The organism is Bradyrhizobium sp. CIAT3101 (genome assembly GCF_029714945.1).
Classification (GTDB): Bacteria; Pseudomonadota; Alphaproteobacteria; order Rhizobiales; family Xanthobacteraceae; genus Bradyrhizobium.
Genome location: NZ_CP121634.1, coordinates 9,143,790 through 9,259,132, shown reverse-complemented (window position 1 = coordinate 9,259,132; position 115,343 = coordinate 9,143,790). Strand labels below are relative to the sequence as shown.

At 64.1% G+C, this 115,343-nt stretch carries 93 protein-coding genes (1 of these 93 only partly in view); 44 read left to right on the top strand and 49 right to left on the bottom strand.

Going from position 1 to position 115,343, the window contains the following annotated elements:
• Nucleotides 1-51: 51 nt before the first annotated feature.
• The 3 genes from QA645_RS42815 to QA645_RS42805 all read right to left on the bottom strand — a co-directional run bounded on the left by QA645_RS42815 (nucleotide 52) and on the right by QA645_RS42805 (nucleotide 3,225).
• Nucleotides 52-927, bottom strand: a complete 876-nt coding sequence (locus tag QA645_RS42815; RefSeq protein WP_254196052.1) for an acyl-CoA acyltransferase — start codon at nucleotides 925-927, stop codon at nucleotides 52-54.
• A 36-nt stretch (nucleotides 928-963) separates the two neighbouring features.
• A complete protein-coding gene (locus tag QA645_RS42810; RefSeq protein WP_283047191.1) occupies nucleotides 964-1,944 on the bottom strand; it encodes an amino acid--[acyl-carrier-protein] ligase in 981 nt (326 codons plus the stop codon).
• 66 nt (nucleotides 1,945-2,010) lie between these two features.
• Nucleotides 2,011-3,225, bottom strand: coding sequence for an acyl-CoA dehydrogenase family protein (locus QA645_RS42805; RefSeq protein WP_254135079.1), 1,215 nt, complete (start codon nucleotides 3,223-3,225; stop codon nucleotides 2,011-2,013).
• Between the two features lie 355 nt (nucleotides 3,226-3,580).
• On the opposite strand from QA645_RS42805, the gene QA645_RS42800 reads away from it, so the two are divergent.
• The 3 genes from QA645_RS42800 (at nucleotide 3,581) to mtnA (ending at nucleotide 6,141) form a co-directional block, all read left to right on the top strand.
• Complete coding sequence (locus tag QA645_RS42800; protein ID WP_283047188.1) at nucleotides 3,581-3,853, top strand: phosphopantetheine-binding protein; 273 nt, start codon at nucleotides 3,581-3,583, stop codon at nucleotides 3,851-3,853.
• 270 nt (nucleotides 3,854-4,123) lie between these two features.
• Entirely contained in the window at nucleotides 4,124-4,999 is an 876-nt protein-coding gene (locus QA645_RS42795) for an S-methyl-5'-thioadenosine phosphorylase (RefSeq protein WP_283047186.1), read from the top strand.
• 32 nt (nucleotides 5,000-5,031) lie between these two features.
• The gene (gene mtnA, locus QA645_RS42790) at nucleotides 5,032-6,141 is read left to right on the top strand and encodes an S-methyl-5-thioribose-1-phosphate isomerase (protein WP_283047184.1); all 1,110 of its coding nucleotides are present in this window, start codon (nucleotides 5,032-5,034) and stop codon (nucleotides 6,139-6,141) included.
• Between the two features lie 112 nt (nucleotides 6,142-6,253).
• On the opposite strand, the gene QA645_RS42785 is transcribed toward mtnA, so the two are convergent.
• Entirely contained in the window at nucleotides 6,254-6,889 is a 636-nt protein-coding gene (locus tag QA645_RS42785) for an HAD-IA family hydrolase (protein WP_254135075.1), read from the bottom strand.
• A 94-nt stretch (nucleotides 6,890-6,983) separates the two neighbouring features.
• Here QA645_RS42785 and QA645_RS42780 point away from each other — a divergent pair, with 94 nt between their 5' ends.
• Together QA645_RS42780 and QA645_RS42775 are read left to right on the top strand one after the other, a co-directional pair.
• Nucleotides 6,984-7,742 carry a trypsin-like serine protease gene (locus tag QA645_RS42780; protein ID WP_254135074.1) on the top strand — a complete coding sequence of 253 codons (759 nt, stop codon included), beginning with the start codon at nucleotides 6,984-6,986 and terminating at the stop codon, nucleotides 7,740-7,742.
• A 125-nt stretch (nucleotides 7,743-7,867) separates the two neighbouring features.
• Nucleotides 7,868-9,370: an NAD(P)/FAD-dependent oxidoreductase gene (locus QA645_RS42775; RefSeq protein ID WP_283047181.1), complete on the top strand. Its 1,503-nt coding sequence runs from the start codon at nucleotides 7,868-7,870 to the stop codon at nucleotides 9,368-9,370.
• Between the two features lie 206 nt (nucleotides 9,371-9,576).
• On the opposite strand, the gene QA645_RS42770 is transcribed toward QA645_RS42775, so the two are convergent.
• Together QA645_RS42770 and QA645_RS42765 are read right to left on the bottom strand one after the other, a co-directional pair.
• Nucleotides 9,577-10,503, bottom strand: coding sequence for a response regulator (locus tag QA645_RS42770; RefSeq protein WP_283047179.1), 927 nt, complete (start codon nucleotides 10,501-10,503; stop codon nucleotides 9,577-9,579).
• A complete protein-coding gene (locus tag QA645_RS42765) occupies nucleotides 10,487-13,858 on the bottom strand; it encodes an ATP-binding protein (RefSeq protein ID WP_283047177.1) in 3,372 nt (1,123 codons plus the stop codon). The genes QA645_RS42770 and QA645_RS42765 overlap by 17 nt, the downstream gene beginning before the upstream one ends.
• A 177-nt stretch (nucleotides 13,859-14,035) precedes the next feature.
• Between QA645_RS42765 and urtA the strand changes: the two genes are divergently transcribed.
• The 9 genes from urtA (at nucleotide 14,036) to QA645_RS42720 (ending at nucleotide 25,158) form a co-directional block, all read left to right on the top strand.
• Nucleotides 14,036-15,295, top strand: coding sequence for an urea ABC transporter substrate-binding protein (urtA, locus tag QA645_RS42760; RefSeq protein WP_283047175.1), 1,260 nt, complete (start codon nucleotides 14,036-14,038; stop codon nucleotides 15,293-15,295).
• A 132-nt stretch (nucleotides 15,296-15,427) separates the two neighbouring features.
• Nucleotides 15,428-16,354 (top strand): urea ABC transporter permease subunit UrtB, encoded by a 927-nt coding sequence (gene urtB / locus QA645_RS42755; protein ID WP_283047173.1) that lies wholly within the window; start codon nucleotides 15,428-15,430, stop codon nucleotides 16,352-16,354.
• A gap of 18 nt (nucleotides 16,355-16,372) precedes the next feature.
• Entirely contained in the window at nucleotides 16,373-17,515 is a 1,143-nt protein-coding gene (gene urtC, locus QA645_RS42750) for an urea ABC transporter permease subunit UrtC (protein ID WP_254135068.1), read from the top strand.
• A 10-nt stretch (nucleotides 17,516-17,525) separates the two neighbouring features.
• The gene (gene urtD / locus QA645_RS42745) at nucleotides 17,526-18,281 is read left to right on the top strand and encodes an urea ABC transporter ATP-binding protein UrtD (protein WP_027531396.1); all 756 of its coding nucleotides are present in this window, start codon (nucleotides 17,526-17,528) and stop codon (nucleotides 18,279-18,281) included.
• A gap of 67 nt (nucleotides 18,282-18,348) precedes the next feature.
• On the top strand, nucleotides 18,349-19,038 hold the full coding sequence (urtE, locus tag QA645_RS42740; protein ID WP_254135067.1) for an urea ABC transporter ATP-binding subunit UrtE: 690 nt from the start codon (nucleotides 18,349-18,351) through the stop codon (nucleotides 19,036-19,038).
• 27 nt (nucleotides 19,039-19,065) lie between these two features.
• Nucleotides 19,066-20,295, top strand: coding sequence for a formamidase (fmdA, locus tag QA645_RS42735; protein WP_283047168.1), 1,230 nt, complete (start codon nucleotides 19,066-19,068; stop codon nucleotides 20,293-20,295).
• 93 nt (nucleotides 20,296-20,388) lie between these two features.
• Nucleotides 20,389-20,766, top strand: a complete 378-nt coding sequence (locus QA645_RS42730; protein ID WP_283047166.1) for a zinc ribbon domain-containing protein — start codon at nucleotides 20,389-20,391, stop codon at nucleotides 20,764-20,766.
• Nucleotides 20,767-20,810: 44 nt separating this feature from the next.
• On the top strand, nucleotides 20,811-21,851 hold the full coding sequence (locus QA645_RS42725) for an aliphatic amidase (RefSeq protein ID WP_212241148.1): 1,041 nt from the start codon (nucleotides 20,811-20,813) through the stop codon (nucleotides 21,849-21,851).
• A gap of 328 nt (nucleotides 21,852-22,179) precedes the next feature.
• Nucleotides 22,180-25,158, top strand: coding sequence for an autotransporter outer membrane beta-barrel domain-containing protein (locus QA645_RS42720; protein WP_283047163.1), 2,979 nt, complete (start codon nucleotides 22,180-22,182; stop codon nucleotides 25,156-25,158).
• A gap of 3 nt (nucleotides 25,159-25,161) precedes the next feature.
• Here the strand turns inward: QA645_RS42720 and QA645_RS42715 are convergent, their stop codons facing one another.
• The 5 genes from QA645_RS42715 to QA645_RS42695 form a co-directional block, all read right to left on the bottom strand.
• Entirely contained in the window at nucleotides 25,162-25,992 is an 831-nt protein-coding gene (locus QA645_RS42715) for an MlaD family protein (protein WP_254196043.1), read from the bottom strand.
• 149 nt (nucleotides 25,993-26,141) lie between these two features.
• Nucleotides 26,142-28,271, bottom strand: coding sequence for an acetate--CoA ligase family protein (locus QA645_RS42710; RefSeq protein ID WP_283053608.1), 2,130 nt, complete (start codon nucleotides 28,269-28,271; stop codon nucleotides 26,142-26,144).
• A gap of 275 nt (nucleotides 28,272-28,546) precedes the next feature.
• On the bottom strand, nucleotides 28,547-29,539 hold the full coding sequence (locus QA645_RS42705) for a glycosyltransferase family 2 protein (RefSeq protein ID WP_283047162.1): 993 nt from the start codon (nucleotides 29,537-29,539) through the stop codon (nucleotides 28,547-28,549).
• Between the two features lie 164 nt (nucleotides 29,540-29,703).
• Entirely contained in the window at nucleotides 29,704-30,273 is a 570-nt protein-coding gene (locus tag QA645_RS42700; protein ID WP_283047159.1) for a class GN sortase, read from the bottom strand.
• Between the two features lie 119 nt (nucleotides 30,274-30,392).
• A complete protein-coding gene (locus QA645_RS42695; RefSeq protein WP_283047158.1) occupies nucleotides 30,393-32,654 on the bottom strand; it encodes a marine proteobacterial sortase target protein in 2,262 nt (753 codons plus the stop codon).
• 184 nt (nucleotides 32,655-32,838) lie between these two features.
• Here QA645_RS42695 and QA645_RS42690 point away from each other — a divergent pair, with 184 nt between their 5' ends.
• The gene (locus QA645_RS42690; protein WP_254135058.1) at nucleotides 32,839-33,609 is read left to right on the top strand and encodes a helix-turn-helix transcriptional regulator; all 771 of its coding nucleotides are present in this window, start codon (nucleotides 32,839-32,841) and stop codon (nucleotides 33,607-33,609) included.
• 53 nt (nucleotides 33,610-33,662) lie between these two features.
• Nucleotides 33,663-35,180: a hypothetical protein gene (locus QA645_RS42685; protein ID WP_283047156.1), complete on the top strand. Its 1,518-nt coding sequence runs from the start codon at nucleotides 33,663-33,665 to the stop codon at nucleotides 35,178-35,180.
• Here the strand turns inward: QA645_RS42685 and QA645_RS42680 are convergent.
• Nucleotides 35,177-36,397, bottom strand: coding sequence for an ABC transporter substrate-binding protein (locus QA645_RS42680; protein ID WP_283047154.1), 1,221 nt, complete (start codon nucleotides 36,395-36,397; stop codon nucleotides 35,177-35,179). The two genes, QA645_RS42685 and QA645_RS42680, sit on opposite strands and share 4 nt — an antisense overlap.
• A 73-nt stretch (nucleotides 36,398-36,470) precedes the next feature.
• Nucleotides 36,471-38,021, bottom strand: coding sequence for a long-chain fatty acid--CoA ligase (locus QA645_RS42675; RefSeq protein ID WP_283047152.1), 1,551 nt, complete (start codon nucleotides 38,019-38,021; stop codon nucleotides 36,471-36,473).
• 313 nt (nucleotides 38,022-38,334) lie between these two features.
• On the opposite strand from QA645_RS42675, the gene QA645_RS42670 reads away from it, so the two are divergent.
• The 9 genes from QA645_RS42670 to QA645_RS42630 all read left to right on the top strand — a co-directional run bounded on the left by QA645_RS42670 (nucleotide 38,335) and on the right by QA645_RS42630 (nucleotide 50,941).
• Entirely contained in the window at nucleotides 38,335-40,887 is a 2,553-nt protein-coding gene (locus QA645_RS42670; RefSeq protein WP_283047150.1) for an ATP-binding protein, read from the top strand.
• A 104-nt stretch (nucleotides 40,888-40,991) separates the two neighbouring features.
• Nucleotides 40,992-42,128: an acyl-CoA dehydrogenase family protein gene (locus QA645_RS42665; protein WP_283047148.1), complete on the top strand. Its 1,137-nt coding sequence runs from the start codon at nucleotides 40,992-40,994 to the stop codon at nucleotides 42,126-42,128.
• 143 nt (nucleotides 42,129-42,271) lie between these two features.
• Nucleotides 42,272-43,438 carry an acyl-CoA dehydrogenase family protein gene (locus QA645_RS42660; protein WP_283047147.1) on the top strand — a complete coding sequence of 389 codons (1,167 nt, stop codon included), beginning with the start codon at nucleotides 42,272-42,274 and terminating at the stop codon, nucleotides 43,436-43,438.
• Complete coding sequence (locus QA645_RS42655) at nucleotides 43,435-44,091, top strand: glutathione S-transferase family protein (RefSeq protein ID WP_283047146.1); 657 nt, start codon at nucleotides 43,435-43,437, stop codon at nucleotides 44,089-44,091. Before QA645_RS42660 ends, QA645_RS42655 begins: the two co-directional genes overlap by 4 nt.
• Nucleotides 44,092-44,266: 175 nt before the next feature.
• Entirely contained in the window at nucleotides 44,267-45,067 is an 801-nt protein-coding gene (locus QA645_RS42650; protein WP_254196033.1) for an AraC family transcriptional regulator, read from the top strand.
• 196 nt (nucleotides 45,068-45,263) lie between these two features.
• Nucleotides 45,264-46,130 carry a 3-keto-5-aminohexanoate cleavage protein gene (locus QA645_RS42645; RefSeq protein ID WP_283047144.1) on the top strand — a complete coding sequence of 289 codons (867 nt, stop codon included), beginning with the start codon at nucleotides 45,264-45,266 and terminating at the stop codon, nucleotides 46,128-46,130.
• Between the two features lie 121 nt (nucleotides 46,131-46,251).
• The gene (locus QA645_RS42640; protein ID WP_283047142.1) at nucleotides 46,252-47,868 is read left to right on the top strand and encodes an acyl-CoA carboxylase subunit beta; all 1,617 of its coding nucleotides are present in this window, start codon (nucleotides 46,252-46,254) and stop codon (nucleotides 47,866-47,868) included.
• A complete protein-coding gene (locus QA645_RS42635; RefSeq protein WP_283047141.1) occupies nucleotides 47,865-49,841 on the top strand; it encodes an acetyl-CoA carboxylase biotin carboxylase subunit in 1,977 nt (658 codons plus the stop codon). The genes QA645_RS42640 and QA645_RS42635 overlap by 4 nt, the downstream gene beginning before the upstream one ends.
• A 293-nt stretch (nucleotides 49,842-50,134) precedes the next feature.
• Nucleotides 50,135-50,941, top strand: coding sequence for a hypothetical protein (locus QA645_RS42630; RefSeq protein WP_283047139.1), 807 nt, complete (start codon nucleotides 50,135-50,137; stop codon nucleotides 50,939-50,941).
• Here the strand turns inward: QA645_RS42630 and QA645_RS42625 are convergent.
• From QA645_RS42625 to QA645_RS42595, 7 genes are all read right to left on the bottom strand, one after another.
• The gene (locus tag QA645_RS42625) at nucleotides 50,913-51,899 is read right to left on the bottom strand and encodes a dipeptide ABC transporter ATP-binding protein (protein ID WP_283047137.1); all 987 of its coding nucleotides are present in this window, start codon (nucleotides 51,897-51,899) and stop codon (nucleotides 50,913-50,915) included. The genes QA645_RS42630 and QA645_RS42625 overlap by 29 nt on opposite strands.
• Nucleotides 51,896-52,903 carry an ABC transporter ATP-binding protein gene (locus tag QA645_RS42620; RefSeq protein WP_283047135.1) on the bottom strand — a complete coding sequence of 336 codons (1,008 nt, stop codon included), beginning with the start codon at nucleotides 52,901-52,903 and terminating at the stop codon, nucleotides 51,896-51,898. The genes QA645_RS42625 and QA645_RS42620 overlap by 4 nt, the downstream gene beginning before the upstream one ends.
• Nucleotides 52,903-53,796 (bottom strand): ABC transporter permease, encoded by an 894-nt coding sequence (locus QA645_RS42615; protein WP_254135044.1) that lies wholly within the window; start codon nucleotides 53,794-53,796, stop codon nucleotides 52,903-52,905. The genes QA645_RS42620 and QA645_RS42615 overlap by 1 nt, the downstream gene beginning before the upstream one ends.
• 9 nt (nucleotides 53,797-53,805) lie before the next feature.
• A complete protein-coding gene (locus QA645_RS42610) occupies nucleotides 53,806-54,753 on the bottom strand; it encodes an ABC transporter permease (RefSeq protein ID WP_283047133.1) in 948 nt (315 codons plus the stop codon).
• Nucleotides 54,754-54,792: 39 nt separating this feature from the next.
• Entirely contained in the window at nucleotides 54,793-56,391 is a 1,599-nt protein-coding gene (locus QA645_RS42605; protein WP_254196026.1) for an ABC transporter substrate-binding protein, read from the bottom strand.
• 283 nt (nucleotides 56,392-56,674) lie between these two features.
• A complete protein-coding gene (locus QA645_RS42600) occupies nucleotides 56,675-58,225 on the bottom strand; it encodes an AMP-binding protein (RefSeq protein WP_283047132.1) in 1,551 nt (516 codons plus the stop codon).
• 19 nt (nucleotides 58,226-58,244) lie between these two features.
• Nucleotides 58,245-59,399, bottom strand: a complete 1,155-nt coding sequence (locus QA645_RS42595; protein ID WP_283047129.1) for an iron-containing alcohol dehydrogenase — start codon at nucleotides 59,397-59,399, stop codon at nucleotides 58,245-58,247.
• Between the two features lie 463 nt (nucleotides 59,400-59,862).
• Between QA645_RS42595 and QA645_RS42590 the strand changes: the two genes are divergently transcribed.
• The 3 genes from QA645_RS42590 (at nucleotide 59,863) to QA645_RS42580 (ending at nucleotide 65,637) form a co-directional block, all read left to right on the top strand.
• Nucleotides 59,863-61,080, top strand: coding sequence for an efflux RND transporter periplasmic adaptor subunit (locus tag QA645_RS42590; RefSeq protein ID WP_254196023.1), 1,218 nt, complete (start codon nucleotides 59,863-59,865; stop codon nucleotides 61,078-61,080).
• Nucleotides 61,077-64,244, top strand: a complete 3,168-nt coding sequence (locus tag QA645_RS42585) for a multidrug efflux RND transporter permease subunit (RefSeq protein ID WP_283047126.1) — start codon at nucleotides 61,077-61,079, stop codon at nucleotides 64,242-64,244. The genes QA645_RS42590 and QA645_RS42585 overlap by 4 nt, the downstream gene beginning before the upstream one ends.
• Before the next feature lie 202 nt (nucleotides 64,245-64,446).
• Nucleotides 64,447-65,637 carry an ABC transporter substrate-binding protein gene (locus QA645_RS42580; protein WP_283047124.1) on the top strand — a complete coding sequence of 397 codons (1,191 nt, stop codon included), beginning with the start codon at nucleotides 64,447-64,449 and terminating at the stop codon, nucleotides 65,635-65,637.
• Nucleotides 65,638-65,837: 200 nt separating this feature from the next.
• Here QA645_RS42580 and QA645_RS42575 read toward each other — a convergent pair whose 3' ends face one another.
• From QA645_RS42575 to QA645_RS42560, 4 genes are read right to left on the bottom strand one after another with little or no spacing between them, the layout of a single operon-like run.
• Entirely contained in the window at nucleotides 65,838-66,224 is a 387-nt protein-coding gene (locus QA645_RS42575) for an MAPEG family protein (protein ID WP_283047122.1), read from the bottom strand.
• Between the two features lie 26 nt (nucleotides 66,225-66,250).
• The gene (locus QA645_RS42570; protein ID WP_283047120.1) at nucleotides 66,251-67,333 is read right to left on the bottom strand and encodes a lipocalin-like domain-containing protein; all 1,083 of its coding nucleotides are present in this window, start codon (nucleotides 67,331-67,333) and stop codon (nucleotides 66,251-66,253) included.
• Nucleotides 67,323-69,785, bottom strand: a complete 2,463-nt coding sequence (locus QA645_RS42565; protein ID WP_283047119.1) for an ABC transporter permease — start codon at nucleotides 69,783-69,785, stop codon at nucleotides 67,323-67,325. The genes QA645_RS42570 and QA645_RS42565 overlap by 11 nt, the downstream gene beginning before the upstream one ends.
• Complete coding sequence (locus QA645_RS42560; protein ID WP_254196018.1) at nucleotides 69,782-70,435, bottom strand: ABC transporter ATP-binding protein; 654 nt, start codon at nucleotides 70,433-70,435, stop codon at nucleotides 69,782-69,784. The genes QA645_RS42565 and QA645_RS42560 overlap by 4 nt, the downstream gene beginning before the upstream one ends.
• A 142-nt stretch (nucleotides 70,436-70,577) precedes the next feature.
• On the opposite strand from QA645_RS42560, the gene QA645_RS42555 reads away from it, so the two are divergent.
• Nucleotides 70,578-71,915: an MFS transporter gene (locus tag QA645_RS42555; protein ID WP_283047116.1), complete on the top strand. Its 1,338-nt coding sequence runs from the start codon at nucleotides 70,578-70,580 to the stop codon at nucleotides 71,913-71,915.
• Nucleotides 71,916-72,121: 206 nt separating this feature from the next.
• Here the strand turns inward: QA645_RS42555 and QA645_RS42550 are convergent, their stop codons facing one another.
• From QA645_RS42550 to soxX, 11 genes are all read right to left on the bottom strand, one after another.
• Nucleotides 72,122-73,837 carry an amidohydrolase family protein gene (locus QA645_RS42550; RefSeq protein ID WP_283047114.1) on the bottom strand — a complete coding sequence of 572 codons (1,716 nt, stop codon included), beginning with the start codon at nucleotides 73,835-73,837 and terminating at the stop codon, nucleotides 72,122-72,124.
• 90 nt (nucleotides 73,838-73,927) lie between these two features.
• A complete protein-coding gene (locus tag QA645_RS42545) occupies nucleotides 73,928-75,136 on the bottom strand; it encodes an MFS transporter (protein ID WP_283047112.1) in 1,209 nt (402 codons plus the stop codon).
• 258 nt (nucleotides 75,137-75,394) lie between these two features.
• Nucleotides 75,395-75,556 carry a hypothetical protein gene (locus tag QA645_RS42540; RefSeq protein WP_254135030.1) on the bottom strand — a complete coding sequence of 54 codons (162 nt, stop codon included), beginning with the start codon at nucleotides 75,554-75,556 and terminating at the stop codon, nucleotides 75,395-75,397.
• 87 nt (nucleotides 75,557-75,643) lie between these two features.
• Entirely contained in the window at nucleotides 75,644-76,684 is a 1,041-nt protein-coding gene (locus QA645_RS42535; RefSeq protein ID WP_254196014.1) for an MBL fold metallo-hydrolase, read from the bottom strand.
• Nucleotides 76,685-76,877: 193 nt separating this feature from the next.
• Nucleotides 76,878-77,333, bottom strand: a complete 456-nt coding sequence (locus QA645_RS42530; RefSeq protein WP_283047108.1) for a hypothetical protein — start codon at nucleotides 77,331-77,333, stop codon at nucleotides 76,878-76,880.
• 5 nt (nucleotides 77,334-77,338) lie between these two features.
• Nucleotides 77,339-79,084, bottom strand: coding sequence for a thiosulfohydrolase SoxB (soxB, locus tag QA645_RS42525; protein WP_283047106.1), 1,746 nt, complete (start codon nucleotides 79,082-79,084; stop codon nucleotides 77,339-77,341).
• A 54-nt stretch (nucleotides 79,085-79,138) separates the two neighbouring features.
• A complete protein-coding gene (locus QA645_RS42520; protein WP_254135027.1) occupies nucleotides 79,139-79,444 on the bottom strand; it encodes a hypothetical protein in 306 nt (101 codons plus the stop codon).
• Nucleotides 79,441-80,304: a sulfur oxidation c-type cytochrome SoxA gene (soxA, locus tag QA645_RS42515; RefSeq protein ID WP_283047103.1), complete on the bottom strand. Its 864-nt coding sequence runs from the start codon at nucleotides 80,302-80,304 to the stop codon at nucleotides 79,441-79,443. Before soxA ends, QA645_RS42520 begins: the two co-directional genes overlap by 4 nt.
• Nucleotides 80,304-80,615: a thiosulfate oxidation carrier complex protein SoxZ gene (gene soxZ / locus QA645_RS42510; protein ID WP_283047101.1), complete on the bottom strand. Its 312-nt coding sequence runs from the start codon at nucleotides 80,613-80,615 to the stop codon at nucleotides 80,304-80,306. Before soxZ ends, soxA begins: the two co-directional genes overlap by 1 nt.
• 19 nt (nucleotides 80,616-80,634) lie before the next feature.
• Nucleotides 80,635-81,138: a thiosulfate oxidation carrier protein SoxY gene (gene soxY / locus QA645_RS42505; RefSeq protein WP_283047099.1), complete on the bottom strand. Its 504-nt coding sequence runs from the start codon at nucleotides 81,136-81,138 to the stop codon at nucleotides 80,635-80,637.
• Nucleotides 81,139-81,170: 32 nt separating this feature from the next.
• Nucleotides 81,171-81,527, bottom strand: a complete 357-nt coding sequence (gene soxX, locus QA645_RS42500) for a sulfur oxidation c-type cytochrome SoxX (RefSeq protein WP_283047097.1) — start codon at nucleotides 81,525-81,527, stop codon at nucleotides 81,171-81,173.
• Nucleotides 81,528-81,751: 224 nt separating this feature from the next.
• On the opposite strand from soxX, the gene QA645_RS42495 reads away from it, so the two are divergent.
• On the top strand, nucleotides 81,752-82,426 hold the full coding sequence (locus QA645_RS42495; protein WP_283047096.1) for a DUF938 domain-containing protein: 675 nt from the start codon (nucleotides 81,752-81,754) through the stop codon (nucleotides 82,424-82,426).
• Nucleotides 82,427-82,595: 169 nt separating this feature from the next.
• Here the strand turns inward: QA645_RS42495 and QA645_RS42490 are convergent, their stop codons facing one another.
• Nucleotides 82,596-84,671 (bottom strand): prolyl oligopeptidase family serine peptidase, encoded by a 2,076-nt coding sequence (locus tag QA645_RS42490; RefSeq protein WP_283047094.1) that lies wholly within the window; start codon nucleotides 84,669-84,671, stop codon nucleotides 82,596-82,598.
• A 187-nt stretch (nucleotides 84,672-84,858) separates the two neighbouring features.
• Here QA645_RS42490 and QA645_RS42485 point away from each other — a divergent pair, with 187 nt between their 5' ends.
• Together QA645_RS42485 and QA645_RS42480 are read left to right on the top strand one after the other, a co-directional pair.
• Complete coding sequence (locus QA645_RS42485) at nucleotides 84,859-86,106, top strand: MFS transporter (RefSeq protein ID WP_254135020.1); 1,248 nt, start codon at nucleotides 84,859-84,861, stop codon at nucleotides 86,104-86,106.
• Nucleotides 86,107-86,289: 183 nt separating this feature from the next.
• Nucleotides 86,290-87,528: an MFS transporter gene (locus tag QA645_RS42480; protein WP_283047091.1), complete on the top strand. Its 1,239-nt coding sequence runs from the start codon at nucleotides 86,290-86,292 to the stop codon at nucleotides 87,526-87,528.
• A 92-nt stretch (nucleotides 87,529-87,620) separates the two neighbouring features.
• Here QA645_RS42480 and QA645_RS42475 read toward each other — a convergent pair whose 3' ends face one another.
• Both QA645_RS42475 and QA645_RS42470 read right to left on the bottom strand, forming a co-directional pair.
• Complete coding sequence (locus tag QA645_RS42475; protein ID WP_254135018.1) at nucleotides 87,621-88,115, bottom strand: VOC family protein; 495 nt, start codon at nucleotides 88,113-88,115, stop codon at nucleotides 87,621-87,623.
• A gap of 91 nt (nucleotides 88,116-88,206) precedes the next feature.
• Entirely contained in the window at nucleotides 88,207-88,752 is a 546-nt protein-coding gene (locus QA645_RS42470) for a carboxymuconolactone decarboxylase family protein (RefSeq protein WP_283047088.1), read from the bottom strand.
• A 132-nt stretch (nucleotides 88,753-88,884) separates the two neighbouring features.
• On the opposite strand from QA645_RS42470, the gene QA645_RS42465 reads away from it, so the two are divergent.
• Both QA645_RS42465 and QA645_RS42460 read left to right on the top strand, forming a co-directional pair.
• The gene (locus QA645_RS42465) at nucleotides 88,885-90,084 is read left to right on the top strand and encodes an acyl-CoA dehydrogenase family protein (protein WP_283047086.1); all 1,200 of its coding nucleotides are present in this window, start codon (nucleotides 88,885-88,887) and stop codon (nucleotides 90,082-90,084) included.
• 146 nt (nucleotides 90,085-90,230) lie between these two features.
• Complete coding sequence (locus QA645_RS42460; protein WP_283047084.1) at nucleotides 90,231-91,370, top strand: acyl-CoA dehydrogenase family protein; 1,140 nt, start codon at nucleotides 90,231-90,233, stop codon at nucleotides 91,368-91,370.
• Nucleotides 91,371-91,556: 186 nt separating this feature from the next.
• On the opposite strand, the gene QA645_RS42455 is transcribed toward QA645_RS42460, so the two are convergent.
• The 10 genes from QA645_RS42455 to QA645_RS42410 all read right to left on the bottom strand — a co-directional run bounded on the left by QA645_RS42455 (nucleotide 91,557) and on the right by QA645_RS42410 (nucleotide 102,631).
• Complete coding sequence (locus QA645_RS42455) at nucleotides 91,557-92,594, bottom strand: amino acid ABC transporter substrate-binding protein (RefSeq protein ID WP_254196349.1); 1,038 nt, start codon at nucleotides 92,592-92,594, stop codon at nucleotides 91,557-91,559.
• Nucleotides 92,595-92,681: 87 nt separating this feature from the next.
• On the bottom strand, nucleotides 92,682-93,275 hold the full coding sequence (locus QA645_RS42450; protein ID WP_254135015.1) for a L,D-transpeptidase: 594 nt from the start codon (nucleotides 93,273-93,275) through the stop codon (nucleotides 92,682-92,684).
• A 177-nt stretch (nucleotides 93,276-93,452) separates the two neighbouring features.
• Nucleotides 93,453-94,448, bottom strand: a complete 996-nt coding sequence (locus QA645_RS42445; RefSeq protein ID WP_283047082.1) for a hypothetical protein — start codon at nucleotides 94,446-94,448, stop codon at nucleotides 93,453-93,455.
• Nucleotides 94,449-94,528: 80 nt separating this feature from the next.
• The gene (locus tag QA645_RS42440; RefSeq protein ID WP_283047080.1) at nucleotides 94,529-95,095 is read right to left on the bottom strand and encodes a thioredoxin family protein; all 567 of its coding nucleotides are present in this window, start codon (nucleotides 95,093-95,095) and stop codon (nucleotides 94,529-94,531) included.
• 30 nt (nucleotides 95,096-95,125) lie between these two features.
• Complete coding sequence (locus QA645_RS42435) at nucleotides 95,126-95,824, bottom strand: cytochrome c biogenesis CcdA family protein (RefSeq protein ID WP_283047079.1); 699 nt, start codon at nucleotides 95,822-95,824, stop codon at nucleotides 95,126-95,128.
• Nucleotides 95,825-96,131: 307 nt separating this feature from the next.
• Complete coding sequence (locus tag QA645_RS42430; protein WP_254135011.1) at nucleotides 96,132-96,743, bottom strand: sigma-70 family RNA polymerase sigma factor; 612 nt, start codon at nucleotides 96,741-96,743, stop codon at nucleotides 96,132-96,134.
• Nucleotides 96,744-97,072: 329 nt separating this feature from the next.
• Complete coding sequence (locus tag QA645_RS42425) at nucleotides 97,073-97,810, bottom strand: response regulator (protein WP_254135010.1); 738 nt, start codon at nucleotides 97,808-97,810, stop codon at nucleotides 97,073-97,075.
• Between the two features lie 25 nt (nucleotides 97,811-97,835).
• Nucleotides 97,836-99,581: a DUF3369 domain-containing protein gene (locus QA645_RS42420; protein ID WP_283047078.1), complete on the bottom strand. Its 1,746-nt coding sequence runs from the start codon at nucleotides 99,579-99,581 to the stop codon at nucleotides 97,836-97,838.
• A complete protein-coding gene (locus QA645_RS42415; RefSeq protein WP_283047076.1) occupies nucleotides 99,551-101,629 on the bottom strand; it encodes an ATP-binding protein in 2,079 nt (692 codons plus the stop codon). The genes QA645_RS42420 and QA645_RS42415 overlap by 31 nt, the downstream gene beginning before the upstream one ends.
• 6 nt (nucleotides 101,630-101,635) lie before the next feature.
• Nucleotides 101,636-102,631, bottom strand: a complete 996-nt coding sequence (locus QA645_RS42410) for a TRAP transporter substrate-binding protein (protein WP_283047074.1) — start codon at nucleotides 102,629-102,631, stop codon at nucleotides 101,636-101,638.
• Between the two features lie 202 nt (nucleotides 102,632-102,833).
• Here QA645_RS42410 and ugpB point away from each other — a divergent pair, with 202 nt between their 5' ends.
• From ugpB to QA645_RS42360, 10 genes are all read left to right on the top strand, one after another.
• Nucleotides 102,834-104,159 carry a sn-glycerol-3-phosphate ABC transporter substrate-binding protein UgpB gene (ugpB, locus tag QA645_RS42405; protein ID WP_254196003.1) on the top strand — a complete coding sequence of 442 codons (1,326 nt, stop codon included), beginning with the start codon at nucleotides 102,834-102,836 and terminating at the stop codon, nucleotides 104,157-104,159.
• A 171-nt stretch (nucleotides 104,160-104,330) separates the two neighbouring features.
• A complete protein-coding gene (locus tag QA645_RS42400; RefSeq protein WP_283047071.1) occupies nucleotides 104,331-105,272 on the top strand; it encodes an aminoglycoside 3'-phosphotransferase/choline kinase family protein in 942 nt (313 codons plus the stop codon).
• Between the two features lie 406 nt (nucleotides 105,273-105,678).
• Nucleotides 105,679-107,301, top strand: coding sequence for an ABC transporter substrate-binding protein (locus QA645_RS42395; RefSeq protein WP_283047070.1), 1,623 nt, complete (start codon nucleotides 105,679-105,681; stop codon nucleotides 107,299-107,301).
• A 231-nt stretch (nucleotides 107,302-107,532) separates the two neighbouring features.
• A complete protein-coding gene (locus tag QA645_RS42390) occupies nucleotides 107,533-108,546 on the top strand; it encodes an ABC transporter permease (RefSeq protein WP_254135000.1) in 1,014 nt (337 codons plus the stop codon).
• A gap of 3 nt (nucleotides 108,547-108,549) precedes the next feature.
• A complete protein-coding gene (locus tag QA645_RS42385; protein ID WP_283047067.1) occupies nucleotides 108,550-109,449 on the top strand; it encodes an ABC transporter permease in 900 nt (299 codons plus the stop codon).
• A gap of 241 nt (nucleotides 109,450-109,690) precedes the next feature.
• Nucleotides 109,691-111,409 (top strand): ABC transporter ATP-binding protein, encoded by a 1,719-nt coding sequence (locus QA645_RS42380; protein ID WP_283047065.1) that lies wholly within the window; start codon nucleotides 109,691-109,693, stop codon nucleotides 111,407-111,409.
• Between the two features lie 30 nt (nucleotides 111,410-111,439).
• Complete coding sequence (locus tag QA645_RS42375) at nucleotides 111,440-111,619, top strand: DUF4089 domain-containing protein (RefSeq protein ID WP_018316853.1); 180 nt, start codon at nucleotides 111,440-111,442, stop codon at nucleotides 111,617-111,619.
• A gap of 7 nt (nucleotides 111,620-111,626) precedes the next feature.
• Nucleotides 111,627-113,021 (top strand): AtzE family amidohydrolase, encoded by a 1,395-nt coding sequence (locus QA645_RS42370; RefSeq protein WP_283047061.1) that lies wholly within the window; start codon nucleotides 111,627-111,629, stop codon nucleotides 113,019-113,021.
• Nucleotides 113,022-113,033: 12 nt separating this feature from the next.
• Nucleotides 113,034-113,426: an oxalurate catabolism protein HpxZ gene (hpxZ, locus tag QA645_RS42365; RefSeq protein ID WP_194478450.1), complete on the top strand. Its 393-nt coding sequence runs from the start codon at nucleotides 113,034-113,036 to the stop codon at nucleotides 113,424-113,426.
• 4 nt (nucleotides 113,427-113,430) lie between these two features.
• A complete protein-coding gene (locus tag QA645_RS42360; protein ID WP_283047057.1) occupies nucleotides 113,431-114,153 on the top strand; it encodes a GntR family transcriptional regulator in 723 nt (240 codons plus the stop codon).
• 145 nt (nucleotides 114,154-114,298) lie between these two features.
• Here the strand turns inward: QA645_RS42360 and atzF are convergent, their stop codons facing one another.
• Nucleotides 114,299-115,343, bottom strand: partial view of an allophanate hydrolase gene (gene atzF / locus QA645_RS42355; protein ID WP_283047055.1) — the 3' portion only. The gene runs 761 nt beyond the window's last position; the window shows 1,045 of its 1,806 coding nt (coding positions 762-1,806); its start codon lies off the right edge, out of view; it ends in the stop codon at nucleotides 114,299-114,301.

Here is a 115,343-nt window from a genome sequence, read left to right as displayed (position 1 = left end):
TCCCGGCGCAGGCCGGGACGACACCGTCTTTGCTGTACGAGCGTACCGTCCCTACGGCCCGTAGAGTACGAGTTCCGTATCCGTGAGATCAGCCAGCCGCGGGCGGTGCGGACCTTTGAAATATTTGCGGCCACGCCGCTCGGTATAAATACCGACCAGGCCGGGGATGGGCTCGTTGGAATCGACGAAAACCGAGATCTTGCCCAGCCGCAACAGCAGCCGGCCGATACGGCCGGCACAGGCGGCGTATTCGGAAGCATTGCGACAGTAGATCAGCTGCATCGCCGGCGGCGCGATGAAACCGCGGCGGATGCGCACCGGTTGCAGGATGAAGGGGAAGACGCCCTTCGGCGTGCGGCAGACCAGGCTCAGGCAATTGTAGCGTGCATGCCGCGTCAGCAGCTCGGTCTCATCATCGGTGAGTCCCTCGATCTGCTTGGTATGCTGCGAGATGACCTCGATCTTGCTCCAGCGTGGTGCGCGCGACAGTGCCGGCACCGAGACGAACAGCCCGCGGCAATAGGCGCGAAAGCCCTGCGTCTCGATGAGCGGCCAGGTCCACGGCGCCGGGCTGATATTGAGGTAAGTGACGTGCTTGTGCCGCTGCGCGATCTTGGTCAGCAGCGGCGCGTAATTGCGGTAAGCCGGCTCGACATACCAGCTCGACAGATTGCACTGGATGGCGGTCTCCTCGCCATCCTTGCGCGTCGTGTAGATCAGCAGCAGCACGCCGACCGGTGCGCCGTCATTGTCGAGCATGTAGCCGAAGCGCGGATAGCCGTCCGGTACCGGCCGGAAAGCCTGTCGGCGCAGGCCCTGGATCCAGTAATTGCGCGAGCGGCCGACGAAGCCGCGCGTCAACAGGTCCGCGACCGCATCGACGTCGGCTTCAGTGATCTCGCGACATCGGACCTTGGTGTGGATCACGCTCGTCTTACCCGTGGAAATGGGAGGCCCCTTACCTTAGCGCCAGCCTTCGCCGTGAGCGTCAGCCGCGACTTGCGGCTGCATGCCAAGAATGTCCCGCACCTTGGCGGGCCAGGCGGAGAGATCGGTGCCGTGGGTGTGGAACATCGCGACCGCCAGGCGATCCATGCCGAAGGCGACGCAGCCGGTGTGCGCAGGCTCGCCATTGGCGTCCTGGATGCCCCAGGTCGTGCCGAAATGTTCGCGGTGATAGTTGAAGCTCATGCAGGCGGTCGGCTGCTCTTCCGAGCGGAGCGGAATCAGCAGCTCGAACTTCAGCTGCTGCTGCTTCTGGCTCACCGCCTTCATCTGGCCGACGCGGCCGAAGAAGGGATCGCTGGCATAGTCGACGCGGAAGGTCAGGCCGAGATCGGTCGCGATCGCCTGCGCGCGCACCATCCAGCGCTCGCGGAAGTCGGCGACGTCATCGGGGGTGCCGATGCAGACATATTCGCGCATCCGGAACGATTGCAGCCGGTCGAGATGTTTCGACGGCTCGCGACGGAAGCAGTCGGCCGCGACGTCGAAGCGCAGGCCGCCCTTCGGCAGCTGGCCGCGGCTCGCCGCGATCGGATAGACGGGATAGCAGGCCGCGGGCGACAGCACGAGGTCGGCCGGCGACAGCGACGAGGTCCAGTCGCCGCCGGCATCGAAGCGGCTCACCGCGGCGTTGATCTCGCGTTCGGTACCATGCAGGCCGCAGACGCAGCCGAGCAGGTTCGGGAAGCTCTTGAGGTAGCCGGACTTTTCCAGCTGGGCGCGGCTCATCACCGGCGGGAAGCGCATCACCTCGGTGCCGGCTTCGCGATTGCTCGTGATCAGTGCGGCGAGACGTTCAACAACGCCCTCATAAAGCGCGGTGCGGGCGTAGACGCCGTCCGACCCCATCGGGTGGAACAGCTTGTCGGCGAGATGATCGAGCGGATCCGTGGCCTGCGGTGCGGTCTCGGGCGAAACGGGGAGAACAGCAATGTTCATGTTCGACTTCCTGTTATCGGCAACTATTCTTGTTGGTCTCGAAAGCACGTCGGTCGCGAAGGCTTATTAGTCACGAAGGCTAGCCGGAATGCCGCTCATCAAGGTCGAGGTGGCGGCATTGGCCAGAATGCGGTCGTTGTTGATCATGATCGGCGACGACAGCACGTCGCGAAGATGGCGGCCCATCGTGAACTCGCCGTCGTTGCGATAGCCGGACAGACCCGCGGTGCGCATCGCATGCATCACGGTTTCGACCGCGAGCTCGGAGGCCTGCACCTTCAACAGCGTGATCGATGACTGGAAATCGAGCGAGCCGAGCGCGCGCTCGTCATGCTCCGCGCCGGCGAAGGCGTCGACATTGGCTGCGATCAGCGCGCGCAGTTTTGCGAGCGACATCTTCGCGGCGGTGAAGTGCGCAGCCGCCGGCGGCATCTGGCCACCGGAGCTGCGGGCCGCCTTGCGGACGAAGGCCTGCGCACGCGTGACCGAGGCCGCGGCAATGCCGGCCCAGGCGGACGACCAGCACAGATGCGCGAACGGCGTCATGGTCTGGGCGTGGATCTTGTCATAGGCTTCCGGGAAGACGCGGTCGGCGGGGCAATCAACCTTCAGCTCGAAGCCGGTCGAGCAGGTGCCGCGCATGCCGAGCGTTTCCCACCCCTGCGTCTGCTTCAGCGAATAATCGTCCTTGGCGAGCGCCAGCAGCACCTGGTCGGAAGCCGCGGCCTCGGTGGCGCGGCGGGCGATGGTGACGAGGCCGTCGGCCTGGGCGCCGTAGGAGATCACGGTGGCGTCGCGCACGAGCGAGACGGTGTCGCCGGCGTGGTCGACCGCGGCTGCGCTGGCGCGGATGTTGCCGCCGTTCTGGCCTTCGGTGGTGGAGGAGGCGAGCAGCCACTGGTCGCGGGCGACCCGGCGCATCATGGTCTCCATCCAGGGAATGCCGTGTCCGTGGCGGATCACGCAGGCGACCTTGGTCGTATGCATCGCGTAGATCATCGCAGTCGAGGCGCAGGCGCGCCCGAGCGTGTAGCAGATGTCGGTGACATCGTAGATCGAGGCGCCGAAGCCGCCGAACTCGACCGGGATCATGACGCCGAGCAGCTTCTGCTCGCGCGCGGTGTCGAAGGCCTTGTGGGGGAAGCGGGCGTCGCGATCGACGCCGTCAGCGTCGGCTGCCGCCACGGTGGCGGTGCGAGCCGCACGCTCGATCAAGGAAGGACCTTCGAAAAGACTCGCTTGCGTCTCGTCGACAGCCAGGACTGCTTCACGCACGTTCATGCTCGTCCGCCTCCGTTTCGCCGTTCGAAACCGCAGGCATCATTTGCGATGCCGTTCGCGATCATCCGACCATCTTTGCTTGTGATCTGAGGCTACGGATTTAATTCAAATTCGTCGATGAAATAGAGGGTAAACGAACCGCAATTCCGGACGAACAGTTAAGGGCCGGTTGTTTGCGTCGGCGAGAATCCCGGTGTCACGTTAGGGATTTGGAAGAAGCCCGAATTTCAGACAATCTGAGTCATCGTTTACTAAGAAACGCGAAGTAATGGTGCCGCCCATTGCGGGATCGGCCGGTCGTGCCCATCGTACCCGGCAACCGGCCGACCTTTTATGGACAGATGGAAATTTGCCAATGCAGGCTTTCGATACCGATTTGCGTAATCGCATCACCAAGCTGGTGAAGGGCATCCTCGCGCAGAATTCGCTCACCGCCGATGTTACGCCGTCGACGAAGCTCGTCGATGCCGGCTTGACCTCGATGGACATGGTGAATCTGATGCTGGGCGTCGAAGCCGAGTTCGACTTCACCATTCCGCAGACCGAGATCACGCCCGAGAATTTCCAGTCCGTCGAGACGCTGGAACGCATGGTCGCGATCCAGCTGCAGCCGGCGACCGCGGCTTAACTATTGGGGTCGTCCTGGCGAAAGCCAGGACCCATTACCCCAGAGAGCAGTTTGGCGCAGGCAAGTCGTTCGGGATTGGTACCGTTCTCAATCGATAGACCTCGCGGTATGGGTCCTGGCTTTCGCCAGGACGACACTGAATGTGCTGCCGGAGCTTTGGGCTCCTCACGCACCGTCGATACTCCCAGCCCCACCCATTTCCGTTCCAAAACCGCCGCAAAACTGGCATAGCTTAACCATGTCGCACGTAGCTGACAGGGTGGAGCAGGTATGACGCAGGCGGTATTGGGCATCATCGGCGGCTCCGGCATCTACGACCTGCCGGGACTCGAAGGCGCGCACGAAGAGGTGATCAGGAGCCCCTGGGGCGAGGCGTCGGCGCCGGTGCGGCGCGGCACCATCGCAGGCCTGCCGATCGTGTTCCTACCGCGCCACGACAAGGGCCACCGCCTGTCGCCCTCCGACATCAACTATCGCGCCAATATCGACGTGCTGAAGCGCGCCGGCGTCACCGACCTGATCTCGCTGTCGGCCTGCGGTTCCTTCAAGGAAGAGATGTCGCCCGGCACCTTCGTTCTCGTCGACCAGTTCGTCGACCGCACGCACAAGCGCGAGAGCTCGTTCTTCGGCAAGGGTTGCGTCGCACATGTCTCGATGGCGCATCCGGTCTCGCCGCGGCTGCGGATTCATTTGGCCGCTGCGGCCGAAGCCGAGGGCATCGCGATCGCGCGCGGCGGTACCTATGTCTGCATGGAGGGACCGCAATTCTCCACCTATGCGGAAAGCATGACGTACAAGACGCTGGGCTATTCCGTGATCGGCATGACCAACATGCCCGAAGCAAAACTCGCCCGCGAGGCCGAGATTTGCTACGCGACGGTCGCGATGGTGACGGATTTCGACTGCTGGCACCCCGATCATGATGCCGTCACTGTGCAGGACATCATCCGCGTGCTGACTTCCAACGCCGACAAGGCCAAGGCGCTGGTGGCGCGGCTGGCCAGGGAGTTTCCCCGTGAGCACGAGCCGTGCCCGATCGGCTCGGACCGTGCGCTCGACACCGCGCTGATCACCGCGCCCGAGGCGCGTGATCCCGAGCTTCTGAAGAAGCTCGATGCGGTGGCCGGGCGCATCCTGCGCGGTTGAGACGCAAGACAAGGACGAAAAGGCAGAATGCCATGAAGGTCGACGGTAAGCATTTCCGCAGCATCTGGCGCGAGCGCGACGGCTGGTCGGTCGGCGCGATCGACCAGCGCAGGCTGCCGCATGAGTTCGTTGTTGCGAAGCTGACCTCGTGCGAGGACGCCGCGGTCGCCATCCGCGACATGCTGGTGCGCGGCGCGCCGTTGATCGGTGCCACCGCGGCCTACGGCATGGCGCTGGCGATGCGCGAGGACGCGTCCGATGCGGGCTTGAAACGCGCCTACGATACGCTCGTGGTGACGCGGCCGACCGCGATCAATCTGAAATGGGCGCTGGACGAAATGCGCGCGGCGCTTGCGCCGATCGATCCGGTCGAGCGGGCGGAAGCCGCCTATGCGCGTGCCGACGAGATCGTCGAGCAGGACGTCGAGATCAACCGTGGCATTGCCGCCAACGGTCTCGCGCTGATCGAGGCGATCGTTGCGAAGAAGAGGCCGGGCGAGACGATCAACGTGCTGACCCATTGCAACGCCGGCTGGCTCGCCACCGTCGACTGGGGGACCGCAACCGCGCCGATCTATCTCGCGCAAGAACGCGGCATCAAGATCCATGTCTGGGTCGATGAGACCCGGCCGCGCAATCAGGGCGCGTCGCTGACCGCGTGGGAACTCGGCCATCACGGCGTGCCGCACACGGTGATCCCCGACAACACCGGTGGGCATCTGATGCAGCACGGCATGGTCGATCTCGCCATCGTCGGTACCGACCGCGTCGCCGCCAATGGCGACGTCTGCAACAAGATCGGCACCTATCTGAAGGCGCTCGCCGCGCATGACAACAACGTGCCGTTCTACGTTGCGCTGCCGTCGCCGACGATCGACTTCGCCGTCAATGACGGCATTCGCGACATCCCGATCGAGCAGCGTAGCGGGACGGAGGTCACGGAGATGACCGGCCGTACCGCGGACGGCAGGCTGGAGACCGTGCGCATCGTGCCGGAGGGATCACCGGTCGCGAACTACGGCTTCGACGTGACCCCGGCGCGGCTTGTCACTGGGCTCATCACCGAGCGTGGTGTGCTGAAGCCGGATCGTGCTTCGCTGGCGGCGGCGTTTCCGGAGCGGATCGCTGCTGCAGCAGAGTAGGCTCTCGTAGGGTGGGCAAAGGCGCGGAAGCGCCGTGCCGACCATCTGCCTGTGGTGGGCACGCTTCCGCTTTGCCCACCCCACGGCGCTACGCCTCGCAACAACGAGTTGCCTACCCCAGCTTCAACCCCGTCGCCGCCTCGAGCTCGGCGATCGCCTGCGCGCCGCTCGCGACCTTGATCGTGGTCATGCCCATCTCGCGCGCGGGCTTCAGATTGACGCCGAGGTCGTCGAGATAAACGCACTTCTTCGGATCGACCTTCAGCGTCTCGACCATCAGCTGGTAAATCCGAGGGTCCGGTTTGCGCAGGCCGATCTTGGCGGATTCGATGACGTGGTCGAACAGTACCATGACCTCGGCGACGTAGAGCGAACGCCCGGTCATGCTGCCGATGGCGTTGGCCGGCAAATTGTTGGTGATGCAGCCGGTCTTGAACCTGGCCTTGATGCGCTTCAGGGCCTCGACCATCTCAGGACGCAGATCGCCTTGAAGCAGCGGCAGCACCTCGCGGCCGCGCACTTCGGCGCCGAGTGCACGCGACTCCTCCGCGAACAGCTTGTCGAATGTGTCGACGTCGACCTCGGCGCGCTCGAACTTGGCCCAGGCGTTTTCCAGATGATTGGCGGCGTTGGTGCGTCGGATGATGTCGACGGGCAGGCCGCGCTCGGTCTCGAACCGCGAAAACGCCTCGAATGGCGAACTCGTCAACACGCCGCCAAAATCAAAGATCACAGCCTCGATCGTCACTATCCTGCCCTCGTCAATTCCTTTCCAAGAGGGCTAGCATGCGCTATCGGCAAGGGCCAGTCCGAAGCCGATGCTGACGCCAGAGCGTGTTCCCATGAAGAAGCTTGCAACTCTCATCGTATCCGCGCTGCTGCTCGCGACGCCCGCGCATGCGATCGTCGGCGGCGGCACGCCGCAGACCGATGGCGTCGCGCGTGCGGTCGTCACCATCGTGGGCTCGCGCGGCAATTTCTGCACCGGCAGCCTGATCGCACCCAAACTGGTGCTCACCGTCGCGCACTGTGTGCAGCCCGGCGCGGACTACAAGATCGTCGATCGCGGCGCGGACGGCGCGCCGCAACTGCTGAACGTGCGTACTGTCGCGATCCATCCAGGCTTCAACATGCAGGCGATGCTGGCGCATCGTGCCACCGCCGACGTGGCATTGCTGCAACTGGAAATTCCACTCAAGGGAAAATCGACAGTGTCGGTCGGCATGCCGAATATTCCAATCCAGGTTGGCAGCCGCTTCACCATCGCCGGTATCGGCGTCACCGTGCGCGGCGATGGCAAGAGCGGCGGCGCGATTCGCGTTGCCAGTCTCGCGGCCACTGGTCAGCCCGGCACGTTCCAGATCCGCCTGGTCGATCCCGTAACCAACGGTGTTCGCGACGGAATCGGTGCCTGCACCGGTGATTCCGGCGGCCCCGTGTTCGAAGACAAGCCGAATGGCGCCGTGCTTGTCGGCGTCATCAGCTGGTCGACGGGACCAAATGGTGCCGCCGGCTGCGGCGGATTGACGGGCGTCACGCCGCTGACGCTCTATCGCGACTGGATCTTGCAGACAGCGCGGAGCTGGGGCGCGGCGTTGTAGTTTGATCGCGACTTGATCTATGTCATTTTGCTGAGGAAGCGCGGTTGGCAACCATGCCCGTCGCGGAGGAAACGCGTCGTCCGATCAAGGGCGGCCACAAAAACAAGCAAGGCATAGAAACAACAATGAATGTCGCTGTTCGCAGTCACGCCACCACCAAACAGGTTTCGGAACATTTCGACGTGCTGATCGTCGGCGCCGGCATCTCCGGCATCGGCAGCGCCTACCATATCGAGAAGCAGCTTCCGGGCACGAGCTATGTCATCCTGGAAACGCAGGCGACGTTCGGCGGCACCTGGAGCACCCATCGCTATCCCGGCATCCGCTCCGACAGCGACCTCCACACCTTCGGCTACAGCTTCAAGCCCTGGGTCGGATCGCCGATCGCGACGGCCGAGGAGATCCTCGCCTACATGAACGAGGTGATCGACGACAACGATATCGCTCGCCATATCCGCTACAAGCACAAGATCAATTCGGCGAGCTGGTCGAGCGAACAGAACCTCTGGACCATCGAGGCGGTGACGACCGATACCGGCGAAGCCCGGATCTTCACCGCGAACTTCCTCTGGATGTGCCAAGGCTATTACCGCCATTCGGAAGGCTACACGCCGGAATGGAAGGGCATGGATCGCTTCAAGGGTCGCATCGTCCATCCGCAGACCTGGCCTGACGACATCGATCTCAAGGCCAAGAAGGTCATCGTCATCGGCTCGGGCGCGACGGCTGCGACATTGGTGCCGAACATCGCGGACGAATGCGCGCATGTCACCATGCTCCAGCGCTCGCCGACCTATTTCCGCCTGGGGCGCAATGCGATCGAGATCGCCGAGGAATTGCGCCGGCTTCAGGTCGACGAGGCCTGGATTCACGAGATCGTCCGCCGCAAGATTCTGTTCGAGCAGGATGCATTTACAAAACTCTGCCTGTCGAAGCCGGAGCAGGTGAAGAAGGAGCTGATCGGCCAGATCAGCGCCGTGCTCGGCGCGGACTACGACGTCGAGACGCATTTCACGCCGAGTTATCGTCCGTGGCGGCAGCGTATCGCCTTCGTGCCCGATGCGGACCTCTTCAAGGGCATTGCCAGCGGCAAGGCCTCGGTCGTCACCGACGAGATCGAATGCTTCGTCGAGAACGGCATCCAGCTCAAATCCGGCAAGCTGCTGGAGGCCGATGTCATCGTCACCGCGACCGGCTTCAACCTGTCGGCGCTCGGCGACATCGCCTTCGAGATCGACGGCAAGCCGCTGGCTTTCGGCGACACCGTCACCTATCGCGGCATGATGTTCACAGGCGTGCCGAACCTGGTCTGGGTGTTCGGCTATTTCCGCGCGAGCTGGACCCTGCGTGTGGATCTCGTCGCTGATTTCGTCTGCCGGCTGCTCGGCCACATGAAGGCGAAGGGCAGCAAGAAGGTCGAGGTGGCCTTGCGCGCCGAAGACCACAACATGCCGATCCTGCCCTGGATCGATCCGGAAAACTTCAACCCCGGCTACATCACGCGCCATATGAACCTGTTGCCCAAGCGCGGCGACAAGCCGGAATGGCAGCACAGCCAGGATTACTGGACCGAGAAGGACGAGATCCCGAAGACGGATCTGGACGACAAGGCGTTCGTGTACGGGTGAAGGGGGAGCGTTCGCGTCATACCCTCCGATGTCGTCCTGGCGAAAGCCAGGACCCATTACCCCAGGGAGCAGTTGTCGCGCGGCGCTGGTAACCACAAGTCTTCGCCAAACCGCTCCCTGTGGTAATGGGTCCTGGATCTGCGCTTCGCTTGTCCAGGACGACACCGTTAGCTCAGTACGCGGCGACCCAACTCACCCGCAGTCCCTCACGAATTCCTCCGCGTCGCATTCGTGGCAATCGCCGCCGCCGCTGTCCGGTTCTCCACGCCGAGCTTCGCGTAGATCTGCTCCAGATGCTTATCGACGGTGCGCGGGCTCAATCCCAGGATCTGTGCGATGTCGCGATTGGTCTTGCCCTTGCTGAGCCAGGCCAGCACCTCACCCTCGCGGGTGGTGAGGCCGAGCTCGCTGGTGAACTCCGGCGGCAGCGCGGTGCCCGACTCCTTGGACAGCCGCAGCAGGAACTCGTTCGGCGCGGTCTCGCCCATGTAATAGAAGCGAAGCTGCGGATTGTCGGGCAGTGAAGCGGCTTGCGACTTCGCGCTGCCCTTGCCTTTCGCCTGCTCCAGCCATTGCAGCAGGGACGGCGGCAGCACGAAGTCGTCGGCCTGGGCGCCGTGATGGTCGGCCAGCAGCTTTTGCGCCTGCGGCGTCGCCCACAGGATATGGCCCTGGCGGTTGACCGCGAACAGGAAGCGGCCGGAAACGTCGAGCGCGGTGCGCGCGCTCTGGGTCAGCCGCGCATTGCCGAGATGGACGCGGATGCGCGCCAGCATCTCCTCGATCACGATCGGCTTTGTCACGTAGTCGACGCCGCCGGCTTCCAGCCCGCGCACGATGTGCTCGGTCTCTGCGAGGCCCGTCATGAAGATCACGGGGACATTGGCCAGGCCCGCGTCGCGCTTGAGCCGCCGGCACGTCTCGAAGCCGTCCAGCCCGGGCATCACGGCGTCGAGCAGCACGATGTCGGGCGTGATCTGGTCGACGATGCGCATCGCGCTCGCGCCGTCGAGCGCGACCATTACCGTCATCCCGGCGCCGTCAAGCGCGTCGGTGAGCAGCCGCAGCGTTTCGGGAGAGTCGTCGACAACGAGCGCGACGTCGCGCTTTTTCGGCTCAATGCTCATAAGCATGCAGTGTTTTCAATGTTGTCATGTATTGGTCGAGATCGAAGCGATCGACCAGCGATCGCATCTCCGCGACGAAATCGGCATGCTCGGGGTGCTCGCTGCCGATCTCGTCCAGCTTCAGCTGAATCGCCTTGACGTAGCCGATCTGGCCGAGCCCGATCAGCGCCTCGATGTGTCGGACCGGCGGCCGCGAGCCGCCGTCCGGCCGCCACAGCGGCACGACGATGTCGTCGGAGCCGTATTGCCATTCGATCTTGAGCAACTGGCGAACGGTCTCCAGCAGCCGCGGAATGTCGATCGGCTTCATCAGATAGCCGTCGTGGAAGGGCTGTGCGAGCGGTGCGCCGTGCGCCTCCAGCGCGCTCGCCGACACCATCAGGATGCGGGCCTGGTGGTGGCCGTCGGCGCGCAACTGTTCCGCCACAGTCCAGCCGTCCATGCCCGGCATTGAGATGTCGAGCAGAAACAGGTCGGGCCGGCAATGCTGCGCCAGCGCGAGACAGCCCGGGCCGTCCGTGGCGCTCAGCAAGATGAAACCGAGCGGCGTCAGGACCTCACGCAGGAGATCGCGATGCACCGGGTCGTCGTCGGTGATGAGGATGGTCTTGCGTGCGCCATGATAGCCGGAGACCGGCGCCTCCACCGGCGCGATGCGCCTGGGGTTGCTGACCTCCGATAGCAGCATCTTCACCTTGAACGTACTGCCGCGCCCGACGGTGCTGGCAACCTTGATGTCGCCGCCCATCACGCCGGCCAGCAGCCGGCTGATGGTGAGCCCGAGGCCCGTACCCGTTTGCGGCTGCGAGACCCCGAGCGCGCCGCGCTCGAACGGCGCGAAAATGCGTTCGAGATCGTCGCCCTGGATGCCGGGTCCGGTGTCGATCACCTCGAACTCGGCGACCGGGCTGCGGTAATGTACGACGAACTGGACGCTGCCGGTCTGCGTGAACTTGATGGCATTGGAGAGGAGATTGATCAGCACCTGCCGCAGCCGCTTCTCGTCGGCATAGACCACCGTCGGCAATGTCGCCGGCCGCCGGAACACGAAGTCGATGCCTTTGGCACCGGCCTGGAGACGGAACATGCCGACGAGCTGATCGAGGAACTCACTCAGGCGGACCTCGTCACGGGAGAGATAAAGCCGTCCCGCCTCGATCTTGGAGATATCCAGAATACCGTCGATCAAGCCGGAGAGATGATCGGCGCTGCGGCGGACGACGCGGACCTGATCGCGCGGCTTGGTGTTGAGCGTCGCATCTTGCTCGAGCAGTTGCGCGTAGCCGCTGATCGCGTTCAGTGGCGAGCGCAGCTCATGGCTCAGCCCCACCACATAGCGGCTCTTGGCGAGATTGGCGGACTCGGCAACTTCCTTGGCGCGCTGGAGCTCGGCATCGGTGCGCTTGTGCGCGTCGATCTCCTGGATCAGCAGCGCCGTCTGCCGCCGTGTCTCTGCCTCGGCCGCGCGGCGGCTCTGCTGCGCCAGCACGAACAGCCAGGCGACCACGCCTATGATGATGCTGAGCGAGAAGAACACCTTCCACAGCACGTTGGAGACGAGCGCATTCTCGCCATGCACGCTCGCCGAGGTCTGCAGATAGATCAACCCAAGCACCAGTGCGACGAGGCCGGCGGAGACCACGAACACGCCGATATAGTGCCCGAACTGCGAATTGATGCGCGCGTAGATCGGTTGCGGCAGGATCTTGCCGAGCGCGTCCGAGAATTGCACCTGCGCCCGCGCATGCGGTTTGCAGAGGTCGTGGCAGCGTGCATCGAGCGAGCAACACAGGGAGCAGATCGGGCCGGCGTAAGCGGGGCAGGACGTCATGTCCTCCGGCTCGAAACTGTGCTCGCAGATACAGCACTGGATCGCCTCGATGGTGGCCCAGCTCCGCTTCGGCTTGCGTGCGATATAGAATTTGCCGTCGGTCAGCCACGCGATGATCGGCGCGGTGACGAAGGCCACCGTCAGCGCGACGAAGGCGGCGAGCGCCTTCATGGTCGGGCCGAACAGGCCGTAGAACGCTGCGATCGAGACGATGATCGCGAGTGTCATCGCGCCGACGCCGACCGGGTTGATGTCGTAGAGATGCGCCCGCTTGAATTCCATTTGCGGCGGACGAAGCCCGAGCGGCTTGTTGATCACGAGGTCGGATACCAGCGCGCCGACCCAGGCAATCGCGACGTTGGAGTAGAGCGCGAGCGTCTGTTCCAGCGCCTTGTAGACGCCGATCTCCATCAGCAGCAGCGCCACCATCACGTTGAACACCAGCCAGACCACACGCCCGGGATGACTGTGTGTCAGGCGCGAGAAGAAGTTCGACCAGGCGATCGAGCCGGCATAGGCGTTGGTGACGTTGATCTTGATCTGCGACAGCACCACGAAGAAGCCGGTCAGCGCCAGCGCGAGGTCCGGGTCCGACAGCACGTAGCGAAAGGCCACGAGATACATGTGGGCGGGCTCGGCCGCCTCTTCGGGCGGCACGCCGTGGCTCAGCGCGAAGAAGGCGAGGAACGAGCCGGCCAGCAGCTTCAGCGCACCGAGCACGATCCACCCCGGCCCGGCGCTCATCAGGGCGATCCACCACGACGCCCTGGAGGTGCGGCGGTCGCGCGGCAAAAATCGCAGGAAGTCGACCTGCTCGCCGATCTGCGCCACCAGCGAGAACACCACGGAGGACGCGACACCGAACAGCAGCAGATCGAAATGGCCGCCGAGGTCGCCGTGCTCGCCGGCGAATTTGTGCCATTCCGTGAAGGAGTGCGGGCTGGCCCACGCGATCGCGGCGAAGGGCAGGATGTGCAGGACGATCCAGAGCGGCTGCGTCCAGAGCTGGAAGCGGCTGATCAGCGTGATGCCGTAGGTCACGAGCGGGATGATCGCGACGGCGCTGATGAGGTAGCCGATCGGACGGGGGATCCCTAAGCACATCTCCAGCGCGGTCGCCAGGATCACCGCCTCGACTGCAAAAAAGATGAACGTGAAGGAGGCGTAGATCAGCGAGGTGACGGTTGAGCCGATATAGCCGAAACCCGCACCGCGTGTGAGCAGGTCAATGTCGATGCCGCATTTGGCTGCATAATAGGCAATCGGCACGCCGCAGAAGAAGATGATGGTGGAGACGACGAGGATCGCGGCGGCGGCGTTGGTGACGCCGTAATTGAGGGTGATGGTGCCGCCGATCGCCTCCAGCACCAGGAAGGAGATCGCACCGATCGCGGTGTTGGCGACGCGCGCGGCGGACCAGCGTCGCGCGCTCTTGGCGGTGAAGCGCAGCGCGTAGTCTTCCAGCGTCTGGTTGGCGACCCATTGATTGTACTGGCGCCTGACGCGGTCTATTCGCTGCCGCCCTGCCACTTACACCCCACTCCCGAACTCGTCCGAACCTCTCGCGACCTCGCAAATCCCGTACCAAAAGCCTACGTCGGTATTTTGCGGTGCAGTATACGCGATCTTGCGTATGCTTGCGGTGCACAAATTCGAGCCATCCTCACGGCACCAATCGCGTGTCCTCGAACAAACAGTGGGGTGCTCATGTCAGACGAAACCAACAAGGGCCTGTTGTCGCCGCTCCGGCGCAAACTATTGATGGGAATGGCGGCCGTCCCGGCTATCACGATGCTGCCGCGGGCGTCCTTCGCGCAGACCCCGGCGACCTCGGCGGTCAACACCACCGGCCTCGCAGTCACCGACACCGAGGTGACGGTCGGCATCCTGCACTCGGCGACCGGCACCATGGCCATCTCCGAAACCGGCTCGATCGAAGCCGAAAAGCTCGCCATCGAGCAGATCAATGCCGCCGGCGGCGTGCTCGGTCGCAAGATCAAGTTCATCCAGGAAGACGGCGCCAGCGACTGGCCGACCTTCGCCGAGAAGGCCAAGAAGCTGCTCGTCAACGACAAGGTCGCGGCGATCATGGGCTGCTGGACCTCGGCCTCGCGCAAGGCGGTGCTGCCGGTCGTCGAGCAGTATAACGGCATGCTCTATTATCCGACCTTCTATGAAGGCCTCGAGCAGTCCAAGAACGTGATCTACACCGGCCAGGAAGCGACCCAGCAGATTCTCGCCGGCCTGAACTGGATCGCCAAGGAGAAGGGCGCGAAGACGTTCTTCTTCATCGGCTCCGACTACATCTGGCCGCGCACCTCCAACAAGATCGCGCGCAAGCACGTCGAGAACGTGCTGAAGGGCAAGGTCGTTGGCGAGGAATATTATCCGCTCGGCAACACCCAGTTCAATTCGGTCATCAACAAGATCAAGCTGACCAAGCCCGACGTGATCTTCACCGACGTCGTCGGCGGCTCCAACGTCGCCTTCTACAAGCAGCTCAAGGCCGCCGGCATCGATCTTGCCAAGCAGGCGTTGCTGACGATCTCGGTCACCGAGGACGAAATCGACGGCATCGGCGGTGAGAACATCGCGGGCGCCTATGCCTGCATGAAGTACTTCCAGTCGCTCGACAATCCGAACAACAAGGCCTTCGTGCCCGCGTTCAAGAAGATGTGGGGCGAGAAGACCGTGATCGGAGACGTCACCCAGGCTGCCTATCTCGGCCCGTGGCTGTGGAAGTTGACGGTTGAGAAGGCCGGCTCCTTCGACGTCGACAAGATCGCGGCGGCATCGCCCGGCGTCGAGTTCAAGGGCGCGCCGGAAGGCTATGTGCGCATCCACGAAAACCATCACCTCTGGTCGAAGACCCGCGTGGGACGCGCCAAGCTCGATGGTCAGTTCGAGTTGATCTACGAGACCGCCGATCTCGTCGAGCCGGATCCGTTCCCGAAGGGCTACCAGTAAGAAGCGCGGCGATCGCCGCTCTCTCCGTAAAGCTCAAGCCTCTCCCTGGCGTGGATTGCAACTCCACGCCCAAGACCCCCGCGTCGCGAATTCGCTCGCGACGCGGGACCTCATCCCTGACGGAGGACATCGATGTTCGGCGACTACTCGCTTGGTGACCTTGGCTCCATCTTCGTCATGCAGGGCTTTGCAGGACTGATCCTGTTCTCTGTCTATGTGCTGATGGCGCTCGGTCTTGCGATCATCTTCGGCCAGATGGGCGTCATCAACATGGCCCATGGCGAGTTCATGATCCTCGGGGCCTACGTCACCTGGATGACCTCGAATTTTTTCCAGACCTATTTGCCGAGCCTGTTCAGCGGCTACTTCTTCCTCGCAATGATCCTTGCCTTCGTCGCATCGGGTGCGCTGGGAATGCTAGTGGAATGGGTGCTGATACGGCACCTCTACAAGCGCCCGCTTGATACGCTGCTTGCGACCTGGGGCCTCAGCCTGATGCTGCAGCAGGCCTATCGCTCCGTGTTCGGCGCGCGTGAGGTCGGTGTCGAGTTGCCGCAATGGATGCTCGGCTCGTTGCACGTCACCGACAGCATCGAAGTCCCGATCAACGGCGTCTTCGTGATGTGCCTCACCGTGCTGATCACGATCGGCGTCGCCTATGTCATGTACAAGTCGCGCTGGGGACGCCAGGTGCGCGCGGTCGTGCAGAATCGCATCATGGCCGGCGCGGTCGGCATCAACACCGAAAAAGTCGACCGCTACACCTTCGGTCTCGGCTGCGGCATCGCCGGCGTCGCCGGCAGCGCCTTCACCATGATCGGCTCGACCGGTCCGACCTCCGGACAGCTCTACATCGTCGACACGTTCCTGGTGGTCGTGTTCGGCGGTGCCGCGAGCCTGATCGGTACCATCGCCTCGGCTTTCTCGATCTCGCAGACGCAATCCACCCTCGAGTTCTTCATGTCGGGCTCGATGGCCAAGGTGCTGACGCTGCTCGCCGTTGTCGGAATCCTGATGCTGCGGCCGCAAGGGCTGTTCGCCCTCAAGGTCCGCAAGTGAGAAATAGAGGCTGATGCAATGACCGACAATCGGTTCTTCAATCGATCGGAGCTCATCGGAATTCTGGTGCTCGCGGTCTTCCTGGTGGTGGTGCTGCCGCTCACGCTCGACGTCTTTCGGCTCAATCTGGTCGCGAAATATCTGACCTATGCCTTCGTCGCGCTCGGGCTGGTGATCTGCTGGGGCTATGGCGGCATTCTCAGCCTCGGGCAGGGCGTGTTCTTCGGTCTCGGCGGCTACTGCATGGCGATGTTCCTCAAGCTCGAGGCGTCGAGCGTGGAAAACACCAAGATCCAGTCGACCCCAGGCATTCCCGATTTCATGGACTGGAATCAGATCACGGCGCTGCCGCTGTTCTGGAAGCCCTTCAACAGCCTCACCTTTACCATCGCCGCCATCATCCTGGTGCCCGGCATCTTCGCCCTGATCATCGGTACCGCGATGTTCAAGCGCCGCGTCGGCGGCACCTATTTCGCGATCATCACCCAGGCGGTCGCGGCGATCCTCACCATCCTGATCGTGGGCCAGCAGGGCTACACAGGTGGCATCAACGGCATGACCGACCTGCGCACCTTGAAGGGTTGGGACATCCGGCCCGATCACGCCAAAGTCGTGCTGTACTTCTTCGAGGTCGGATGCCTGTTCGTCTGCATCATGATCGCGCAGTTCGTCCGACACTCCAAGCTCGGGCGTATTCTGGTGGCGATGCGTGAGAAGGAGGACCGGGTTCGCTTCTCCGGCTACAGCGTCGCGAACTTCAAGATCTTCGCCTTCTGCATCGCCGCCGTGTTCGCCGCGATCGGCGGCGCGATGTTCGCGCTCAATGTCGGCTTCATGTCGCCGTCCTTCGTCGGCATCGTGCCGTCGATCGAGATGGTGATCTACACAGCGGTCGGTGGCCGGTTGTCGATCCTCGGCGCCATCTACGGCACGCTGCTGGTCAATTTCGCCAAGACCAGCCTGTCGGAAACGTTCCCCGAATTATGGCTGTTCGGCCTCGGCGGCTTGTTCATCGCCGTTGTGCTCGCATTCCCGAACGGTCTTGCCGGGATCTGGGGCGACTATGTGCAGCCGCGCATCGATCGCCTGATCTCGTCGCGCAAACCCAAACCCGAAGGCTGGACCGACAGCTCGGTTGCCGACGGCGCCCCGGCGGAGTGAGGAGATCATCATGCTCGTAGGTCATCAGCCCAAGGAATTCCTGCTCGCTGTCGAAGCATTGACCGTCTCGTTCGACGGGTTCAAGGCGGTCAACGATCTCTCCTTCTACGTCGACGAGAACGAGATCCGCGTCATCATCGGCCCGAACGGCGCCGGCAAGACCACGGTGCTCGACCTGATCTGCGGCAAGACCAAAGCGACATCAGGCTCGATCCAGTTCCGCGGCAAGGAGCTGACGCGGATGAAGGAGAACGAGATCGTCAAGACCGGCGTCGGCCGCAAATTCCAGAACCCGTCGATCTACGACGATCTCACGGTGTTCGAGAATCTGGAGATCTCCTATCCGCGCGGACGTTCGGTGTTCGGTGCGCTGACCTTCACCCGCGACGCCGCCGTGCGCGACCGGGTACACGAGGTCGCCGAGATGATCTTCCTGAAGGATCGGCTGAACATGAGCGCCGACCTGCTCAGTCACGGCCAGAAGCAATGGCTCGAGATCGGCATGTTGCTGATCCAGGATCCGGACCTGCTGATGCTCGACGAGCCGGTCGCCGGCATGAGCGTGTCGGAGCGGACCAAGACCGCGGAGCTGCTCAACCGCATCATCAAGAATCGGTCGGTGCTGGTGATCGAGCACGACATGAAGTTCGTCGAGGACATCGCGCACAAGGTCACCGTGCTGCACCAGGGCCAGATCCTCTCCGAGGGGACGATGGAGAAGGTGCAGAACGATCCCAAGGTCATTGAAGTGTACCTCGGTCACTAGCGCATGATCCCGGAAAGTGGCGTCCGGTTTCCGGACAAGATCACGCGCAAGAAATAAGGAGCGGCGCATGTTGGCTATTTCGGATCTCCACGTCGCCTACGGCCAGAGCGAGGTGCTGCACGGGCTCAACGTCAAGGTCGCGCCCAACGAGATCGTTGCGATCATGGGCCGCAACGGCATGGGCAAGACCACGCTGATGAAATCGCTGATGGGCATCCTCCCGGCAAAAAGCGGCTCGGTGACCATGGATGGCGCCGAGCTCGGCGGCCTCCCGAGCTATGAACGCGTCGCCAAGGGCCTCGCTTACGTCCCCCAGGGCCGCATGATCTTCTCCACCATGACGGTGAAGGAGAACATCGAGACCGGGCTCGTCGTTTCCGGCGGCTCCGAGGTGCCAAACGATATCTACGAGCTGTTTCCGGTTCTGCTGGAGATGAAGGGCCGCCGTGGCGGCAATCTCTCCGGCGGTCAGCAACAGCAATTGGCGATCGCCCGCGCGCTCGCAACCAAACCGAAGGTGCTGCTGCTCGACGAGCCGACCGAAGGCATCCAGCCGTCGATCATCAAGGACATGGCGCGGACGCTCAAACGCATCCGCGACGAAAAGGGCCTGTCGATCGTCGTGTCCGAGCAGGTTCTGAGCTTCGCGCTCGATATCGCCGACCGCGTGCTGGTCATCGAGAACGGCGCGATCGTGCGCGATGACCCACGCGACAGCGTCGATGCCGCGCAGGTCTCGAAATATCTGTCCGTCTAACCAACCGTAGTAAAGGGGAGCATCTCGATGCCAGAGACACTGATCAAGGTCGATCTCACCAAGTCGGCTTACGAAAATGACATGGTGCACAACCGCTGGCACCCCGACATCCCGATCGTGGCCTGGGTCAATCCCGGCGACGATTTCATCATCGAGACCTATGACTGGACCGGCGGCTTCATCAAGAACAACGATTCCGCCGATGACGTGCGCGACATCGACCTGTCGATCGTGCACTTCCTCTCCGGTCCGATCGGCGTCAAGGGCGCCGAGCCTGGCGATCTCCTGGTGGTTGACCTGCTCGACGTCGGTCCGATGAAGGAGAGCCTCTGGGGTTTCAACGGCTTCTTCTCCAAGCAGAACGGCGGCGGCTTCCTCACCGACCACTTCCCGCTGGCGCAGAAGTCGATCTGGGACATCAATGGCCTCTACACCTCGTCGCGCCACGTGCCCGGCGTGAACTTCGCGGGTCTCATCCATCCCGGCCTGATCGGCTGCCTGCCCGATCCGAAGATGCTGGAGACCTGGAACAAACGCGAGGCCGAGCTGATCTCGACCAACCCGACCCGTGTGCCCGGCCTTGCGAATCCCCCATTTGCGGCGACCGCGCATGGCGGCCGCGCCAAGGGCGATGTGAAAGCCAAGATCGGCGCGGAAGGCGCGCGCACCGTGCCGCCGCGCGAGCATGGCGGCAATTGCGACATCAAGGATCTCTCCCGCGGCTCAAAAATCTACTTCCCGGTCTATGTGCCCGGCGCCGGTCTCTCGATGGGCGATCTGCATTTCAGCCAGGGCGACGGCGAGATCACCTTCTGCGGCGCGATCGAGATGGCCGGCTGGCTGCATCTCAAGGTCGAGGTGATCAAGGACGGCATGTCGAAATACGGCATCAAGAATCCGATCTTCAAGCCGTCACCGATCACGCCGAACTACAAGGACTATCTGATCTTCGAAGGCATCTCGGTCGACGAGGCCGGCAAGCAGCACTATCTCGACGTCCACATCGCCTATCGACAGGCCTGCCTCAATGCCATCGAGTATCTGAAGAAGTTCGGCTATTCCGGTGCCCAGGCCTATTCGATCCTCGGCACCGCGCCGTGCCAGGGCCACATCTCCGGCGTGGTCGACGTGCCCAATGCCTGCGCCACGCTGTGGTTGCCGACCGAGATCTTCGACTTCGACGTGATGCCGTCGGCCGCCGGTCCCATCAAGCACATCACCGGTGATATCCAGATGCCGATCTCGCCGGACAAATGATCCCTGCGTGACGGGATGCGGGACGGCGCTGCTTCGTCGCCCCGCATCCGCCGCGAGGCGTTCTCTCACAGGCAATAGCGTAGGGATGATGCGATGCCGGTCTATGAATATCTCTGTGACGATTGCGGGCCGTTCAAGGATCTGCGCCCGATGGCGGAATGCGACGATCCGCAGGACTGCCCGCATTGCGAAGTCTCATCGCCGCGCGTGATCCTGACCGCGCCGAATTTCTTCTGCATGCCGGCCGACAAGCGCAAGGCGCACGCCGTCAACGAGCGCAGTTCACACGCGCCGCAGACGCTAGCGCAATACAAGGCCTCGCACGGCCCGGGTTGCGGTTGCTGCTCCTCGGGCAAGACCGTGAAGGACAAGGGCGGGACCGACAGGAAGAAGCCGGCGCGGCTGGTGACCAAGACGAAGAGCGGCGCCAAGGGGTTCCCGACGGCGCGGCCCTGGATGATCAGCCACTGACTTTCGCGACAATCTCAAACAAATAAAAGACAGGAGCGGCCCCAATGCTTCACGGCGATATTTCCAGCAGCAACGACACCGTCGGCGTCGCAGTGGTGAACTACAAGATGCCCCGCCTGCACACCAAGGCCGAGGTGCTCGACAACGCTCGCAAGATCGCCGACATGCTGGTGGGCATGAAGGCCGGCCTGCCCGGCATGGACCTGGTGATCTTCCCGGAATATTCCACGCAAGGCATCATGTACGACTCCAAGGAGATGTACGAGACGGCCTCCGCCGTGCCTGGTGAAGAGACCGCGATTTTCGCCGAAGCTTGCCGCAAGGCCAAGGTGTGGGGCGTGTTCTCGCTGACCGGCGAGCGCCACGAGGAGCATCCGCACAAGGCGCCCTACAACACCCTGATCCTGATGAACGACAAGGGTGAGATCGTGCAGAAGTATCGCAAGATCATGCCGTGGGTGCCGATCGAGGGCTGGTATCCCGGCAATTGCACCTATGTCTCCGAAGGCCCGAAGGGGATGAAGGTCAGCCTGATCATCTGCGACGACGGCAACTTTCCGGAGATCTGGCGCGATTGCGCCATGAAGGGCGCGGAACTGATCGTGCGCTGCCAGGGCTACATGTACCCGGCCAAGGAGCAGCAGGTTCTGATTTCAAAGGCGATGGCGTGGGCCAACAATGTCTATGTCGCGGTCGCCAATGCCGCCGGCTTCGACGGCGTCTATTCCTATTTCGGCCACTCCGCGATCATCGGCTTCGACGGCCGCACGCTCGGCGAGTGCGGTGAGGAGGAGTACGGCATCCAATATGCCCAGCTCTCGAAGCATCTGATCCGCGATGCCCGCCGCAACGGCCAGTCGCAGAACCATCTCTACAAGCTGGTCCACCGTGGCTACACCGGCATGATCAATTCCGGTGAAAGCCCGCGCGGCGTCGCAGCCTGCCCCTATGATTTCTACAAGAACTGGATCGCCGATCCGGAAGGCACCCGCGACATGGTCGAGGCGATGACGCGCTCGACTGCGGGCACAGCCGAATGTCCGATCGACGGCATCCCGAACGAGGCTGCGCCGAGCAATTATTAAGTTGCTCCAGCTTAGGGATGTGAATGGCCGTACACATAGGCGGTCATTCCGACGCAGTTTCGTGTGCGCGGATTGGGAGCTGATCGTGTCAAAACGTGGCCCGGTTGCAACAACACGTGTCGAATCTGCTTAAGTTGCGGCGTCAGAGGCGGATTCTGACCCACCCGTAGTTCTACTGGCCACCCCCATGTTTTAGGTTCCCCACGGCGCCGCTGAGAGCGCCGTGAATGAGGGGCTGAAGGTGGGGGCTGGGTTGCCATCGAGCGGGCAGGGTTGCGCGCGCCGGAGCATTGCCGCGATTGGCGCGGCACTCTGGTTCGGTCTTGCCATGAGCGTGGCCGTTGTGGTGACCCCCGCGTCCGCCCAGCAGATCTTCAACGGATCGCAGACCACACCCAACGGTTCGGTCAACGGCGGCGGTGGCGTGTGGGACAACACCACGACCAACTGGACCGATTTCTTCGGCTCGACCAGCACGGCCTATGATCCCGCATCGGCCGGCACGCTGTTCGGCAGCAGCGGTCCCTCGACGCCGGCGACGGGCGGCACCGTGACCGTCACGCCGGGCGGCGTGCAGCTCACCAGCCTCGTGGGCTTCGACCTCACCGCCGATGGCTCGATCTATACCATCCAGGGCGGTGACCTCAGGCTGGCCACGGGCGGCACCACCTTCTTCACCAATGATGTGACCGGTACCGGGGATCCCTCGGCCGTGATCGCGTCGCGCATCGTCGGTACCGGCGGCATCTCCGTACAGGGGCCCGGTTTCCTGACCTTGCTTGGCGCCAACACCTATACCGGCGATACGTTCATCTGCACCTGCGGCTCGCTGCAGCTTGGTGACGCGACCCATACCGCCAGCATCATCGGCGCCGTCACCAACGAGGGCTTCTTCAAGATCGTCAACGCCGACATTTCGGGTGTCACGTCGCTGTCGAACGCCTTCTCCGGCGTGACGATGTTTCTCAATGCGACGTCCGCCGGCACCATGGCGATCACCAACAACGGCCAGATCTATTTCGGTGATCCGACCGGGACCGGCACCCATACCGCGACGGCCGGACAGGCGACCATCACCAATGACGGCGGCTTGGTCGCCTTCTTTAGCCAGACCAATGCGGGCTCGGCCAGCATCACCAACCAGAACAGCGGCTCGACCGCGTTCATCGATCAGGCCTCGGCGGGCTCGGCGACCATCGTCAACAAGGATTTTGGCGGCACGACCTTCGGCGCCGTGCCGGGAAGCACGGCGACCGCCGCCAATGCCACGATCATCAACGAGGCCAACGGCATCACCGATTTCGGTGCGTTCTCGACGGCCGGCAATGCCACGATCATCACCAAGAGCGGCGGCCAGACCTCGTTCTTCGACAATTCGACCGGCGGCAACGCGCGTTTCATCACCAGCGGTACCGGCATCGTCGATTTCGGCGGTAGCGTCGGCTTGAACGGCGACGGCCGCGTCACTGCCGGATCGATCCAAGGCAGCGGCTTCTATTACATCGGTGGTGGCAACACGCTCGTTGTCGGCGGCAACAATCTGTCGACCGAAGTCAGCGGTGTCATCGGCGATTTCAATCCCTGCGGCTGCGGTCCCGCGGGATCAGGCTCGCTCGAAAAGGTCGGTAGCGGAACGCTGGTCCTCTCCGGCACGAATACCTACACCGGCACGACGACCGTGAATGGCGGCATCCTGCGCGTCGATGGCGACATCTCGCAATCGAGCCTGACCACGGTGAATGCTGGAGCCGCGCTGTATGGCGCCGGCATCGTCGGCAACACACTCATCGCCAACGGCGGCATTTATGCGCCCGGCGACGGCGGGCCAGGCTCGAGCATGCAGGTCCAGGGCGATCTCACCCTTCAGCCCGGCTCGGTCTATGTTGTGCAGGTGGGTAGCGGATCCAGCACGAGCCACGCGCTCGTAGCCGGCAATGTTTCGCTGAGCGGCACCGTCGGCGTCTCGCTGTATCCCGGCAGCATGGTGAAGAAGCACTACGCGATCATGGACTTCCTCGGCACTGCCACCGGTAATTTTACGAGCGTTGCCGCGCCGGGTGGCCTCATCGGCACGACGACCGTCGGATCGAACGAGGTCTTTCTCGATTTCACGCTGAACTACGGCGCGAAATACGCGCTCAACGTCAACCAGCAGAACGTTGCCACGACACTTCAGAACTTCTTCAACACCAATGGTGTCCTGCCAGCCGAATTCGCGGGTCTCGGTCCCGCCGGCCTCACGCAGGCCTCCGGTGAATCTGCAACGGGATCGCAGCAGACGACGTTCAATGCGATGAACCTGTTCATGAGCCTGTTGACCGACGTGTTCGGCTCGGGGCGCAGCGGCGAGAGCGGCGCGACGCCTTACGCCGGCGAGACCAGTGCGACTGCCTACGCCGCATCAGGCAAGCGCCCCAGCGACGCCTTCGCCTCGATCTACCGCAAGGCGCCACCGCCGACATTCGAGCAGCGCTGGGATGTCTGGGCGGCCGGCTACGGCGGCTCGCAGACCACCGACGGTCGCACGGCACTCGGCTCCAACAACACGACCAGCAGCGTCTACGGGACCGCGGTCGGCCTCGACTATCGCTTCTCGCCCTCGACGGTCGCGGGCTTCGCGCTCGCCGGCGGCGGCACCGGCTTCGGCGTCAACGGACTGGGCTGGGGCCACTCGGATCTGTTCCAGGCCGGCGCGTTCGTTCGCCACAATGCGGGGCCTGCCTATGTCACGGCCGCGCTGGCCTATGGCTGGCAGGATGTCACCACCAACCGCATCGTCACCGCGGCCGGCTCCGATCAGTTGCGGGCGCAATTCAATGCCAACGCCATTTCAAGCCGTATCGAGGGCGGCTATCGCCAGGCGACGCCGTGGATCGGGCTGACGCCCTATGCCGCGCTCCAGGCCACGATGTTCAGCCTGCCGAGCTATTCGGAATTCGCGGTGGTCGGCAACAACACCTTCGCGCTCAACTATGCCGCCAAGGACGTGACCAGCACCCGCACCGAGCTCGGCCTGCGCGCCGACAGATCGTTTGCCGCAGCCGGTGGCGTGCTGACGCTGCGCGGCCGCGCCGCCTGGGCGCATGATTTCAATCCGGATCGCACGATCGGCGCGGTGTTCCAGACGCTGCCGGGATCGGCCTTCGTCGTGAACGGTGCCGCACTGGCGCGCGACTCCGCGCTGACGACGGCGTCGATACAGATGAACTGGATGAACGGCTGGTCCGCGTCGGCCACCTTCGAGGGCGAGTTCTCGAACGTCACGCGCTCCTACGCCGGCAAGGGCGTCGTGCGCTACACCTGGTAGGCTCTATCGCTTCGGCTGCGTTGGTTTGCGCGGTGGACGCGGAGCGGCAGCAGGCGTAGGCGTCCCGCTCATCTTGTTGGCGGCTTCGCTGACGTCGAGCAGCGAGCGGCGCGTGTCCTCGAGGAAGCTTGCCGATTTCTTCTTCATGGTGTCGGCGAGTTCGTGCAGCCCTTTCACCTTTTCGAACAACTCGTCGGCCTTGCCGTCGACGAAGCCGGGCACCACGCCCTCGATCTTGGTGACCGCCTTGTCGAAGCCGGCAAACGCATTGTCGACCTTGAGCATCACCGCGTCGATCTCGTCGCCCTTGCCCCTGAGGTCGCCGGTATAGTTTTCGAACGTGCGCAGGCCGTCCTTGATCGCCGGCGCGTTGCTGACGATCGTGCGATCGACGCTATGCAGCGTGTCGACGATGGATTCGGCATCGCTGAGATCGGCGGTCAACACGGGAATGCCGTCCGAGTCCAGCGGTACCGGCGGCGCGGACGGGGCGCCGCCGATCAGTGAGACCGCAGCGACACCGGTGAGGCCCTGGAACTCGATGCCGGCGACCGTGTCCTTGCGGATCGGCGCGGTGTTGTCGAGCGACACCAGCGCGACGACCTTGCGCGGACTGTCCAGCTTGATCGACAGGATCTGGCCGGCGGGCACGCCGTCGAAATTGACCGGGCCGCCGCGGCGCAGGCCGCTCGCGGAACCGCCTTCGAACACGACGCGCAACTGGCTGCGGCTCTGGATGGCGCGCCATTTCTGCACACCGAGCAGGCCGCCGAACGCCACGGCGATCACCGCCAGCGTCGTCGTTCCGATCACCAGATTGCTCGCGCGTGCCATAGGGTAGCGATTTTACGACCAAAGCGGGGAAGTTGGAAGGAGCCCGGATGGTACGTAGGGCGGGTTAGCGAAGCGTAACCCGCCGTCTTCTATCATCAGTGGTGCAAAATTGGCGGATTATGCAGTGCTGATCCGCGCCTCAAGCGACATCAATGCCCGGCGGCGCGTTTAGCCGCCGCATTGTTCAGTACGATCAGCGCATCGACCGCGACGCCGGTTTTCGCATTGATCAGGAACGGATTGACGTCGATCGACGCGATCCGGTCGCCGGCATCCGCGATCAGATTGGACAGGCCGACCAGCGCCTTCACGGCCGAGGTCTCGTGCAATGCCGGCTTGCCGCGATAGCCGCGCATCTTGATGCCGGCCTTGGTGCGGCCGATCAGCAGCCGCGCCTCGGCCTCGTCCAGCGGTGCGCCAGCCAGCGCCACGTCCTTCATCAGCTCGATATCGATGCCGCCGGTGCCGAACAGCACGACCGGCCCCATCTCGGCGTCGAGCGACGCGCCGACGACGAGCTCGAGGTCGGCCTTGACCTGCTGTGCGATCAGGATGCCGTCGAGCCTTGGTTTGCCCTTCAGCTTCTTCACCCGCGCGGTGATGTCGGAAAAAGCCTTCTTCACCTCGGCTGCGCCGTTGAGGTTCAGCACCACGCCGCCGATATCGGATTTGTGCAGGATCTCGGCGCTGACGACTTTGGCCACAACCGGAAAGCCGATCTGCTTGGCGATCTTGACGGCTTCGGCCGCCGTCTGCGCGATTCCTTCCTTCGAGACCGGGATACCGTAGGCCTTCAGCAGCTTCTTCGAGGCGACCTCGTCGAGCGCGGCACCGCTTGCTGATGCCAGCGCCTTCTCGAGCACGGCGCGCGCCGCGGGCTTCGAGCTCGAGACGATGTCGGGCACCTCTTTGCGCAGCCTGGCATAGGCGAGCAGCGATTTGATCGCGGTCACCGCGCGGTCCATGCCCTGCATCACCGCGAGGTGCGGCAGCGATTTGCGCAGGCCCTTGGTGAACTCGGTGAAGCCGATCGACATCGCGCTGATATAGATCACGGGCTTTGCCGCGCGGCTCGCCATCTCGTTGACGATGCGCAAATTGCGCTCGCGCTGCTCGTGCGGCACTTTCGGAAATTCGGCGTCGACGATGACGATGTCGATATCCGGGTCATCGATCATCAGCTTGATCGACTTCATGTAGACGGAGGGATCGACCACCGCCGCAAAGCCGGCGTCGAGCGGATTGCCGACGATCGACCCGGGGCCAAGCATCTTGGCCAGTTCGCTGCCGACATGTGGACTGAGCGGCGCGAAATTCAGGCCCTCGGCATAGAAGGCGTCGAGCAGCATGCCGCGCTTGCCGCCAGACAGCGTGACGGCGGCGAGCCGGTCGCCCTTGGGCACGGCGGCGTGGACGAAGCATTCGGTGGTCTCGATCAATTCGTCCAGCCCGCCGACGCGGATCACGCCTTCGCGGGTTGCGATCGCGTCGAAAGTCTCGATCGAGCCCGCCAGCGCACCGGTGTGGGCCATCGCCGCAGCGCGGCCGCCTTCCGATGAGCCGAGCTTGAGCGCGATCACCGGCTTGCTCGCGGCACGCGCGGCCTTGCAGGCATCGCGAAAGGCCTTGGTGTTACGCACGCCTTCGAGATAGACCACGATCACCTTGACGCTCGGATCTTCGGCGAAATAGCGCATCAGGTCGGGTGTCTCGAGCCCGGTTTCGTTGCCGGTCGTCACCATGTAGCCGACACCGACGCCGCGATCCTCCAGCGCCTGCCGGATTGCCATGACGATCGCGCCGGACTGTCCGGCGATCGCCACCGCGCCCTGTTCCATGGTGACGATGCGGTCGTCGATATTGGTGAAGAGTTTTTCGCCGGCGCTCAAATTGCCGAGGCAGTTCGGGCCGGTGACGGCGAGCCCGGTCTCACGCACGGCCCGTTGCAGCTCGGCGGCAAGCTTCTGGCTCTCCTCATCCTGCAGTTCGCTGAAACCCGACGTGACGATGGTGGCCGACCGCGCGCCGGCAGCAGCTGCGTCGCGGATCACCTGCACGGCAAAGCGCGCGGGCACCAGCACCAGAACGTGATCTGGCTTCTCGGGGAGGCTGGCAAAATCCTTGTAGCAGGGCACGCCCCAGATGGTTTCGCGCTTGGCGTTGACGGGATAGAGCCCGCCCTCGAAGCCATATCTGACCAGATTGTTCCAGATGCGCTCGGCGTAGTTGCCGGGCTTGTCGGTCGCGCCCACCAGCACGATGTTGCGCGGATGCAGCATGGCGTGGATGCCCTTGACGATGTCGCTGGCATCAGGGGGCGGCGACCATGAGCGGGCAGGAGCCGGCGCGGCAGAGACCTGTGCTTGAGCGACCTGCGCGTTAGAGATCCGGGCTTCCATGGCGTGACCTCACCTTTTGTTCTTCTTGGTGGCGCGTCACCTTGTTGTATGGCGAGTTGGGTGGAGTGGCAACCGGCAGGGTTGCATGCCGCATGGCGGAATGCGCGGCGGATCGCAGGCGACGACGTCAATCGCCGGCTCGCGTCTTGTCCGCGTCAGTATCGCAGGACCCCCAGCTTGTAGGCATAATGATAGGCCAGCTGCCGGACGAGATAAGGCGCGATGGCGCGCCGGATCTGCATCTGCGTCGGATCGAATCCGAGAACGCGGCGCCGCAAGATGCCCATCTCCCTGACGCCGATCGCGTAGGTCGCCGCCGTCTTCTGCGCGTCGTGAATACGGAAGCAGGACAGAAACCGCGGTAGCCGCGCGAACTTGAATCCGGCGGCTTGCGCCCGCAGGATGAAGTCCCAGTCCATCGCGTAGTGGAAGCTTTCGTCGATCGCACCAAGCTTGTCCCACACGCGCTTGCGCCAGAACATCGTCTCCTGCGGAATGTAGTCGGCATATCGCAGCACCTTGCCGTCATGGCGGGGCAACACGGCACGACCGACCTCGAGTCCTTCGCGATCGATGAAGATGCGGTTGCCGTAGACGATGTCGACATCGGGATGCGACATGAAATAGTTGACGACATGAGCGAGCGTTCCGGGCAGCAGCACGTCGTCGCTGTTGAGATAGGCCATGATCTCGCAGTCGACGCCGGCAAAGCCGAGATTGATGGCGTTGGACTGACCCTTGTCCGGTTCGCTCCTCCAGCTGATGCTGTCGCTGCGGCTCTTCAGGAGATCGATCGTGCCGTCGATCGAGGCGCCATCCTGCACGTGATAATAGAGGTTCGGATAGGCCTGGCTCAGAATGCTGTCGATCGTGGCGCCGAGATATTGCGCGTGATTGTAGCTTGGCGTGACCATCGCGATCCGCGGCGCTGTCGCAGGGATCGCGGGCGCGGAGTTGAACGCGTTCAGGTTGAGCATTCGCGCCGGATATTGTTCGAACGTCCACATCGGTGGACGCCGCCAGAGGCTGCGAAGCGAGGAGCGTCTCTGACCGGCCGCGACGAGATCCAGATTCCGTTCCAGCAGCGCGACGCGGTTTTCGAGCTGCTCCAATCGCTGGTCGAGACGCTGCCTAAACTCGTCGTCCATTTACCCCTTCTTCCCGCCCAGCTCGGCTGCAGAAATCGCTGGCCCTTCTATAGGTCTACGGCTGGCGGCACCAGTTCAGCGGTTCCAGCGAAGCTGGTTGTCGCATGCGCTAAGCATGGCTTGCGAGAGCTCGATCGATCCCGGATGGGCGCGATTGCGAACGGCTATTCACCATCCCCGATCAGGGTGGCATGCAGCAGATACCGTTCGGGGCCCGACGTGACGGCATCGAACGGCCAGCACGTCGCAAGCACAAGCTCGAAATCCTGCGTTGCGGGATCGATGCCCGATGCGTCGAAACGGACGACCGCGGAGGAATCCGCGCGATAGCGAAAGCGTTTGCCGTCACTGCGTGTGACATCGATCACGTCACCAATGGCAACATCCCGCAGGAAGCGGAAATGTGTATCGCAATGGGCAGCATATACAGCAACGCCGCGCTCGCCGGCATCCACCGTTTGGTGGAGATGGCCCGGTCCGAAAGCAAGCGCCTGTCCGCTCGTGCCGTCCAGCACGATGGCGCTGGCGCCGATCCGCTTGACCTCGATCCGCGCCACCGGCCAGGTATCGGCCCAGGACCATGGCTTGACCGGCTGGCCGGTCGCAACACTCCGGTCGAACGCACGCACCAGGAGCATCTGCGCGAGCCACGCCTTGGCGTGGATGTAGGCGCCGTCGCCGAACAGGATGGCGCCGACCAACACGAGGACCAGAGGGGAGACGAAGCGTGGCATTGGTCTCTCCACCGTCATTGCGAGCGCAATGACGAGAAGGAAAAAAAGCGCGCGCGGCCGTTGGTTTCGGGACGGGCAGCCGCGCGCGCCAAGCAAGAGGAGTTCGGGGCGCTCCTCTCTCAAGCGGCGTCAGTGAGCAAGGACTGACGCCGGTTGAACACGAACAGGATCAGGGCAAGTACGATCATGACCAGACCTGCGATCATCTTCAGCACGGCTGAGGTCGAGGTCTTGGGCAGGCGGATCGCATCCGGTGTGACAGGAGCCGGCCGCCTTGCTGCAGGCTGGCCTGCATCGGCGCGGCGCTCGCGCAACTGTGTCGGCGTCAGCTGCGGGCGTTCGCCGAACACCTTCGCGAAATCCCAGCCTGCCGGCAGGTTGATCGGAAGCTCGCTGAGCTTGAGCGGCTGGCCTTCAGGACGGCTCGGCGTCTTGTCGACCGCGACAAGGCTGGTCAGTCGCGTGACGATCTGATGGTCGAGCGCCAGCGCAAGAATCGCCTTGTCCGTGTCTTCCGGTGTCTTCTCGCGGAGCGTCCGCGCCACCTCGGCGTCGCCGATCTTGCGCCTGGCCCAGAGCTTTGACAGGCCCTTGCCCTCGGCTGCATTTTGCAGCGGCAATGTCACCGACCACGGCCGGTCGCCGACGCGGCCCTTGATTTCCAGCGAACCCGCGAGCTTGTCGAGTTTTGCGGCCAGCACCAGCGGCTCATCGCGATAGATGTCGGGAATGATCGCCGGCGTGACGTCGGCTTTGGCGTCGGAGAATTTTGCGGTGAGGCCGGTCACGGCGGGGTTCTCCAGCTTGGCGAACAGGCCGCGCATGCGCTCCTCGACCTGCTCGACGGAGCCGATGTGGGTGAAGGCGCCGCGGCCGAGCTCGGAAGCCCGCGTCATCAGATAGGTGTTGGGCGCGGAGCCGATGCCGACCATGAAGATGTGCGAGCGGCCGCGCATCGCGGTGATGGTCTCGAACAATTGCTGTTCGTTGCCGATCGCGCCGTCGGTGAGGAACACGATCTGGCGAACCATGTTGGTATCGCCGATCTTGTCGGTCAGTGCCGCACGCATCGCCGGCACCATCTCGGTGCCGCCACGCGCCTGCAATGCGCCGACGAATGACGTCGCTTCGCCGACATGGGCGGTATCGGCCGGCACCGAGGTCGGAAACAGCACGTCCATGGTGTCGTCGAAACGGATCACGTTGAAGCGGTCGTTCGGCTGGAGACGGCCGAGCGCATAGAGCAGGCTTGCCTTGGCCTGTTCGATCGAGGTGCCGCCCATCGAGCCCGAATTGTCGATCACGAACACCACTTCGCGCGGCAGCGGCTTCTGTGTTGCCTGCTCGGCGGCCGGCGGCGTGACGAAGGCGAGCAGATAGTCGGCGTCGCCGACATGCTCGCGGAACAGGCCGACCGACGGCGCCTTCTCGGCCGCCGGCTTCCAGGTCAGCTCGAAATCGCGGTCGGCCGGCACGGTGCCGTCGGCAAGCGTCACGACTCGCGTCGTGTTGTCCGGGCTCTCGATCTTGACGTTGTGATGGTGGCTCTTCACCTCGCCGAGCGCAAAGCCGGCTTTCAGGTGCACCGCGATGCTGGTCGGATTGATCGGCGGACTCTTGGCGGGATCGAGCACCGGCGGCGAGATGCGGTCACGGTCGGGCACCGGATCGGAACTGGTTGCGCCCCAGCCGGAGCCGTCCTTGCGGAAGTCGACGCTCTGCACGATCGGCGCCGGATTGTAGCGCGGCCCGACCACGAGCGGCACGCGCAGCGAATATTCGTTGCCGGATTGATGCACCGGCTCTTGATATTCGATCTGCACCAGCACGGTTTCGCCGGGGCCGATATTGGCGACCGAATTGGTGAAGATGTTCGTCCGCTCCTGCTCCGTGAGCGCGGCCTTCTGTCCGTTGCGACGCGCCTGTTCGTAGATCACGCGCGCCTGTTGCCGCTCCTTGATGTCGCCGACGATGACGCGGTCGCCGACCACCATCTTGAGCGTGTCGACGGCGCCGTCGGCGGCCAGCGGATAGACATAGGTCGCCTCGACCCAGTCCTTGGTCGGGTTACGGAAGACCTGCGTGACGCGCGTGCGCAGCGTCGGGCCGGACACCGTGATGTCGACATCGATCCCGAGACGGATGGCTTCGGTGGTGGCGCCGTCCTCCTTCAGGAGGAGGCTGCCGGACTTGGCGTCGCCGGGCTGGAGCAGGCCGGCCTGCTCGGTCGTCGCCGACCAGGAGGTCTCGAAGCTCACCAGCAGGGCCACGAAACTGACCAGGAGCACGGCGATGCTTTGCGCCAGAAGGAACAGGCCGACCTTGATCAGCCTCCCAAGCCAGGGGTGTTCGTGGCTGTCGACCGCGTCGTAATTGTCCATTTGGCCTGCTCCCGAAGTGTTTCACGCCCCTGAGCATCGGTCGGGAGGGGGCGTTGTCGCGAGCAGATTGATCGGCAATGTTCCGCCGCGGCTGGCCTTGCCGGCTGCCGTCTTGGCGGCTATGTCCGGTTTTGTGCTGATTTGTCCGCCCTGCTAGACTGGCCGCAGTGGAGCAGGGTTAACGATGCAGACGCCGGATAAACTCAACGACGGGCAGCTTTCGGACGAACAAAGCCGCGAGGTTGCGGAGACGATCCGCGAGGAAATCGCAAGGCGCCGGATTTCGCGGCAGGCGCTGGCCGAGCAGGCCAAACTCAGCCTGTCGACGCTGGAGAAGGCGCTCGGCGGCCGCCGCCCGTTTACCCTGGCGACCACGGTCCGGCTCGAGCAGGCGCTGGGCGTGTCCCTGCGCAAGACCACGGTGACGCCAGCGCCCGTGGCAGGCAACGACGTCGCGCCTGACAGCCTCGGCTCCTATTCGCATCGCGCCGTGACCTGGCTGGAAGATGTCTACATCACGCTGCGGCCGTCCTTTGGCGACAAGGATGCGATCTTTGCCTATCGCACCGAGATCGTCTGGGAGCCGAAGGTCTCCTCGCTGGTCTTCCGCGAGGGCGAACGGACCGATGCGGCCTATGAGCACACCGGCGAGGTTGCCGTGCCGCATCAGTCGGGGTTCATCTACCTTGTCATCAACAAGCATGGCCAGCATCGCGTGATCACGGTATCGCGGCCAACCGTGTCCGGCGCGATGTATGGCATCATCTCGACGCTGCGCGCCGGCGCCGGCTCGCAGCTGACGCCGGTCGCGGCACCCATTGCCTATGTGCCGGCACGGAATATCGCCGATCCGGCTGTGGGCCGGATCGCACCGGACCAGGTGAATTACAAGCTGTATCGCGATCACCTTCGGCGTACCGTCGACGAGTCTTTTGCGCTCTTTCTGCCAGCCTGAACCTGCGCCCGAATTGGCGTCCCGCGCGATCATGTTGAGGGGTGAAATCCGGCATGAAATCCGGCTTGGGTCCCGACCGGCCGCTGTTCTCCGTCATCATCCCGCTCGAATCTCACCGCGGGCAATGGGAGCAATCCTGGCTCGGCTGGACGGCGCAGACGGCGGACCGGTCTCTCTATGAGATCATTCTGGTCGTGCCGCGCGATTTCACGGCGCTCACGGAGCTGAAGCAGCTCGCGGGCGACCGAGCGCAGCTCGAATTCGCCGACTCCGTCCACGATATCGGGCTCAGCGCAATCGGCGCCGCCAGGGCGCGGGGCCGCTATCTGTTCTTTACGGAATCGCATTGCCGGCCGGAGCCCGACGTGATTGCGCTCTGCATCCGCGCGATCGACGATCATCCCGATTGGGCCGGGTTTTCCTGCCGCTCGGTCCCGATCTGCCACAACCGCCTCTCGGAGGCGGAGGCCGCGATGTACCAGGCCGACATCGAGTTCGGCATGAAGCAGCATCCCTGGCGCAAGGTGCTCGACCAGTGCTTCGTGACGCGGCGTGACGTCTACGAGGAGTGCGGGGGCCTGCGCGAAGAGCTAGGTCATTTCGCCGAATGGGTGCTCGCCGCCGGGTATTTTGCGCGGGGCTACGCCATCGGCTATCTCGAGGAGGCGCGCTTCCACCACTATTACGTCGGCCGGATCGGCGAGCTGAAGACGTTCACGCTCGATTTCGTGCAGGGCGAGATCCGTTATCTCAGCGAGGATCGACACGATCAGGGCTGGGAGCTGCTCGAGATTCCCCACGAATGGAGCGAGCCGTACAATTTCGATGGTGCGCTTGCCCTCCATGCACTGAACGCGCTGATGCGCTACGGGGGCTGGAGGCGGTTCGACGAGAAGCTGCAGGCCATGTGGCGCTGGACCGCGCCGGCGCTGCTCGGCGATATCCGTCCACGTCTCGCCGCACGGTTCGCGGTCGCATATGCACGATCGATGCTGACGGGACTGGTGGTGGTCGGGTCGAGCGACGCCATCGCCCATTGGATGAAGCGCTACATCGCATCGCTGATCCGCCTGCAGCGGCTCGAATGTATCGGTCGCGTTCGCGGGCACGTCAGGCCTGCGCCGAAACTGCTCGGCGATCACGTCCTCGCGCAGATCGGATTTCACGCCGAGGAGACGGCGGCCGGCTACACATTTCGCTGGAGCGAGCCGCAGGCGGCCGTTCGCATCAAGGGAACGGCTGGGCGCAATACGGTCTGCATCCGAAGCCCTGCGCTGCGTGCGCCGCTCGACCAGATCGGCACGCAATTCTATCTCGACGGCGCGCGTGTCGATCCCGCCGCGATCGAGATCGGTTGCGACCGCTACACGCTCAGCCTGGATCTGCCAAAATCAGGCGTCGCCACCCTGGCATGGGCCTGCCCGGTGCTCAGGGGTGTCGGTGATGCGCGCCGTCTCGGCCTCTCCGTCGTGGCCATCGATGTGAGCCGGGACGTGCGCGATAGCGATCAAAAAGATGGCGGCCTTTCGGCCGCCATCCCGCGCGTGTCGGCAATTTCCGATCGCAGCTAGCCGCTCGGTTCTGCGCTGATGATGGGGCCGAACAGCTCCCACTGGCCGCTCTTGAAGCGCCACATCTTGAGCTGCTCGATCGGCGCAAAGTCGGTGGCCGAGGTGTTGATCGTGATCCCCGGAATCAGCGTGTCGGGGGTGAAGTCCTTCAGGCTGGCGGCCTGCTTCATCACGTTCTCGCGGGTGAGATTGTCGCCCGCCTGCTTCAGCACCTGCACCATGGTCTGGGCTGCGGCGTAGCCATAGACCAGATTGGCGTCCGAGATGTTCGCGCCGGGCATGTACTTCTCGATGAAGGCCATGAACTTCTTCATGCCGGCATCGTCCTTCCACTGCGGATCCGAGGCATCCTTGAGATAGCCGGCCGAGAGCACGCCTTCGGAGGCCTCGAGGCCGGCAGGCTTCATCACCGCGCCGATCGACACCGATACGTCGGTCATCAGATGCATCGGTTTCCAGCCGAGCTCGGCGATCTTCTTGATCGCCTGCGCCGCGAACTTGGGGGTCGCGATGTTGACGAACGTATCGGCGCCGGTGTCCTTGAGCTTGACGATATGGGCGTCGATCGACGGCTCCGACGTCTCGTAGCTTTCTTCGGCCACGATCAGCTTCGAAGCCTTGTCGCCGAACACGTCCTTGATGCCGGCAAGGTAGTCTTTGCCGAAATCGTCGTTGGCATAGAAGATCGCAACCTTCGCGTCCGGCTTCTCCTTCAGAATGTATTTGGCGAAGATTCGCGCCTCGACCCGGTAGCTCGGCTGGAAGCCCATGGTCCAGGGGAAGTTGTGCGGATCGTTCCACTTGCTGGCGCCGGTGGCAAGGAACAGCTGCGGCACCTTCTTGGCGTTGTGATATTTCTGCACGGCGGTCTGGGTCGGCGTGCCTAGCGCGTTGAACACCAGGAAGACCTCGTCGCTCTCGATCAGCTTGCGGATCTGCTCCACCGTCTTCGGCGGCGAGTAGCCGTCGTCATAGGAGATCCAGTTGATCTTGCGGCCGTTGATGCCGCCCTGATCGTTGATCATCTTGAAATAGGCTTCCTCGGTCTTGCCGATGACGCCGTAAGCGGAAGCAGGTCCCGAATAGGCCTCGACATTGCCGAGCTTGATCTCGGTGTCGGTGACGCCGGTGTCGTAGGCCTTCTGTGCCTGGGCGCCGTGGGCCGTGAATAATGCCAGGGCCGCTGTAGCGGCGAGCAGGGAGAGTTTCCTCTTCATAAAATTTCCTTGGGTTTCTTGGTTGGGGACAGGCACGTCAGAAACAAAGAAGCGCCCGCAAGGGGCGCTTTGATCAGGCGTTGGCGACTTTCTTGTCGACCTCGGAAGCGACCGAGAATTCCTTGCGCAGGGTCGGCTTGTGGATCTTGCCGGTGGCGTTGCGCGGCAGCGAATCGACGAAGCGGACCTGGCGCGGGCATTTGAAGCGCGCGAGATTGGCCGCGCAATGCGCAAAGACGTCGGCCTCGGTCAGCCGCTGGCCCTGTTTGACCGCAACGATGGCGAGGCCCACTTCGCCCCATTGCGGATCGGGAATGCCGATCACCGCGGCCTCCGCGATCGCGGTGAGCTGATGCAAGACATTCTCCACTTCAGCGGGATACACGTTCTCGCCGCCGGAGATGTACATGTCCTTCCAGCGGTCGACGATGTAGTAGAAGCCTTCGTCATCCACGCGTGTCGCATCGCCGGTGTGCAGCCAGCCGTCGGTGAAGGAGGATTTGTTCGCGTCCGGCCTGTTCCAGTAGCCCGGCGTGATGTTCGGTCCCTTGACCCAGAGCTCACCGAGCTCGCCGACATCGGCATCGCTGCCGTCCGGGCGCACGATCCGCACCTCGGTGTGCAGCACTGGCTTGCCGGCGGAGCCGGCCTTGCGCGCCGCGTCCTCACGGTCGAGCACCAGCACGGCCGGCGACGTCTCGGTCATGCCGTAGCCCTGCTGAAGCGCGACGCCGCGCGCCTCCCACACCTTCAGCAGCGGCACCGGCATCGGAGCGCCGCCGACACCGCAGACGATCAGCCGAGAAAGGTCCGTCGTCGCGAAGGCCGGCTGCTGCGCCATGAATTGATAGATCGCGGGCACGCCGAAGAACACGTTGATGCCTTGCGCGGGGTCGTTGATCAGGCCGAGCGCGATGCCGGGATCGAATGCGCGCATGATCATCACGGTGCCGCCGGCATGCAGCACGGGGTTGGTGTAGCAGTTGAGCCCGCCGGTGTGGAACAGCGGCAGCACGGTGAGCAGCACCGAGGACGGTCCGATGCAGGCGGGCCCGCCGAGATTGACGCAATTCCAGAAGGTCATGCCATGGGTGATGGTCGCGCCCTTCGGATGTCCCGTCGTGCCCGACGTGTACATGATGGTCGAGACATCATCGAGCGTGACGTCCTCGGCGCGATCGAGCGGTTTTGCAGAGGCGATGCCGGCCTCATAGCCGCCGCCGGGGCCAAGCAGCAAGCTGGTGGCGACGTTGCAGAGCTTTGCCACGGTGAGCGCCGTCTCGGCCAGCTCAGTGTCGTGGATCATCACCTTCGGCGCACAATCGCCGGTGATGAACTGAAGCTCGGGAACGGTGAGCCGGGTGTTCAGCGGCACGAAGACCGCGCCAAGCCGCCCGCAGGCGAACTGCACCTCCAGCGTGTCGGTCGTGTTCAGCGCCAGTACCGCGACGCGGTCGCCGCGCGAGACATTCAGCGTGTGGCGGAAGAACGAGGCGAGGCGCGAGACGCGGGCGTCAAGCTGCCCATAGCTGAAGCGGCGCTCGCTCGCGAGATCGATGGCCGCAACCCTGTGAGGTGCGCGGCGCGCATGATGAGCGATCCAGTCGTAGTAACGAACGGCCAAAAATCCCTCCCTCGGCGGTCTTGTGCCACCTGAATTTTATTGCTGTGCACCATGCCCGGCATGGCCCTGGGAGGCCAGCCGGAGTTTTGTGCAGCAGTCTTTTTTGATTTGGAGTTGGCCTGCGAGGGGTGAAAACCGTCTTGCGTTGAGTTGCTAGGATATGGGGCTTGTGCCGGAGTGGGCCGATTAGGCTTCTGGTGCGCTTATGATGGGAGAAACCGAATTATCGTATTTCAGGACGCTTTTGAGATGAGAGCGCAGAGGGTAAGTTGCACCATTGCGCCTAATGCGTGTAGAGGGGATTGGGAGACAAATGGATTATCGAGATACTTGGTTGTGGCAGCGAGCCTTTGTTCAGTCGCGCCAAGACGCCACCCAATCAGAGCAGCAGTACTTTCAGGAACGCTATTTCTCGATGCGAGAGAAGGCGGCGGCGCTCGTCGGCCGAATTCAAGCCGATATGCCAACGATGACCGTCCATGACGTTTCTCACCTAGATTCGCTTTGGGAGATGGGCTCAATCTTAGCGAGAGAAAAGGTCGATCTTAATCCGCCCGAAGCCTTTGTATTCGGAGGGGCCATACTTCTGCACGATGCCGCGATGACCGTCGCCGCTTACCCGAACGGACTAGCGGGCTTAAAAGAAACCCTGGCGTGGAAAGACAGCTACGCAAGAATTTCTATGACTGCTCAGGAAGCGTCCGGCGACTCTCCAAGCGACCAATTAATTGAGGAACTCGCGACCGCCGATGCGCTGCGCATCATGCATGCGCCACAAGCTGAAAAGCTGCCGTCGATGTCATGGAAATCCTCTGTGGGAACCGATGAGTTCCTAATCGACGATCCGGAGATCCGAAATTTCTACGGACCTAAGATCGGTCAGTTGGCTCACAGCCATTGGTGGCCCATTGCTCGGGTTGAGGACGATCTAGCGAACGATCTTGGTCCACTGGGAGGAAGAACCGGAAATCGTATTGATTTGACCAAGATTGCCTGCCTTCTGCGAACATCGGACGCTATGCACATCGATCGGCGGCGAGCACCCGCATTCTTGCGGAAGCTCCTGAATCCGCAAGGCGTCTCCTCGCAACACTGGGCTTTTCAAGAGCGGATGGCAGTGCCGTTCGTCGACGAGGAGGCGCTAGTCTACACGGCAGCGCCTCCCTTCGATTTGAGCCTCGCTGAAGCGTGGTGGCTTGCTTATGATGCGCTTGTACAGGTCGACAAGGAGCTTCGTAGCGTCGATCATCTTCTCCAAAAACGAAGTACGGGACGTCTGAATGCAAATCGTGTGAGGGGGATTGATGGGCCGAGGGAGCTTGCCAAGTTTGTAGAAACGATCGGATGGGTACCTGTCGATAGTACGGTTCGCGTCTCTGATGTACCGAAGATCGTTTCGACGCTTGGGGGACGAAAGTTATATGGTAACGAACCCGCCGCGGCTCTCAGGGAGCTTATACAGAACGCATCAGATGCCGTAGCCGTTCGCCGAAAGCTCCAACAGAGGTCTCAGACTTGGGGGCAGGTCACTATAGGTCTTGAAAAACGAGACCATGAAACTTGGCTCGTAGTAGAGGATACGGGCGTTGGGATGTCGCCGAATGTGCTCACGGGGCCTCTGATCGATTTCGGCAACTCCTTCTGGAGGTCGCCTCTGGCGGCCCAAGAGTTTCCGGGTATTCAGGCGTCCGGCCTTACAGTGAGGGGAAAGTTTGGCATAGGCTTCTTTTCAATCTTTATGCTTGGGAAGAAGGTGAGTGTCACCTCTCGTCGATACGACAAGGCCTCCGATTCTGCGCGCACGCTGGAGTTCCAACATGGCTTGGCTTCGCGTCCAGTTCTCTATGAAACTGATCCGCAGGACTACCCAATTGATGGCGGGACTCGGGTTTCGGTTTGCCTCGACAAAGACCCAACTCTGACTGGGGGGCTTTTGCACCCAAGCAAGTATGGGGAAGCAACGCCATTGCTGTATCTAGCTGCATCCATTGCTCCGAACCTCGACGTCGATCTCGTAGTTAAAGAAGGTGATTCTGAAGAATGTGTGGTTCGGCCGAGAGACTGGCTGACTCTTGCTGAGAGCCGATTTTTTGCACGACTTTCGGCTGCGGCCTTAAAGGACAAGGATGCGAGGGCCGATGATCATTCACGGCTGAGAATTTTGACTCGCGACGGGCAAATCTATGGTCGTGCGATGATTGAGACCGCACGATTCGGTAGTGGAGGGCGTGGCTGTATTACTGTGGGTGGCCTTCGTGCAAGGAATATTGGCTATATCTCTGGTTTGCTCGCTGGCAGGGAGATTACGGCTGCGCGAAACGATGCGCTCGCGTTAGTGCCTCTGGACGTGTTGTCAATGTGGGCAACCGAGCAGGCTGATCTGATTTCCCAAACGCTGATTGGTGACGAAGGCAAGGCGCGTGGGGCGCAAACCATCTTGGCATGTGGAGGATCGATCGGAGATTTGCCGATTGCGAGATTGAACGGCGATTGGCTGTCAACGAGCGAGCTAATTGAATTTCTGTCTAGCCGCGAGCAACTCGACGTCTATTTTGGCAGCGTCGACTACGATGCAGACCTAGAGGTTCATCCGAAGGAGTTTGAGAGCTCGTTCGAAGAGGACTCGCAGATACTCTTTGTGCCCAACGAATACGCAGGCTATGGGCCAATAAATCTCTTAGAATTCTTTTCGGAGGCGACTAAGACCGAATTGCCATCCAATCTTGAGGAATTCGTTCGAAGTGTAATTGAGAACGCGTGGGCCCCGTGGAGGAGCGACGAAAACGTTGTGGTGGGTTCCGTCAACGGAAGTGAAATCTTCCGAGAGGTCATCAGGTTCGAAAAGGACGCGGAGAGCGCGGCGTAATCACGGTTGCATCTCGAAAGCTTTCCAGCCAGCCACTCCGCGCAAGTGAGCCGCCGATGTTCCAGCCATGGTGACAGAAGAGAGTCGTCGAAGACGCGCATGCTATGAAGAGCCCGTTTTACACCGCCGAGCACGATGCCTTCCGCGAAATGATGCGCCGTTTCGTCGACAAGGAAATCGCGCCTTTCGCCCATGAATGGGACGAGGCCGGCGAATTCCCCCGCGCGCTCTATCGGAAAGCGGCCGAGATCGGCCTCTTGGGCCTCGGATTCCCCGAGGAATATGGCGGGATCGCCGCCGACCAGTTCATGAAGATCGTCGCCAGCCAGGAGCTGGCGCGGGCAGGTGCCGGCGGTGTCAGCGCCAGCCTGATGAGCCACACCATCGGCTCGCCCCCGATCGCCCGCGCGGCGCGACCGGAGGTGAAGGCACGCGTGCTGCCTCAAGTGCTCTCCGGCGAGAAGATCTCCGCGCTCGCGATCACCGAGCCGGGCGGCGGTTCTGACGTCGCGAACCTGCGCACAAGGGCCCGGCGCGACGGGGATCACTACGTCGTGAGCGGCGAAAAGACCTTCATCACCTCGGGCGTCCGCGCCGATTATCTGACCGTTGCGGTGCGCACGGGCGGTGAAGGCGCCGGCGGCGTCAGCCTGCTCCTGATCGAGGGCGATACGCCCGGCCTGTCGCGCACCAAGCTGAAGAAGATGGGCTGGTGGGCCTCCGACACCGCAACCTTGCATTTTGACGAGTGCCGCGTGCCGGCCGAAAACCTGATCGGCGAGGAGGGCCAGGGTTTCAAGATCATCATGCGGAATTTCAACAGCGAGCGGATGGGCGTGGCGGCGGGCTGCACCGCCTTCGCGCACGTCTGCCTCGACGAAGCGATCGCCTACGCCAAGGAACGCAAGACTTTTGGCAAGCCGCTCGCGCAGCATCAGGTGATCCGCCACAAGATCGTCGACATGGCGCAGAAGGTCGCAGCGTCGCAGGCGATGCTGGAGCTGCTGGCCTGGCGTCTGGAGCAGGGCGAGAGCCCGGTCGCCGAAATCTGCATGATGAAGAATCAGGCGACGCAGACGATGGCGTTCTGCGCCTCGGAAGCCGTGCAGATTTTTGGCGGCGCCGGCTTCATGCGCGGCATCAAGGCCGAGCGCATCTACCGCGAGGTCAAGGTCAACGCCATCGGCGGCGGCACCGAGGAGATCATGAAGGATCTGGCGTCGCGACAGATGGGGTTGTGACGCACGCTGTCGTTCCGGGGCGACGCAAAACGTCGAACTATGGTGCGCAATTGCGCACCTGAGAACCCATCGGGCTCCAGACGCTGTAGAGGAATGGATTCCGGGTTCGCGCTCCGCGCGCCCCGGAATGACGAGAGGGTAGAATGCTATTCACCGCCGACCACGACGATATCCGCCGTTCCCTGCAAAAATTCATCGCGGGCGAGATCAACCCGCATGTCGATGAATGGGAGAAGGCCGACATCTTCCCGGCGCACGAGCTGTTCAAGAAGATGGGCAGCCTCGGCTTCCTCGGCTTGAACAAGCCTGTCGCGTTCGGCGGCTCCGGCCTCGACTATTCCTATGCGCTGATGATGGCGGAGGAGCTCGGCGCCATTACCTGCGGCGGCGTACCGATGGCGATCGGGGTGCAGACCGACATGGCAACGCCGGCGCTGGCGCGGTTCGGTTCGGATGAGGTACGGCGCGAGTTTCTCAGCCCGTCCATCTCCGGCGACTACGTCGCCTGCATCGGTGTCTCGGAGCCCGGCGCGGGTTCGGACGTGGCCTCGATCAAGACCAGTGCGCGTTCCGACGGCGACGACTACCTCATCACCGGCGGCAAGATGTGGATCACCAACGGCACCCAGGCCGACTGGATCTGCCTGCTGGCCAATACCGGCGACGGCCCGGTTCACCGCAACAAATCGTTGATCTGCGTGCCCATGAAGGCCAAGGGTGTCACGGTCGCGCGAAAACTCGACAAGATGGGCATGCGCTCCTCCGACACCGCGCAGATCTTCTTCGACAATGTCCGCGTGCCCAAGCGCAACCGGATCGGCGAGGAGGGCAAGGGCTTTACCTACCAGATGATCCAGTTCCAGGAGGAGCGGCTCTGGGGCGCGGCGGCCTGCCTGAAGGCGCACGAATACATCATCAACGAAACCATTGAATACACCCGCAACCGCAAAGCCTTCGGCCAGAGCATCCTCGACAACCAGATCGTGCACTTCAAGCTCGCGGAGATGCAGACCGAGGTCGAGCTGCTGCGCGCGCTGATCTATCGCGCCGCCGAGCAACTGGTCGCCGGCGAGGATGTCACCAAACTTGCGACCATGGCCAAGCTGAAGGCCGGCCGACTCGGCCGCGAACTCACGGACGCCTGCTTGCAATATTGGGGCGGAATGGGCTTTACCAACGAGACGCCGGTCAGCCGCGCCTATCGCGACAGCCGCCTGACCTCGATCGGCGGCGGCGCCGACGAGGTCATGCTGATGGTTCTGTGCAAGATGATGGGCACGCTGCCGGGAAGTAAGGGGAAGGCATCATGATCACGCTCTATCATTGCGACGCCGCGCGCTCGTTTCGTCCACTCTGGATGCTGGAGGAGATGGGACTGCCGTATGAGCTGAAGATGCTGCCGTTCCCGCCGCGGGTCTTCGCCAAGGAATATCTTGCGCTCAATCCGCTCGGCACGATTCCCTTTATGGTCGATGGCGAGACGAAGATGACGGAGTCCTCCGGCATCTGCCACTATCTCGGTGTCAAATACGGTCCGACGCCGCTGATGCTGCGCTCCGAGGATCCCGCCTACGGCGCCTTCCTGAACTGGATGTATTTCAGCGACGCCACGTTAACCTTCCCGCAAACGCTGGTGCTTCGTTACACCCAGCTCGAACCGGAGGAGCGCCGCAATCCGCAGGTCGCCACCGACTACGCCAAATGGTTCCTGGGTCGGCTGCGCGCCGTGGAGTCGGCGACAGCGAATGCCGAGACCTTGTGCGCGGGACGCTTCACCGCCGCTGACATTGTCATCGGTTACGCGCTCCGGCTTGCCGAGAGTATCGGGCTTGCCAAGGATTTCGGGCCGAATGTCGCAGCCTATTGGGCGCGCCTGCAGCAGCGCGACGGCTTCAAGCGCGCGGTTGCGGCGGAGCAGAAGGCCGGCACTGAACAGAATGTTGCGCCGCGCGTGCGGGCGTAAGCATTCCGCAGGATGGGACTACGGTCTCATCGTGGTTCCGGGGCGACTGATCGTCGTCCCGGAATGGTAATCTTTTGCGCGGCATGACGGCGCTATCCCGCCGTGACAGCGCCCAAATTTCCGCTAAGGTGACCTCCGTCCGCAGCGGCCAAAGAGCCGCGCGAGGAGGAACCCAATGGAAGACAAGGGTCGCGAATCCGACCATCTGATGCTGATCACGCCGGAGCGGGTGTTTTATGCCGGCTTGCTCGGCAGGCCCCGCAAGCGGACCCCAGGTTGCTGCCACGTCTATGTCGCCGTGAAAGGCAGCCTGCATCTGACCATCGACGACGTTCTCGCCACTGCCGAACTGTTCGTCACCCTGCCGAACCAGCGGCACTCCATCGCCAGCGACTACCGCACTGCAATCAGCGTGACGCTCGAGCCCGAAAGCATGCCGGACGGCGTGATCGAGGCCTTGGCCCAGCGACTGATGGGACCGGACCGTGCGGTCTATGCCCGAAAAATCCTCGCCGCCTACGCGCTGCTGCGCCAGCGCCGTTATGGCGACATCAGCACCGCCGAATTCGACGAGATGTGCTTTGGCGAGGCGCTGCCGCGCCGTGTGCTCGACCCGCGCGTCACGCGCGCCGTCGCCCGCATCGAGCGCTTCTCGGGTGAACCGGTAACCGCCGACACCTGCGCGGCCGAAGCTGGTCTTTCAGCCTCCCGCTTCCTGCATCTGTTCAAGGAAGAGACCGGCATCTCGTTCCGCTCCTTCCGGGCCTGGAAGCGTGCGCGGCATCTGCTGCACTTCGCCAACCAGGATCTCAACCTCGCTCATCTCGCGCAGGATATCGGCTATCCCGATAGCACCCATTTCAGCCATTCGATCCGCCGCTTCTACGGATTGAAGCCACGCGCGATCTTCGTCGGCTCGCGCGACCTCGCGATCTATCGCAGCAGCGAGACGGTGCGGCTCGCGGAGGCGAGTTGACACTCTCGTAGGGTGGGCAAAGGCGCAAAGCGCCGTGCCCACGACCTCTCGGCAATTGGCAAAGATGGTGGGCACGCTTCGCTTTGCCCACCCTACGAAAGCTTGCCGTTTCTTCAGCTTCTCCGCGCAAGAAGCCGCATGCCCTGCATCACATGATCACCCACGTTGAATTCTCAACGTGCGAGACATCAGTGGTATGAGCGACAAGGCCGTCATCACCTGCGCGCTGAACGGCGTGCTCACCGACCCGAAGCAGCACAACGTGCCCGTGACGCCCGAGCAGATGGCGCGCGAGGCCAAGGCGGCGTTCGATGCGGGCGCGTCCATCATGCACATCCATCTGCGACGGCAGGCGCCGGGCAAGGGGCATCTGCCGTCCTGGGAGGTCGCTGTCAGCAAGGAGATCCAGCAGGCGATCCGCGAAGCCTGCCCCGGCGTCATCATCAATCACACCTCGGGCGTGTCTGGCCCCAACTACAGCGGCGCGCTCGATTGCATCCGCGAGACCAGGCCGGAGATCGCCGCCTGCAACGCAGGCTCGCTGAATTACCTGAAGGTGAAGGCTGACAATACCTGGGCCTGGCCGCCGATGATGTTCGACAACGCGGTCGAGAAGGTGAAAGACTATCTCGACGTCATGAACGCGGTCGGCACCATCCCCGAGTTCGAATGCTTTGACGTCGGCATCGTCCGCTGCGTCGGCATGTACCACCAGGTCGGCATGTACAAGGGTCCGCTCGAATATAATTTCGTCATGGGTGTCGCATCGGGGATGCCGTCGGACCCGGAGCTGCTGCCGATCCTGATCAAGCTGAAGCGGCCGGAAGCGCAATTTCAGGTCACCGCGATCGGTCGCGAGGAGATCTGGCCGCTGCACCAGCGCTGCGCCGAGCTTGGCGGTCACTTACGCACCGGTCTGGAGGACGCGTTCTATCTCGCCGACGGCAAGAAGGTGACGTCGAACGGCCAACTGATCGAGGCCATCGCCGCCTGCGCCCGTCGCGCCGGCCGCGACATCGCCAGCCCCGCCGAGGCGCGGAAGATCTTTGGGACGAACAGGTAGTTACACACTCGGTCATTCCGGGATGGCCCGAAGGGCCAAGCCCGGAATCCATAACCACGATCGGGAGTATGGATTCCGGGCTTGCGCTCCGCGCGCCCCGGAATGACGGGCAGGAGCTTTGATGTCCATTCTCGAAAACACCATCTCCCCCGGCAGCGCCGCCTACCATGCCAACCGCGACGGCATGCTCGGCCTGATCGACCGCATGCGTGGGCTGGAAGAGCGCACGCGCGCGGCGTCGGCTGCGGCCAAGGATCGCTTCCACAAGCGCGGCCAGCTGCTGCCGCGCGAGCGCGTTGCGCTGGTGCTCGATCCCGGCGCGCCCTTCATCGAGCTGTCGACGCTCGCCGGCTACATGTTCGACGTGCCGGATGCGAGCAAGAGCGTGCCGGGCGGCGGCGTCATCGCCGGCATCGGTTTCGTCTCGGGCATTCGCTGTATGGTCAGCGCCAACGATGCCGGCATCGATGCCGGTGCGCTGCAGCCCTATGGCCTCGACAAGACGCTACGGGTGCAGGAGCTCGCGCTGGAGAACAAGCTGCCTTACGTGCAGCTCGTCGAAAGCGCCGGTGCAAATCTGCTGCGTTACCGTGTCGAGGACTTTGTTCGCGGCGGTAACATCTTTCGCAATCTTGCGCGGCTCTCGGCCGCCGGCTTGCCGGTCGTCACTGTCACGCACGGCTCGTCCACCGCGGGGGGCGCTTACCAGACCGGCCTGTCCGACTACATCGTCATGGTCCGCGGCCGCACCCGTGCCTTCCTCGCCGGGCCGCCGTTGCTGAAGGCCGCGACCGGCGAGATCGCCACGGAGGAGGAGCTCGGCGGCGCCGAGATGCACACGCAAATCTCCGGTCTCGGCGACTATCTCGCCGAGGACGACCGCGACGCGCTGCGCATCGCGCGCGAGATCATGGCGGCGCTGGAATGGGAGCGGCCGGGCCGGGTGGCGTCGGAATTCAAGCCGCCACGCTACGACCAGGACGAATTGCTCGGCATCATGCCGATGGACCACAAGCGCCCGGTCGATATGAAGCAGGTGATCGCGCGCATCGTTGATGACTCAGATTTCACCGAGATGGCGCCGAATTACGGCCCGGCCACCGTCTGCGGCCATGCGCGTGTCGAAGGCAAGGCGATCGGTATCATCACCAACAACGGTCCGCTCGATCCCGCCGGCGCCAACAAGGCGACGCACTTCATCCAGGCCTGCTGCCAGACCCGCACGCCGATCCTGTATCTCAACAACACCACCGGCTACATGGTCGGAAAAGCCTATGAAGAAGCCGGCATGATCAAGCACGGCTCCAAGATGATCCAGGCGGTGACCTCGGCGACGGTGCCGCAGATCACCATCTATTGCGGCGCCTCGTTCGGCGCCGGCAATTACGGCATGTGCGGGCGCGGCTTCCATCCGCGCTTCTGTTTCTCATGGCCCAATGCCAAGACCGCCGTGATGGGCGGCGAGCAGGCCGCCGAGACCATGGCGATCGTGACCGAGGCCGCCGCAGCGCGCCGCGGCAAGCCGGTGGAGAAGGAGAAGCTCGATGCCATGAAGGCGCAGATCATCGGCGTGTTCGACGGCCAGATGGACGTGTTCTCGACCAGCGCGCGCGTGCTCGACGACGGCGTGATCGATCCGCGCGATACGCGCGCGGTTCTTTCCGAGGTGCTGGCGATCTGCCGCGAAGGCGATGCGCGGTCACCGCAGCGCATGCAATTCTCGGTGGCCCGGCCATGAGGAACGGATCAGTGCAGCACCGGCCGTTCTTCAAGGTCCTGGTCGCAAATCGCGGCGAGATCGCGCTGCGTGTGATGCGCAGCGCGCGGCAGCTTGGGCTTGGCGTCGTCGCGGTCTATTCGGATGCCGATCGCGATGCGCTCCACGTGAAGCAGGCCGATCAGGCGGTGCGGATCGGCGAAGCCCTGCCGGCGCAATCCTATCTCAACATCCCCGCGATCATTGGCGCAGCGAAAGCTAGCGGCGCGGATGCCGTGCACCCCGGCTACGGCTTCCTCGCCGAGAACGAAGACTTTGCACAAGCCTGCAAGGATGCTGGTCTCGTCTTCATCGGCCCGTCGCCGCAGGCGATCGAGGCGATGGGCAACAAGGCCGGCGCCAAGGAGATCATGAAGAAGGCCGGCGTGCCCTGTGTGCCCGGCTATCAGGGCGTCGACCAAGGCGACGAGGTCATGCTCGCGGAAGCCAGGAAGATCGGGTTTCCCGTCATGATCAAGGCCGTCGCGGGTGGTGGTGGGCGCGGCATGCGGCTCGTGACCGACGCTGCGTCGTTCGGCGATGCCCTGCGCAGCGCACGGTCGGAGGCGAAGGCGGCGTTCGGCGATCCCACCGTGATTCTCGAACGCGCAATTCAAAATCCCCGCCATATCGAGATCCAGGTGTTCGGCGACAGCCACGGCAACGCCATCCATCTCGGCGAGCGCGACTGTTCGGTGCAGCGCCGGCACCAGAAGCTGATCGAGGAGGCGCCGTCGCCGGCGGTGACGGCCGAACTGCGTGCGAAAATGGGCGAGGTCGCCGTCGCAGCCGTGAAGGCATTGCGCTACGAGGGCGCCGGCACACTGGAGTTTTTGCTCGATGCCAGCGGCGAGTTCTACTTCATGGAGATGAACACGCGTCTTCAGGTCGAGCATCCCGTGACCGAGGCGATCACCGGGCTCGATCTTGTCGAGTTGCAACTGCGCCTCGCGCGCGGCGAGCCGCTGCCGGTGAAGCAGCAGGACATCAAATTCTCCGGTCACGCCATCGAGGTGCGGCTCTGCTCGGAAGACGCCACGCAGGATTTCATGCCGCAGTCCGGCCGCATGGCGCGCTGGCAGGTGCCTGATGGCATTCGTGTCGAGCATGCGCTGCAATCGGGCTCGGAGATCCCGCCGTTCTACGATTCCATGATCGCCAAGGTGATCAGCCATGGCGCGACACGTGAGGAGGCAAGGGGGCGGCTGATCGTCGGACTTGAGCACCTCACGGCGTTCGGCGTGACCACCAACCAGGCGTTCCTGATGTCGTGCCTGCGCCATCCCGGCTTTGCCAGGGGCGAGGCGACGACGGCGTTCATCGGCGCGCATCGCGACGAGCTGTTGGCGCCGCGCGTGGACGCTGCCTTCGACACGGCATTGGCGGGCGTGCTGCTCTACGTCACCAATCCGCGCGCGCCGGCGTGGCGTAGTGGCCGGAGCTTGTCGGCGACGTTCCCGCTACCTGCCAAGCTCGAAATCGCGGGCCATACGCATGAACTGGAAATCACCCGCGAGCGCGATGGCAGCTACACCGTCATCGCCGGCGGTCGCCAGGACAAATTCGAGATCGATCAGCTCGATTCCGGCTCGATCCGCTTCCGCCATGACGGCGTGACGGACAGCGCAAAATTCCTCCGCGATGGCGACCGGCTCTACGTCCAGCACCGCGGCGTCCCGCTTGCGGTGACCGATCTCACGCTCGCTGCACCGAAAGCCGCAGCAAGCAATGGCGGCGACGGCAAAGTCCGCGCCGCGATGAACGGCCGCGTCGTCGCCGTTCTCGTCAAGCCGGGTGACCGCGTCACCGCCGGCCAACCGGTGATCACGCTGGAAGCGATGAAGATGGAGCACGTCCACAAGGCCGGCATCGACGGCGTGGTCGCCGCGATCGATGTCGCCGAGGGTGAGCAGGTGACGACGGGACGGATCGTGGCGGAGATCGGGGCGGGGTAGCTCGGCAAAGGCGGTTTTGTAGGGTGGGCAAAGGCGCAAAGCGCCGTGCCCACCAACATTGGCGATTGGGCGCGAACGGTGGGCACGCTACGCTTTGCCCACCCTACGGCACCATTTTCGGAGAAAACCAGAAATCGAAATAATTTCAACGTGATGTTGTCCCAACGTGCCGTGGGCTGCCTCCAGCCTCACCAGCAGCGGGCGTTCTCCGACGAAATATATTGAACATTGTTCATTTCTGAAATATAGATCTTGAACAGTGTTCAAATTAGGCGTGGCGGCCAGCAAGTTGTATGCTGACGACCGCACGCCCGGAGATCGACGCCATGCTCCTGTCAGTGTCCCCCCGCTTTACATTCGCGCCCCTGCAGGCTCGCGAAAAGTATCTGGCCGGCGCGCTCATTGTTCTGGCGCTGGCGGCGCTATTGGCGCCGGCGTTGCCAGCCTCTGCATGGCACACACCGCATTTCGTCGACACCCGCACCTGGCTCGGTGTTCCCAACGCCGGCGACGTGCTCAGCAATCTTCTCTTCCTGGCGATGGCCATCTGGGGCTTGGTGCGGCTGCGTGCCCGCGGTGACGGGCCCGTGGGTGCACGCTGGTTCTTCATAGGATTGATCCTCACTTGCGTGGGATCATGCTTCTATCATCTGGATCCCGACGCGCCGGAGCGGCTCGTGGCCGATCGTCTCGGCATGGCGGTGGCGTTCGCGGGCTTTCTGGGCATCGCGACAGGCGAGCGCATCAGCGTGCGCGCCGGTCAGGCGGTGGTCGTGCTGGTGACGGTTGCGGGCCTGCTCGCGGCCTGGGTGGCATACGAGAACCTTACGCCATGGGTGGTCGTGCAATTCGGCGGCATGGCGCTTGCCGTGGCACTGGCGTTGACGCGGCCCCTGCGTGGGGCGCTTGGCGTGCCACTGGGCAGCGTGATCTTCTTTTATGTGCTGGCCAAGCTTTTCGAGCTCGGCGACGTGGCCGTGTTCGAAGCGACAGGGCACCTCGTCTCGGGCCATACGCTGAAGCATCTGGCTGCCGCTCTGGCGGCGTGGCCGGTGATCCGTGCGTTGCGGCCTACGGACTCCGTCCCGTCCCCTCGTTGAGCAGGCACGCCACCTGATGCCCGTCGCCTGCGTCCATCAGCACCGGCCGCTCCGTCTTGCAGCGCGCCACCGCAAACCGGCAGCGCGTGTGAAACGCGCAGCCGGGCGGGGGATTGACCGGGCTCGGCACGTCGCCGTCGACCAGCGGGGCGAGCTTTTTTGCCAGCGGGTTGGCGATCGGCACCGAGGCGAGCAGGGCCTGCGTGTAGGGATGGCGCGGGTTGCGGAACAGTTCGTCCTTGCCGGCGATCTCGACGATGCGGCCGAGATACATCACGGCCACGCGGTGGCTGATATGAGCGACCACGGCGAGGTCGTGCGCGATGAAGAGATAGGAGAAGCCGTGCTGCTTCTGCAAATCGATCAGCAGGTTGATCACCTGCGCCTGGATCGAGACGTCGAGCGCGGACACGGGCTCGTCGCAGACGATCAGGCGCGGCTCCAGCGCCAGCGCCCGTGCGATGCAGATGCGCTGCCGCTGTCCGCCCGAAAATTGATGCGGGAAGTTGCGCATCTGGTCGGGCCGGAGGCCCACCTGCTCGAACAGCTTCGCGACGCGCGCTTCGAGTGCCTTGCCTGTCGCGAGACCGTGGACCGCGATCGGCTCGCCGACGATATCGCCCGCCGTCATGCGCGGGTTGAGCGAGGCGAACGGGTCCTGAAATACGATCTGCATCGAACGGCGATGCCGACGCAGCGCCGTCTTGGACAAATGCGTGATGTCCTCGCCGTCCAGGCGGATCTGGCCCGAGGTCGGTTCGACCAGCCGCAGCACGCTGCGCGCCACGGTTGATTTGCCGCAGCCGGATTCGCCGACGAGGCCCAGCGTTTCGCCCGCGCCGAGCGAAAACGAGACGCCGTCGACCGAGTGCACGGTGCCGACCTGTCGGCGCAGCACGCCGGCGCGCACCGGATAATGCTTCTTGAGGTCGGTGACTTCGAGAAGTCGCTCGGTCATGCCACCTCCGCCACTTCGGCCGCGCGCCAGCAGGCGGCGAGATGGCCGCCGCCCCAATCGGTCAGCGGCGGATATTCGGCTTCGCAGCGCTTCACTGCGAGCTTGCAGCGCGGCGCGAAAGCGCAGCCCTTCGGCAGCCGCACCAGCGATGGCACGGTGCCGGGAATTTCGTTCAGCCGCTCCTGCGCCGCGACGCCGGACGTGGGCACGGCCGGGATCGAAGCCATCAGCCCGCGCGTGTAGGGATGTTTTGGCGCGGCGAACAGCGCCTCGACGCTGGCCTCCTCGACCTTCCGGCCTGCATACATCACGATCACGCGCTGCGCGGTTTGGGCAACGACGCCGAGGTCATGCGTGATCAGCACGAGGCCGGTGCCGAGCTCTTTCTGGAGATCGAGGATCAACGCCAGGATCTGCGCCTGGATGGTGACATCGAGCGCGGTGGTCGGCTCGTCAGCGATCAACAGCGCCGGCCGGCACGCCAGCGCCATCGCGATCATTGCCCGCTGGCGCATGCCGCCGGAGAGCTGGTGCGGATATTCGCGCGCGCGCCGCGCCGGCTCGGGGATGCGCACCAGCCGCAGCATCTCGACCGCGATGTTGTGGGCCTCCTTGGTCGACAGGTTCCGATGCAGCCGCACCGCTTCGACGATCTGGTCGCCGATCCGCATCACCGGATTGAGCGAGGTCATCGGCTCCTGAAAAATCATGGAGATGCGATTACCGCGGACCTTGCGCATCTCCGCTTCGCTCAGCGCCAAAAGATCGGTGCCTTCGAGCGTGACGGTGCCGCCGACGATGCGACCCGGCGGGTCGGGCACCAGCCGCATCAGGGAGAGCGCGGTGACGCTCTTGCCGCAGCCAGATTCGCCGACGATCGCCAATGTCTCGCCGCGACTCACGGTGAACGACACATCGTCGACAGCCCTGAACAGGCCGGAATTGGTGAAGAACACCGTCTTCAGGTTCTTCACGTCGAGCACGAGATCGGAGGTGTCAGCCATCAGCCGCGCTGCCGGGGATCGAGGATGTCGCGCAAGGCGTCACCGAACAGGTTTGCGCCGAACACGGCGAGGCTGATCGCGATACCCGGGAAGATCACCAGCCACGGCGCGGTGCGGACATATTCGGCGGCGGACTCGGAGAGCATGCGGCCCCATGACGGATAAGGTTCGGGAATGCCGAGGCCGAGGAAGGAGAGCGAGGCTTCGGTGAGGATGGTCGAGCCGAGCTGGGCGGTCGCCAGCACGATCAGCGGCGCCAGCGTGTTCGGCAGCACGTGACGCAGCGCGATACGCACTTCGCTCATGCCGATCGATTTCGCCGCTTCCACGAACGGCTGCTCGCGCAGCGCCAGCGTGTTGGCGCGGGTGACGCGCGAGACGGTCGGGATCAGGGGAATGGCAATGGCGAGGATGACGTTCGGCAGCGATGGGCCGAGTGCCGCCGTCATGATCAGGGCCAGCACCAGCAGCGGCAGCGCCTGCAGGATGTCGGAAACGCGCTGGAACACGAGGTCGACCCAGCCGGAGAGATAGCCGGAGGTGAGGCCGACGATCACGCCGATCGTGCCGCCGAGCGCGGTCGAGCCGATTCCGACCGCGAGCGAAATCCGCGCGCCGTGGATGATGCGGCTGAACACGTCGCGGCCGAAGGAATCCGTGCCCATCCAGTGCGCGAGGCTCGGCCGCATCAGCGCGTGGGCGGAATCGACGCTCAGCGGGTCATAGCGCGCGATGAAGTCGGCGAAGATCGCCGTCAGAACGAACAGTGTCATGATGACGAGCCCGGCCGCGCCCAGCACGTGCCGCTGCGCCAGGAACAGTACGCGTCGCCAGCCGCCAGTCGCATGGGCGCCGGCCCGCCTCAGTTCAACGTCGAAGTCGATCGCGGCCAAGCTGATCTCCTAATCCGTGTATCTGATGCGTGGATCGAACACGGCGTAGAGCATGTCGACGATGAAATTCGCGCTGACCACCACCACCGCGATCAGCATCACCAGGTTCTGCACGATCGGATAATCCCGCCAGCGAATCGCCTCGACCAGGAAGCGGGCGACGCCGGGGATATTGAACACGGTCTCCGTGACGATCAGGCCGCCGATCAGGAACGCCGCCTCGATGCCGATCACGGTGATGACGGGCAGGATCGCGTTCTTCAGCGCGTGGTGATAATTCACGGCGGCGTCAGATGCGCCCTTGGCGCGCGCGGTGCGGATATAATCCTGCCGCAACACTTCCAGCATCGAGGAGCGCGTGATGCGCATGGTCAGCGCGGCGCTGCGGAAGCCGACCGCGGCGGCCGGCACGGCATAGGTCGCGAACGCCTCGAGCCACGTCGCGGGGTTGGGATTGAAGATCGGGATCTGGCCGAACATCGCCACGGCCGCGGTGAGGATCAGCAGGCCGAGCCAGAACGAGGGCAACGACAATCCGCTCAGGCTCACCACACGCAGCGCGTAATCGAGGCGCGTCCCCTGCTTGACGGCGCTGATGACGCCGAGCGGAATGCCGATCGAAGCCGAGAACAGCAGCGCGAGGCCGGCAAGCCGCGCCGTGATCGGGATCCGCGGCAAAATCTCCTGCAGCGCCGGCTTCTCCGACACATAGGAGTAGCCGAAGTCGCCGCGCAGAAAACCGCTGATCCAGTGCCAGTATTGCACGACCAGCGGCTGGTCGATGCCGAGCTCCTTCTCCAGATTGGCCTTGTCGGCGGGATCGACATAACCGGCCGCCGCGAACAGGATGTCGACGATGTTGCCGGGCACGATGCGCAACAGGAAGAAGATGACGACCGAGATCCCGAACAGGGTCACGAGCATCAGGAACAGGCGCCGTACCAGATAGGCAAACATTCGCGCCCTCCCGCCGAGCTGTCTCGCCCGTTCGCCGCGCTACTTGTCCATCCAAAGATCTTCGTACCGGTACCCATTATAGGAGCTGTTGGTCATCACAGTCACGCCCTTCACATAGGGCTGCCAGCAGGTGCCGGTGCGCGCGTGGAAGATGATCGGGCGGGCGACGTCCTCCTGCAACTTCTTGTCGATGTCCCACACCAGCTTCTTGCGCTTGGCGATATCGGTCTCCTGCGACTGCACGTCGAACAGCTTTTCGATCTCCTTGTTGCAGTAATTGGTGTAGTTGCGCTCGGAGCCGCAGGAATAGTTCTCGTAGAACGACTGGTCGGGATCGTCGACGGCGTTGCCGGTCAGGTTGAGGCCGAGCATGTAGTCCTTGCGCGCGATCTTCGGGAACCAGTTCGCGGTCTCGACCACGTCGAGCTCGCCGTCGATATAGATGCTCTTGAGCTGGTCAATCAGGATCACCGCCGGATCGCGGTAGACCGGGATGTTGCGGGTCGAGACCTTGACGGCGAGGTGCTTGTCCGGCCCGTAGCCGGCTTTCTGCATCAGCTTCCTGGCTTCCTCGCGGTTGGCGTTGATATCGGGACCGTACCCCGGAATGGTCTCCAGCATCTCCTTCGGCATGCCCCACAGACCGTTCGGTGGCGGCAGCATGGTGCCGCCTACATCGCCCTGGCCCTCGAACATGATCGAGATGAACGCCTTGCGGTCCAGCGACAGCGCCATGGCCTTGCGGATGTCGATGTTGTCGAACGGCGGCGCCGATGAATTGACGATGATGTTGGTCGCGACGTTGTTCGGCTCGACCTCGCAGATCGCGTTCGGCGCCTGCGATTTCACGTCTTTCAGCAGCGGAATGCTCACCTCGGTCGGGAAAGTCATGTCGAACTTGCCGGCGACGAAGGCGAGGATCGCGGTCGAGCGGTTCGGGATGATGGTGAACTCGATGCCATCGAGATAGGGCCGGCCCTTGCGCCAATAGTCGGTGTTGCGCGTCAGCTTGATCGATTCATTGGCCTTGAACTCGACGAATTTGAACGGGCCCGTGCCGATCGGATGCGTGCGCATGTCGCCGGGCGAGACGTGGCAGGGATAGACCGGCGTATAGCCGGAGGCGAGCAGCGCCAGCAGCGACGGCTGCGGGCGCTTCAAATTGAAGGAGACCTCGAAGTCGCCATTGGTCGAGACATCGTTGACCTGGTCGTACCAGCTCTTGCGCGGGTTCTGCCGGAACTTCTGCTGCGACTTGCCCATCAGCATGTCGAAGGTGCATTTGACGTCCGCCGAGGTGAATGGCTTGCCGTCGTGCCATTTGACGCCCTGGCGCAGCTTGAAGGTCAGCGTCTTGTTGTCGTTGACCCAGGCCCAGCTCTCCGCAAGTTCCGGCACGATGTTGTTCATCGTGTTCTGGGGCTCGTCCTGCTTGTAGATGACCAGATTGTTGAAGACCGGCATGAAGGGAACATTGAGCGAGTAGGTCGCGCCTTCATGGATCGAGGCGTTGCCGGGGCTGTCGCGGTGATACATCCGCAGGATTCCGCCCTGTTTGGGCTCGCCGGCGAAGGCATTGGTCGAAAACGCCAGCAAAGATAGCGCCGCCGTCGCGGCGAGCGCCCACACGCTCCGCATCCTCGGTCCTCCCTGGACATCAGCCGTTTACGGCCTGTTTGACCCGACGATAGCCGACGCGCGCGGAGGGAGGCAACGGGCGAAGCTGCTCAGCGGGCTTGGCAATTCGGATGACTTAACGCCGCAGGAGTTTCATAATCTCACAATGTGAGAGTGCAGGTGCGAAGGGCGGTTCCGTCGTGATGTTGTGCAGCACTGCACGAACAAACACCGGCCCCCCGTGCGCAATTGCGCACTAGGCCGGGACAACACCGAGAGTGAGGCGCGAGACTGCCCAAGCTTCTCACACAATCCTCGACGTCTTGTTGCCCCAGTAGCGGTCCCGCAGCAGCCGCTTGTACAGTTTCCCCGTCGGCAGCCGCGGCAACTCCTTCTCGAAATCGACCGAGCGCGGCACTTTCTGCCGCGACAGTGACGCCCCGCAGAAGGCAATCAGCTCCTCGGCGAGCGCTTCGTCGGGCCTCACGCCCGGCATCGGCTGCACCACGGCCTTCACCTCCTCGCCGAGATCGGCATTAGGCACGCCGAACACGGCGGCATCGGCGACCTTCGGATGGGTGATCAGCAAATTCTCGCATTCCTGCGGATAGATGTTCACGCCACCGGAGATGATCATGAAGGTGGCGCGGTCGGTGAGATAGAGGAAGCGGTCGTCGTCGACATAGCCGACGTCGCCGACGGTGCTCATGCTGCCGTCGGCCGAGCGCGCCTCCTTGGTTTTCTCGGGGTCGTTGAAATATTCGAACGGCGATCCCGTCTTGAACCAGACCTGGCCGGGCGTTCCGGTCGGGCACGGCCGCATGTCCTCGTCGAGGATGTGGAGATCGCCGAGCAGCACCTTCCCGACGGTGCCGCGGTGGCTCAGCCATTCCTCGCTGTTGCAGGCGGTAAAGCCGAGGCCTTCGGTGGCGCCGTAATATTCGTGAATGATCGGCCCCCACCATTTGATGATGTCGTCCTTGACCAGCGCCGGGCAGGGCGCAGCCGCATGGATCGCGATCTCGAGCGAGGAGAGGTCGTAGCGGCCGCGCACGTCCTCAGGCAGCTTCAGCATCCGCGAAAACATCGTCGGCACAAGCTGGCTGTGGGTGATGCCCCACTGCTCGACGAGCTGGAGGTAACGCTCCGGATCGAATGTCTCCATGATGACGACGGTGCCGCCCTGGCGGATGGTGAGGTTCACGGCGGCCTGCGGCGCCGAGTGATAGAGCGGCGCCGGCGACAGATAGATCATGCCCTCGCGGTAATGCCAGAGCTTGTGCAGGAAATCGAACAGCGGCAGATTGTGCTTCGGCGGTTCTTCCGGCAGCGGCCGAATGATGCCCTTCGGCCGTCCGGTCGTGCCGGACGAATAGAGCATGGCGGTGCCGAGCCATTCATCCGCGACCGGCGTCTTCGGCAGATCGGCGGTGACATCCGCGAGCCCGACGATGCGGTCGCTCTCGCCGGGGCCATCGGCGACGATGCAGAGCTTGATATCAGGGCAGGCCTGGATCGCTTCGCGCGCGACGTCCAGCTTCGCCACTGACGTGATCAGGATCTTCGATTGGCTGTTGACGAGGAGATAGGCCAGCTCACCGGGCGTCAGGAAGGAGTTGATGCAGGTGTAGTAGAGGCCGGACCGTTCGCCCGCGCCGCAGGCTTCGAGATAGCGGGAATTGTTCTCCATGAAGATCGAGTAGTGATCGAGCCGCCTCAAGCCGTGCTTGCGAAACAGGTGCGCCAGCCGGTTGCTGCGTGCGTCGAGCTCGCGATAGGTGACGGCCTCGCCCGTCGTCGCCATGATGAAGGCGGGTTGCAACGGGCGCAGACGGGCGTGCAGACCTGGGTACATCAGTCCTCCGGGATTGAACTCATGCGGCGAGAAGCAGGATTTCGCGCACCTGTGCAGGCGCCTCGATCTTGCGCGGATTGCGCGGGATCCAGTTGGTGCGCATCGCCTGTTCGGCGATGGCATCGAAATGTTCGGGCGAGACGCGGACGTCGGCGAGGCTGCGGGGCATGCCGAGCGAACGGATGAAGGCGTCGAGCACGTCGGCGGCGTTGTGGCCGGGAAAACCCATGGCGGCGGCGACGATCATCTGGCGCTCGGCGTTGGCGCTCGCGTTCCAGCGCATCACCGCCGGCAGCATGATGCAGGAGGTGTAGCCGTGCGGCACGTCGAAGGCCGCACCGAGCACGTAACCGATGCCGTGGCTCGCCCCCATCGGCACGCCGGCGGCGAGTGCGCCCATCGACAGCCAGGTGCCGATCTGCGCATCCATCCGCGCGTCGAGATCGCTCGCGTCGGCCTTCACCCGCGGCAGCGCGTCGGCGAGCATGGCGAGGCCCTTCACCGACTGCGCGTCGGCGTAAGGGTGGGTCTCGCGCGAGCAGATCGCCTCGACGCAATGGTCGACGGCGCGAATGCCGGTCGAGAGGAACAGCCATTCGGGCGTGTGCACGGTGATGGCGGGATCGAGGATGGTCGCGCGCGGCACGGTCAGCGGATGCCGCAGCATCTGCTTCACATGGGTGCTGCGGTCGGTGACGCCCGCGATCGACGAGAACTCGCCGCCGGCGATCGTGGTCGGCACGCTGATCTGGCGCACGGTCGGTGCCGTCATCTCCGGTGCGACGCCCTTGTGGACGCGGACACGGTCGATGCCGTCAATGTTGTCGATGCCGTTGGCGAGACAGATCTGTACCGCCTTGGCGCCGTCGGTGATCGAGCCGCCACCCACGGTGACGATCAGATCGGCGCCGGCCTCGCGTGCCGCATTGGTCGCGGCGATCACCGCCTCGCGCGGCGTGTGCGCCGGCATGGCATCGAACAGCCCGGCGCAGCGCGGCCCCAGCGCCTGGACGATTTTTGCGATCTCGTCGGTCTCCCGGTTCAGCGTGCCCGAGACCATCAGGAAGGCGCGGCGCGTTCCCAGCCGGTCCATCTGCGCGACAATGGCCTCAGTCGCCGGATGGCCGAATACGACCTCCTCGATCGCGCCGTAAACGACACGTCCCTGATGCACGCCTGTCCTCCCCGGACAATTCGTCTTGTTATTGTAAGGGCTAATCTAGCCGAGCGGCCGTCCCGCGTCATGTGCGAAGACGCTGGCTCTTTACCCTCCCCTGGAGGGGGAGGGTCGATCGCGCGAAGCGCGAGCGGGGTGGGGTGATCTCTCCACACGGGCACTGTTGGACGCGGAGAGACCGTCACCCCACCCCGTCTCACATTTCGCTGCGCTCAATGTGAGCCGACCCTCCCCCTCCAGGGGAGGGTGGAGAATGCGGCACGTTCATCGCCAACCTTAAGCACACCTGTCTGCGTGCGAGGTCGGCTATCCCGGAGTCAACCCGCCATCAGGCCAGGGCATTCTCTTGAGCATTGCGCGTGGTGTAGTCTTGAAGAGTTCATCATCGCGACCCATCTTGTGCCGCCCGCGGGTGGAGGACTACCCTGCATTTTCCGCGGCTTTTATGCGAGGACCTGGGATGAGTGGACCGGACGGAAGCGAGCAATTTGTCAAAACGCACGATTTCGTTCAGCCCAGGCCCCATCTTGCGCCTTACGCCATAGCCGGCCTTCTCGCGGCCGCCTTCGCGCTCAGTGGTTGCGGGCAGCCGAGCTCGCAAGCGGCAGCACCTCCGCCTCCTCCGGTGACCGTTGCCCAGCCGGTCAAGCGTACCGTCACCGATTGGGACGAGTACACCGGCCGGTTCGAGGCGGTCGAGGAGGTGCAGGTGCGCCCCCGCGTCGGCGGCTTCGTCAACTCCGTCGAGTTCCAGGACGGTGCGATCGTGCATCAGGGCGACCTGCTCTATGTCATCGACCCGCGCCCGTTCGAGGCGGTGGCCGAGCAGGCGGACGGCCAGCTCTCCGACGCCCGCGCCAAGGTGGAGCTCGCCAAGCGCGAGCTCGATCGCGGCCTGAACCTGGTGCAGACCAGCGCAGTGTCCGAACAGGTCGTCGACCAGCGCCGCCAGGCCTTGCAGGCCGCGCACGCTGCCGAGACCCAGGCCGAAGGCGCGCTGAAGGCCGCCCGGCTCAACATCGAGTTCACGCACGTGACCGCGCCGCTCACCGGCCGCGTCAGCCGCCATCTCGTCAGCCCCGGCAACCTCGTGCAGGGCAGCGACACCGGCACCTCGACGCTGCTGACCTCGATCGTCTCGCTCGACCCGATCTACATCTATTTCGACATGGATGAGACGACCTTCATCAAGTACAGCAAGCTATGGTTCGAGGGTAAGCGTCCGAGCTCGCGCGATACTGCGAACCCGGTGCAGGTGACGCTGGCCGGCGAGACCAAGCCGTCGCATGACGGCGCCATCAACTTCCTCGACAACCGGCTCGATGTCTCCACCGGCACGCTGCGCAGCCGCGCCGTGGTCAAGAACACCGATCTTTCGATCCTGCCCGGCCAGTTCGGTCGCGTCCGCCTGATCGGCAGCGCGCCTTACGAGGCGCTGTTGATCCCCGATGTTGCGGTCGCGACCGACCAGTCGCGCAAGATCGTGTTCGTGGTCAAGCCCGACGACACGGTGGAAGCGCGGCCGGTGGTGCTCGGTCCCCTCGACGACGGCCTGCGCGTGATCCGCGAAGGGCTGACGGCGGAGGACCGCGTCATCGTCAACGGCATCCAGCGCGCCCGTGTCGGCGCCAAGGTCGCCCCGAAGACCGCTCAAGCGCCGGCTGGTGGCAAGTCATGAATCTTGGCCGTCTCTCCATCAACCAGCCCATTCTGGCGATGGTGCTGTCGATCGTGCTGCTGATCGTCGGTGCGCTCGCCTATTCGACGCTGCCGGTCTCCGAATATCCGCAAGTGGTGCCGCCGACCGTCGTCGTCACCACGCAATATCCGGGCGCCTCGGCCCAGACCGTGTCCGACACCGTCGCCGCTCCGATCGAGCAGCAGATCAACGGCGTCGAGGACATGCTGTATCTCTACAGCCAGGCGACCTCGAACGGTCAGCTCACCATCACCGTCACCTTCAAGCTCGGCACCGACCTCGACAAGGCCCAGGTGCTGGTGCAAAACCGCGTCGCGATCGCGCAGCCGCAGCTGCCGGACGAGGTGCAGCGCAATGGCGTCGTCACCCGCAAGAACTCGCCCGACATTTTGATGGTCGTGTTCATGCTGTCGCCTGACGACACGTTCGACCAGCTCTACATCTCCAACTACGCGCTGCTCCAGGTCCGCGACCAACTGCTGCGCATCGACGGCGTCGGCGACATCCAGATCTTCGGCGCGCGCGACTATTCGATGCGGCTCTGGCTCGATCCCGACCGCATCGCCAATCTCGGCCTGACCTCGACCGAGGTGCTGGCCGCGATCCGTGCGCAGAACGTGCAGATCGCCGGCGGCCAGATCGCCGAGCCGCCGATCGCCGACCGCGCCTTTCAACCCAATCTGGTTTTCACCGGACGCCTGAAGGACCAGAAGCAGTTCGAGGACATCCTGATCAAGGCCGGCTCCGACGGCCGCACGGTGCGGCTGCGCGACGTCGCCCGTATCGAGCTCGGTGCTCTCGCCTATTCGACCAACAGCTTCCTGCTGCGCAAATCCGCGGTCGCCATGCTGGTGACGCAGCGGCCGGGATCGAATGCGCTGGCGACGGCAAAGAACATCTCCGACACGATGGCGACGCTCAAGACGAGCTTTCCGAAGGGGCTCGACTACAACATCGGCTACAATCCGACCGAGTTCATCGCACAGTCCGTCCACGAGCTGATCAAGACCATCTACGAAGCCATGCTGCTCGTGGTCATCGTCGTGCTGGTGTTCCTGCAGGGCTGGCGTCCCGCGATCATTCCGATCATCGCGATCCCGGTCTCGCTGGTCGGCACCTTCGCGGTGATGGCGGCGCTCGGCTTCTCCATCAACAATCTCACTTTGTTCGGGCTCGTGCTCGCGGTCGGCATCGTCGTCGACGATGCCATCGTCGTGGTCGAAAATGTCGAACGGCATCTTGAGCACGGCTTGAGCCGGCGCGACGCTGCGCTGAAGACGATGGAGGAGGTCGGCGGTGCGCTGGTCTCGATTGCGCTGGTGCTCTGTGCGGTGTTCGTACCGACGGCGTTCCTGGGCGGTATCTCCGGGCAATTCTTCCAGCAATTCGCTGTCACCATCGCGGTCGCGACGGCGATCTCCTGCTTCTGCTCGCTGACGCTGTCGCCGGCGCTGGCCTCGCAGATCCTCACCCCGCATGAGGAGAAGCGGCCGCCTGCCGCCTGGAATCTGCTCGCGCGTGGCTGGAACGCCTTCACCGGTGCCTTCAACCGTCTGTTCGATCGGTTGGCGCACGGCTATGCCGGCCTCGCCAATTTCGTGATCCGACACGCGGTGGTGATGATCCTGATCTATGTCGTGCTGATCGGCAGCGCCGGCTGGCTGATCGCGACCACGTCGCAGGGCTTCATCCCGGCACAGGACCGCGGCTACGTCATCATCTCGGTGCAATTGCCAGGCGCGGCATCGCTGGCGCGCACGACCGAGATCGTGCGCGAGATCGAGCGGATCTCGCTGGATACGCCGGGCATCGTCCGCGTGGCCGCCTTCGCCGGCTTCTCCGGCGCGACACGCACGCAGGCCGGCAACGCGGCGGCACTGTTCCCGGTGTTCGAGGAACCCGAGGTGCGGCTGAAGAAGGGGCTGACGGCGAACGCGATCACCGGCGAGTTGCGCAAGCGTCTCTCCGCGATCCAGGGCGCCTTCATCATCGTCATTCCGCCGCCGGCCGTGCCCGGCATCGGCACCGGCGGCGGCTTCACCATCCGCATCCAGGACCGCCAGGGCCGCGGGCCCGAGCTGCTGGCATCGGCGACCGACGAACTCGTCGCCGCTGCGCGCAAATCGCCCTTGCTGCTCGGCCCCACGGTGTTCTCGCCGTTCTCGGCCAACACGCCGCAGTTGTTCGTCGACATCGACCGCACCAAGGCACAGAAGCTCGGCGTGCCCATCGCCAACATCAACGACACGATCCAGACCTATTTCGGATCGACCTATGTCAACGACTTCAACCTGTTCGGCCGCACCTATCACGTCACCGCGCAGGCTGATTTCCCGTTCCGGAAAGAGCCCGCCGATCTCGCGCGCTTGCGCACGCGAAATGCCTCCGGCGACATGGTGATGCTCGGCAGCGTGGTCGACTTCAAGGATGTCTCGGGACCGGACCGCGTCGCGCGCTACAATCTCTACGCGGCGTCCGAATTGCAGGGTGAGCCGGCGCCGGGTACGAGTTCGACCACCGCGCTCAACACCATCAAGAAGCTCGCTGACGACATCCTGCCGAGCGGGTTTACGTTCGAGTGGACGGACCTGTCCTATCAGCAGGTCACCGGCGGCAATGCCGGTCTCTACGTGTTCCCGATCTGCGTGCTGTTCGTCTATCTCGTGCTCGCCGCGCAATATGGCAGCTGGACGCTGCCGTTTGCGGTGATCCTGATCGTGCCGATGTGTCTGCTCGCGGCCACCATCGGCGTGCGCATCATGGGCCAGGACGTCAACATCCTGACCCAGATCGGCTTCGTCGTGCTGGTGGGATTGGCGGCGAAAAACGCGATCCTGATCGTCGAGTTCGCACGCGATATCGAAAAGGAAGGCAAGCCGCGGCTCGAGGCCGTGATCGAAGCCTGTCGGTTGCGGCTGCGACCGATCCTGATGACGTCCTTCGCCTTCATCCTCGGCGTGCTGCCGCTGGTGATCTCGTCCGGCTCCGGCTCGGAGATGCGTCAGGCCGTCGGCGTCGCCGTGTTCTTCGGCATGATCGGCGTCACGCTGTTCGGACTGCTGTTCACGCCGATCTTCTATGTGGTGGTGCGGAACCTGGCCGAGGGGAAGAACGAGGGGAAGCCGCCGGAGGCGGTGGCTTAAGGCTGCCTCCGGGGCCAGAAAGTGCATCAACGCCCCCAGTGTCGTCCCGGCCTAGTGCGCAATTGCGCACTAGGCCGGGACGACGGCGGAGAATGCCGCGCCACCTCCATACTAACGGCCTACGCAAAACCGATGGGCACGGCCGGTCTTCTTCACTAGTATCCGCGCGATTTCAAAACAGAACACTGCTGGGAGTTAACAGATGAAATCAGCACTTTTGGCCGCTGTCGCAACGTCGGCTCTGTTGCTGGCCGCGCCGGCCTCCGCGCAAGGCGTCAAGATCGGCATCCTGAACGATCAGTCCGGCGTCTACGCCGATTACGGCGGCAAGTATTCGGTCGAAGCGGCCAAGATGGCGATCGAGGATTTTGGCGGCGAGGTGCTCGGCCAGAAGGTCGAGATGGTCACCGCCGATCACCAGAACAAGCCCGATCTGGCGACGTCGATCGCCCGGCGCTGGTATGACGCCGATGGTGTCGACATGATCACGGAATTGACGACGTCGTCGGTGGCGCTCGCCGTGCAGGACCTGTCGAAGGAAAAGAAGAAGATCGACATCGTGGTCGGCGCGGCCACGTCGAGCATCACCGGGTCTGCGTGCTCGCCCTATGGTTTCCACTGGGCGTTCGACACCCACGCGCTCGCGGTAGGCACCGGCGGCGCGCTGACCAAGGCCGGCGGCGACAGCTGGTTCTTCCTCACGGCTGACTACGCGTTCGGCTACGCACTGGAAAAGGACACCAGCGAGATCGTCACCGCCAATGGCGGCAAGGTGCTGGGCTCGGTCCGCGTGCCGCTCAACTCGTCGGACTTCTCGTCCTTCCTGCTCCAGGCGCAGAGCTCGAAGGCGAAGATCGTCGGTCTCGCCAATGCCGGCCAGGACACCACCAACTCGATCAAGCAGGCGGCCGAATTCGGCATCGTGCAGGGTGGCCAGAAGCTCGCCGGCCTGCTGATGACGCTCGCCGAGGTGCATGGTCTGGGCTTGCAGGCGGCGCAGGGCCTGGTGCTGACCGAAGGCTTTTACTGGGATCATGACGACACCACGCGCGCGTTCTCCGAGCGCTTCTTCAAGCGCACCGGGCGGATGCCGAGCATGATCCACGCCGGTACCTATTCGGCGACGTTGAGCTATCTGAAGGCGGTGAAGGCCGCCGGCACCAAGGACGCCGAAGCCGTCGCCAAGAAGCTGAAGGAGTTGCCGGTCGACGACGCCTTTGCCAAGGGCAAAGTGCTTGAGAACGGCCGCATGGTCCACGACATGTATCTGTTCGAGGTCAAGAAGCCCTCGGAATCGAAGAAGCCGTGGGATTATTACAAGGAGATCGCGACCGTCCCCGGCGACAAGGCGTTCTTCACCGCCAAGGAAAGCGGGTGCCCGCTGACGAAGTGAGGCGATAAGCCAACGCTAGCGCCACACCCTTGCTGTCGTCCCGGCGCACGCCGGGACCCATAACCCCAGGGAGGAGTGTGGCGCGAGTTGGTAACTCCGAGTCTTCGCCAAATATCTCCCTGTGGGTACGGGTCCCGGATCGGCGCTCCGCTTCGCTGCGCTTGTCCGGGACGACGGCGGAATCCGTAGAGACCGCTGCCTCACACCAGCCGCAACACCACCGCGCCCAGCGCCCCCACCCACAGTGCAAGCGCCGCGAGCGCCTGGATCAGAAATCCCGGGCCGCGCTTCGCCGCCGCCTTCGAATATCCGATGAAGTACACCACGCGGCCGATGATCCAGACCGCGCCGAGCGCGGCTGCGATGGTATCGCCGATATAGACCGCGGACAGCCAGAGCGACGGCAGGACAATCGGCATCCATTCCAGTGTGTTGGCCTGGATGCGAAAGGCGCGCTCGAAATCCGGATGGCCCGATGTCGCCGGCACCTTGATGCCCGTCCTCGAACGTGCTCGCGAGACGTTGATGGTGACGAAGAGATAGAATGCAATCGCCAGCAGCGTGACGAGGGCGGTGAGATGATACATCGAAGCCTCCGGCAGTCAGATGCAGCTCAATAGCCGGTCAGCTCGAGATAGCCAACGCCGTCATGCGTGCCAGCGAAGCTGATCGGTCCTTCCCAATAGGAGAAGCCGGTCCCCATCCAGGCTTTTGGATTGAGCGGCTTGCAGGCAATCGAGAAGGACCGTGACGGGATCGCGATCTGCCATTCCACCGGCAGCTTGCGTCCCGCAACTTCGGCTCTGACCTTCGGAACCATCTGGATGTCGCTGCCCGCAATCATCTGCGTCTCGCCTGAGGCGCTGATCCAGTTGCCGAACGGATAATCCTTGCCGTCCTTCTGGCGCAGCCGGTACAGCATCAGCTTGTCGCCGGAGGCGAGATGCAGCGACAGCCAGTCCCAACCGGTCTGGTCGGTGTCGAGCGGCTGGCTGCTCCATTCCCGATCCATCCAGGCCTGGCCGGATACATCGACCGGCTTGTCGTCGATGGTGAGCGTGCCGCGGGCGCGGTAGAACGGCTGGCTGTAATAATAGGACGCTTGCCCGCGTTCCGACTTGCGGCTGTAGCCGCCGTCGCCTTGCAAGACGACGGGGCGATCCGATTCAAGCGTGAGCGCGTAGCTGAAATCGGTGCCGGATGCCTTCAGCGTTATCGGCGCCAGGGTACGATCGTCGGTGCGCTCAGAACCCTTCATCTCCCAATCGTCGATCCATGCCGCGAATGGTTTCGCTTCGACGTTGGCCTGCCCGATGCCGCCGCGGGAAAACAGCTCGTTGAAGCGGTGGGTGTCGGCACGCGTCACCGCGGCATGTGCCATCCAGATCTGCTGATTGGCCCAGCCCTCGGCTTGCGGTCCCGGCTTTGCGGCCTGGCGAAACAGCGTCCATTGCAGCCCGCAAGCCGCGCCACTGCTGTCGACGAGGTTCGCCGTGAGATACCACCACTCGATCCGAAATGCCGGATGTGGCCCGTGATCGGCCGGGAAGGTGAATGCCTTTCCCGGCGTGACATTCGCAAAGCCGTCGGCGGTCTCGCCGAGCCCGGCATAGCCTTGCGCATGTGCGCGACGCGCGAGGGCGAGCGCGGCGACGCCGCCGGCAAAGGCGCGTCGCGAAAGTTTGTCAGCGCTCATTGGCAAACACCTTGACGAGGCTTGCCGGCTGCATCCGCGCCAGCCGCAACACCGGCAGCAGCGCCGCGAGCAGCGAGGCGATCAGCGCGACCGCGACCAGCTCGACCAGTTGCAGCGGGAAGACATGGAACGGCAGCCGCCACCCGAACGCCTTCACGTTCACGATCGCGATCAGGCACCACGCCACCAGCAGGCCGAGCGGCACGGCCAGCAGCGAGGTGAACAGCGCCACCGACAGCGTCTTGGTCAGCTCGACCGCGGCAAGGCGCGGCCGCGTGATGCCGATCGCCCAGAGCGGGGCAAGCTGCGGCAGGCGCGAGTTCGCCAGCGTCAGCAGGCTGGTCAACAGCGCGATGCCGGCGACGCCGAGCGTGAAGGCATTCAGCGCCGATGTCACCGCAAAGGTGCGGTTGAAGATGCGGATCGATTCCGCCTTCACCGTCGCTTGGTCGGCCACGGCGCGGTCGTCGAGCGCGAACTGCTTCTGCAAGGCTGTGATCAGGCCGGGAATGTTATCGCGGGGAACAATGAGCCCGATCCGCGTTTGCGGCGTTTGCGGAAACTGTCGGATCAGCGCCGCCACATTCACCGCAAGCTGGCCCTTGGGATTGCCGTAATCAGCATAGATGCCGACGATGTCGAGCTCCCAGGTCCCGCCCGGCGCCGGCACCTCGATGACATCGCCGACGCGGACGTTGAGGCGGCGGCTGAGCTGCTCGCTGATGAAGGCGGCATTGCCCGGCACGAGCTGCGTCCAGGCGCGCGGCGCGGTCTCCAGCAGCGGCCAGCGCTCGCGATAGAGCGCGTGATCGGGCAGGCCGAGCAATTCCACCGGCTGGCCCGCGACTAGCGTCTCCGCGCGCCCGCCCGACAGGATCGCCAAAACCTCGCTGCGATCCTTCAGCCAGTTGCGGATCGCCACGCCTTGCGCATTGTCGGCCGCGCTGATGTAGACGTCGGCGGCAAGCCGTCCATCGAGCCAGCCGACGAAGGTGCGGCTGAACGTTTCCACCATGGTGGAGACCCCGACATTGACGGCCAGCGCGAGCAGCAGCGCCATCAGCGCCAGCGACAATCCCGACAGCTGCTGCCGGCTGTCCGCCCAGAACCACAGCGCCAGCGGACCGCGCGCAAAACGCTGGCCCGCGAGCAGCAGGATCTCGAGGAAGGCAGGCAGGATCAGCGCCGCGCCAAGCATCAGCGCCGCCAGCAGGCCGAAGCCCGCGATCAGCGATTGCCCGTATTGGAGCAGCAACAGTGCGACCGCGAATACGGCACAGGCGGCGACGCTTTGCAGGATCAGCCAGCGGCGCTGTCGCTGCTGCCAGGCATGCGGCTGCGCGGTCGCCAGCACCGGCATCCTGATCGCCTTGATCAGGCTGGTCGCGGCCGCCACGATCGCACCGGCCACGCTGATGCCGATGCCGGCAAGCCACCATTCGGGCCGGAGCGTGAGCTGCCCGGGGATTTGTGCGCCATAGAGCCCGCGTAGCGACGCCGCCACGTCGGGCAACAGCGCCGCCGCGATGAAATAGCCGCAGACGAGTCCGATCAGGCCGGCGACCAGCGCCAGTGCCACCAGCTCGATCACCAGCACGCTGTTGACCAGTCGCGCCGAGGCGCCGCAGGCGCGCAAGGTCCGCAGCATCGGCAGTCGCTGCTCGAAGGCAAGGCCGACGGCCGAATTGACGATGAAGAGGCCGACGAAGAAGGACAGCAGGCCGAAGGCGGTGAGGTTGAGATGGAAACTGTCGGTCAGTCGCTCCAGCTCGGTCTCCGCGGTCGGCTCTATCAGCTGCAATTGGTCGCCAATGATGCCTGCAAGTGGCGCGGGCTTGCCCTTCGCCTTGCCGATCAAGAGGCGTGAGACCTGATCCGGCTTGTTCAGCAGAAGCTGCGCCACGCCGATATCGACCACCAGCACGTCGGGCACGAGCTGCGGCAGCACATGCAGCGGCGGCAGCTTTGCGCCGCTGCTGATCGCGGGCGTCGCGCCGTCCTGCTCATGCAAATCGCCCAGCGTTTCCTGCGCCACCAGCGTCTGGCCGGGCGCGGCAACGAAGCTGCCGAGATCGGCCGCGCCGAGGCGCGGCGCGTTGCCGACGTCGGCCGGCAGCGTCACCGGCTCGATGCCGAGCAGCCGCACCGAGCGTCCATTGATCTGAACGCGGCCTTCCAGCACCGGCGAGACCGGCCAGCCCGCGCGGCGGAGCTTGATGAACAGCTCTTGCGGAAACGTCGCCGCGTTAGGTGCCACCAGCATCGCGGTGCGGACACCGCCGAACGTCGCGGCCGCGCGGTCATAGGCGCTGCGGGCCTGCTGGTTGATCGCCTGGACGCCGCTCCACAGCGCTGTCGCCGCGATCAGGCCGATCAGCAGCGTTGCGAACTGCATCCGGTGTCGCCGCCAATGGCTGAGCAGTACGGCGAGCACCCACAGCGCGCGTCTCATGCGATCCGTCCCGCGTGGAGGACGATGTGACGGTCGAGCGTGCCGGCCAGATGCAGGCTGTGCGTCACCATCAGGAAGCCGCAGCCGGTGCGCGCGACGAGGTCGCGCGTCAGCGCCAGCACGTCGTCGGCGGTGGCTTCATCGAGATTGCCGGTGGGCTCGTCCGCGAGCAGCAGCGATGGTTTCGTCGCCAGCGCTCGGCCGATCGCGACCCGCTGCTGCTGTCCGCCTGATAATTGCTCTGGATAACGCTTGAGCAGGCTGCCGAGCCCGAGCCGTTCGGTCAGCTCCCTGGTCCAGGCCGCATCGTGCCGGCCGGCGATCCGCGCCTGAAAGGCGAGGTTGTCGGCGACCGACAGGCTCGGGATCAGGTTGAACTGCTGAAAAACCAGGCCGATCCGGTCTCGCCGCAGCTCGGCGCGGCCGGCATCGGAGAGCTTCGTGACCTCGGTGTCCTCCAGGCGGATCGTGCCGCCATCGGCGGCATCCAGCCCGGCGATCAGGTGCAGCAGCGTGCTCTTGCCGCTGCCGGACTCGCCGGTCAGCGCGACGCGCTCGCCGGCCTTGAGGTCGAGATCGACGCCGCGCAGCACATGGACCGGCTCTGCGGCCGAGGAGAAGGTTTTGGAGAGGTTTCGGATGCTCAGCAAGATCAATGCGCCGGACGGAATTAACTCCATGCTGCGTAGCACACTTACTGTGGAAATGCCGGGGTTGCGTTGCCGTTCAAGCCGTTGTTAGCTCACGAGACGGCCGGATCAAAAGTGCCGAAAAAGACATACGGGGAGAATGATGAGCGCTCAGGGAATGCCGTCCGCGGCGGCCAAGACGGCAGGGGTAACTAAGGAAACGCCGAAGGGCGCCTGGACCGTCACTTTTCTCCTCTTCCTCTTCATGGTGGTGAACTTCGCGGACAAGATCGTCGTCGGCCTCGCCGGCGTCCCGATCATGACCGATCTGAAGCTCGAGCCTGCGCAATTCGGCATGCTTGGCTCCTCGTTCTTCATCCTGTTCTCGGTCTCGGCGATCGTGGTCGGCTTCATCGTCAACAAGGTGCCGACGCGCTGGGTGCTGCTGACGCTGGCGGTGATCTGGGCGCTGGCGCAGTTTCCGATGGTCGGCACCGTCTCCTTCACCACGCTGCTGATCTGCCGCATCGTGCTTGGCGCTGGCGAAGGCCCGGCCTTTTCGGTCGCCGCGCACGCGATCTACAAATGGTTCCCGGATGAGAAGCGCACGCTGCCGACCGCGATCCTGTCGCAGGGCTCGGCCTTCGGCGTCATCCTCGCCGTGCCGGCGCTGAACTGGGTCATCGTCAATCACTCCTGGCACTATGCCTTCGGCGCGCTCGGTGTCGTCGGCCTGATCTGGGTCTGTGCCTGGCTGGCGCTCGGCAAGGAGGGCCCGCTCGAGGACACGAAGGCGCTCGCGGCCAATGAGCCGAAAATTCCCTACATCCAGCTGCTGACCTCGCGCACTTTCCTGGGCTGCGTGATCGCGACCTTCGGCGCCTATTGGGCGCTGTCGCTCGGGCTGACCTGGTTCACCGCGTTCATCATCACCGGTCTCGGCTTCTCGCAGGAGCAGGCCGGCTACATCTCGATCCTGCCCTGGGTGTTCGGCGCCACCATCGTCATCCTGACGGGCTGGATCTCGCAGGTCATGATGGCGCGCGGCTACTCCACGCGCATCTCGCGCGGTGTGCTCGGCTCGGTGCCGCTGATCATCGGCGGCCTGATCCTGGCGACGATGCCGCATGTTCAGGGCGCTGGCCTGCAGATCGCGCTGCTCGTCGTCGGCTCGGGTCTCTGCGGTGCGATCTACGTGGTCTGCCCGCCGATGCTCGGCGAATTCACCCCGGCCTCGCAGCGCGGCGCCATCATCGCGATCTACGGGGCGCTCTACACCCTCTCCGGCATCATCGCACCGATGGTGATGGGCACCGTGATCCAGCGCGCCGGCAGCATGCTGAACGGCTACATGACCGGCTTCACCATCAACGCAGTGGTGATGGTCGGCTCCGGCGTCATCGGCCTGCTGCTGCTCTGGCCGAACACGGAGAAGGCCCGCCTGATCCGTGGCGCGGCGCCGCGCGAGGCCGGGCTGAAGGGCGCGGTCTCGCCGACGTAAGCGACGGGCAAGCAGCCCGCTCCAATCACAGCTGTCGTCCCGGGGCGCGCGTAGCGCGAGCCCGGGACCCATAACCACAGGGAGTGGTTTGGCGCGAGGCTGGCAACTCCGAGTCTTCGCAAAACGATTGCTGCGGCGTATGGGTCCCGGCCTTCGCCGGGACGACAGCAGAGATTGAGGCGCGACCCTCGCGCCTCGTACTCCGCCTAATTCACCCCCTGCGCACCCCGGATCAGCTTCCCCGGCCGGCGTCCCGTCGCCTCGCCGTGCCGCCGCGTCACCACGCCCGACACGATCGTGGCCTCATAGCCATCCACATCCTGCAACAGCCGACGGCCGCCGACCGGCAGATCGTAGTGCACCTTCGGCGGATGCAGATGCAGCCGGTCGTAGTCGATCACGTTGACGTCGGCTTTGTACCCGGGCGCGATCAAGCCGCGATCGGTCAGCCCGACCGACAGCGCGGTCTTGCGTGACTGCGCCGCGACCACGAACGGGATCGTCAGCTTTTCGCCGCGTTTGCGATCACGCGTCCAGTGCGTCAGCAGATAGGTCGGGAAGCTGGCGTCGCAGATGATGCCGCAATGCGCGCCGCCGTCGGAGAGGCCGGGCACGGACTGCGGATCGATCAGCATCTCGCGCGTCGCGTCCAGATTGCCGTCGGCATAGTTGAGGAATGGCACGTAGAGCATGCCGCGGCCCTCGTCCGACAGCATCGCGTCATAAGCGAGCTCTTCCGGCTGCCGGCCCTGCTTGCGCGCCTGCGGGCCCAGTGCGTTCTCCGGCGGCTGTTCATAATCCGGGGGATCGCCGAGCAGGAACATCTTGTCGTAGTTCGGACGGAAGAACAGCGGATCGTCGGTCGACGTCGCCGTCTCGCTCAAAATCGCCTTGCGCACCTCGCTCTGATGCAGCCGCGCCAACCTCTCCCCGAGCGGCAGATGCGCGATCGCTTGGTAGCTCGGATGGGTCTGGAACGGGTTGCGCGACAGCTCGAGCCCGAGCAGGAGGCCAACCGGGCGCGCCGCGATCTGCGCGGTGATGGAGAGGCCGCGCTTGGCCGCCGCATTGATCTCGTCCAGCGTCTGGCGCCAGCGGTTGGGCGACTTGTCGTTCTGGGTGATCGAGAACGAGATCGGGCACCTTGTGCTGTCCGCCACCCGCAGCATCATCGGCAGATCTTCGTGGATGGTGGAGAGATCCAGCACGAATTGCAGCACGCTGCGGCCCTGGCTGTGCATCGCGCCGGCAATTGCGGTGAGCTCGTCTTCGCCGGCCTTCAAGGTGGGCGTGAAATCGCCGGTCGAGGTGCGGTGGTTGAGCGTGCGCGAGGTCGAGAAGCCGAGCGCGCCGGAGCGCACCGCTTCGCCCGCGAGCTTCGCCATCGCAGCGTTGTCTTCCGCCGTCGAGGGATCGCGGCGTGCGCCACGCTCGCCCATGACATAGACCCGCAGCGCCGCATGCGGCAGCTGCGCGCCGACGTCGATGTCGAAATCGCGCTTCGACAGCCAGTCCATGTAATCCGGAAAGCTTTCCCACGCCCAGGGAATGCCGGCGCTCAGCACGGGCTCCGGAATGTCCTCGACGCCTTCCATCAGTTGGATCAGGCGGACGTGATCGGCCGGCTTGCACGGCGCAAAACCGACGCCGCAATTGCCCATGATCGCGGTGGTGACGCCGTTCTGCGACGACGGCGTGATGTCCTGGCTCCAGGTGACCTGGCCGTCATAATGGGTGTGCACGTCGACGAAGCCCGGCGTCACCAGCTTGCCGCGCGCATCGATCTCCTCGCGGCCCTTGGCCGAGACCTTGCCGACCTCGCTGATCTTGCCGCCGGTGATGGCGACGTCAGCCTCGAACAGCTCGCCGCCACGCCCGTCCGCGACGGTGCCGCCGCGGATCACGAGATCAGGGGTGCTCATGGTGCTTCTTCCCGTCTTGTTGTTTTGCTTGTCGTCCCGGCCTAGTGCGCAATTGCGCACGGGGGCCGGGACGACAACTTAATTCGCAGCTCAAGCCTTGGCTTGCGTCTTCCGTTCGGTGAACGGCGACAGCACGACTGTTGCGATCATGAACATCACGGAGGCGCCGAACACCCAGTGCGGTGCGCTCTGGTCCATGATCCAGCCGAACAGCAGCGGGCTGATGATGCCGCCGAGATTGAAACCGGTCGAGACGATGCCGAAGGCGCGGCCCGCTGCACCGGGAGGCGCGGCGTTGCGCACCAGCATGTCCCGCGACGGCGCGATCACGCCGGAGAGAAAACCTGCGGTCGCCATCGTGGCGGTCAAGGCCCAGCCCGGCAGCGTGACCAGCGCGATCAGCAGCACGATGGCCGCATTCGCGGCAAAGCAGGCAGCGGCGACATAGCCGTGGCGCTCGGTGCGGTCGGCGAGGAAACCGCCCGCGAGCACGCCCGCGGCGCCAAAGCCGAGGAACGCGGTCAGCGCGACATTGGCGACGGAATAGGTTGCGCCATAGCCGCTCATCAGCGCCACCACGCCGAAATTGTTGATGCCGGCCACCGACAGGCTGAGCAGCATGAACAGTGCGGTCAGCGTGATCAGCGCCGGCGTGATGACGGCCTGCTTCGGCATGTCAGCGTTGCCCGGCTTGCTCTTGTGCGCGCCGGCATCGGGAATGTTCATGGCGACCAGCAGCAGCGCCACCAGCACGCCGATCGCGCCCGATGCGATCAACGCGCCGACGCCGCCGGATACGGTGATCAGCGCGGCGACGATCGCCGGCGCAACGGCGCCACCGAAATAGCCGGCAAAGGTGTGGATCGAGAAGGCGCGGCCCATCCGCGCCTCGTCCATGTGCTCGGCGAGGATCGCATAATCGGCGGGATGGTAGACGCTGTTGGCGAGCCCGAGCAGCACGGCGCAGGCGATCAGCGAGGCGTAGCTCAGATGCAGGCCGAGCATGATCAGTGCGAGCCCGCCGAGCGTCAGTCCGCCAAGCAGGATTTTTCGCGCGCCAAAATGGTCGACGAGATAGCCGGTCGGCGCCTGCGTCAGCCCGGAGACGACGGCGGACACGGTCAGCGCGAAGCCGAGCTCGACATAGCCGACGCCAAGCTGCCCTTTGAGGAACGGGAACAGCATCGGCAGGACCAGCAGATGGAAATGGCTGACCCAATGCGCGATCGAAATCCCGGTCAGCGTGCGCAGCGCGCTGTCCGCCTTGCCTTGTTGCGGTGCGGCGAGAACGTCGACCATTGCAGTTCCGATTCAGTCTCAGGAAGCGCGCAAACTATCGGGGACACCGGTTATTTGTCCATGAACGCAGGCGCATGGCAGGTAGTGCGGGTGGGGCTTCGTCCCGGCTGTCGTCCCTGCGAACGCAGGGACCCATAACCCCAGGGAGTAGTTTGGCGGAGATTAGAAGTTCGGTACGCTGACCGATCACAAACGAGAGGTCGCGCGGTATGGGTCCCTGCGTTCGCAGGGACGACAGCGGTGATTGGAGCTATCCCCTCACAACGGCTCGTCGTCATTCCCATCGCGATCGCGCTTCGGGGTGGCGATGTCGCCATCCTCGTAGTCGTCGTCGGTGTCGCGCGGCGGCCTGGGCTTTTTGGCCTTGTCGGCTGCGGGCTTCGTTTTCGGCGGTTCGCTCGGCTTGGCGGATTTGGCCATGACTGATCCCGGATGGTGATGCGTCACCCGATTCTCACCGCAAGATCTAAGCGGTTCCTGACTTATCTCAAGGCTGCGACGATAGCGTCAGGCGTGCACCACCGGCCCGCCCGCCTTCTTCCAGGCGTCAATGCCACCGGCGATATGCGCGGTGTTGGAAAGGCCGGCCTCCTTGGCAGCCGCAACAGCCATCGCGGAGCGCTCGCCGAAGGCGCAAAAGAACACGACACGGCGGCCGGTGGCGGCGGCGACTTCGCGCAGCATTCCGCCGGGCTTGAGGCTTTCCTCCACGCTCGGATACGGCGTGTGCAGCGCGCCTTCGAGCATGCCATGCTTCATCCGCTCATTGGTTTCGCGCAGATCCACCAGCAGGATGTCGGGCCGATGGAGTGAGCGGATCGCCTCGGTTGCGCTGAGCGCGCGGCCCTCTTTCTCCAGCTCTTCCTGATGCAGGCCGACCCGCATATTGGCGGGCACCGCCACGTCCATCATCTTCGGATTGGGCAGCTTCAGATTCGCCATCAGCTCGATATATTCGTCGACCGAGCGCACCTGGAGCCGCGGATTGTAGCGCTTCTCCTCGCCGATGGTGGAGACGGTGTCGCCCTTGTAGTCATGCGCCGGAAACACCATCGTCTCGTCGGGCAGTTTGAGCAGCCGGTTGAAGATCGATTCGTACTGCGCGCGCGACGAACCGTTCTGGAAGTCGGTGCGGCCGGTGCCGCGGATCAGCAGCGTATCGCCGGTGAAGACGCGGTCGCCCATCAGATAGGAATAGGAATCGTCGGTGTGACCCGGCGTGTACATCACGTCGAGCGACAGGCCTTCGATGGTGACCTTGTCGCCGTCGGCGACCCGCATCGCCACCACGTCGGCCTTGGTCTGATCGCCCATCACGGTCATGCAATGGGTGCGGTCGCGCAGCTCGCCGAGGCCGGTGACGTGGTCGGCGTGCAGATGGGTGTCGACGGCCTTGACCAGCTTGAGGTCGAGTTCGCGCAGCAGCTGGCAGTAGCGATCGACCTTCTCCAGCACGGGATCAAGGATCAGCGCCTCGCCACCGGGGCGGCTGGCAAGGACGTAGCTGTAGGTGCCCGAAACGCTGTCGAAGAGCTGGCGAAAGATCATGGCAACACCCGGCGTGGACTGGTTTCGACGATTCTACTACGCCGGAGGCCAAGAAGAGAAGTAATGTGCTGTTGAAATAAGAAAATTTAGAAGATTTTTATTGCGGCTTACGGTCTCAGGCGTTTCCACTAACTCGCCGTCGTCCCTGCGTTCGCAGGGACGACAGGCGAGTGTGACGCGCGACGCCAGCCCCCTATGGCCTCACCACCGTGTACCCATTCTCCGCCAGAAACAGGATCTGCCCGACGCCCACCTGCACCGGCGTCGCAGCGGGAATGAACTCCGGCCGCTTGCCCGTCTCCCGCTCGATCGTATCGACCGTGTTGAGGCAGATGTCGAAACGCACGCCCTGCGCGATCAGGCTCTCGACCTGCTTGCGGCGCTCGCTGCCGGATAGCAGAAGGTCGATGCCGGGACCGAAGGCGACGACCTCCACCGCGATCTTGTCGGGGTCGTAAGCCCTGAGCAGATTGTTGGCGACGCTCAGCACCAGCGCCTGCTTCTTCGCGTCGCCGTCGGAGAGCTGCAGCACGATCTTGTGCTCGGCGAACGGCTTGTCCTGAAGCGGCACTTGTTGCGCTGAAGCCAATGTCGGCGCGGCCAGGACGAGCAGCGCCAGCAGCACTGTGCGAAAGATTTGCAGCCGCATCACGCCTATCCTGCAATGCCTGGATTGCCGTCGACGCCCCTGAGCGTGACGCCAGTGCCGAGGCGCTCCTGAAACATCCGGCCCGAGCGCAGATATTTTCCAACGACGTCCCACACCGGGGCGCCCTGCTGGCCGTTGACCGAAGCCCAGCCGGCGACCTTGTAGTGCCTGGTAGCACTGAGCGCCTTGCCATTGGTGAGCTTGAGCTCCGAGATGCGGCTGCCGATCGCGTTGGTGGGGCTGCAGGCGTAGCTCAGCCCGCCGGCGCGCACCATATCGCCGCCTTGCTGGTAGTAGGGATCGGTGTTGAAGAGATTGTCGCAGATGTCCTCCAGCACGTCCTTGATCTCTGCGCCGGTCATCTCCTGCACATAGGTCTCGGGATAGGTGATCGCGGTTTCCGCGAGCACGTCCTCCATGGTGATCGGCTGGCCCGACAAGGCGGTGACGCCCCAGCGGAAGCCCGGCGACAGCGCGATCTCGGCGTCGAACTCGGTGCGCAGCGCGGTGCAGATCAACTCGTCGACGGGACCAGCGAAATTGTCGCGGCGATAGAGCAGGCGATCCGGCGTTGCGATCTTCTCCGACCAGTCGGTCACATGCGGCGCGCGCAGCTTCCCGATCAGTTCCGCCATCGCAGGGTCGGGCTTCAGCAACTCGGAATAGACCGGCAGCAGATGATACCTGATATCGCTGACCTTGCCCTTGTCGAGCGCGAGATCGAGCACGCCCAGAAATTTCCCGTTGGAGCCGGCATTGGTGACGAGTGTCGTACCGCTGGCGTTCTTCACGGCGATCGGCTGCGGCACGGCATCATGGGTGTGGCCGCCGAGGATGACGTCGATGCCGGTGACGCGGCTGGCGAGCTTGAGGTCGACGTCCATGCCGTTGTGCGACAGCAGGATCACCGCATCGACCTTGTCGGCGCCGCGCAAGCTGTCGACCAGCTTCTGCAGCTCTTCCTCGCGGATGCCAAAGGTCCAGTCCGGCGTGAAGCGCTTGGGATGCGCGATCGGCACGTAAGGAAAGGCCTGGCCGATGATCGCGACGCGATGGCCACCGAGCTCCTTGATGGTCGATGGCTTGAACACGCGCCCCGTCGCCTTGTCGAAGGCAGGTGCGTCGTTGAACGCCGCTTCCTCGGTCAGGAAGACGTTCTGTGCCAGAAACTCGCCCTTGAAGTGCTCGAGATTCTCCCGCAACGCCTGCTCGCCATAGGTGAATTCCCAATGTCCGGTCATCGCCTCGATGCCGAGCAGATTGGCGACCTCGACCATGTCACGGCCCTGCATGATGTTGGCAAGGCCGGTGCCCTGCCAGAGATCGCCGCCGTCGACCAGCATCGCGTGCTTGTCGCCGACATCGCCGCGCAGGCGGTCGATCAACGTCTTCAGATGGGCGAAGCCGCCGAGCTTGCCGAAGCGTCCAGCGGACTTCTCGAACTCGACACAGCTGAAAGCATAGGCGTCGGCGCTGTCGGGCCGGATGCCGAAGTGCTCCAGAAACGCGCGGCCGACCAGATGCGGCGGCCGTCCCGCCATCTCGCCGATGCCGATATTGACGCTGGGCTCGCGGAAATAGACCGGGTTGAGCTGCGCATGCGTGTCGGTGAGGTGGAGGATCCGCGCGTTGCCGAACCGCTCGATGTCGTAAATGCTCGCGGCTTCGGTGCCGCGCGCAAACCGCGGCAGCGCAAGCGATGCGGCAGCAATGGCTGAGCTCTTCAGGAAATCGCGGCGGCGGATCGCCATCACCAATTCTCCGCACCTATTCTCGGCAGTTCGACGGTTCCGGTGTCATCAAGTCTAGCGGATTTCCATCGCCTTCCAGGCCTCTTTTTCAGAGGTCGCCTGGAAGACGGATGCTTTCGCCAGCGCTTCAGCCTCTTTTGCTGCGGCCACGGCGCGGTCGAAATCGCCGCCGTCGCCCGCCTTCTTGGCGGCCGCCAGCGTCGAGACGGTCGTGGTCCACTGGTTGCGCATGCCGGCTGCCTCCTTGGACGCAGCCTCCGCGGCAGCATAGGCCGCCTTGTAGTCTGCCTCGTCTGCCGCGCGCGCCATCGGCGCGAAGCTCAGGGCCAGCAACATGGCGAGGGGAAGTGACCGCTTCATGGCCGCGCTCCCGGTCCTGAAATCGGCAGGCCGTTCGCGACGTAGGAGAGGAAATATTCGACGTCGCGATATTCATCGGCCTGCGGCTCCAGCGGAACCGCGCGGGTCTGGCTGTTGCAGGTGATGAAGCGGCGGCTGGTGGTGCCCATGCCGCTCCATTCGGAGCGGTAGATCGGCATTGCGTTCAGGATACCGAGCGCCGGCGCCAGGATCTCGGCGCGGATGCGCTCGCCCGGGCTTTGCACATGGCAGCTCGCGCAGGAGAAGTTCAACTGGCCGCGGCGGGTGTAGAAATAGCGCTTGCCGTTCTCGAACGCTTCCAGTGCGCGCGGATCATCGGGGATCTTGATGTCCATCAGCTGGCCACGCGACGTGACCGCCATATAAGCGGTCAGCGAGGCCATCTCGTCCTTGACGTAGGAGTAGGGTGCCTCGCCATTGGCCTCGCGGCAGCGGTTGAGCGCGAGCTCCAGCGTGACGACCTTGCCCTCCTTGGTGTCGAAGTAAGGATAGTTCTGGCGAATGCCGATGCCGCGGTTCGGGAAGCAGTCGCCGTAGGTCCTGCCGTTCTTGAACGGCGTCGCAAACATCTCCCTGCCGGCGTCGAGCGCGAACTCGTAGGGTGGAAACTCCTCCTTCTCCTGCCATTGCCGCTTCATGTCCTCGTTCATGGAATAAGGACCGTTGACGAAATCCTCGTGCTTCACGTTCGGAAACTTCTGGAAGAAGAAGTTCTGGAACGCCTTGGCGTCAGCGACGGGATCGACCTTGTCGGCGGCAACCACGCGCGGAGAGGCGAGTGCGAACGCGACCAGCGCGGCGCTCAACGTGCCAAGCAGGAGGGCGGTGCGGGCCTTCATCACGCGATCTTCGCAGTGATCTGGTCGGACCCACCCTTGTTGTCGGTCCAGGAGATCTTCAGGTCATCGCCCTTCTTGGCGCCCTTGAAGCTGAACTTGACGTAGGGGTCCTTGGAAATCGCGGTGCCCCAATCGGCGACGAAGACGTCCTTGCCGTTACATGTGAACTTCAGTTCCTGGATGTAATGCGCAGGGATCAACTCGCCCTTGGCGTCCTTCACCAGGCCGGTATCCATCGGGTGCTGGATCAGCGTCTGCACCTCGGTGATGTCGCCGGTGGACGTTGCGCGTACGCGAATGCTGGATGCCATGATTGTTCTCCTTCGCGCCTCAGCCGCCGCAGCCGCCGACGGTGACCTTCACTTCCTTGGTCGCGCTGTAGAGCTTGCCGTCGGCTTCCACGATCGCGGTCACGTTGCTGGTCTTGGCCATCTTCAGGCGATTGGCGACAGCGGGGATCGTGCCGTCGGGAAATTTGTAGGACGCGGCCAGCGCGCTCGGGTTTTCGGCGACGAAGAACGAGATCGACGTGACCTTGTCGAGCGTCGTCGTCACCGAGATCGGCACCACGCCGCCATTCTCGGCGATCTCGGGCGCATCGAGCTTGACCTTGTCGGAGGGCTCGGCGGTCCTGCCATAGAGCGCCTTGATCGCGTCGGCCTCGTTCTTCAGCTTGAACGCCTCTTCCGGATATTTGTCGTTGGCCGCGGCGCGCGCGGGCGCGAACGGCAGATTGCCGAGGCCGATCAGGGCGACGCAAGCCGCGCCCTGAAGGATCAGGCGCCGTGTCGGATGAGGATCGGTGTTCGTGTTGATCTCAAATCTCTTGGTCATCTGAAATCTCATCTGGGTTTCTGGGCCTGCCCTTAAAGCGTCTGCAGGAAATCAACGATCGCGTCGATCTCCTGATCGGTCAAAAGCCGGTTGCGGCCGAACGGCGGCATCATCGTCTGCGGATTGCGCTTGGTCTCGTCGAACAGGATCGCGACCAGCTCGTTGCGGTCGGGGTATTTTGCCTTGATGTCCTTCAGCTCCGGCCCGATCGTGCCCGGCAGATCGCCGCCCTTGATGACGTGGCAGGTCAGGCAATTGCCCTTGCCGCGGTCGAAGGCGAGCTTTTGGCCCTCGGCGATGGCCGACTGTGTCCACGCCGGGCGCGCGGCGAGGCCCGTGAGGACGATCAGCGCGAGGAGCAGGGCGGGCTTGCGAGGAAAGGCGGTCACGGCGTCGTTCCGAGGCTTATATGTCTGCAAAAGATACTGTTTCAAAAGCACAAAGGGCATGCCGTGACAATCAAGACTATGCAGGGCGCAAAATGCCGTTAATATCTTCCGCATTGCAACTGAAGAGATAAATCGTTCATCAAGCCGGCATTAACCGGCGCCTGGCTGGGGCGTTTGGCCCTTGTTGCGTTTTCGTGTGCTTTCTCATTTTCCGGGGACATCAATTGGCTGAATATGTCGTTGAATTTGGCAGGGACGGCGGGAGGGTCGAATCCGACGGCCGTCTCGATGCGCCGGCCTTCCATCGCAATCACGAGCCGCTCTGGGCGGCGCTCGAAAAGCATCTCGCCGGACGATCGGGCGATGTGGTCGAGGTCGGCAGTGGAACCGGCCAGCACGTGGTCCATTTTGCCCGCCATACGCCTGAGCTCGTCTGGTGGCCCAGCGACCTCAATCAGCGCCATGTGAAGAGCATCGAGGCCTGGCGCGTGCATTCGGGCCTGTCGAACGTCCGCTCGCCGTTGCGGATCGATCTTGTCGATCCCGACTGGTGCCCGGAGTTGAAGAGCGGGCAGGGGCCGAACAATCTCGCGGCCGTGTTCTGCGCCAATGTCATCCACATCGCGCCCTGGACCGTGGCCGAGGGCCTGTTCGCCGGCGCGGGCCGTTATTTGCGGTCCGATGGCCGGCTGTTCCTCTACGGCCCGTTCAAGCGCGACGGCAAGCACACCGCACTCAGCAACGCCGTGTTCGACACCTCCTTGCGCGAAGGCAACCCCGAATGGGGCGTGCGCGACGTCGGCGATGTCGAGACGCTGGCGAAGGCTGCGGGGCTTCGTCTCATCGACACGATCGAGATGCCCGCGAACAATCTGACGCTGGTGTTTGCGCGCGGCTAGGGCGCTTGGCGGCTGGTCGGCCTGCATGGTTCGAGACGCGCCGCAAAGCGGCGCTCCTCACCATGAGGGTTGCGTATCTCGCCGCGAACCGAGACCTCATCCTGAGGAGCCGCGGAGCGGCGTCTCGAAGGATGGCCGCGAGCTCCTTGAGCTAGCGCGCAGGCGGCCCTCACACCTGTCCGTCCCGCCACCCGATCTTCTCCTTCAGAAACTGAAAGCCGAGCACCTGGAAGCCGGCGCGCTCCTTGTTGTCCTTGCCGTAGCCGTGGCCGCCGGCGGCCGGCTCGTAGAACCAGGCCTCGTAGCCCATCGCCTGCAGCTTGGCCGCCATCTTGCGTGCATGGCCCGGATGAACGCGGTCGTCGCGTCGCGTCGTCGCGATCAGGATCGGCGGATAGGACTGACCGGGCTTTGCATTGTGATAGGCCGAGTAGGTCTTCAGCCACTCCCATTCTTCCGGCTTGTCGGGGTCGCCATATTCCGCGATCCAGCTCGCGCCCGCGAGCAGCTTTGTGTAGCGGCGCATGTCGATCAGCGGGATGGTACAGAACAGCGCGCCGAAACGCTCGGGGTATCGCACCAGCATGTTGGTGATGAGGATGCCGCCGTTCGATCCGCCCTGCGCGGCGATTCGTTTCGGCTGCGTCACGCCGCGTCGCACGAGATCGGCGGCAACGGCCGCGAAATCATCATGCGACAGCTTCTTGCCGGCGTAGCGGCCGGCATCGTGCCAGCGCGTGCCGAACTCGCCGCCGCCGCGCAGATTGGCCTGCACCGTGGTGCCGCCGCGCTCCAGCCACAGCTTGCCGAGCGACGAATTGTATTCCGGGCGAATCGTGACGCCGAAACCGCCATAGGCCGTCATGTAGACCGGCGCATCGCCGGTCTCGCCCGCCGGGCCAGTCTGCACATAGGGAATGCGCTCGCCGTCGACCGAGATGGCCTCGTGCTGCGTCACCACGAGGCCGTCGGCGTTGAACGTCTTCGGCGCTTGCCTCAGGACCGTCGGGCTTTCGACGCCGCGCTCGATCAGCATCAGCGACGGCGGCGTCAGCGGGTCCTGCACATTGGCCAGGAGGTCGCCATTGCTCTCGGACTCATGATGATCGAAGCGCCAGACATCGACGACACCGATGTCGGGGAGGCCGCGCAGCATCTCGCGGCTCCAGGCTGAGGCGGACGGCGTGCAGATCTCGAACACCGGCCGCAATTCGTCGAGAATCGAGAGCAGCAGCTTGCCGTCGGCCCAGGAAAATCCTTGCAGCGCGCGGCGTGCGCCTGGCTCGAACAGGATAGCGAAATTGCGATCGCCGGCGAGAAAGGCCGAGAGCGAGATACCGAGCACGCTGTCTGCGGCGTAGGTGGCACCGCCGACGCTCCAGGCCGAGCGCAGCTTGATGGCGAACCAGTCACGGTGAGCCTGCAGCCAGATGTCGGAGGGAAGGTCGAGCTTGACGGTCGCGCCGGTCTCGGTGCCGAGCCAGAGGTCGAAATTGAAGAAGTCGAGTCGGTCGATGAACCAGAACCGCGGTGTCTCGCCGGTCCGGTCGACGTCGCAGGAGGTGCTCATGCGATCCGGCGTGGTCTCGAATACCACTCGCGCATTTTCGACCGGCTCGCCGCGCCGCCACAACCGCACCGTCCGCGCATAGCCGGAGGTCGTTGCCATGTCCGCGCCGCCATAGGCGCTCGACAACAGCACCGTGTCGGCATCGACCCAGTCGACGCTGCCCTTGGCTTCCGGCAGCATGAAGCCACCGGCAACGAAGCTCTTCGTGTTGAGGTCGAACTCGCGCATGGTGACGGCATCGCTGCCGCCGCGCGATAGGCTGAGGATCGTCTGCGGCGCATCGCCGGGAAGCGAGCTCGACCAGTTCAGCAGCCAGTCTTCGCCTTCGCCTGCCGCGAGTTTGTCGATATCGAGCAGCGTCTCCCAGGACGTCTCGGGCTTGCGAAACTCCGCCATGGTGGTTCGCCGCCACAGGCCGCGCGGGTTCGTTGCGTCCTTCCAGAGGTTGTAGAGCAGGCCGTCGCTGCGGCCGACATAGGGGATGTTGTCGGATCGGTCATAGATTGCGGCCAGGATATCGCGGTCGCGCTCGAACGCCGCGCCGCCGAACTGGTCCAGCGTCAGGCGGTTCTGCCGCTCGACGAAATCGAGCGCGCGGGTGCCCTCGACCTCCTCCAGCCAGAGCCAGGGATCGTCGTCGGGAGCGCTGAGCGTAGGCCTGTCATCGACGGACATGAACGAAACTCCCTGAGACCGGCGGCGGATAGGATTTGATCGAGCGCAAGCCGTCAAGAGCGTGGGCCGGGTATCATCGGCCCGATTGCGTCAGAGGCATGGCCTGCGCCCGTTTGCGCCGGTTGCCCGGCTCTTTCGGCCCCTCCATAGTGCCGGGAATCACCAAGCCTTTTGGGCGGAAATGCCGATGATTGACGTGACTGCAGCCAATGAGATCGCCGACGACGCGCGCGTGCGCGGCAACGTGGTGCGCCTCGCCGCAGCCCAGGCGCTGACCGGCGCCAATTCGGCCGTGATCTTCGCCACCGGCTCGATCGTCGGCGCCACGCTCGCCCCCGACATGTCGCTCGCGACCGTGCCGCTCTCGATGTACGTCGTAGGCCTTGCGGCCGGCACGCTGCCGACCGGCGCGATCTCGCGCCGCTTCGGCCGCCGCTGGGCTTTTGTGATCGGCACCGGTCTCGGCACGCTCACCGGTCTGATCGGCTCGTTCGCGATCTTGCACGCCTCGTTCGCGCTGTTTTGCCTCGCGACCTTCCTCGGCGGCCTCTACGGCTCGGTCGCGCAATCCTATCGCTTCGCCGCGGCCGACGGCGCCAGTGCGGCCTACCGCCCCAAGGCGGTGTCGTGGGTGATGGCGGGCGGCGTGTTCGCCGGCGTGCTCGGTCCGCAGCTCGTGCAATGGACCATGGACATCTGGTCGCCGTATCTGTTCGCGTTCAGCTTCCTGGTGCAGGCGGCCGTCGCGCTTGTTGCGATGGGCATCGTCGCCGGTGTCGACATGCCGAAGCCGGCACCGGCCGATCTGCATGGCGGACGTCCGCTGCTCACCATCGTGACGCAGCCGCGCTTCATCGCGGCAGCTTTGTGCGGCGTCATCTCCTACCCCATGATGAACCTGGTGATGACCTCGGCGCCGCTCGCCATGAAGATGTGCGGCTTGAGTCTCTCCGATTCCAATTTCGGCATTCAATGGCACATCGTTGCCATGTATGGCCCGAGCTTCTTCACCGGCGCGCTGATCGCCCGCTTCGGCGCGCCGAAGATCGTCGCTTGCGGCCTGCTGCTGGAAGCCGGCGCCGCCGGCATCGGCCTTTCCGGCATCACCGCGATGCACTTCTGGGCGACCTTGATCGTGCTCGGCGTGGGCTGGAATTTCTCCTTCATCGGCGCCTCCGCTTTGGTGCTGGAGACGCACCGTCCGCAGGAGCGCAACAAGGTGCAGGCCTTCAACGATTTCCTGGTGTTCGGGATGATGGCGATCGGCTCGTTCTCCTCCGGGCAATTGCTTGCGAATTACGGCTGGTCCGCGGTGAACATGGTGGTGTTCCCGCCGGTCGTGCTCGGTCTCGCCGTGCTCTCGCTGGCGTCGTGGGCCCGCCGCCGCAAAGCGCAGCTGGATGCGGCTATGGGCGAGTTCCCGGACGCGATCTGACGCATGATCCGGAAAAGTGTGCAGCGGTTTTCCGACAAGATCATGCGCAACAGAGTGGCGGGAGGATGTCAGCAACGTTGATACTTCGATCCCGATCGAAGTGATTTTCTGCTCGCGCATCGATACATGATGGTCGTCATGGACAGAAAATCACAACGCGGGGGATACGAAGGAGAAGCGCAAATGCTCGACAATCCCCACCACGCCACGCCGATCGACGAATCCTCCCTCCGCTACGAAGGCTGGCGCATCGTCGCCGTCTGCTTCCTGCTTGCGACCTTCGGCTGGGGGCTCGGCTTCTACGGCCAGAGCGTCTATGTCGCCGAGCTGCAGCGCGCGCGGGGCTGGCCGGCGTCGCTGATCTCATCCGGCACGACGTTCTTCTATCTTTTTGGCGCGCTGCTGGTCGTCTTCGTCGGCGAAGCCGTCCGGAAATATGGCCCGCGCATCTGTCTCATCGCCGGAACGCTGGCGATGGCGGCAGCCGGCGTCGCGATCGGCGCGGTGCGCGAGCCCTGGCAGCTTTATTTGGCGGATGCGGTGCTCGCCTTCGGCTGGGCCGGCACCAGCCTCGCCATGATCACCAACACCATCAGTCTCTGGTTCGACCAGAAGCGCGGCATGGCGATCAGCCTGGCCCTGAACGGCGCCAGTTTCGGCGGTATCGTCGGGGTGCCGCTGCTGGTGATGATGATCAGCCATATCGGTTTCGCCAGCGCGATGTTTGCCACCTCCGGCGCCATGCTGGTGCTGCTCGTGCCGGTGATCCTGCTGGTCGTCGGCCGGCCGCCCGATCTCCATGGCTGGCATGGGGCGGCGACGGCAAAGCCGCAATCCTCGGCGGAGATCCGCTCGCGCGCGCTACGCGATGTCGGCTTCCTCACCGTGACGATTGCGTTCGCGCTGGTGCTGTTCGCGCAGGTCGGCTTCATCGTGCACCTGATCTCGTTCCTCGATCCCGTGATCGGGCGCGAGCGTGCCGCCGTAGCCGTTGCGGTGCTCACCGCGATGGCGGTGATCGGCCGCGTGCTGTTCTCGATGGTGATCGACCGCCTCAACCAGCGCCTCGCCTCGGCGCTGTCGTTCCTGAGCCAGGCCGCGGCACTGTGCGTCGTGATCAATCTGCACAATGATTACGTGCTGATCGCGGCCTGCGCGGTGTTCGGCTTCTCCGTCGGCAATCTCATCACGCTGCCGTCGCTGATCGTGCAGCAGGAGTTCGACAGCGCCTCGTTCGGCGTGCTGATCAGCCTCAACACCGCGATCAACCAGGTGACGTATGCGTTCGGTCCTGGCGTGGTCGGCTTTCTGCGCGATTGGTCCGGCGGCTACGCGCTGCCGTTCTATCTCTGTATCGCGCTGGAGGTGGCCGCGGCCGCGTTGATCATGGTGCGGGGCAAGCCAAGATCAAAACTCTCGTAGGGTGGGCAAAGGCGCACCGCGCCGTGCCCACGATTTCTCGATGAGTCAGCAGGAGTGCGTGGGCACGCTTCGCTTTGCCCACCCTACGAGACCTACGCCTCTCGCTGCTTCAGCAATCCCTCAACGTCGAGCCGCTTGGTAAACATCGCGAGCTTCCCGTCCGGCCCGAACGGCCATTGCTCTCGCGGCTTGTCCCAATACAGCTCCACGCCGTTTTCATCGGGGTCGCGCAAGTAAAGCGCCTCGCTCACGCCGTGGTCGCTGGCGCCGTCCAGCGCAATGCCGGCCGTCAGCACCCGGTGCAGCGCGTCCGCCAGCGCCGGCCGCGTCGGATAGAGGATCGCGGTGTGAAACAGTCCGGTCGTGCCCGGCGGCGGCGGCGAGCCGCCCTTGCTCTCCCAGGTGTTGAGCCCGATGTGGTGATGGTAGCCGCCCGCCGAGATGAAGGCCGCGCCTGATCCCATGCGCTGCATCAGCTCGAAGCCGAGCACGCCGCAGTAGAAGCCGAGCGCGCGATCGAGATCGGCGACCTTGAGATGGACGTGGCCGATCCTGGTGCCGGCGGCGACAGGTGATGATTGCGACATGTGGCTGCTCCGTGACTGAACCCCACTTATGCCGGGCTTCGGGACAGCGCTACTGGCCGATCCCGAAACGCAGCGTTTCCATACGTGAAACCTAGGACAGCTCCGGTACCTCGCCCTCCGGCAGCCCGAACTCGAACGTGTTCAGCGTCATCGACACCATCGTGTAATAGCCGCAGAGACCGATCACCTCGACGACGCCGCGCTCGCTCAGCAGCGCAACGGCCTCATCATAGAGCCCCTTCTCGACGCCGTGGCCCTCATGCAGCGATTTCGCGAGATCGTAGATCATCTTGCCCTTGGGGTCGTCGAACTCGGGGGTGCGGCGATCCCGGATCGCGTCGATGATCCTGGGGTTCATGCCGCCGGCGATCGCGAGGCGCTTATGCGCATACCATTCGTAATGCGCGGTCCAGTGCCGCGCCGTCACCAGGATCGCGATCTCCGAAAGCTTTGCCGGGAAGATCGTGTCGTAGCGCAGGACTTCGCCGAGCCGCGTGGCGTGACGGGCCATGTCGGGGCTGTTGAGCCAGGCCATCATCGGCGCCGGCGGTTTGCCGCGTTTGCCGGCAATCGACTCGTCATAGGTCTGCCGCTGGCTCTCGTTCATTTCGCCAGGCGAAAGAAGTTTCAGGCGCATTCGCGTTTCCTCTTTGTTTTCAAGCACCGTCGCGGTTGCGACTATAGCCGATGCGCTCAATGGAAGTGGTTGAATTCCGCAGTGCGATGGCCCAGAGTCGCCGCCAACAAGTTGTGATTGATGGAAACGACCATGAGCGAATCTGAGACGGCTGATCTCGAACAATTCCGCAGCGAGACGCGCGCCTGGCTGGAAGCGAACTGCCCGCCGGAGATGCGCAAGCCCGCGACGGCTGACACCGACGTGTTCTGGGGCGGACGCAACGCAAAGTTCGCGTCCGAGCCGCAGCGCATCTGGTTCGAGCGCATGCGCGACAAGGGCTGGACCGTGCCGGACTGGCCGAAGGAGTATGGCGGCGGTGGTCTCAGTGCTGCCGAGCACAAGGTGCTCCGTTCCGAGATGGGAAGAATCGGCGCGCGCCAGCCGCTGTCGAGCTTCGGCATCTGGATGCTAGGGCCTGCGCTGCTCAAGTATGGCAACGAGGCGCAGAAGAAAGAGCACCTGCCGAAGATCGCGGCGGGCCTGATCCGCTGGTGCCAGGGCTATTCCGAGCCGAACGCCGGCTCCGATCTTGCCTCGCTGCAGACCCGCGCCGAGAGCGATGGCGATGATTTCGTCATCACCGGATCGAAGATCTGGACGTCCTACGCCAACTACGCCGACTGGATCTTCTGCCTGGTCCGCACCGATTCGGCTGCGAAGAAACACGATGGCATCAGCTTCATCCTGTTCGACATGACCTCGAAGGGCGTGACGACGAAGCCGATCCTCCTGATCTCCGGCTATTCGCCGTTTTGCGAAACCTTCTTCGACGGCGTCCGCGTGCCGAAATCGCATGTGGTCGGCACCGTCAACCGCGGTTGGGACGTTGCCAAATATCTGCTCCAGCACGAGCGCGCGATGATCTCGGGCATGGGCGAGCGCGGCGTCGGCCGTCCGCTCGGCCAGATCGCCGCGGATTCCGTCGGCTCCGATGCGCAAGGCAAGCTCGATGATTCCATGCTGCGCGGCCGGATCGCGACGTTCGACGTCGATGAAGCGGCCCTTGCCGCCTGCGCCGAACGCGCGGTCGATCTCGCCAAGGCCGGCCAGGCGCATCCGGCTTTCTCGTCGGCGATGAAATATTATGGCACCGAGCTCAACAAGCGCCGCTACGAGATCCTGATGTCGGCCGGCGGCGTCGATGCGCTGGAATGGGAGAGCGAGCGCTCGCGGCAAGGCGCCCGTCCGCGCGCCTGGCTGCGCACCAAGGCCAATTCGATCGAGGGCGGCACGTCCGAGGTCATGCTCGGCATCGTCGCCAAGCGCATCCTGGATCTGCCGGGGGCCTAGGGAAAGTCCTCATCCTGAGGAGCGGCCGCAAGGCCGCGTCTCGAAGGATGGCCACGGCCTTCATGGTTCGAGACGGCGCTAACGCGCCTCCTCACCATGAGGGTCACCACCGTATTCAATCGAACAGAACTTTGTTGGAGCCCGTCATGGCCCTCGTCCTCACCGAAGAACAATCAATGCTCCGCGACAGCGCGCGCGGGCTGATCAGCGACAAGGCGCCGGTGTCGCACCTGCGCGGCTTGCGCGATAGCAAGGATCCCACCGGCTTCTCCAAGGAGCTGTGGCACTCCTTCGCCGAGATGGGCTTTGCCGGCCTGCTGGTGCCGGAAGAGTTCGGCGGCAGCGGCCTCGGCTTTATGGAGGCCGGTGTCGTTATGGAGGAGATCGGCCGCACTCTGATGCCGTCACCGTTCCTCGCCACCAGCGTGGTCGCGGCCTCGGCGCTGAACCGCGGCGGCAATGCCGCGCAGAAGTCGGAGTATCTGCCGAAGATCTCCAACGGCTCGCTGCTCGCGACGCTTGCGATCGACGAGGGCGCAAAGCACCGCCCGCTGCAGACGAATCTGCAGGCCGTGCGCGCCGGCAACGGTTTTAAATTGTCCGGCGCCAAGGCGCTGGTGGTTGATGGTCATGTCGCGGATCTCTTCATCGTTGCTGCACGTACCGCCGGCGCGGCCGGTGAGCGCGACGGCCTGACGCTTTTCCTGGTCAATCCCAAAGCCAAGGGCGTTGCGATCGAGCGCACCATCATGGTCGACGCGCACAACGCGGCGCGGATTGAGTTGGCCAATGTCGAGGTCAACGCCGACAGCGTGCTCGGCGAGGTCGATCAGGGGGCGGCTCTGCTCGACGGCGTGCTCGATATCGGCCGCGGCGCGGTCGCCGCCGAAATGGTGGGCTTGAGCGACGAGGTGTTCAACCGCACCGTCGAGTACCTGAAGAACCGCAAGCAGTTCGGCAAGCTGATCGGCGAATTCCAGGCCCTGCAGCACCGCGCCGCCGAGCTCTATGTCGACATCGAGATCACCCGCGCCGCCACCATGAAGGCGCTGCAGGCGCTGGACGCAGATGTCGCCAAGGCCGCCTCAGCCGTTGCCGTCGCCAAGGCCCGCGCCGGCACCACCGCCACCCGCGCGGTGCAGGAAGGCGTGCAGATGCATGGCGGCATGGGCATGACCGACCAGTTCGACATCGGCTTCTTCATGAAGCGCGCACGCGTGTGCGAGGAATTGTTCGGCGATGCGAACTACCACACCGAGCAGCTGGCGCGCGCGCGGGGGTATTGAGGGGGAAGGGGCACTGCGGCGCCCAAATACAGGTGTCGTCCCGGCGAACGCCGGGACCCATAACCCCAGGGAGTAGTTTGGCGAAGGCTCGGAGTTAAGCAGCCTCCCCGCGGTACTGTCACCTGCGCTTATCGATAGATCACGCGGTATGGGTCCCGGCTTTCGCCGGGACGACACCAGACCGTCCTACCTCATCGGCGGCGCGTACTGCACGCCACCGGCGTTCCACAGCTGGTTCATGCCGCGCGGGATCTTCAGCTGCGATTTCTCGCCGATATTGCGCTCGTACATCTCGCCGTAATTGCCGACGCGGCGGATGATGCGCACGGCCCAGTCCTTGGTCAGGCCGAGCTGCTCGCCGTAATTGCCTTCGGTGCCGACCAGCCGCATCACTTCCGGCTTCTTCGACTTCAGCGCGTCGTCGATGTTCTCCGAGGTGATGCCGAGCTCTTCGGCGTTGATCATCGCGTAGAGCGTCCACTTCACGATCATCATCCAGTCGTCGTCGCGCTGGCGCACGACGGGGGCGAGCGGCTCCTTGGAGATCATGTCCGGCAGGATCATGTGATCGCCGGGCTTCGACATGTTCAGCCGCAGCGCATAGAGCTGCGAGACGTCGGCGGTGAGCGTGTCGCACTTGCCGGTGTCGTAGGCCTTCACCACGTCTTCGAGCTTGTCGAACTTCACCAGCTCGTACTTCATGTTGTTGGCTTTGAAGTAGTCGGCGAGGTTGAGCAGCGTGGTGGTGCCGGCCTGCACGCAGACCTTGCTGTCGGCGAGATCGAGCGAGGTCTCCTTGTTGCGCGAGCGCGGCACCATGAAACCTTCGCCGTCGTAATAGGCCACCGCCGGGAAGTAGAGATCGTAGTCGAGCTCACGCGACATGCTCCAGGTCGAGTTGCGCGAGAGGATGTCGACCTTGCGGCTCTGCAGTTCCTTGAAGCGCTCGCTGGCGTCGAGCGGCACGAAGCGCGCCTTGCTCGGGTCGTCGAAGATCGCCGCGGCGACCGCGCGGCAGAAGTCGACGTCAAAGCCGGTCCAGTTGCCCTTGTCGTCGGGGATCGAGAAGCCCGGCAGGCCCTTGTTGACGCCGCACAGCACTTCGCCGCGGCGTACCGTGCGCTTCAGCGTGCGGGTGTCGTAGAATTCGTAGACGACGGCCAAGGCGCCGACCAGCACGGCGACCGCGAGCCCGATCAGCAGGCCGCCTCGAAATGTGCGCATCATGTTGCTCTCTCGAAAAAATCGGGAAATGGAATTCTGGCGAAGGCGGGAAGCACGATCCAAGGGGATCGTGCTCGAACGATGGACTTAGAGCTCGGGCTTCTGCCGGATGACCACCTTGGTGCCAACAGGGACGCGATCGTAGAGATCGGCGACGTCATTGTTGACGAGGCGGAAGCAGCCCGAGGACACCTTGGTGCCGATCGTGTCGGGACGGTTGGTGCCGTGGATGCGGTAGACCGTGGTGCCGAGATACATGGCGCGGGCGCCGAGCGGGTTGCCGGGGCCGCCGGCCATGAAGCGCGGCAGATACGGCTGGCGCTGGATCATTTCCGGCGGCGGCGTCCAGTCCGGCCATTCCTTCTTGTTGGTGATGTTCACCAGCCCCTGCCACTGAAAACCGTCGCGGCCGACGCCGATGCCGTAGCGGATCGCGCGCCCGCCGGGCTGCACCAGATAAAGGTGGCGCTCGGTGGTCGAGATGATGATGGTGCCGGGCGGCTCGGTGGTGCGGTAGTACACGACCTGCTTCTGCCATTCCGGATCGAGCTGATAGCTGTCGTCGGCAATCAGTCCGGGCTCGTCGCCGCGGTCCGGCTGCTGGGCGAAGGCGTGCGGTGCGGACAGGATCAGGCCGATCGCAGCCACAAGCGCCCCGGTCAGGCGACGAACATCCGTCATTTCAAGCTCTCCCCGCTGCCACAGCGCAAATCGTTACGAACCATCTGAACTCAGGGGCAGCTTCGTGGCAAGTTAAAGGCGCGCCTGACTGGTATGTCACGAGAATGCTTTGGTTTTTTGACGGGAATCAACACCCAGGAACAGGGTGGATTGGCGCGAAAAGCCGCGTCTGCTGTCTCACCCACGGGTTGAGGCGTCCTGGATTTGATTGGCCGCCGCCTCGATCCCGAGCCGCCGGACGATCTCCGCGCCCACGGCACGGGCCTCGTTGCGCGAGCCGATGCGGGGGCTGCGAAACCGTCGCCCCGAGCGCAGCCGGATCGTCAGGATGCAATGCTCATCCTCGGACCGGCCGCGACGGTCGACCGTGATCGCCTTGACGTTGGGCCCTTCGATCGTGTCCTCGCGCGGCTGGCCGTTGCCCCAGAGCCGTTCGACGCGGATGTCGCCTTCGCGGATCACCCAGAAGGCGCCGGTGACGAGATTGGCGAATCGGTAGACGCCGAACGCGGCGAGGACGCCAAGCGGCAGCAGCGTGTAGTCGATCCATTGGGGCTGCAGGCCACGCCAGAGCCTGTAGGCATAGGGTGCGACGCTCAGGGCGACGGCGATCAAGGCCGCGATCCGGATGTCTCTTTGGGAAAACGGCTCGACGGGGTCGCCAAGACGCATCTCGGGATTGCTGGCGTCGAGTGGATTAACGGGGGCCTCGACGTCGGGAACGTCGAATTGCGCCGCGATCCGCGCCACGGTGTCACGCACATGCGTGACGTCGGAGAGGGGCGGGGAGGTCAGGCGCTCGCCCGAAGCAAGCGTGAAGGCGAGCTGGAAGCGGGCTTTCGCAGTTTTGCTGCCGGGAACCTGAAGTCCCGTGATGTCGTCTTTCGCGACGATCCGTGTCTGGAGCTTCCCGAATGGACGCTGCTTCCCGATCAGGATTTCAGCCGGCGTGATGATCCACACCACCGCCGGCGCCAGCATGACGACGCCGACGAACGCGGCGCCCGCCAGCAGCGCGACCACGGAAATGATGATTTCGAGGACGTCGTGCGTGAACAGTCCCGGCGTGAAACACAGCGCAACAGCCGCCGCAGACCCGGCCACGACCAGCCGCTGCGCGATCGAGGAGCCTTCGCGAAGGCGGATGTCGTTGCTGGTGGTCGCGTCGTTCATTGCGGCGGCTGATTTGCGTTGGCGCGCGAAACTCCACGGACGGGTCCGTGGAGTCAAGCAGCACACCGCCGCCTGCGGCATCAACTCTCGGCGTTCAGCAGCCTGGCCACGGTGCGGTCGATCTCGTCATAGCGGCCTTCGCCTTCGTGCTGGAACACGATCTTGCCGTTCTGGTCGATGATGTATTGCGCCGGCCAATACTGGTTGCTGTAGGCGTTCCAGGTCTTGGAATCATTATCCTGCGCCACCGGATAGGTGATGCCATGACGCTTCAGTGCGGCCTGCACGTTCGAAGCCGAACGCTCGAACGGGAATTCCGGCGTGTGCACGCCGACCACGACGAGGCCCTTGTCCTTGTATTTTGCATAGAGGTCGGTGACGTGCGGCAGCGTGTTGACGCAGTTGACGCAGCCATAGGTCCAGAAGTCGACCAGCACGACCTTGCCGCGGAGGTCGGCGATGTTGAGCGGCTTCGAGTTGAACCAGTTGCTGATGCCGGCGAAGTCGGGCGCGGTCACCGCCTGGCGCGCGGCCGCGACCTTCACCGGCGCTGCGGGCGTGGCTTCGTCGCAGATGCCGGGGATGACGGCGCCGGTGACGGCGAAGCCGATCAGCGCGGCGGAGACGGCGAGCAGTTTGAAGGTCATGGATGTGTTCTCCGTTGAGAGGTGAAACGATCACAGGCCGATCTGGCCGGTGGGATAGAAGCCGGTGAGCCACGCCACGATCAGCGTGTCGTATTGGAAGTAGGCGGCGAGCGCGAAGGCGATCACGACGACGCCAAAGCCCTGCTGCAGACGCGGCGAGATGCGCGCGAGGCTGCGCACACGCGTGGTCGCGGCCTGTCCGCCATAGGCGATCGCGAGCATCGGGATCGCAGCACCAATCGCGTAGGCGACCAGCAGCGTGCCCGCCCAGGCCAGATTCCTGGAGGTCGCGACCAGCGTCAGGATCGAGCCGAGCACGGGGCCGGCGCAGGGTGTCCAGACCAGGCCCAGCGTGGTCCCGAGCACGAGACCGCCGAGCGCGCTTTCGCGCTGCATGCCGGCCGCACTGCCGAGATTGAGCCAGCCATTGAGCCGGATCGACAGCCATTCGAAGGGCGCCGGCCACAGCATCAACAGGCCGAAGCCGAGCAGCAGAATCGACGCCGCCTCGCGCAGCACATTCGGATCGAAATCGAACAACCGCGTCAGCGCGCCGAGCAGCAGCGCCACCGCAGAGAAGGAAACGACGAAGCCGAGCGCGATCATCGCGGGCCGCAGTTGCGACGTGCGCCCGATCGAGGCGCCGAGCAGGATCGGCAACATCGGCAGCGTGCAGGGCGCCGCAATGGTGAGGATGCCGGCGAGGACAGCGAAGAGGAGTTCGAGCATGGGGCACTCGTGATTGAGGTCACGAGGGCAGTTCGGGATGGAGACGGGGATCGTTACGCGGCGTCACGCGCTCGTGACGGGGGCGCTGCCGATTGCCCCGCCCCAAATAAAAACGACCCGGAGGGGGGCATCCCGTCCGGGTCGTTGGAGGTCTTGGGAGGTTTAACGAAACCGTATGTGATCTTTATAGGGACGAAGTTTTTCCGCCGGATGTTGTGGTTTGTTTCATTTGTTTCGTCGGCGGTAACGCTTTCGTGTCCCGGGACAGGGCCGATAATCCGGTCCTATCCCATTGAAATCCTTTGCCTTAGGCGGCGAACCGGTCGACGCCGCAATTCTTAAGCAGATCGGCGAGCTGCTTGCGGGCGTAGAACATCCGGGTCTTCACCGTGCTCTGGGGGATGCCGATGATCTGCCCGACCTCCTCCACCGACTTCTCATGGTAGTAGACGAGGGTGATGATCTCGCGATGCGCGGGTGACAGTTTCTGCACGCAGGCGCGAAGGATGGCGCTGGTGTCGCTGCGGTCGAGCGAGGTCTCGGGCGTGTCATTACCGTCCGGGATCTGCCGCACGTCCTCCTGATCGATATCCTCGAACCGGCGCTGGCGCATCGCGGTGAGCGCCTTGAAGCGGGCGATCGAGAGCAGCCAGGTCGAGACCTGCGAGCGGCCCTGGAACTGTCCGGCGGTCCGCCACACGTCCAGGAACACCTGGCTGACCAGGTCTTCCGCCGTGGTCGCGTCCCGCACGATGCGCAGGATGAAGCGGTAAACCCGCACGTTATGACGGCAATAGAGGATGTGCATGGAGGTCCGGTTGCCGTCGGCAATGCTCTCAAGGAGCATATCGTCCGAGGTCGCCTGAGCGGCAATGATGCTCTGGCTGGCTTGGGCGTTGATGGCGATGACGTTCGGCATTGACTTAGCTCCCCGGTGCGCCGCAACCGAGCGGCGTTTCCTTGGATCAAAGTGTTAATGAGCCAACGTTTCGGGACGTCTGCACGAAAAGGGGAAAATGGTTTCGTGCGCTGCCAAATTGTTTCGTCGGACCAGGCGCGACGAAACATTCGGACCAAAAAAGCGTGGAATTTCAATGTACGGAAAATACGGGAGTGTGGATTCGGACTAGGCCGAACGGGTGGGAACGTATTTGGGGGGTCTTGCGTTCGCGGCGCACCACGCACAATGGCGTCGTCCCCGGGGGCGTGCGGATCGCCGGGACGGCGGTCCCGCAGGGGGCGCCGCCCTTACGCCTTCTCGCCTGCGGGCGAGAACAGATAACCGCCACCGCGGATGGTGCGAATCACGGCGGGCTTGGTCGGGTCGGGCTCGATCTTGCGGCGGATGCGCATGATGCGGAGATCGACCGCGCGGTCGAAGGCTTCGGCGTCGCGCGCATTGGCCAGTTCGAGCAGCCGCTCGCGCGACAGCACGCGCTTCGGATTGGCCGCAAACACTTTCAGCAGTCCGAATTCCGACGCGGTCAAAGGATGCTCGTTGCCTTCGTCGTCGCGCAGCGCCTGGGCTTCAAGGTCGAGCCACTTCGTCCCGAACCGAACAAGCTGATCCTTGTCCGATTTCGCGGGCGTAGCGTCAGCCGCCGCGGCTTTCACCGGCGTGCTCCGCCGTAGCACCGAGCGGATGCGCGCCATCAGCTCGCGCAGCTCGCAGGGTTTTGCGACGTAATCGTCGGCGCCGAGCTCGAGGCCGACCACGCGGTCGATCGGGCTCGCGGTTGCCGTGAGCATGATGACGGGCACGTTGATGCGGCTCTTGAGGTCGCGGATGATCGAGAGGCCGTCTTCCTCGGGCATGTTGAGGTCGAGCACGACGAGGTCGGGCATGCTGCCGTCGATCGCGGTGCGCAAGGACTTGCCGCCGTCGCACAGCGTCACGGTGAAGCCGTGCATCTTGAGGTAATCGCCGACCATCTCCCGGGCCGGGGCCTCGTCGTCGACGATCATGATGTGCTGGCTTTGTGTCATGTCACAGAGATCTCGGCACTCAAGGTTACGATAGTTCGGTCGCGGGCAGGGTGATGGTGAAAGTGGAGCCCTTGCCCGGGCCGTCGCTGTCGGCGGTTACGTCGCCGCCATGCATGTCGATAATACGCTTGACGATGGACAACCCAAGCCCCGTCGAGCTCTCACCTGCCGTCGGTTTTGCGGATAGCCGCTGGAACCGGCCGAACAGGCGGCCGAGATCCTCCGGCGACAGGCCGGCGCCCTCGTCGCTGACGCGGATGATGGTGTCGTTGCCCTCATGGGTGACCGCCACGGTGATCTTGCCGGCGATTGGCGAGTATTTGATGGCGTTGCTGATGAGGTTGTCGATCGCCTCGCGGATGCGGTCGGTGTCGCACATGGTGACGATATTGGCCGGCGCGGTGACGTGGATGGCCTGCTGCTTGTTGACGGCGAGCGGCTGGTTGGCCTCGGCGACCTCCTTCACCAGCGCCGCGACGTCGACCGGCTCGCGACGGATGGTGATGTCGAAGGCATCCGCCATGGCGTCCGAGATCAGGTGGTCGACCATCGTGGTCAGGCGCTTGGTGGCGTCGCGGATGTGATCGACCTGGGCGACCACGCCGTTCGACGAGGCGCCGGTCGAGATCAGCTCCTTCAGCATCTCGGTACGGCCGAGGATGACGCCGAGCGGGTTCTTCAGATCGTGCGCGACGGTACCCAGAATCTCGTTCTTGAAGCCGTTGGCGCGCTGCAGCCGCAGCCATTGCGCCGAGAGCCGCCGGTTGGCCTGCATCAGCGCGCGGGTGCGCTGGGCGACGCGGTCTTCCAGCTGGGTGTTGGCGTCCTGGAGCTGCTGGTAGAGGATGACGTTGTCGAACGCGATCGAGAGCCTGGAGGAGAAGATCTCGACCAGCGAGCGGTCGGTCTCGGACAGATCGCGCTCGGACTGCAGCAGCACCACGACCTCGCGGCCACTTCCGGTGCGCAGGTAGATCACGCTGCGATGGTCGGCGAATTCGTTCTTGCGGCGCTGGAAGGCGGCCTCGACCATCTCGCGCAGATCGGGGTCGAGCGCCTTCGACGAGGTCGTGCCGATGAAGCGGCTGTAGCAGCCGCTGCCCGCGAGCACCGAGAGCTCGGGATCGACGCCGCCATTGTCGCGCAGGACCAGTATACCGGCGCAGTCGACATTGAGCAGCGAGGCGAGCTGGGTCAGCACGCCCTCGGCGAGCCGCTGCATCGACTTGAAGTCGTACAGCGTGGAGGCGGCATCGATGATGATCTCGAGCCCGCGCCGGGTCTGCACCATGCGCTCGAGCTGCTGGTAGGAGCGCAGCGCCGCGGTCAGCGAGGTGAACAGCTTGTCGGCGGTGAGCTCGGTCTTGGCCTTGTAGTCGTTGATGTCGTACTGCACGATCACGCGCCGCTCCGGCGCCTGGCCCGGCTGGCCCGTGCGCAGGATGATACGCACGGTCTCGTTCTTGAGCACGTTGCGGATGTATTCGACCAGCTCGAGGCCGGCGACGTCGGTCTCCATGATGACGTCGAGCAGCACCGCGGCGATGTCGTTGTGCGCCGCCATCAGCTTGCGACCTTCCGCCGCGGAATGCGCGGAGAGGATCTCCAGGCCCTGGCCGTTGAGGGAGTAGTCGGACAGCGCGAAGCGGGTGCCATCATGCACGGCCGGATCGTCGTCGATGACGGCGATTTTCCATTTCCGGGCGTCCATATCCTCCGACGCGGTACCGGTGTCGTCGATCAGGTGGAGGACATCGTCCTGTTCGGCCATTGCGAAGTCCCGTCACTTTCTGTGCTTTGCGCGCCGCCCTTGGCGATCCGCGGCATGATAATCCGAAAAGTAGTACCTTGTCCCAGCTTGGATTCCAGCATCATCCGCCCGCCGAGCTGCTGGGTGACGAGGTTATAGACGATATGAAGCCCGAGTCCCGTGCCACCTTCATTGCGCCGGGTGGTAAAGAATGGGTCAAAGGCCTGGCGCTGCACGTCGGGGGTCATGCCGGCCCCGTCATCGGCGAAGATGATCTCGATGTCGTCGGCGCCGCGCGGCCGCGCCGAGATCGTGATGGTGCCGGCGCGCCCGTCGGCGAAGGCATGGTTGGCGGCGTTGAGGAACAGGTTGGTCAGGATCTGGCCATAGGAGCCGGGATAGCCATCCAGCAGCAGCCCCTCGGGCACGTCGACCTTGAGCGTGATCGGCGCGCGCTTCAGCACCGGGCGCAGGCTCGCGATGATCTGGTCGGTTGCTTCGCTCAATGAGAACTGCCGGCGCTCGGCATGGGAACGGTCGACCGCGACCTGCTTGAACGACTGGATCAGCTCGCCGGCGCGGGTGAGGTTGGCGACCAGCTGCTGCGAGGCGTCGCGCGAGGCCTGCACGAATTCCTCGAGCTGCGAGCGGCGCAGGCCGCCGTCGCCCCTGAGCTGGGCCTCGAAAATTTCGCTGCGCCGCGCAAAACTCGAGGCCACGGTCAGGCTGATGCCGATGGGGTTGTTGACCTCATGCGCGACGCCGGCGACGAGTCCGCCGAGCGCTGCGAGCCGCTCGGCGTCGATCAGATTCTGCTGCGCGGTGTTGAGCTCGAGCAGCGCGCTCTCGGCCTTTTCCTTGGATGCCCGCAGCTCGTCCTCGGTCTCGCGCTTGGCGATCGCATTCTCGCGGAACACCTCCACCGCGCGCGCCATGGCCCCGACCTCGTCGCGGGCCTTGGTGCCCTGCACCTCGCGGCCGAGATCGCCGAGCGTGATCGCGCGCATCGCGGTCATGATCTGCTGCAGTGGCAGCCGGATCGACAGCGCGATCAAGACGCCGGCGGAGAGGATGATGCCGAGGAAGATCACCGCGATCGACAGCACCCGTCGTGAAATGTCGGCCAGCGTGCGGTCAAACGTCTCCTGCGCCTTCTGCTCGCGCCGGCGCATTTTTGTCGAGAGATCGTCGATGGCGCCGATCGCCTCGGCCTGGCTGGCGTCGATGGTGTTGCGCAGCAATTCGGTGCGGTTGGTCAGTTGCTCGCTGAGTTTCGCAAAACCCTCGCGCAGCGCCATGGTGCGGGCCTCGAGCTTCTGCAGCGCCATGCGCTGCAAATCGTTGTCGGCGAGATCGATCATCACCGGAATGGTCTTCTCGATCGTCTCGGTGTTGCGGCGCGCATCGTCGGCGGCGCCCGGCGACAGCGACAGATAGTAGGAATTGGCCGCGACCAGCATCGCGGTGAAGGCCTCGCGCGACTTGCCGAGCGAGGGCCAGATCAGCGCGTCGCGATGGCCGGTGGCGCCCTCGATGATGGAATAGAGGCCCGCCATGTCCTTGGCCGGGCCCTGCACCTGCTCCTCATAGGTCCTGGCGATGGTCGCCTGCACGCTGCGCAGCTCGCCAAAGCCGTTGAGGAAACGGTCGGTGGTGCGCTCCAGCTCCTCGACCGAGCCTGCGAGCATCGGGTCCTTGGCGGCGCGGTCGGTCAGCGTGCCCAGCACGGCCTCGCGCAGCAGCAGGATCTCGGCGAACAGGTCCGGGCTCGGCTGGTTGATGTAGCGGTGGATCAGGTTCTGCAGCCGCCCGGTCTCGCTTTCCAGCAGCGCCAGGATCCGGTCGGATTCGCGCACCTGGCGGACGTCGTCCCAGGCCGAGCCCAAGACCTGCGCGCCGTTCCAGATCATCGCCACCAGCACGATCACCACGGCGGAGTTCAGCGCCGCGATCGACAGGATGCGCCAGCGGATCGGCACCGCCCGCAGCAGGCCGACCAGCCGCGCGCGCACCCGCCCGATCGGGCCGGGCGGCTTGTCGACGTGCTCGCTGTGTCCAAGTGCAGCCAATCCGGCTCACTCCACCTTGCGAATGCGTTCGATCAGCGCGGCCGCGGCGGGATCCTTCGCGGCCTTGGCGTACACCGGCGCCATCGCGTCCTCGAACGGCTTGCGGTCGATGTCCTTGACGACGGTGATGCCGGCGGCCTCGGCCTTGTGCTGCGACTGCTCCTCGAGGTCGCGCCACTTCTCGCGCATGAACTGGCTGGAGCGCAGCGCGGCCTCGCGGAAAATCCGCTGGTCGTCGGCCGACAGGCTGCGCCACGCCTTGAGCGAGATCACCAGCACCTCCGGGCTCATCGTGTGCTCGGTCAGGGTGTAGTAGCCGGCATATTTGTAATGGTCTGTCGTCACGAACGATGGCCAGTTGTTTTCGGCGCCGTCGATCAGATGGGTCGCGAGCCCCGTGAGCACCTGCCCGTAGGGCAATTCGACCGGCTCGGCGCCGAGCGAGCGGATCATCTGGCTCATCAACTCCGACTGCTGCACCCGGATCCGCAGGCCCTTGAGATCGGCGATGGTCTTCACCGGGCGGACGGCATTGTAGATCGAGCGCGCGCCGGAATCGTAGAAGGCGAGCCCGACGAAGCCGTAGGGCTCGAAGCTGCCCAAAATCTCGTTGCCGATCGGCCCGTCCAGCACCCTCTGCATGTGCTCGATGGACCGGAACAGGAACGGCATGGCGAGCACGTTCATCGCCGGAACGAAGTTGCCGATCAGGGCCACATTGGTCCGGTTGAGGTCGATCGCGCCCGCGCGGGTCTGCTCGATCGTCTCCTTCTCCTCGCCGAGCTGGCGGGAGTGAAACACCTTGACCTCGTGCCGCCCGCCGGTGCGCTCGGCGATCAGCGCGCCCATGTAGCGCAGCGCCTGGACGGTCGGATAATCCTCGGTCTGGGTGTCGGCGGCGCGGAATTCACGCGCTGCAGCCCCCGTCGCGCAGATCGCCAACAGAAGCGCGACGAAGATCACCCCGGCCCGAGAGAGTTCGGCACGGTTTAGCACTGGCACACTCAACCCCTCAGAGATGGAGTCTATGGCGGGACCAAAAGGTTCAATGCAATCTAGCAGATGGTAAAGGGAAGGCCATCCCGGGCCGCGCCCTCGGGCGATTGTGCGGCGCGGTCCGGCTTTATTCCCGGTTGAAACGCCGGGGACCGCGCCTTAAGCAGGGTATAGTCGCCTTTTGCCGCCTGATCCGGGAAGAGCCATCGTGACTTCATCATTGCGCTTTTTGCAGGTCGCCGCCGCCACTCTGGCCTTCGCCTTGAGCTGCGAGGCGCGCGCCGCCACCGACATCGCATGGTGGCACGCCATGTCGGGCGAGCTCGGCAAGCAGCTTGAAAAGCTCGCCACCGATTTCAACGCCTCGCAATCCGATTACCGCGTCGTGCCGACCTACAAGGGCAATTACACCGAGACGGTGACGGCCGCGATCTTCGCCTTCCGCTCGCGCAGCCAGCCCGCGATCGTGCAGGTCAACGAGGTCGCCACGGCGACCATGACCGCAGCCAAGGGCGCGATCTATCCGGTCTACAGCATGATGCGCGACATGGGCGAGCCGTTCTCGCTCAACGACTATCTTCCGGCCGTCTCCGGCTATTACACCGATGCGAGCGGCAATCTGCTGTCATTCCCGTTCAACTCGTCGACGCCGATCCTCTATTACAACAAGACCATGTTCCGCGACGCCGGGCTCGATCCGGAGACGCCGCCGAAGACGTGGCCCGAGCTCGGCGCCGCTGCAAAACGGCTGCGCGACCGCGGCGCCGTCTGCGGCTTCACCACGTCCTGGCCGTCCTGGATCCATGTCGAGAATCTGTCGGCGTTTCACAATCTGCCGCTGGCCACGCGTGCGAACGGCTTTGCCGGCCTCGATGCGGAATTGACCATCAACAATCCGGTCGTCGTGAAGCACATCGCCCAGCTCGCCGAATGGCAGAAGACAAAGCTGTTCGACTATAGCGGTCGCGGGCAATCGGCCGAGCCGCGCTTCCAGAACGGCGAATGCGGCATCTTCATCGGCTCCTCGGCGACGCGCGCCGACATCAGGGCGAATTCGAAATTCGAGATCGGCTACGGCATGATGCCGTATTGGCCCGACGTGAAGGGCGCGCCGCAGAATTCCATCATCGGCGGCGCCACGCTGTGGGTGCTGCGCGACCGGCCGCGCGAGGAATACAAGGGCGTGGCGCGGTTCTTCGCCTATCTGTCCCAGCCCGGCGTGCAGGCCGCCTGGCACCAGAACACCGGCTATCTGCCGATCACCCGCGCCGCCTTCGAGCTGACGCGCGCGCAAGGATTTTACGAGCGCAATCCCGGCTCGGCGATCTCGTTCGAGGAGATCACGCTGCATCCGCCGACCGAGAATTCCAAAGGCATCCGGCTCGGCTCCTTCAACCTGATCCGCGGCACGATCGAGGAGGAGCTGGAGCAGGCCTTTGGCGGCCAGAAGAGCGCGCAAGCCGCGCTCGATACCGCCGTCGAGCGCGGCAACAAGCTGCTGCGCCAGTTCGAGCGCGCCAGCCCGGATAGGTAGTCGCGGCCGGAGCTCGCGCCTCGTCCTTCGAGACGACCGCTTTGCGGTCTCCTCAGGATGAGGCTAAGCACCACCGTGGCCGCCGAGTCCGTTGCCGCGAACTCCACCCTCATCCTGAGGAGCCCGCGAAGCGGGCGTCTCGAAGGATCAGCCGCAGGGACATTGCCTTCGATGACACTGCCTCACTTCGCCGACGCGCAGACCTTTCGCGCCTGGCGCTCCCAGCCACAGCAATGGCTGCCGATCGCACTCGACATCGCGCGCGGCCACGGTGTCGACACCGGCGCGCCGCACGTGTTTTCGACCGGCACCAACCTCGTGGTCGGGCTCGGCGAGAAGCTGATCCTGAAAATCTTCCCGCCGCTGCTGCATGCGCAATTCGTTTCCGAGCGCGGTTCGCTGATGCAGCTTGCGGGCCGGCTTCATCTGCCGATCCCCGAGATCGTCGCGGAGGGGATGCGCGACGGCTGGCCCTATCTGATCATCACGCGCCTTTCCGGCACACTCGGCTCGGAGATCTGGCCCTCATTGCCCGAAGCGCAGAAGGAGCGCGTGCTGCGCCAGATCGGCGAGACCATCGCTGCCGTGCAGCGCGCGCCGCTCGGCCCGCTCGCGCAAATCGAGCCGCGCTGGAGCGACTTCATGGGCACGCAGATGCAGGGCTGCCGCGCGCGGCACACCCGTCTCGGCCTTGCGCCGAAATTCCTGGCCGGCCTCGACGATCTCCTGCGTGATGCCGCGACGCTGATTCCGATGGATGCGCCGCCGGTGATCCTGATCGGCGAATACATTCCGGAGAACTTCCTGCTCGCGTCCCGTAACGGCGACTGGTCGCTCGCCGGCCTGTTCGATTTCGGCGACGTCAGGGCGGGCTGGCGCGATTACGACCTGCTCGGCCCGAGCGCCTTCATGTCGGCGGGCCGGCCGGGGAGGGTGCGCAGCCTGCTCGAAGGTTTTGGCTACGAAAAGCCAGATTTCGCGCTCAAGCGCCGCCTGATGGCATTGATGCTGCTGCACCAGGCCAGCGACCTCAACAGCCACATCTGTATCGAAGGCTGGCAGCGGCAGGCGAATGATCTGATCGAGCTGCAGGAATTGATCTGGGCGGAGTGAGCGTGTTCGGCGTTGCAAGTGCGCGACGCAATCACCGCCGTCGTCCTGGACAAGTGGAGCGCCGATCCAGGACCCATTACCCCAGGGAGATGTTTTGCGAAGACTCGTCGTGACCCGCGGCGGGCCGCAACTTCTCCCTGGGGTGATGGGTCCTGGCTTTCGCCAGGACGACGGCGAGGTTAGATCTCGCTCATAAAATAAGCGATCGGCCACGATGGCCTTTTTATTAAGCAAATACATCTCTTTGTATGCAATGTATAAGACCCGAGCGTTATCGCTCCGTCGCTGATTTCTCGGATTTATTCGCGATATCAATGCATTAAAGCGCCGCTTACCTCTCGTTAAGGTCTGGCACGAACCTTGCGAATCCAGTTCCAACCAGAAACTTTTGAGTTGGAGCATCCTCATGAAGCGCCGCGATTTCCTCAAGTCCGTGTCCGGATTGGCCGCCGGCGCGGCGCTCCCCATAGCGCCGCAGGTCATCTCCTCGGCCTATGCCGACGCCCGCTCCGAGACGCTGCTGATCGTCTCGGAGGGCGGCCCGAACAATCTCGACATCCACGGCGTCGGCACCAACGTGCCCGGCTATGAAGTGTCCTGGAATTGTTACGACCGGCTGATCAGCCACGAGATGAAGACCGGTCCTGGCGGCGTGCCGTATTACGACCGCGACAAGTTCAAGGGCGAACTCGCCGAGGAGTTCAAGATCGACGACATGTCGGTCACCTTCAAGCTGCGCAAGAATGCCAAATTCCACGACGGCACGCCGGTCACCGCCAAGGACGTGAAATGGTCGCTCGACCGCGCCGTCAGCGTCGGCGGCTTCCCCACCTTCCAGATGAGCGCGGGCTCGCTGACCAAGCCGGAGCAGTTCGTCGTGATCGACGACACCACCGTGCGCGTCGACTTCCTGAAGAAGGACAAGCTGACGGTCCCCGATCTCGCTGTGATCGTGCCCTGCATCGTCAACTCCGAGCTGGTGAAGAAGAACGCGAGTGAGAAGGACCCCTGGGGCCTCGAGTTCACCAAGCAGCAGACCGCGGGCTCAGGCGCCTACAAGGTGACGAAGTGGACCGCCGGCACCGAAGTCGTCATGGAGCGCAACGAGGATTGGGTGTGCGGTCCGCTGCCGAAGATCAAGCGCGTGATCTGGCGCATGGTGCCGCAGGCCGGCAACCGCCGCGCGCTGCTGGAACGTGGTGACGCCGACATCTCCTACGAACTCCCGAACAAGGATTTCCAGGAGATGAAGGCCAACGGCAAGCTCAACGTGGTGTCGCTGCCGTTCTCCAACGGCATCCAATATATCGGCATGAACGTCACCAAGCCTCCGTTCGACAACCCGAAGGTCCGTCAGGCCGTCGCCTACGCGCTGCCCTATCAGAAGATCATGGATGCCGTGATGTTCGGGCTCGCGAACCCGATGTTCGGCGCACCTGCGGACAAGCCGACCGAAGTCGCCTGGCCGCAGCCGCATAAATTCAACACCGACATCGAGAAGGCGAAGGCGCTGATGGCGGAAGCCGGCCTCGCCGGCGGCTTCGAGACCACGATCTCGTTCGACCTGAATTTTGCCGGCGTCAACGAGCCGCTCTGCGTGCTGGTGCAGGAGAGCCTCGCCCAGATCGGCATCAAGACCACCATCAACAAGGTGCCCGGCGCCAACTGGCGCACCGAGTTGAACAAGAAGGAGATGCCGCTCTTCACCAACGTGTTCTCGGGCTGGCTCGATTATCCCGAGTACTTCTTCTACTGGTGCTATCACGGCAACAATTCCGTCTTCAACACCATGAGCTACAAGTCGGCGGAGATGGACAAGCTGATCGACGGCGCGCGCACCGCAGCCGCCACCGGCGACACCGCGACCTACGATGCCGACGTGAAAGGCTTCGTCGATCTCGCCTACACCGACATCCCGCGCATCCCGCTGTACCAGCCCTTCGTCAACGTCGCGATGCAGAAGAACATCTCGGGCTATCAGTACTGGTTCCACCGCCGCCTCGACTACCGCGCGATGGCGAAGGGGTGAGGGGATGCTGATCGTCGGCGACGCATCGGCATGTGTTGGGTTTCTTGATTCGAGTGAGGCAGCCACCGCTCTCTCACTCCCTCCCCCCTTGCGGGGGAGGGGCGGGGAGAGGGGTAGCCACAAACTCCGATCTCTCCCGCGGCCACCCCTCTTCCTAACCCTCCCCCGCAAGGGGGGAGGGGACCCAGCGGTGTGCGCGGCGCCAGCTCATTTCAACATCAGGAGCACCCCATGCTCACCATGATCGGCAAGCGCCTGATGTTCGCGATTCCCTCGCTGATCGGCGTCGTCATCGTCACCTTCCTGCTGACGCGGGCATTGCCCGGTGATCCCGCCGCGTACTTCGCCGGCCCCGCCGCGACCAAGGAAGCGGTCGAGCAGATCCGTAAAAAACTCGGCCTCGACAAGCCGCTGATCGAGCAGTTCTTCCGCTACACCAACGATCTCGCCCATGGCGATTTCGGCAATTCGCTGACGACTGGCCAGCCGGTCGCCGCCGAAATCCGCAGCCGCCTGCCGGCTTCCGCCGAGCTGACGCTGCTCGGTCTCATCGTCTCCATCGTCATCGCCATCCCGCTTGGCGTGCTCGCAGCAACGCGACCAGGGTCATGGATCGACCATCTCTGTCGCATCACGACGACAGCGGGCGTATCGCTGCCCGTGTTCTTCACCGGCCTCGTGCTGGTCTACGTCTTCTATTTCCGGCTCGGCTGGTCGCCCGCGCCGCTCGGCCGGCTCGACGTGTTCTACAGTGCGCCGCCGACGGTGACCGGCTTCTATCTGATCGACACGCTGATCGCGCGCGACTTCGAAGCATTCCGCTCGGCGCTGAGCCAGCTCATCCTGCCCGCGACCACGCTCGCGATCTTCTCGCTGGCGCCGATCGCGCGCATGACGCGCGCCTCGATGCTTGCGGTGCTCGCATCCGAATTCGTCCGCACCGCGCGCGCCAGCGGCCTGTCGCCGACCACCGTCATCGTCACTTACGCCTTTCGCAACGCGATGCTGCCCGTCATCACCACGCTCAGCATGGTGTTCTCCTTCCTGCTCGGGGCCAACGTGCTGGTCGAAAAAGTGTTCGCCTGGCCCGGCATCGGCTCCTACGCGGTGGAAGCGCTGATCTCGTCGGACTTCGCGCCGGTGCAGGGTTTTGTCCTCACCATGGCGGTGATGTACGTGCTTTTGAATCTCGTGATCGACATTCTCTACGGCGTGATCGATCCGCGTGTCAGGTTGGAGGGCTAGATCATGAGCTCCGTTGCGCCTGCTGTCGAACCCGCCGGGCCTGCGCGAACCTCGGGACTCGCCGCGATCCTCGAACAGACCCGCTATGTGCTTGGCGAGAACAAGGTCACGGGCTTTTCCTTCGCCCTGCTGATCGTCATTCTTCTGGCCGCAATCTTCGGTCCCTATGTGGTGCCGTATGATCCGCTGGCGTCCGACACCGCCGCGGCACTGAAACCGCCGTCGGCGGCGCATTGGTTCGGCACCGACCAATTGGGCCGCGACATCTTCAGTCGCGTCGTGGTGGCGACGCGGCTCGATACGTTCATCGCGGTCGCCTCCGTCGTGCTGGTGTTTTTGATGGGCGGTCTCGCCGGCATCGCGGCCGGCTATTTCGGCGGCTGGACCGATCGCATCGTCGGCCGCATCGCCGACACCATCATGGCGTTCCCGCTGTTCGTGCTGGCGATGGGCATCGTCGCAGCGCTCGGCAACACCGTGCAGAACATCATCCTGGCCACGGCCATCGTGAATTTCCCGCTCTATGCCCGCGTCGCGCGCGCCGAAGCCAACGTGCGCCGCAATGCCGGCTTCGTGCAGGCGGCGCGTCTCTCCGGCAACGGCGAGTTCCGCATCCTGCTGGTGCACATCCTGCCGAACATCATGCCGATCATGATCGTGCAGATGTCGCTGACCATGGGCTACGCGATTCTGAATGCCGCCGGCCTCTCCTTCATCGGCCTCGGCGTCCGGCCGCCCACCGCCGAATGGGGCATCATGGTCGCCGAGGGCGCGGGCTTCATGGTCTCGGGCGAATGGTGGATCGCGCTCTTCCCCGGCCTCGCCCTGATGATCGCCGTGTTCTGCTTCAACCTCCTCGGCGACGGCCTGCGCGACATCGTCGATCCGCAGCGGAGGACGTGATGGTGATCGTTTCCAAGTGCACCGCTGCGCTCCCTCCCCCCTTGCGGGGGAGGGTGGGGGAGAGGGGTCGCCCCGAGCGAGGTCTGAGTTCGTGGCTACCCCTCTCCCTGCCCCTCCCCCGCAAGGGGGGAGGGAATGCGAGAGCGTTGCCTCCCTTACTCCTAAAATTCCGCAATGATTCCAATCGCCGTTCTACTGTGCATGGGGTTGTTTTCGGCTTCTTGATTGACGCGAGGCCCGCATGACCGCCCAACCACTGCTCGACGTCCAGGATCTCACCGTCGAATTCACCACCCGCCGCGGCATCGTCAAAGCCGTGCAGCACGTCAACATCTCCGTCGCCAAAGGCGAGACGCTCGCCATCGTCGGGGAGTCCGGCTCCGGCAAGTCGGTGACGTCCTACGCGGTGATGCGCATCCTCGATCGCGCCGGCAAGATCGCCGAGGGCTCGGTGATGTTTTCCGGCATCGACGTCAAGGCCGCGTCTGAGGCCCAGATGCGCGATTTGCGCGGCCGCGAAGTCTCGATGATCTTTCAGAACCCGCGCGCGGCGCTGAACCCGATCCGTAAAGTCGGCGACCAGATCGAGGACGTGCTGCGCACGCATGTGCAGCAGGCTCAGGTCACGGATGGCGGCGAGAAGGCGATCGAGGCGCTGGAGCAGGTCAAGATCGCCCGCCCGCGCGAGCGCTATCACGCCTATCCGTTCGAACTGTCCGGCGGCATGTGCCAGCGCGTCGTCATCGCGCTCGCGCTCGCCTGCAATCCGCAGCTGCTGATCGCGGACGAGCCGACCACCGGTCTCGACGTCACCACGCAGAAGGCGGTGATGGACCTGATCGTCGAACTCACAAAACGCAAGGCGATGTCGACCATCCTGATCACCCACGATCTCGGTTTGGCGGCCGCCTATTGCGACCGCGTCGTCGTGATGGAAAAGGGCCGCGTCGTCGAGACCGCCAAGGCCGCCGATATTTTTGCGAACCCGCAGCACCCCTACACCAAGAAGCTGATGCGCGCGACGCCGCGGCTCGGTGTGTCGCTGCGGGATCTGCTGCCGGAAGAAGAAGGCGCCGCAGCGACGGAGTCTGCTCCCGCCGCCCCAGCTAGCGCGGAGCGCCGAAAGCCGCTCCTGCTCATCGAAAAGCTGGTCAAGGAATATCCCCGCCAGGGCGCCACCGCCACGCTTGGAAAACTGTTCGGCCGCAAGCCGCCCGTGGAGCCCGATGTGTTCCGCGCGGTCGACGGCATCAGCTTCTCGATCGGCCATGGCGAGAGCGTCGGCCTGGTCGGCGAATCCGGCTGCGGCAAATCGACCACGTCGATGATGGTGATGCGGCTCCTGGACCAGACCTCCGGCCTGATCCAGTTCGACGGCGAAGACATCGGCGGCATTCAGCCCGCCTCCTTCGCCCGCCTGCCGCAGCGCAGCCGCATCCAGATGGTGTTCCAGGATCCGACCGACAGCCTCAACCCGCGCTTCACCGCGGTGCGCGCCATCGCCGATCCGATCATGCAGCTCGGCGACATCAGGGGACGCGATGCGCTTCGCGCCCGCTGCGAGGAGCTGGCGACCATGGTCGGCCTGCCGCACAATTTGCTGGATCGTTTCCCGCACCAACTCTCCGGCGGCCAGAAGGCCCGCGTCGGTATCGCGCGGGCCATCGCGCTGCACCCCAAGCTCGTCATCCTGGACGAGCCGACTGCGGCGCTCGACGTCTCCGTGCAGGCGGTGGTGCTGAACCTGCTTCAGGACCTCAAGGCACGGCTAGGTATGAGCTATCTGTTCGTCTCGCATGATTTGAATGTAGTGCGCTTGTTGTGCGATCGTGTCATTGTGATGCGGACGGGGCGGATCGTCGAGGAAGTCTCTTCCGAGAAGGTTCTCAGCGATCCGCAGGACGACTACACCAAGGAGCTGCTGACGGCGATCCCGCATCCGCCGTTGCAGGTCCACTGAGAGTGCACTGAGAGACCGTTTGGGAGCGTGATGGCCGAGCCGCTGGACGATTATATCGACGCCGTATCGAAAGCGCTGGCGCTGCCGGTCGAGGAGGCCTGGCGGCCCGCGGTGCGCGCCAATCTCGAAGTGTCGCTGCGGCTCGCCCGCCTCGTCGACGAATTCGCGCTGCCGGACGAGACCGAGCCGGCGCCGATCTTCACGGCCTGATGCTGTCATGACCACCAAGCCAGAGATGACTGCGGCCGAGATCGCAAGTGCGGTTGCCGGCGGCAAGATGACCGCGCTCGATGCCACGGAAGCGGCGCTCGCGCGCATCAAGCAGCACGACACGATCCTCAATTCCTTCACCGACGTCACCGCCGATCGCGCCCGTGCGAAAGCGCGCGCGATCGATGCCGATATCGCGGCCGGCAAGACCGTCGGTCCGCTCGCCGGCGTGCCCTTTGCGGTGAAGAACCTCTTTGACGTCGCGGGCCTGCCTACGCGCGCCGGCTCGAAGATCAATCGCGACCTCGCGCCATCCAAGCGCGACGCCGCGCTGATCGAGCGCATGGAAGCGGCCGGTGCCGTGCTGGTCGGCGCGCTCAACATGGGCGAATACGCCTACGATTTTACGGGCGAGAACGTCCATGACGGTCCCTCGCGCAATCCGCACGACACCACGCGGATGACCGGTGGCTCGTCGGGTGGCTCCGGCAGCGCCGTCGGCGGCGCGCTGGTGCCGATCGCGCTCGGCTCGGACACCAATGGCTCGATCCGCGTGCCGTCCTCGTTCTGCGGCATCTTCGGCCTGAAGCCGACCTATGGCCGGCTGTCGCGTGCGCGCTCCTTCCCGTTCGTCGCGAGCCTCGATCATCTCGGCCCGTTCGCACGTTCCGTCACCGATCTCGCGCTCGCCTATGACGCGATGCAGGGCCCGGATGCCGACGACGGCGCCTGCACGACGCGCGGGCTGGAGCCGACACTGCCGTTGCTCGCCAATCCGGTCTCGGATTTGCGCATCGCGATTGCCGGCGGCCACTTTCAGAGGAACGTGTTTCCGGAAGCCGTCGAAGCCGTCAGCCGCGTCGCCAAAGCACTCGGCGCGACCAAGGTGGTCGACGTGCCTGAAGCCTCCCGCGCCCGCGCAGCGGCCTACGTCATCACGACCACCGAAGGCGCCTCGCTGCATCTCGATCGCCTGCGCAAACGCCCGAACGATTTCGATCCGGCCGTGCGCGACCGGCTGATCGCCGGCGCCATGGTGCCGGCGCCGCTGGTCGACCGCGCGCAAAAGTTCCGCCGCTGGTACCGCACGCAATTCGCCGAGATCTTCAAGACCGTCGACGTGCTGATCGCGCCGGCAACGCCCTGCACGGCACCAAAACTCGGTCAGGTGAACTTTACCCTCGACGGCGTCGAGCTGCCGGTGCGCGCCAATATCGGCATCCACACCCAGCCGATCTCGTTCATCGGCCTGCCGGTGGTCGCAGTGCCCGTGCCGCTCGAGCCGCTGCCGATCGGGGTGCAGATCATTGCTGCGCCCTGGCGCGAGGACATCGCGTTGCGCGTTGCGCACGCATTGGAGAAGATGGGCGTGGTCGCCGCGCCGTCGCCAAGGGGACTTTGAGAGGAATTTGAGATGGAGATCGATCTCCCCGACGTGATCGCGGAAGTCAAAGCCGCGTTCGAACGCTATGAGCAGGCCCTCGTCACCAACGACGTCGCCGTGCTCGGCGAATTGTTCCGCAACGACCCCCGCACGCTGCGCTACGGCATCGGCGAGAACCTCTACGGCTATGAGGCGATCTCCGGATTCCGTGCCGGCCGCTCGCCAGTCGGCCTTAATCGCCGCACCGCGAAGACGGTGATCTCCAGCTACGGCCGCGATACGGCTGTCGCCTCCACCCTGTTCTATCGCGACACGGCTCCCGGCAAGGTCGGCCGGCAGATGCAGACCTGGATTCGCTTCCCGGAGGGCTGGCGCGTCGTCGCCGCCCATGTCAGCATCATCGACGAGTCGAAAGAGACCTGACCGTATGACGCTTGACGATTTTCCGCCCGGAACACTGCCGGCCGAGCCGGTCGTGCCGCGCGTCGACCGTGCCTCGCCATCGCTGCAGAAGGTCACGCGCGCCGAGGAACTGCGTCTTCAGTTGGCCGACGAGATCGTGCGGGGAACTCTCGCGCCCGGCGCTCCGCTGGACGAGACCGACATCGCGCGGCGCTTCAGCGTCTCGCGCACTCCGGTGCGCGAAGCGCTGCGGCAGCTGGTCGCGAGCGGCCTGGTCGAGGCACGTCCTCATCGCGGCGCAGTGGTCGCGCAGCCGTCGATCGAGCGTCTGACCAGCATGTTCGAGGCGATGGCGGAGCTGGAGGCGCTGTGCGCCGGCCTCGCCGCGGAGCGGATGTCGGCCGCCGAGCGTCATGGACTCGAAGCCATCCACGAGGAGCTCCGCGTCCTCAGCTACGCCGGCAATCCCGATCGCTTCCACGAGGTCAACGAGCGTTTTCATAACGCGATCTATGCCGGATCGCAGAACGGTTACATCGCCGAGATCACGCTAGCGACACGGGTGCGCGTGCAACCATTCCGCCGCGCCCAGTTCCGCAATCTCGGCCGTCTCGCCAAGTCGCAAGCCGAGCACGACCGCGTCGTGGTCGCCATCATGCGCGGCGACAAACAGGGTGCTGCGGCCGCGATGCGCGCACATATCGAGCTGGTGCGCGGGGAGTACGAGATTTACGCGGTCTCGGTGTAGCTCCGCGCAATTGGTGCCGTAGGGTGGGCAAAGGCGCAAAGCGCCGTGCCCACGATCTTCTTCATGATGGACGGAATGGTGGGCACGCTTCCGCCTTCGCTCTTCGAGCTACGGCGGACAAGCCGCTTTGCCCACCCTACGAGACTTATGTTGTCGCGGCTTCCTTCATATACGCGCGCCAGCCGCCATACGCCGTGATATCCCGCGCCTCGCCAAGCACTTCCGGCTCGACGAGAAAGCCCTTCAGGCTGCGGCCATCGGCGAGCCGGATCGTCCCGATCGCCATCGGCGCAGGGATCGCATTGACGAACTTGCCGAAGTCGGACGACGACAGCGACCAGATCTCCAGCTCAATGGACGCGCCCTTGCCAGCTTCGACGCGCAGCAGGCCCGGCTTCGGCGGCGTGGTCTTCAGCGCATAGAGCTTGTAGTCCGGCGCGGTCTTGGTCGCCTCGATCAGCCTTGCATTCAGCGCCTTCAATTCGCCGTTCAGCGCCATGCCGGAGAGATGTGCGCCGACCACCGCGATCGGAATCTCGTCACCGCTGTTTGCGGGAAGCGCCGCAAGCGGTGCCTGCGCCACGCTCTTCGCACCAATTGTCAACTTCGTATCGGCATGGAAGACGCGGCCGATGCTCGCAAGCATCGCATCGCGACCGGCGGGCGCCAGCATCGTGATGCCGAACGGAATGCCGTCCGCGCGCATCGCCGCCGGGATGGCGAGACCGCAGAGGTCGAGCAGGTTGACGAAATTGGTGTAGGTGCCGAGCCGGCTGTTGAGCTCGATCGGATTGGCCAGCACCTGCGCGGTCGTATAGGCCGTCGGTGCCGTGGGCAGCACCAGCGCGTCGATATTGGCAAAGGTGCGCTCGGCGATCTTGCGCAGGCCCTGCAGGCGGTAGAGTGCGGAGAAGGTCTCCGCTGCCGTGAGCCGCGCGCCGGCTGCAGTGATCTCGCGCGTGACCGGATGAATCGAATCGGGCGCGGACGCCAGCAGGTTCTTAATCACGAGATAGCGCTCGGCGACCCAGGGTCCCTCATAAAGCAGCCGCGCCGTCTCGTAGAACGGCTCGAGGTCGAACTCGACCAGCGTAGCACCGAGCGCGGTCCAGCGCTTCAGCGCATCGGCGTAGGCCACCTCCGATTTCTTGTCGCCGAAGAAGATCAGTTGCCCGTTACGCGGCACGCCG

Excerpts from the sequence above, each read along its gene's own strand:
- QA645_RS42725 (WP_212241148.1), top strand. The coding sequence starts at position 20,811 with ATGCTTCACGGCGATATTTCCAGCAGCAACGACACCGTCGGCGTCGCA.
- QA645_RS42685 (WP_283047156.1), top strand. The coding sequence starts at position 33,663 with ATGAAATCCGGCTTGGGTCCCGACCGGCCGCTGTTCTCCGTCATCATC.
- QA645_RS42655 (WP_283047146.1), top strand. The coding sequence starts at position 43,435 with ATGATCACGCTCTATCATTGCGACGCCGCGCGCTCGTTTCGTCCACTC.
- urtD (WP_027531396.1), top strand. The coding sequence starts at position 17,526 with ATGCTCGTAGGTCATCAGCCCAAGGAATTCCTGCTCGCTGTCGAAGCA.
- soxZ (WP_283047101.1), bottom strand. The coding sequence starts at position 80,615 with ATGGCATCCAGCATTCGCGTACGCGCAACGTCCACCGGCGACATCACC.
- QA645_RS42640 (WP_283047142.1), top strand. The coding sequence starts at position 46,252 with ATGTCCATTCTCGAAAACACCATCTCCCCCGGCAGCGCCGCCTACCAT.
- QA645_RS42695 (WP_283047158.1), bottom strand. The coding sequence starts at position 32,654 with ATGGACAATTACGACGCGGTCGACAGCCACGAACACCCCTGGCTTGGG.
- QA645_RS42810 (WP_283047191.1), bottom strand. The coding sequence starts at position 1,944 with ATGAACATTGCTGTTCTCCCCGTTTCGCCCGAGACCGCACCGCAGGCC.
- QA645_RS42520 (WP_254135027.1), bottom strand. The coding sequence starts at position 79,444 with ATGAAGCGGTCACTTCCCCTCGCCATGTTGCTGGCCCTGAGCTTCGCG.
- QA645_RS42715 (WP_254196043.1), bottom strand. The coding sequence starts at position 25,992 with ATGGCACGCGCGAGCAATCTGGTGATCGGAACGACGACGCTGGCGGTG.
- QA645_RS42450 (WP_254135015.1), bottom strand. The coding sequence starts at position 93,275 with ATGACGGATGTTCGTCGCCTGACCGGGGCGCTTGTGGCTGCGATCGGC.
- QA645_RS42420 (WP_283047078.1), bottom strand. The coding sequence starts at position 99,581 with ATGGCCGAACAGGACGATGTCCTCCACCTGATCGACGACACCGGTACC.
- QA645_RS42630 (WP_283047139.1), top strand. The coding sequence starts at position 50,135 with ATGCTGACGACCGCACGCCCGGAGATCGACGCCATGCTCCTGTCAGTG.
- QA645_RS42570 (WP_283047120.1), bottom strand. The coding sequence starts at position 67,333 with ATGAGCGCTGACAAACTTTCGCGACGCGCCTTTGCCGGCGGCGTCGCC.
- QA645_RS42660 (WP_283047147.1), top strand. The coding sequence starts at position 42,272 with ATGCTATTCACCGCCGACCACGACGATATCCGCCGTTCCCTGCAAAAA.
- QA645_RS42535 (WP_254196014.1), bottom strand. The coding sequence starts at position 76,684 with ATGATCTTTCGCCAGCTCTTCGACAGCGTTTCGGGCACCTACAGCTAC.
- QA645_RS42455 (WP_254196349.1), bottom strand. The coding sequence starts at position 92,594 with ATGCGCACATTTCGAGGCGGCCTGCTGATCGGGCTCGCGGTCGCCGTG.
- QA645_RS42625 (WP_283047137.1), bottom strand. The coding sequence starts at position 51,899 with ATGACCGAGCGACTTCTCGAAGTCACCGACCTCAAGAAGCATTATCCG.
- QA645_RS42580 (WP_283047124.1), top strand. The coding sequence starts at position 64,447 with ATGAAATCAGCACTTTTGGCCGCTGTCGCAACGTCGGCTCTGTTGCTG.
- QA645_RS42400 (WP_283047071.1), top strand. The coding sequence starts at position 104,331 with ATGACACTGCCTCACTTCGCCGACGCGCAGACCTTTCGCGCCTGGCGC.
- QA645_RS42795 (WP_283047186.1), top strand. The coding sequence starts at position 4,124 with ATGACGCAGGCGGTATTGGGCATCATCGGCGGCTCCGGCATCTACGAC.
- QA645_RS42610 (WP_283047133.1), bottom strand. The coding sequence starts at position 54,753 with ATGTTTGCCTATCTGGTACGGCGCCTGTTCCTGATGCTCGTGACCCTG.
- QA645_RS42470 (WP_283047088.1), bottom strand. The coding sequence starts at position 88,752 with ATGCGCCTGAAACTTCTTTCGCCTGGCGAAATGAACGAGAGCCAGCGG.
- QA645_RS42530 (WP_283047108.1), bottom strand. The coding sequence starts at position 77,333 with ATGCGGCTGCAAATCTTTCGCACAGTGCTGCTGGCGCTGCTCGTCCTG.
- QA645_RS42705 (WP_283047162.1), bottom strand. The coding sequence starts at position 29,539 with ATGGACGACGAGTTTAGGCAGCGTCTCGACCAGCGATTGGAGCAGCTC.
- QA645_RS42385 (WP_283047067.1), top strand. The coding sequence starts at position 108,550 with ATGAGCTCCGTTGCGCCTGCTGTCGAACCCGCCGGGCCTGCGCGAACC.
- QA645_RS42770 (WP_283047179.1), bottom strand. The coding sequence starts at position 10,503 with ATGCTTATGAGCATTGAGCCGAAAAAGCGCGACGTCGCGCTCGTTGTC.
- QA645_RS42490 (WP_283047094.1), bottom strand. The coding sequence starts at position 84,671 with ATGTCCGTCGATGACAGGCCTACGCTCAGCGCTCCCGACGACGATCCC.
- QA645_RS42465 (WP_283047086.1), top strand. The coding sequence starts at position 88,885 with ATGAGCGAATCTGAGACGGCTGATCTCGAACAATTCCGCAGCGAGACG.
- QA645_RS42545 (WP_283047112.1), bottom strand. The coding sequence starts at position 75,136 with ATGGTCGACGTTCTCGCCGCACCGCAACAAGGCAAGGCGGACAGCGCG.
- QA645_RS42565 (WP_283047119.1), bottom strand. The coding sequence starts at position 69,785 with ATGAGACGCGCGCTGTGGGTGCTCGCCGTACTGCTCAGCCATTGGCGG.
- QA645_RS42375 (WP_018316853.1), top strand. The coding sequence starts at position 111,440 with ATGGCCGAGCCGCTGGACGATTATATCGACGCCGTATCGAAAGCGCTG.
- QA645_RS42550 (WP_283047114.1), bottom strand. The coding sequence starts at position 73,837 with ATGAGCACCCCTGATCTCGTGATCCGCGGCGGCACCGTCGCGGACGGG.
- QA645_RS42360 (WP_283047057.1), top strand. The coding sequence starts at position 113,431 with ATGACGCTTGACGATTTTCCGCCCGGAACACTGCCGGCCGAGCCGGTC.
- QA645_RS42540 (WP_254135030.1), bottom strand. The coding sequence starts at position 75,556 with ATGGCCAAATCCGCCAAGCCGAGCGAACCGCCGAAAACGAAGCCCGCA.
- QA645_RS42395 (WP_283047070.1), top strand. The coding sequence starts at position 105,679 with ATGAAGCGCCGCGATTTCCTCAAGTCCGTGTCCGGATTGGCCGCCGGC.
- QA645_RS42775 (WP_283047181.1), top strand. The coding sequence starts at position 7,868 with ATGAATGTCGCTGTTCGCAGTCACGCCACCACCAAACAGGTTTCGGAA.
- soxB (WP_283047106.1), bottom strand. The coding sequence starts at position 79,084 with ATGGCGATCCGCCGCCGCGATTTCCTGAAGAGCTCAGCCATTGCTGCC.
- urtA (WP_283047175.1), top strand. The coding sequence starts at position 14,036 with ATGTCAGACGAAACCAACAAGGGCCTGTTGTCGCCGCTCCGGCGCAAA.
- QA645_RS42645 (WP_283047144.1), top strand. The coding sequence starts at position 45,264 with ATGAGCGACAAGGCCGTCATCACCTGCGCGCTGAACGGCGTGCTCACC.
- QA645_RS42665 (WP_283047148.1), top strand. The coding sequence starts at position 40,992 with ATGAAGAGCCCGTTTTACACCGCCGAGCACGATGCCTTCCGCGAAATG.
- mtnA (WP_283047184.1), top strand. The coding sequence starts at position 5,032 with ATGAAGGTCGACGGTAAGCATTTCCGCAGCATCTGGCGCGAGCGCGAC.
- QA645_RS42440 (WP_283047080.1), bottom strand. The coding sequence starts at position 95,095 with ATGACCTTCAAACTGCTCGCCGTCTCCGCCGCGCTGATCGGCTTCGCC.
- QA645_RS42460 (WP_283047084.1), top strand. The coding sequence starts at position 90,231 with ATGGCCCTCGTCCTCACCGAAGAACAATCAATGCTCCGCGACAGCGCG.
- QA645_RS42605 (WP_254196026.1), bottom strand. The coding sequence starts at position 56,391 with ATGCGGAGCGTGTGGGCGCTCGCCGCGACGGCGGCGCTATCTTTGCTG.
- QA645_RS42800 (WP_283047188.1), top strand. The coding sequence starts at position 3,581 with ATGCAGGCTTTCGATACCGATTTGCGTAATCGCATCACCAAGCTGGTG.
- hpxZ (WP_194478450.1), top strand. The coding sequence starts at position 113,034 with ATGGAGATCGATCTCCCCGACGTGATCGCGGAAGTCAAAGCCGCGTTC.
- QA645_RS42555 (WP_283047116.1), top strand. The coding sequence starts at position 70,578 with ATGAGCGCTCAGGGAATGCCGTCCGCGGCGGCCAAGACGGCAGGGGTA.
- QA645_RS42380 (WP_283047065.1), top strand. The coding sequence starts at position 109,691 with ATGACCGCCCAACCACTGCTCGACGTCCAGGATCTCACCGTCGAATTC.
- soxA (WP_283047103.1), bottom strand. The coding sequence starts at position 80,304 with ATGAAGGCCCGCACCGCCCTCCTGCTTGGCACGTTGAGCGCCGCGCTG.
- QA645_RS42445 (WP_283047082.1), bottom strand. The coding sequence starts at position 94,448 with ATGAACGACGCGACCACCAGCAACGACATCCGCCTTCGCGAAGGCTCC.
- QA645_RS42690 (WP_254135058.1), top strand. The coding sequence starts at position 32,839 with ATGCAGACGCCGGATAAACTCAACGACGGGCAGCTTTCGGACGAACAA.
- QA645_RS42425 (WP_254135010.1), bottom strand. The coding sequence starts at position 97,810 with ATGACACAAAGCCAGCACATCATGATCGTCGACGACGAGGCCCCGGCC.
- urtE (WP_254135067.1), top strand. The coding sequence starts at position 18,349 with ATGTTGGCTATTTCGGATCTCCACGTCGCCTACGGCCAGAGCGAGGTG.
- QA645_RS42585 (WP_283047126.1), top strand. The coding sequence starts at position 61,077 with ATGAATCTTGGCCGTCTCTCCATCAACCAGCCCATTCTGGCGATGGTG.
- QA645_RS42485 (WP_254135020.1), top strand. The coding sequence starts at position 84,859 with ATGATTGACGTGACTGCAGCCAATGAGATCGCCGACGACGCGCGCGTG.
- QA645_RS42430 (WP_254135011.1), bottom strand. The coding sequence starts at position 96,743 with ATGCCGAACGTCATCGCCATCAACGCCCAAGCCAGCCAGAGCATCATT.
- QA645_RS42730 (WP_283047166.1), top strand. The coding sequence starts at position 20,389 with ATGCCGGTCTATGAATATCTCTGTGACGATTGCGGGCCGTTCAAGGAT.
- QA645_RS42480 (WP_283047091.1), top strand. The coding sequence starts at position 86,290 with ATGCTCGACAATCCCCACCACGCCACGCCGATCGACGAATCCTCCCTC.
- QA645_RS42475 (WP_254135018.1), bottom strand. The coding sequence starts at position 88,115 with ATGTCGCAATCATCACCTGTCGCCGCCGGCACCAGGATCGGCCACGTC.
- urtC (WP_254135068.1), top strand. The coding sequence starts at position 16,373 with ATGACCGACAATCGGTTCTTCAATCGATCGGAGCTCATCGGAATTCTG.
- QA645_RS42780 (WP_254135074.1), top strand. The coding sequence starts at position 6,984 with ATGAAGAAGCTTGCAACTCTCATCGTATCCGCGCTGCTGCTCGCGACG.
- QA645_RS42710 (WP_283053608.1), bottom strand. The coding sequence starts at position 28,271 with ATGCTGCATCCGCGCAACATCGTGCTGGTGGGCGCGACCGACAAGCCC.
- QA645_RS42805 (WP_254135079.1), bottom strand. The coding sequence starts at position 3,225 with ATGAACGTGCGTGAAGCAGTCCTGGCTGTCGACGAGACGCAAGCGAGT.
- QA645_RS42370 (WP_283047061.1), top strand. The coding sequence starts at position 111,627 with ATGACCACCAAGCCAGAGATGACTGCGGCCGAGATCGCAAGTGCGGTT.
- QA645_RS42670 (WP_283047150.1), top strand. The coding sequence starts at position 38,335 with ATGGATTATCGAGATACTTGGTTGTGGCAGCGAGCCTTTGTTCAGTCG.
- QA645_RS42435 (WP_283047079.1), bottom strand. The coding sequence starts at position 95,824 with ATGCTCGAACTCCTCTTCGCTGTCCTCGCCGGCATCCTCACCATTGCG.
- QA645_RS42390 (WP_254135000.1), top strand. The coding sequence starts at position 107,533 with ATGCTCACCATGATCGGCAAGCGCCTGATGTTCGCGATTCCCTCGCTG.
- QA645_RS42600 (WP_283047132.1), bottom strand. The coding sequence starts at position 58,225 with ATGTACCCAGGTCTGCACGCCCGTCTGCGCCCGTTGCAACCCGCCTTC.
- QA645_RS42575 (WP_283047122.1), bottom strand. The coding sequence starts at position 66,224 with ATGTATCATCTCACCGCCCTCGTCACGCTGCTGGCGATTGCATTCTAT.
- QA645_RS42590 (WP_254196023.1), top strand. The coding sequence starts at position 59,863 with ATGAGTGGACCGGACGGAAGCGAGCAATTTGTCAAAACGCACGATTTC.
- urtB (WP_283047173.1), top strand. The coding sequence starts at position 15,428 with ATGTTCGGCGACTACTCGCTTGGTGACCTTGGCTCCATCTTCGTCATG.
- QA645_RS42650 (WP_254196033.1), top strand. The coding sequence starts at position 44,267 with ATGGAAGACAAGGGTCGCGAATCCGACCATCTGATGCTGATCACGCCG.
- fmdA (WP_283047168.1), top strand. The coding sequence starts at position 19,066 with ATGCCAGAGACACTGATCAAGGTCGATCTCACCAAGTCGGCTTACGAA.
- QA645_RS42720 (WP_283047163.1), top strand. The coding sequence starts at position 22,180 with ATGAGCGTGGCCGTTGTGGTGACCCCCGCGTCCGCCCAGCAGATCTTC.
- QA645_RS42680 (WP_283047154.1), bottom strand. The coding sequence starts at position 36,397 with ATGAAGAGGAAACTCTCCCTGCTCGCCGCTACAGCGGCCCTGGCATTA.
- soxY (WP_283047099.1), bottom strand. The coding sequence starts at position 81,138 with ATGACCAAGAGATTTGAGATCAACACGAACACCGATCCTCATCCGACA.
- QA645_RS42635 (WP_283047141.1), top strand. The coding sequence starts at position 47,865 with ATGAGGAACGGATCAGTGCAGCACCGGCCGTTCTTCAAGGTCCTGGTC.
- QA645_RS42620 (WP_283047135.1), bottom strand. The coding sequence starts at position 52,903 with ATGGCTGACACCTCCGATCTCGTGCTCGACGTGAAGAACCTGAAGACG.
- QA645_RS42700 (WP_283047159.1), bottom strand. The coding sequence starts at position 30,273 with ATGCCACGCTTCGTCTCCCCTCTGGTCCTCGTGTTGGTCGGCGCCATC.